The organism is Saccharopolyspora sp. NPDC003752, assembly GCF_053605825.1.
The window spans coordinates 1-114953 of record NZ_JBSGJZ010000020.1 but is presented as its reverse complement, the minus strand read 5'-3'; the positions used below and the strand labels follow the sequence as shown (position 1 = coordinate 114953).

The 114953-nt window shown below is 69.9% G+C and carries 101 protein-coding genes and 1 pseudogene (1 of these 102 running past the window's edge); 42 read left to right on the top strand and 60 right to left on the bottom strand.

The features are described from left to right. Window positions 1-999, top strand: partial view of a S8 family serine peptidase gene (locus ACWEV3_RS25085; protein WP_452616260.1) — the 3' portion only. The gene continues 156 nt to the left of window position 1, outside the view; only the last 999 of its 1155 coding nucleotides appear in the window; the start codon falls outside the window, past its left edge; its stop codon occupies window positions 997-999. 258 nt (window positions 1000-1257) lie between these two features. Then, window positions 1258-2682, top strand: coding sequence for an MFS transporter (locus ACWEV3_RS25080; protein WP_452616259.1), 1425 nt, complete (start codon window positions 1258-1260; stop codon window positions 2680-2682). Between the two features lie 159 nt (window positions 2683-2841). On the opposite strand, the gene ACWEV3_RS25075 is transcribed toward ACWEV3_RS25080, so the two are convergent. Continuing rightward, entirely contained in the window at window positions 2842-3699 is an 858-nt protein-coding gene (locus ACWEV3_RS25075) for a TauD/TfdA dioxygenase family protein (RefSeq protein WP_452616258.1), read from the bottom strand. A gap of 181 nt (window positions 3700-3880) precedes the next feature. Between ACWEV3_RS25075 and ACWEV3_RS25070 the strand changes: the two genes are divergently transcribed. Further along, the gene (locus ACWEV3_RS25070; RefSeq protein ID WP_452616284.1) at window positions 3881-4909 is read left to right on the top strand and encodes a methyltransferase; all 1029 of its coding nucleotides are present in this window, start codon (window positions 3881-3883) and stop codon (window positions 4907-4909) included. Between the two features lie 23 nt (window positions 4910-4932). Here ACWEV3_RS25070 and ACWEV3_RS25065 read toward each other — a convergent pair whose 3' ends face one another. The 4 genes from ACWEV3_RS25065 to ACWEV3_RS25050 are packed head-to-tail and all read right to left on the bottom strand — an operon-like array spanning window position 4933 to window position 9248. Then, window positions 4933-6225 carry an FAD-dependent oxidoreductase gene (locus tag ACWEV3_RS25065; RefSeq protein WP_452616257.1) on the bottom strand — a complete coding sequence of 431 codons (1293 nt, stop codon included), beginning with the start codon at window positions 6223-6225 and terminating at the stop codon, window positions 4933-4935. Then, entirely contained in the window at window positions 6222-7205 is a 984-nt protein-coding gene (locus tag ACWEV3_RS25060) for a UbiA family prenyltransferase (RefSeq protein WP_452616256.1), read from the bottom strand. Before ACWEV3_RS25060 ends, ACWEV3_RS25065 begins: the two co-directional genes overlap by 4 nt. Before the next feature lie 2 nt (window positions 7206-7207). Next, window positions 7208-8215, bottom strand: coding sequence for a polyprenyl synthetase family protein (locus ACWEV3_RS25055; protein ID WP_452616255.1), 1008 nt, complete (start codon window positions 8213-8215; stop codon window positions 7208-7210). 1 nt (window position 8216) lies between these two features. Continuing rightward, entirely contained in the window at window positions 8217-9248 is a 1032-nt protein-coding gene (locus ACWEV3_RS25050; protein WP_452616254.1) for an aminotransferase class I/II-fold pyridoxal phosphate-dependent enzyme, read from the bottom strand. A 974-nt stretch (window positions 9249-10222) separates the two neighbouring features. On the opposite strand from ACWEV3_RS25050, the gene ACWEV3_RS25045 reads away from it, so the two are divergent. Continuing rightward, entirely contained in the window at window positions 10223-11899 is a 1677-nt protein-coding gene (locus tag ACWEV3_RS25045) for a prenyltransferase/squalene oxidase repeat-containing protein (protein ID WP_452616253.1), read from the top strand. 55 nt (window positions 11900-11954) lie between these two features. Further along, window positions 11955-13151, top strand: a complete 1197-nt coding sequence (locus tag ACWEV3_RS25040) for a cytochrome P450 family protein (protein ID WP_452616252.1) — start codon at window positions 11955-11957, stop codon at window positions 13149-13151. A 219-nt stretch (window positions 13152-13370) separates the two neighbouring features. Here the strand turns inward: ACWEV3_RS25040 and ACWEV3_RS25035 are convergent, their stop codons facing one another. Further along, a complete protein-coding gene (locus tag ACWEV3_RS25035) occupies window positions 13371-14282 on the bottom strand; it encodes a glutaminase (RefSeq protein ID WP_452616251.1) in 912 nt (303 codons plus the stop codon). 375 nt (window positions 14283-14657) lie between these two features. On the opposite strand from ACWEV3_RS25035, the gene ACWEV3_RS25030 reads away from it, so the two are divergent. Further along, the gene (locus ACWEV3_RS25030; protein ID WP_452616250.1) at window positions 14658-15383 is read left to right on the top strand and encodes a hypothetical protein; all 726 of its coding nucleotides are present in this window, start codon (window positions 14658-14660) and stop codon (window positions 15381-15383) included. Window positions 15384-15395: 12 nt separating this feature from the next. On the opposite strand, the gene ACWEV3_RS25025 is transcribed toward ACWEV3_RS25030, so the two are convergent. The 5 genes and pseudogenes from ACWEV3_RS25025 to ACWEV3_RS25005 form a co-directional block, all read right to left on the bottom strand. Then, window positions 15396-16196, bottom strand: coding sequence for an alpha/beta fold hydrolase (locus tag ACWEV3_RS25025; protein WP_452616283.1), 801 nt, complete (start codon window positions 16194-16196; stop codon window positions 15396-15398). 91 nt (window positions 16197-16287) lie between these two features. Continuing rightward, a complete protein-coding gene (locus ACWEV3_RS25020) occupies window positions 16288-16857 on the bottom strand; it encodes a TetR/AcrR family transcriptional regulator (RefSeq protein ID WP_452616282.1) in 570 nt (189 codons plus the stop codon). Window positions 16858-17124: 267 nt separating this feature from the next. Beyond that, a pseudogene (locus ACWEV3_RS25015) lies at window positions 17125-17178 on the bottom strand (hypothetical protein); the annotation flags it as partial. Window positions 17179-17407: 229 nt separating this feature from the next. Further along, window positions 17408-17995, bottom strand: coding sequence for a hypothetical protein (locus ACWEV3_RS25010; protein ID WP_452616249.1), 588 nt, complete (start codon window positions 17993-17995; stop codon window positions 17408-17410). 165 nt (window positions 17996-18160) lie between these two features. After that, window positions 18161-18877 (bottom strand): YoaK family protein, encoded by a 717-nt coding sequence (locus ACWEV3_RS25005; protein ID WP_452616248.1) that lies wholly within the window; start codon window positions 18875-18877, stop codon window positions 18161-18163. A gap of 138 nt (window positions 18878-19015) precedes the next feature. Here ACWEV3_RS25005 and ACWEV3_RS25000 point away from each other — a divergent pair, with 138 nt between their 5' ends. Then, window positions 19016-19966 carry a phosphotransferase gene (locus ACWEV3_RS25000; RefSeq protein WP_452616247.1) on the top strand — a complete coding sequence of 317 codons (951 nt, stop codon included), beginning with the start codon at window positions 19016-19018 and terminating at the stop codon, window positions 19964-19966. Window positions 19967-20070: 104 nt separating this feature from the next. Here ACWEV3_RS25000 and ACWEV3_RS24995 read toward each other — a convergent pair whose 3' ends face one another. Beyond that, window positions 20071-21126, bottom strand: a complete 1056-nt coding sequence (locus ACWEV3_RS24995; RefSeq protein WP_452616246.1) for an aldo/keto reductase — start codon at window positions 21124-21126, stop codon at window positions 20071-20073. A gap of 66 nt (window positions 21127-21192) precedes the next feature. Next, window positions 21193-22548 carry a helix-turn-helix domain-containing protein gene (locus tag ACWEV3_RS24990; RefSeq protein ID WP_452616245.1) on the bottom strand — a complete coding sequence of 452 codons (1356 nt, stop codon included), beginning with the start codon at window positions 22546-22548 and terminating at the stop codon, window positions 21193-21195. Window positions 22549-23227: 679 nt separating this feature from the next. Here ACWEV3_RS24990 and ACWEV3_RS24985 point away from each other — a divergent pair. Continuing rightward, window positions 23228-23893: a response regulator transcription factor gene (locus tag ACWEV3_RS24985; RefSeq protein ID WP_452616244.1), complete on the top strand. Its 666-nt coding sequence runs from the start codon at window positions 23228-23230 to the stop codon at window positions 23891-23893. A 17-nt stretch (window positions 23894-23910) separates the two neighbouring features. On the opposite strand, the gene glgB is transcribed toward ACWEV3_RS24985, so the two are convergent. From glgB to ACWEV3_RS24910, 15 genes are all read right to left on the bottom strand, one after another. Further along, entirely contained in the window at window positions 23911-26085 is a 2175-nt protein-coding gene (glgB, locus tag ACWEV3_RS24980) for a 1,4-alpha-glucan branching protein GlgB (protein WP_452616243.1), read from the bottom strand. Then, window positions 26082-27464: a maltokinase N-terminal cap-like domain-containing protein gene (locus tag ACWEV3_RS24975; RefSeq protein ID WP_452616242.1), complete on the bottom strand. Its 1383-nt coding sequence runs from the start codon at window positions 27462-27464 to the stop codon at window positions 26082-26084. Before ACWEV3_RS24975 ends, glgB begins: the two co-directional genes overlap by 4 nt. Continuing rightward, complete coding sequence (gene treS / locus ACWEV3_RS24970) at window positions 27461-29227, bottom strand: maltose alpha-D-glucosyltransferase (protein ID WP_452616241.1); 1767 nt, start codon at window positions 29225-29227, stop codon at window positions 27461-27463. Before treS ends, ACWEV3_RS24975 begins: the two co-directional genes overlap by 4 nt. Window positions 29228-29338: 111 nt before the next feature. Continuing rightward, a complete protein-coding gene (locus ACWEV3_RS24965) occupies window positions 29339-31303 on the bottom strand; it encodes a maltotransferase domain-containing protein (protein ID WP_452616240.1) in 1965 nt (654 codons plus the stop codon). After that, entirely contained in the window at window positions 31300-31986 is a 687-nt protein-coding gene (locus ACWEV3_RS24960) for a TMEM175 family protein (RefSeq protein ID WP_452616239.1), read from the bottom strand. Before ACWEV3_RS24960 ends, ACWEV3_RS24965 begins: the two co-directional genes overlap by 4 nt. Before the next feature lie 90 nt (window positions 31987-32076). Beyond that, window positions 32077-32778: an EthD domain-containing protein gene (locus ACWEV3_RS24955; protein WP_452616238.1), complete on the bottom strand. Its 702-nt coding sequence runs from the start codon at window positions 32776-32778 to the stop codon at window positions 32077-32079. Window positions 32779-32826: 48 nt separating this feature from the next. Further along, window positions 32827-33390: a DJ-1/PfpI family protein gene (locus ACWEV3_RS24950; protein WP_452616237.1), complete on the bottom strand. Its 564-nt coding sequence runs from the start codon at window positions 33388-33390 to the stop codon at window positions 32827-32829. An 8-nt stretch (window positions 33391-33398) separates the two neighbouring features. Beyond that, a complete protein-coding gene (locus ACWEV3_RS24945) occupies window positions 33399-33836 on the bottom strand; it encodes a nuclear transport factor 2 family protein (RefSeq protein ID WP_452616236.1) in 438 nt (145 codons plus the stop codon). A 53-nt stretch (window positions 33837-33889) separates the two neighbouring features. Further along, a complete protein-coding gene (locus tag ACWEV3_RS24940; RefSeq protein WP_452616235.1) occupies window positions 33890-35569 on the bottom strand; it encodes a thiamine pyrophosphate-binding protein in 1680 nt (559 codons plus the stop codon). A gap of 64 nt (window positions 35570-35633) precedes the next feature. After that, the gene (locus ACWEV3_RS24935) at window positions 35634-36467 is read right to left on the bottom strand and encodes a type 1 glutamine amidotransferase domain-containing protein (RefSeq protein ID WP_452616234.1); all 834 of its coding nucleotides are present in this window, start codon (window positions 36465-36467) and stop codon (window positions 35634-35636) included. A 17-nt stretch (window positions 36468-36484) separates the two neighbouring features. Then, complete coding sequence (locus ACWEV3_RS24930) at window positions 36485-36793, bottom strand: muconolactone Delta-isomerase (protein WP_452616233.1); 309 nt, start codon at window positions 36791-36793, stop codon at window positions 36485-36487. A gap of 28 nt (window positions 36794-36821) precedes the next feature. Further along, window positions 36822-38273 (bottom strand): ankyrin repeat domain-containing protein, encoded by a 1452-nt coding sequence (locus ACWEV3_RS24925; protein WP_452616232.1) that lies wholly within the window; start codon window positions 38271-38273, stop codon window positions 36822-36824. Between the two features lie 29 nt (window positions 38274-38302). After that, window positions 38303-40441, bottom strand: coding sequence for an AGE family epimerase/isomerase (locus ACWEV3_RS24920; protein ID WP_452616231.1), 2139 nt, complete (start codon window positions 40439-40441; stop codon window positions 38303-38305). 2 nt (window positions 40442-40443) lie between these two features. After that, entirely contained in the window at window positions 40444-42543 is a 2100-nt protein-coding gene (gene glgX / locus ACWEV3_RS24915) for a glycogen debranching protein GlgX (RefSeq protein WP_452616230.1), read from the bottom strand. Further along, window positions 42537-42725 carry a hypothetical protein gene (locus tag ACWEV3_RS24910; RefSeq protein ID WP_452616229.1) on the bottom strand — a complete coding sequence of 63 codons (189 nt, stop codon included), beginning with the start codon at window positions 42723-42725 and terminating at the stop codon, window positions 42537-42539. The genes glgX and ACWEV3_RS24910 overlap by 7 nt, the downstream gene beginning before the upstream one ends. A 60-nt stretch (window positions 42726-42785) precedes the next feature. Between ACWEV3_RS24910 and ACWEV3_RS24905 the strand changes: the two genes are divergently transcribed. Beyond that, the gene (locus ACWEV3_RS24905; RefSeq protein ID WP_452616228.1) at window positions 42786-43256 is read left to right on the top strand and encodes a response regulator transcription factor; all 471 of its coding nucleotides are present in this window, start codon (window positions 42786-42788) and stop codon (window positions 43254-43256) included. On the opposite strand, the gene ACWEV3_RS24900 is transcribed toward ACWEV3_RS24905, so the two are convergent. Continuing rightward, the gene (locus ACWEV3_RS24900; protein ID WP_452616227.1) at window positions 43223-44140 is read right to left on the bottom strand and encodes a LysR family transcriptional regulator; all 918 of its coding nucleotides are present in this window, start codon (window positions 44138-44140) and stop codon (window positions 43223-43225) included. The genes ACWEV3_RS24905 and ACWEV3_RS24900 overlap by 34 nt on opposite strands. A 131-nt stretch (window positions 44141-44271) precedes the next feature. On the opposite strand from ACWEV3_RS24900, the gene ACWEV3_RS24895 reads away from it, so the two are divergent. From ACWEV3_RS24895 to ACWEV3_RS24870, 6 genes are all read left to right on the top strand, one after another. After that, on the top strand, window positions 44272-45768 hold the full coding sequence (locus tag ACWEV3_RS24895; protein ID WP_452616226.1) for an MFS transporter: 1497 nt from the start codon (window positions 44272-44274) through the stop codon (window positions 45766-45768). A 16-nt stretch (window positions 45769-45784) separates the two neighbouring features. Further along, on the top strand, window positions 45785-46660 hold the full coding sequence (locus tag ACWEV3_RS24890; RefSeq protein WP_452616225.1) for an aldo/keto reductase: 876 nt from the start codon (window positions 45785-45787) through the stop codon (window positions 46658-46660). An 850-nt stretch (window positions 46661-47510) separates the two neighbouring features. Further along, a complete protein-coding gene (locus tag ACWEV3_RS24885) occupies window positions 47511-48425 on the top strand; it encodes a C39 family peptidase (RefSeq protein WP_452616224.1) in 915 nt (304 codons plus the stop codon). A 199-nt stretch (window positions 48426-48624) separates the two neighbouring features. After that, window positions 48625-48933 (top strand): response regulator transcription factor, encoded by a 309-nt coding sequence (locus ACWEV3_RS24880; protein WP_452616223.1) that lies wholly within the window; start codon window positions 48625-48627, stop codon window positions 48931-48933. Window positions 48934-49174: 241 nt separating this feature from the next. Further along, the gene (locus tag ACWEV3_RS24875; RefSeq protein ID WP_452616222.1) at window positions 49175-50146 is read left to right on the top strand and encodes a cutinase family protein; all 972 of its coding nucleotides are present in this window, start codon (window positions 49175-49177) and stop codon (window positions 50144-50146) included. Between the two features lie 165 nt (window positions 50147-50311). Beyond that, on the top strand, window positions 50312-53251 hold the full coding sequence (locus ACWEV3_RS24870; RefSeq protein WP_452616221.1) for a BTAD domain-containing putative transcriptional regulator: 2940 nt from the start codon (window positions 50312-50314) through the stop codon (window positions 53249-53251). Window positions 53252-53378: 127 nt separating this feature from the next. Here ACWEV3_RS24870 and ACWEV3_RS24865 read toward each other — a convergent pair whose 3' ends face one another. The 3 genes from ACWEV3_RS24865 to ACWEV3_RS24855 all read right to left on the bottom strand — a co-directional run bounded on the left by ACWEV3_RS24865 (window position 53379) and on the right by ACWEV3_RS24855 (window position 59458). Continuing rightward, on the bottom strand, window positions 53379-54719 hold the full coding sequence (locus ACWEV3_RS24865; RefSeq protein WP_452616281.1) for an amino acid permease: 1341 nt from the start codon (window positions 54717-54719) through the stop codon (window positions 53379-53381). Between the two features lie 793 nt (window positions 54720-55512). Beyond that, window positions 55513-56832 carry an SWIM zinc finger family protein gene (locus ACWEV3_RS24860; RefSeq protein ID WP_452616220.1) on the bottom strand — a complete coding sequence of 440 codons (1320 nt, stop codon included), beginning with the start codon at window positions 56830-56832 and terminating at the stop codon, window positions 55513-55515. Between the two features lies 1 nt (window position 56833). Beyond that, window positions 56834-59458 carry a DEAD/DEAH box helicase gene (locus ACWEV3_RS24855; RefSeq protein WP_452616280.1) on the bottom strand — a complete coding sequence of 875 codons (2625 nt, stop codon included), beginning with the start codon at window positions 59456-59458 and terminating at the stop codon, window positions 56834-56836. A 345-nt stretch (window positions 59459-59803) separates the two neighbouring features. Between ACWEV3_RS24855 and ACWEV3_RS24850 the strand changes: the two genes are divergently transcribed. Beyond that, window positions 59804-60028, top strand: a complete 225-nt coding sequence (locus ACWEV3_RS24850; protein WP_452616219.1) for a hypothetical protein — start codon at window positions 59804-59806, stop codon at window positions 60026-60028. A gap of 56 nt (window positions 60029-60084) precedes the next feature. Here ACWEV3_RS24850 and ACWEV3_RS24845 read toward each other — a convergent pair whose 3' ends face one another. Both ACWEV3_RS24845 and ACWEV3_RS24840 read right to left on the bottom strand, forming a co-directional pair. After that, window positions 60085-60483 carry a MarR family winged helix-turn-helix transcriptional regulator gene (locus tag ACWEV3_RS24845; RefSeq protein ID WP_452616218.1) on the bottom strand — a complete coding sequence of 133 codons (399 nt, stop codon included), beginning with the start codon at window positions 60481-60483 and terminating at the stop codon, window positions 60085-60087. A gap of 176 nt (window positions 60484-60659) precedes the next feature. After that, window positions 60660-60956 carry a putative quinol monooxygenase gene (locus tag ACWEV3_RS24840; protein WP_452616217.1) on the bottom strand — a complete coding sequence of 99 codons (297 nt, stop codon included), beginning with the start codon at window positions 60954-60956 and terminating at the stop codon, window positions 60660-60662. A 289-nt stretch (window positions 60957-61245) separates the two neighbouring features. Here ACWEV3_RS24840 and ACWEV3_RS24835 point away from each other — a divergent pair, with 289 nt between their 5' ends. Beyond that, on the top strand, window positions 61246-61890 hold the full coding sequence (locus tag ACWEV3_RS24835) for a hydrolase (RefSeq protein WP_452616216.1): 645 nt from the start codon (window positions 61246-61248) through the stop codon (window positions 61888-61890). A 140-nt stretch (window positions 61891-62030) separates the two neighbouring features. Here the strand turns inward: ACWEV3_RS24835 and ACWEV3_RS24830 are convergent, their stop codons facing one another. The 4 genes from ACWEV3_RS24830 to ACWEV3_RS24815 all read right to left on the bottom strand — a co-directional run bounded on the left by ACWEV3_RS24830 (window position 62031) and on the right by ACWEV3_RS24815 (window position 66001). Then, on the bottom strand, window positions 62031-63656 hold the full coding sequence (locus ACWEV3_RS24830) for an MFS transporter (protein WP_452616279.1): 1626 nt from the start codon (window positions 63654-63656) through the stop codon (window positions 62031-62033). 149 nt (window positions 63657-63805) lie between these two features. After that, complete coding sequence (locus ACWEV3_RS24825; RefSeq protein ID WP_452616215.1) at window positions 63806-64879, bottom strand: MFS transporter; 1074 nt, start codon at window positions 64877-64879, stop codon at window positions 63806-63808. Next, entirely contained in the window at window positions 64843-65346 is a 504-nt protein-coding gene (locus ACWEV3_RS24820; RefSeq protein ID WP_452616214.1) for an MFS transporter, read from the bottom strand. Before ACWEV3_RS24820 ends, ACWEV3_RS24825 begins: the two co-directional genes overlap by 37 nt. Window positions 65347-65608: 262 nt before the next feature. Further along, window positions 65609-66001, bottom strand: a complete 393-nt coding sequence (locus ACWEV3_RS24815; RefSeq protein ID WP_452616213.1) for a MarR family winged helix-turn-helix transcriptional regulator — start codon at window positions 65999-66001, stop codon at window positions 65609-65611. Window positions 66002-66664: 663 nt separating this feature from the next. On the opposite strand from ACWEV3_RS24815, the gene ACWEV3_RS24810 reads away from it, so the two are divergent. The 3 genes from ACWEV3_RS24810 to ACWEV3_RS24800 all read left to right on the top strand — a co-directional run bounded on the left by ACWEV3_RS24810 (window position 66665) and on the right by ACWEV3_RS24800 (window position 68735). After that, window positions 66665-67096 carry a hypothetical protein gene (locus ACWEV3_RS24810; RefSeq protein WP_452616212.1) on the top strand — a complete coding sequence of 144 codons (432 nt, stop codon included), beginning with the start codon at window positions 66665-66667 and terminating at the stop codon, window positions 67094-67096. A 215-nt stretch (window positions 67097-67311) separates the two neighbouring features. Further along, on the top strand, window positions 67312-67569 hold the full coding sequence (locus tag ACWEV3_RS24805; RefSeq protein WP_452616211.1) for a hypothetical protein: 258 nt from the start codon (window positions 67312-67314) through the stop codon (window positions 67567-67569). Window positions 67570-67667: 98 nt separating this feature from the next. Further along, entirely contained in the window at window positions 67668-68735 is a 1068-nt protein-coding gene (locus ACWEV3_RS24800) for an alkene reductase (RefSeq protein ID WP_452616210.1), read from the top strand. On the opposite strand, the gene ACWEV3_RS24795 is transcribed toward ACWEV3_RS24800, so the two are convergent. Together ACWEV3_RS24795 and ACWEV3_RS24790 are read right to left on the bottom strand one after the other, a co-directional pair. Continuing rightward, window positions 68717-69214, bottom strand: coding sequence for a S8 family serine peptidase (locus ACWEV3_RS24795; protein ID WP_452616209.1), 498 nt, complete (start codon window positions 69212-69214; stop codon window positions 68717-68719). The genes ACWEV3_RS24800 and ACWEV3_RS24795 overlap by 19 nt on opposite strands. Then, window positions 69195-69764 carry a PadR family transcriptional regulator gene (locus tag ACWEV3_RS24790; protein WP_452616208.1) on the bottom strand — a complete coding sequence of 190 codons (570 nt, stop codon included), beginning with the start codon at window positions 69762-69764 and terminating at the stop codon, window positions 69195-69197. The genes ACWEV3_RS24795 and ACWEV3_RS24790 overlap by 20 nt, the downstream gene beginning before the upstream one ends. Window positions 69765-69847: 83 nt before the next feature. Here ACWEV3_RS24790 and ACWEV3_RS24785 point away from each other — a divergent pair, with 83 nt between their 5' ends. Then, window positions 69848-70273, top strand: a complete 426-nt coding sequence (locus ACWEV3_RS24785; RefSeq protein ID WP_452616207.1) for a nuclear transport factor 2 family protein — start codon at window positions 69848-69850, stop codon at window positions 70271-70273. Between the two features lie 177 nt (window positions 70274-70450). On the opposite strand, the gene ACWEV3_RS24780 is transcribed toward ACWEV3_RS24785, so the two are convergent. Continuing rightward, a complete protein-coding gene (locus tag ACWEV3_RS24780) occupies window positions 70451-71419 on the bottom strand; it encodes a zinc-dependent alcohol dehydrogenase family protein (RefSeq protein WP_452616206.1) in 969 nt (322 codons plus the stop codon). A 77-nt stretch (window positions 71420-71496) separates the two neighbouring features. On the opposite strand from ACWEV3_RS24780, the gene ACWEV3_RS24775 reads away from it, so the two are divergent. Beyond that, complete coding sequence (locus ACWEV3_RS24775; protein ID WP_452616205.1) at window positions 71497-72123, top strand: TetR/AcrR family transcriptional regulator; 627 nt, start codon at window positions 71497-71499, stop codon at window positions 72121-72123. 712 nt (window positions 72124-72835) lie between these two features. Here ACWEV3_RS24775 and ACWEV3_RS24770 read toward each other — a convergent pair. The 6 genes from ACWEV3_RS24770 to ACWEV3_RS24745 form a co-directional block, all read right to left on the bottom strand. After that, window positions 72836-73312: a hypothetical protein gene (locus ACWEV3_RS24770; protein WP_452616204.1), complete on the bottom strand. Its 477-nt coding sequence runs from the start codon at window positions 73310-73312 to the stop codon at window positions 72836-72838. A 139-nt stretch (window positions 73313-73451) separates the two neighbouring features. After that, entirely contained in the window at window positions 73452-73718 is a 267-nt protein-coding gene (locus ACWEV3_RS24765) for a hypothetical protein (RefSeq protein ID WP_452616203.1), read from the bottom strand. 432 nt (window positions 73719-74150) lie between these two features. After that, the gene (locus tag ACWEV3_RS24760; RefSeq protein WP_452616202.1) at window positions 74151-75173 is read right to left on the bottom strand and encodes an LLM class flavin-dependent oxidoreductase; all 1023 of its coding nucleotides are present in this window, start codon (window positions 75171-75173) and stop codon (window positions 74151-74153) included. A gap of 91 nt (window positions 75174-75264) precedes the next feature. Next, window positions 75265-75396, bottom strand: a complete 132-nt coding sequence (locus tag ACWEV3_RS24755; RefSeq protein WP_452616201.1) for a hypothetical protein — start codon at window positions 75394-75396, stop codon at window positions 75265-75267. A gap of 123 nt (window positions 75397-75519) precedes the next feature. Next, entirely contained in the window at window positions 75520-76947 is a 1428-nt protein-coding gene (gene rox, locus ACWEV3_RS24750; protein WP_452616200.1) for a rifampin monooxygenase, read from the bottom strand. Between the two features lie 452 nt (window positions 76948-77399). Next, complete coding sequence (locus ACWEV3_RS24745) at window positions 77400-78416, bottom strand: LysR family transcriptional regulator (protein WP_452616199.1); 1017 nt, start codon at window positions 78414-78416, stop codon at window positions 77400-77402. Between the two features lie 63 nt (window positions 78417-78479). Between ACWEV3_RS24745 and ACWEV3_RS24740 the strand changes: the two genes are divergently transcribed. Genes ACWEV3_RS24740 through ACWEV3_RS24710 form a run of 7 tightly spaced genes read left to right on the top strand, consistent with a single transcriptional unit; the run spans window position 78480 to window position 86424 of the window. Next, entirely contained in the window at window positions 78480-80189 is a 1710-nt protein-coding gene (locus ACWEV3_RS24740; protein ID WP_452616198.1) for an ABC transporter substrate-binding protein, read from the top strand. Beyond that, the gene (locus tag ACWEV3_RS24735; protein WP_452616197.1) at window positions 80186-81121 is read left to right on the top strand and encodes an ABC transporter permease; all 936 of its coding nucleotides are present in this window, start codon (window positions 80186-80188) and stop codon (window positions 81119-81121) included. The genes ACWEV3_RS24740 and ACWEV3_RS24735 overlap by 4 nt, the downstream gene beginning before the upstream one ends. Continuing rightward, on the top strand, window positions 81118-82110 hold the full coding sequence (locus ACWEV3_RS24730) for an ABC transporter permease (protein ID WP_452616196.1): 993 nt from the start codon (window positions 81118-81120) through the stop codon (window positions 82108-82110). Before ACWEV3_RS24735 ends, ACWEV3_RS24730 begins: the two co-directional genes overlap by 4 nt. Next, window positions 82107-82925 (top strand): ABC transporter ATP-binding protein, encoded by an 819-nt coding sequence (locus ACWEV3_RS24725; protein ID WP_452616195.1) that lies wholly within the window; start codon window positions 82107-82109, stop codon window positions 82923-82925. Before ACWEV3_RS24730 ends, ACWEV3_RS24725 begins: the two co-directional genes overlap by 4 nt. Next, a complete protein-coding gene (locus ACWEV3_RS24720) occupies window positions 82922-83896 on the top strand; it encodes an ABC transporter ATP-binding protein (protein ID WP_452616194.1) in 975 nt (324 codons plus the stop codon). The genes ACWEV3_RS24725 and ACWEV3_RS24720 overlap by 4 nt, the downstream gene beginning before the upstream one ends. Continuing rightward, window positions 83893-85173: an alpha/beta fold hydrolase gene (locus ACWEV3_RS24715; RefSeq protein WP_452616193.1), complete on the top strand. Its 1281-nt coding sequence runs from the start codon at window positions 83893-83895 to the stop codon at window positions 85171-85173. The genes ACWEV3_RS24720 and ACWEV3_RS24715 overlap by 4 nt, the downstream gene beginning before the upstream one ends. Before the next feature lie 33 nt (window positions 85174-85206). Continuing rightward, window positions 85207-86424 carry a M6 family metalloprotease domain-containing protein gene (locus tag ACWEV3_RS24710; RefSeq protein WP_452616192.1) on the top strand — a complete coding sequence of 406 codons (1218 nt, stop codon included), beginning with the start codon at window positions 85207-85209 and terminating at the stop codon, window positions 86422-86424. A gap of 247 nt (window positions 86425-86671) precedes the next feature. Here ACWEV3_RS24710 and ACWEV3_RS24705 read toward each other — a convergent pair whose 3' ends face one another. The 7 genes from ACWEV3_RS24705 to ACWEV3_RS24675 all read right to left on the bottom strand — a co-directional run bounded on the left by ACWEV3_RS24705 (window position 86672) and on the right by ACWEV3_RS24675 (window position 92876). Further along, complete coding sequence (locus tag ACWEV3_RS24705; RefSeq protein WP_452616191.1) at window positions 86672-87049, bottom strand: PH domain-containing protein; 378 nt, start codon at window positions 87047-87049, stop codon at window positions 86672-86674. Window positions 87050-87129: 80 nt separating this feature from the next. Then, on the bottom strand, window positions 87130-87915 hold the full coding sequence (locus ACWEV3_RS24700) for a DeoR/GlpR family DNA-binding transcription regulator (RefSeq protein ID WP_358581797.1): 786 nt from the start codon (window positions 87913-87915) through the stop codon (window positions 87130-87132). Window positions 87916-88131: 216 nt separating this feature from the next. After that, window positions 88132-89070: a 1-phosphofructokinase family hexose kinase gene (locus ACWEV3_RS24695; RefSeq protein WP_452616190.1), complete on the bottom strand. Its 939-nt coding sequence runs from the start codon at window positions 89068-89070 to the stop codon at window positions 88132-88134. Further along, window positions 89067-89930, bottom strand: a complete 864-nt coding sequence (locus ACWEV3_RS24690) for a class II fructose-bisphosphate aldolase (RefSeq protein ID WP_452616189.1) — start codon at window positions 89928-89930, stop codon at window positions 89067-89069. The genes ACWEV3_RS24695 and ACWEV3_RS24690 overlap by 4 nt, the downstream gene beginning before the upstream one ends. A 5-nt stretch (window positions 89931-89935) precedes the next feature. Next, the gene (gene nagA, locus ACWEV3_RS24685) at window positions 89936-91081 is read right to left on the bottom strand and encodes an N-acetylglucosamine-6-phosphate deacetylase (protein WP_452616188.1); all 1146 of its coding nucleotides are present in this window, start codon (window positions 91079-91081) and stop codon (window positions 89936-89938) included. Further along, window positions 91078-91983, bottom strand: coding sequence for an ROK family protein (locus ACWEV3_RS24680; RefSeq protein WP_452616187.1), 906 nt, complete (start codon window positions 91981-91983; stop codon window positions 91078-91080). Before ACWEV3_RS24680 ends, nagA begins: the two co-directional genes overlap by 4 nt. Beyond that, entirely contained in the window at window positions 91980-92876 is an 897-nt protein-coding gene (locus ACWEV3_RS24675) for an SIS domain-containing protein (RefSeq protein ID WP_452616186.1), read from the bottom strand. The genes ACWEV3_RS24680 and ACWEV3_RS24675 overlap by 4 nt, the downstream gene beginning before the upstream one ends. 444 nt (window positions 92877-93320) lie before the next feature. Here ACWEV3_RS24675 and ACWEV3_RS24670 point away from each other — a divergent pair, with 444 nt between their 5' ends. The 5 genes from ACWEV3_RS24670 to ACWEV3_RS24650 are packed head-to-tail and all read left to right on the top strand — an operon-like array spanning window position 93321 to window position 98792. Next, window positions 93321-94931 (top strand): ABC transporter substrate-binding protein, encoded by a 1611-nt coding sequence (locus ACWEV3_RS24670; RefSeq protein ID WP_452616185.1) that lies wholly within the window; start codon window positions 93321-93323, stop codon window positions 94929-94931. A gap of 7 nt (window positions 94932-94938) precedes the next feature. After that, on the top strand, window positions 94939-95865 hold the full coding sequence (locus tag ACWEV3_RS24665; protein WP_452616184.1) for an ABC transporter permease: 927 nt from the start codon (window positions 94939-94941) through the stop codon (window positions 95863-95865). Beyond that, window positions 95858-96754 carry an ABC transporter permease gene (locus tag ACWEV3_RS24660; protein WP_452616183.1) on the top strand — a complete coding sequence of 299 codons (897 nt, stop codon included), beginning with the start codon at window positions 95858-95860 and terminating at the stop codon, window positions 96752-96754. The genes ACWEV3_RS24665 and ACWEV3_RS24660 overlap by 8 nt, the downstream gene beginning before the upstream one ends. Beyond that, on the top strand, window positions 96751-97767 hold the full coding sequence (locus ACWEV3_RS24655; protein WP_452616182.1) for an ABC transporter ATP-binding protein: 1017 nt from the start codon (window positions 96751-96753) through the stop codon (window positions 97765-97767). Before ACWEV3_RS24660 ends, ACWEV3_RS24655 begins: the two co-directional genes overlap by 4 nt. Further along, window positions 97764-98792 carry an ABC transporter ATP-binding protein gene (locus tag ACWEV3_RS24650; protein ID WP_452616181.1) on the top strand — a complete coding sequence of 343 codons (1029 nt, stop codon included), beginning with the start codon at window positions 97764-97766 and terminating at the stop codon, window positions 98790-98792. The genes ACWEV3_RS24655 and ACWEV3_RS24650 overlap by 4 nt, the downstream gene beginning before the upstream one ends. An 82-nt stretch (window positions 98793-98874) precedes the next feature. Here ACWEV3_RS24650 and ACWEV3_RS24645 read toward each other — a convergent pair whose 3' ends face one another. Then, on the bottom strand, window positions 98875-99645 hold the full coding sequence (locus tag ACWEV3_RS24645) for a TetR/AcrR family transcriptional regulator (RefSeq protein ID WP_452616180.1): 771 nt from the start codon (window positions 99643-99645) through the stop codon (window positions 98875-98877). A gap of 85 nt (window positions 99646-99730) precedes the next feature. Here ACWEV3_RS24645 and ACWEV3_RS24640 point away from each other — a divergent pair, with 85 nt between their 5' ends. Continuing rightward, window positions 99731-100663 carry a zinc-dependent alcohol dehydrogenase gene (locus ACWEV3_RS24640; RefSeq protein ID WP_452616179.1) on the top strand — a complete coding sequence of 311 codons (933 nt, stop codon included), beginning with the start codon at window positions 99731-99733 and terminating at the stop codon, window positions 100661-100663. Window positions 100664-101005: 342 nt separating this feature from the next. Here the strand turns inward: ACWEV3_RS24640 and ACWEV3_RS24635 are convergent, their stop codons facing one another. The 3 genes from ACWEV3_RS24635 to ACWEV3_RS24625 all read right to left on the bottom strand — a co-directional run bounded on the left by ACWEV3_RS24635 (window position 101006) and on the right by ACWEV3_RS24625 (window position 104755). Then, window positions 101006-102190, bottom strand: coding sequence for a Gfo/Idh/MocA family protein (locus ACWEV3_RS24635; RefSeq protein WP_452616178.1), 1185 nt, complete (start codon window positions 102188-102190; stop codon window positions 101006-101008). 477 nt (window positions 102191-102667) lie between these two features. Then, window positions 102668-103672 (bottom strand): hypothetical protein, encoded by a 1005-nt coding sequence (locus tag ACWEV3_RS24630; RefSeq protein ID WP_452616177.1) that lies wholly within the window; start codon window positions 103670-103672, stop codon window positions 102668-102670. A 183-nt stretch (window positions 103673-103855) separates the two neighbouring features. After that, window positions 103856-104755, bottom strand: coding sequence for a LysR substrate-binding domain-containing protein (locus tag ACWEV3_RS24625; RefSeq protein WP_452616176.1), 900 nt, complete (start codon window positions 104753-104755; stop codon window positions 103856-103858). A 132-nt stretch (window positions 104756-104887) separates the two neighbouring features. On the opposite strand from ACWEV3_RS24625, the gene ACWEV3_RS24620 reads away from it, so the two are divergent. Both ACWEV3_RS24620 and ACWEV3_RS24615 read left to right on the top strand, forming a co-directional pair. Further along, the gene (locus ACWEV3_RS24620) at window positions 104888-105844 is read left to right on the top strand and encodes an NAD(P)H-dependent flavin oxidoreductase (protein ID WP_452616175.1); all 957 of its coding nucleotides are present in this window, start codon (window positions 104888-104890) and stop codon (window positions 105842-105844) included. 75 nt (window positions 105845-105919) lie between these two features. Further along, entirely contained in the window at window positions 105920-106963 is a 1044-nt protein-coding gene (locus ACWEV3_RS24615) for an NAD(P)H-dependent flavin oxidoreductase (RefSeq protein WP_452616174.1), read from the top strand. Between the two features lie 112 nt (window positions 106964-107075). Here the strand turns inward: ACWEV3_RS24615 and ACWEV3_RS24610 are convergent, their stop codons facing one another. Together ACWEV3_RS24610 and ACWEV3_RS24605 are read right to left on the bottom strand one after the other, a co-directional pair. Continuing rightward, window positions 107076-108260: a globin domain-containing protein gene (locus tag ACWEV3_RS24610; protein ID WP_452616173.1), complete on the bottom strand. Its 1185-nt coding sequence runs from the start codon at window positions 108258-108260 to the stop codon at window positions 107076-107078. Window positions 108261-108335: 75 nt separating this feature from the next. After that, entirely contained in the window at window positions 108336-108782 is a 447-nt protein-coding gene (locus tag ACWEV3_RS24605; protein ID WP_452616172.1) for an RrF2 family transcriptional regulator, read from the bottom strand. A gap of 153 nt (window positions 108783-108935) precedes the next feature. Here ACWEV3_RS24605 and ACWEV3_RS24600 point away from each other — a divergent pair, with 153 nt between their 5' ends. The 5 genes from ACWEV3_RS24600 to ACWEV3_RS24580 all read left to right on the top strand — a co-directional run bounded on the left by ACWEV3_RS24600 (window position 108936) and on the right by ACWEV3_RS24580 (window position 114773). Then, a complete protein-coding gene (locus ACWEV3_RS24600) occupies window positions 108936-109643 on the top strand; it encodes a GntR family transcriptional regulator (RefSeq protein ID WP_452616171.1) in 708 nt (235 codons plus the stop codon). Between the two features lie 119 nt (window positions 109644-109762). Continuing rightward, complete coding sequence (solA, locus tag ACWEV3_RS24595; protein ID WP_452616170.1) at window positions 109763-110899, top strand: N-methyl-L-tryptophan oxidase; 1137 nt, start codon at window positions 109763-109765, stop codon at window positions 110897-110899. A gap of 16 nt (window positions 110900-110915) precedes the next feature. Beyond that, window positions 110916-112367 carry a sodium:solute symporter family protein gene (locus tag ACWEV3_RS24590; RefSeq protein ID WP_452616169.1) on the top strand — a complete coding sequence of 484 codons (1452 nt, stop codon included), beginning with the start codon at window positions 110916-110918 and terminating at the stop codon, window positions 112365-112367. Further along, on the top strand, window positions 112364-113530 hold the full coding sequence (locus ACWEV3_RS24585) for an NAD(P)/FAD-dependent oxidoreductase (protein WP_452616168.1): 1167 nt from the start codon (window positions 112364-112366) through the stop codon (window positions 113528-113530). The genes ACWEV3_RS24590 and ACWEV3_RS24585 overlap by 4 nt, the downstream gene beginning before the upstream one ends. Before the next feature lie 448 nt (window positions 113531-113978). Further along, complete coding sequence (locus ACWEV3_RS24580) at window positions 113979-114773, top strand: SDR family NAD(P)-dependent oxidoreductase (RefSeq protein ID WP_358383275.1); 795 nt, start codon at window positions 113979-113981, stop codon at window positions 114771-114773. Window positions 114774-114953: the final 180 nt, after the last annotated feature.

Below are 114953 nucleotides of genomic sequence, written 5' to 3'. Positions count from 1 at the left end.
GTGTGGGGTTTCAGCCGTGGCGAATCGACGGTCGTCGCCGTCGTCGGGACCGGGGTCAGCGCGGCGAGCCCGGCCCTGGCCGGGGCCGTCCGTCCCGGGCTAAACCTGGCCGGGGCGGGCTCGGCGGACAACGACTGCTCCGGCCGCGACACGTTCATCGCCGGGGTGGCCGCGGCCCGCCCGATGCCCGGAACCGGGTTCACCGGCATCGCGCCGGGGGCGCAGATCCTGCCGATCCGGGTGACCAACGACGCGGCCGAGGTCGACCCCGGCCGGCTGGCCGCGGGCATCCGGCAGGCCGCGGATTCGGGCGCCCGGGTCATCGCGGTCACGGTCGGCACTCCGGTCGCGGCGCCGGACCTGCGGGCCGCGGTGACCTACGCCCTCTCCCGCGACGCGCTGGTGGTCGCCGCCGCCGACGCGGATGCCGGGAAGGACGGGGTTCCGTACCCGGCGGGTTTCCCGGAGGCGCTCGCGGTCACGGGCATCGACGAGCAGGGCTCGCCGACGAAGTCGGCGGTGCGCCCCTCGCTGGTGGCGCCGGGCAAGAACGTCGTCGGCATCGGCCCCGCAGGAGCCGGGCACCTCATCGCGTCCGCGGGCGGCATCGGGGTCGGGTTCGTCGCCGGCGCCGCCGCGCTGGTGCGCGACTACCACCGCGACCTCTCTCCTGCGGAGGTCCGGCACCGCCTGGAATCGACCGCGGACCACCCGTCGACGGCGCTGCCCGATCCGCAGCGCGGCTTCGGGGTGGTCAACCCGCACGCCGCCGTCACCGCGGTGCTGCCCGCCGAAACCGGGGAGCACGCGATGCCCGTGCGAGCGCCGAACGTCCAGCTGCCACCGGTTCCCGTGGTCGACCCGCTGCCGGGGACGGTAGCGCTGGTGGTGGCCATCGCGGCGAGCGCGGCGGCGCTGATCGGCCCGATCGCGGTGGCGCTCATCCGGCGGGCCCGCAAGCGGGGCTGGCGATCGGCCTGGAACGCGCCGGACTCCTGACCGGGCGGCATCCGCCGCATCACCACCGAAGTCGATCAGCACCGATCAACCTTCCGGCGGATGCGCCCTGGTGCTTTCGCGGTACCGGGGAAGTGATCCGGCCCGCCACAGGTGGAGGAAAACCCTGAAAACGCTGCTCCTGTCCGGGAAGGACAGGCGCTACCGGCATGATCGCGACGCTTCGGTGGTTGAAGGCTTCGCGGGGCCCGCCGGACTCCGAGTCGCCCGACCGCGCAGATGATGGGAGCTCATCCGACCATGACCAGTGCCTCCAGCACGCCGCCCGTCGCAGCTCCGCAGGTGCGGCCGGGCACCGTCGTCCCGGTGCTGGCGTTCAGCGGCATCGTCGTCTCGCTCACGCTGGCCCTGATGATCCCGCTGGTGCCCAAGCTGCCCGGGATGCTGAACGCGAGCGCGGCGGACGCCGCGTGGGCGATCACCGCCGCGCTGTTCGCCGCAGCCATCGCCACGCCCACCGTCGGCCGGCTCGGCGACATGTACGGAAAGCGGCGGATGCTGCTGTTCAGCCTCGGGGTTCTGGTGCTGGGCTCGGTCGTCTGCGCGCTGTCGAGCGGGCTCGCACCGATGCTGACCGGGCGGGTGTTGCAGGGTTTGTCCGCCGGCGTCATCCCGCTGGGCGTCAGCATCATGCGCGACGAGCTGCCGTCGGAACGGCTCAGCGGCGCGACCGCGGTGATGACCGCCTCCCTCGGCGTCGGCGCGGCGCTGGGGCTGCCCGCGGCGGCGTTCATCGCCGAGAACGCCGACTGGCGCACCCTGTTCTGGATGGCCGCGGCCCTCGGCACCGTCGGCGCAGTGCTCGTGGTCTCGCTCGTGCCGGAGTCGGGCGTCCGCACCGGCGGGCGGTTCGACCTGCCGGGCGCGGTGGGCCTGTCGGTCGCGTTGCTGTGCCTGCTGCTGGTGATCTCCAAGGGCGCGGACTGGGGCTGGACCGGCGGTTTGACACCCGGACTGCTCGTCGCCGGACTTGCGGTGCTGGCGGTGTGGGGCTGGTGGGAACTGCGCGCGCCGCAGCCGCTGGTCGACCTGCGCACCACCGTGCGCCGCCAGGTGCTGCTCACCAACATCGCTTCCGCGGTGTTCGGGTTCGCGATGTTCGCGATGTCCCTGGTCGTCCCGCAACTGCTGCAGCTGCCCGCGGCCACCGGGCACGGGCTCGGGCAGTCGCTCCTCGTGGCGGGCCTGGTGATGGCGCCGAACGGGCTGATCATGATGGCGATGGCACCGGTGTCGGCGCGGATCTCGCGGACCAGGGGACCGAAGGTCACGCTGATGGCCGGCGCGCTCGTGGTCGCCATCGGGTACGGCTTGAGCCAAGTGATGATGTCGGGCATCTGGCAGCTCGTGATCGTCTCCAGCATCGTCGGCGTCGGCGTCGGACTCGCCTACGCCGCGATGCCCGCGCTCATCATGGCCGCCGTGCCGGTGTCCGAGACCGCGGCGGCCAACAGCCTCAACACGCTGATGCGCTCCATCGGCACCTCGCTGTCCAGCTCGGTCGCGGGGGTCGTGCTCGCGCACCTGACGATCGACCTGGGCGGCGCGGCGGTCCCCTCGCTCGACGGGTTCCGCGTCGTGCTGACCATCGGCGCGGTCGCCGCGCTCGTCGCCCTGGTGATCGCCGCCTTCCTGCCTGGCTCCGCGCGTTCCGCGGACCGGTAGCCCGGTCGTCGACGGAAAGACCGCGTGCCCGCACGATTCCGGCTGTGGATCTGCGCGCATCGGAACCCCACCGGCGGTTTCGCCGGTGGGGTTCCGATGTTGGTGTCCAGGCCGGGGCAGGACGGCGCACATCGGGGCGGCCGCGGCGGGCCGATGCCGTCATCCCCCGTTGCCGGCTCGCTGCCGGAAGTCGGCGGCGGTGACTCCGGCGTCCGCGAGGTGCGGCCAGCGCGGCTCGTCGCCCTTCGGATCGTCACCCAGGATCGTCACGCGGTGCCCGACGCGGCGCTCGGTGTAGTCGTTGACGGCGTAGTGCTGGGTGGCCCTGTTGTCCCACATGGCGATCGCGCCCGGCCGCCAGCCGAACCGGCAGATGTTCTCCGGGCGCTCCGCCACGGTGAAGAGGTGTTCGAGCAGCACATCGCTTTCCGCCCGGCGCAGCTGCGGGATGTTCATGGTGAACATCCGGTTCACGTACAGCGATCGCCTGCCGGTCACCGGATGCACGCGCACCACCGGGTGCTCGGCCTCGAAGGAGGTGCCGTTCGGGTGCGTGAAGGCATGCACGGCCGTCAGCCCGTCCAGGAAATCCCGGAGCGGCGCGGAGAGGGCCTCGTAGGCCAGGTACTGGTTGCTCCACATCGTGTCGCCGCCGCGCGGCGGGCACTGCACGATCTGCAGGATGGACGCGACCGGCGGATTCGCCTGGAAGGTCACGTCGGTGTGCCAGACGTCGGCCTTCGCGCCCTGATCGGAGTCGAGCACCACGATCTCCTGGTGTCCGTCCAATTTGGGCAGGAACGGATGCACCTCCAGTTCTCCCAGGAAGCGGCCGAAGTTCTTGTGCGCCTCGGCGGAGAGCGGATCGGCCTCCGGGAAGAACAGCACGAGATTCTCCATGAGCAGATCGTGCAACTGCGCGAAGGATTCCTCGGTCAGCTCCTCCAGATCCAGGCCGCGCACCTCGGCGCCCAGTGCACCGGAGACGGGACGTACGTCGATGTCGTTGCTCGCCATTGGACGGTCACCTCATTTTCCCTTTGTACCCGCATATTCCTGGCATGCTTGCGCGAGCCCGCACCGGGGAATCCGATGCTGCTCTCCTCGTGATCGCGGTCGTTGACGCGACGACCGGCGGCCGGTAAGGATGGGAAGAAGGAGGCGGTCGGGTCTTCAATTCGAAGGGAAACAGGTGTCCATGGATTCCGCGGAATCTCAAGATGCTGCCACCGAGACGAGTCTCGAACTGGCCAGGCTCATCGATCTGGCAACACCTTTCGCCATTCGCGTCGCGGTGACGCTGCGGTTGCCCGAGCTGGTGTCCGGGGGCACGACCGAACTCGGTCCGCTCGCGACCGCCACGGGGGCACACCGGGAATCCCTGGCGCGACTGCTGCGCCACCTCGTCCACATCGGACTGTTCGCCGAGACCGAGCCGGGCAACTACGGACTGACGGCATTGTCCCGGCAGCTGCTCTCCGGGGACGGCAAGTGGTTGCGGGACTGGCTCGACCTGGAGGGGCCGGGCACCCGGATGGACCTGGCGTTCAGCGGCATGCTGCACTCCATCCGCACCGGCACGTCGGCCTACGGCACGGTGCACGGCACCCCGTTCTGGGACGACTACCAAGGCAACGACGACCTCCGGCGCTTCTTCGGCGGCGTCATGGCCGCCTACGCCTGGCAGACCGGACCGGTGCTGGCCACGGAGTTCGACTGGACGCGGACGCGGACCGTCATCGACGTCGGCGGCGGGCAAGGTGCCCTGCTCGCCGAGGTCGTCCGGGCCAATCCGCACCTCGGTGGCGAGGTGCTCGATCTGCCGGCGGTCGCCCCGGAGGCCGGGCAGTTCATGGCCGAGGCGGGCGTGGCAGGGCAGATCTCGTTCGTGCCGGGCAGTTTCTTCGACCCGCTGCCGCCCGGCCGGGACGTCTACCTGGTTTCCCGCGTGCTCACGGACTGGAACGACGAGGACGCGGTGCGGATTCTGCGGCGCTGCGCCGAAGCCGCCGGCGACAGCAGCCGGGTACTGGTCGTGGAAGTTCTCGCCGGCGACGACCACGCCAAGCAGAACACCTCCTTCGACCTGCAGTCCCTGGTGCTGCTGGGCGGCCAGGAACGCAGCGTCGCGGACTTCGAGGCGCTGGTCGGCAAGGCGGGACTGAGCCTGACCGAGACCCGCACCTGGCCCGGTGGCCTCGTCGTCGTGGAGTGCAGCACGCGGTAACGCCCCTGGCACGGCGCCGGTCCTCATGCCCATCCGGGCCGGCGCCGGGCCAGCGGATCCGGCAGCAACCCGAGCTGGCAGAGCCGGTCGAACGGCGAAAGCCGGTGCAGGCCGAGACCGGCCAGGTTGTGCATGACGGTGAAGCTGAGCCGCTGGTTGGCACCGGTGTTCCGCAGCGCCCGCCGGCCGATCGTGCGGCCCACCCACGACAGGTCGGTCAGCATGCGCGCGGCGTTGTGGCTGATCTTGCCGATCTGGCGCAGTTCGGGCAGGCGTCGGCGGTGGTAATCGACCAGCGCGATGTCCACATCGGACGCTTCGAGCGACCGGTCGGCGAGGCAGGTGCTCAGGGCGTGGGCGTCGTAGATGGCGCTGTTCATGCCTTGCGCCGCCATCGGATGCACCGAATGGGCCGCTTCGCCGACCAGAGCCATGCCGGGCGCGGACAGGCCGTCGGCGACGAACCGGGCCACCGGAAGCGTTTGCCGGTTCTGCAGACTGCCCCGCAACTGGTCCTCGAACGCCGCCAGATCGGGCAGTTCCGCGATCAGCGCGTCACCCCAGCGCCGCATCGCGTCCTGCTCCATGCCCCGGAGCTCGTCCGGTTCCACCTGGACGTAGAGCCGGATCCGGTCCCCGGGCAGCGGATAGCGCATTCGCAGACCGCGGTCGGTGACATAGGCGGTCACCTCCGCCGCCGCGCCGGGCACGTCGGGGATGTCGAGGGCGACCAGCCGGTGCGGGTAGTCCTTCCGGTTCGCGTCGATGCCCGCCGCACGCCGGAGCCGCGATGAAACGCCGTCGGCCGCGATCACCAGCGGTGCGCGGATTTCGTGCGCACCTCCGCCTTCCCGCACGGTCACTCCGGTGATTCGTCCGGTGTCGTCGCGAACCGCCTCGCGGACCGTCACACCGCGGCGAAGCCCGACGGTCTCCGGCAGGCTTTCGGCGAGCGCGCCCAGGATCGACTCGTGGTCGGCCGACAGCAGCCAGTTGGTCGCTTCCGGCAACTGCGTGTAGTCCAGCGACATCCGGGCGTCACCCCGGCCCTCGCAGGCGACCAGCGCGGAAAGCCGTACCGAGCCTTGACGTTCCAGGCGTTCGGTGACTCCCCACGCATCCAGGATCTTCAACGCCCCGGGTTGCAGCACCTCGCCCTTCGGTATCCGGGGCACCCTCGGTTGCTTCTCGACGACCACGACCCGCAGCCCCAGCGAGCCGAGCGCATGTCCGGCGGCCAGGCCGCCCACACCCGCCCCGCAGACCACGACGTCCGCACGCTCGGTGCCGACTTCCTCGAAAGCGGGAGAGCTCATGTCGGCTGGGTCTCCTTGTCGTCGGCGGCGATTTCGTGTTTCGACCGCATCACGGCCTGGGTCCACAGGCTGAAGACCAGCACCAGGACGAGCAGCGAACCGACCGTGAACGCGGGGACGGTGCGAGCGAGGACCGCGCCGGCGAGAACGAGGCGTTCGGCGACCAGGAGCTCATGTGCCCGCAACGCACGAGCCTGGCTCAGCGTCGGCGCCAGCCACAGCAGCGGCAGCACCGCGACCAGGCCGACGCAGGCCGCTACGGCGAGCAGCACCGGGTAGCCGGGCCGGTGCGGCAGCAAGAGGCCGAATGCAGCGCTGACGATCGCCGAGACGTACAGAACCGCGGTCAGCCGGGTGGCGTAGCGCATCCCGTATCGCACGGGCACCGACCGGTAACCGGCGGCGCGATCGCCGTCCACGTCGCGGAGCGTGCCGACCAGATTGGACGCCGTGTCGTGCAGCAGGAAGACCGCGGAGAACACGACCGCCGGCCAACCGGGCAGCGGATCGACGACCATGGAGCCGATCAGGAAGGCCAGCGCGGTGATCAGGCCGCGCACCAGGTTCCCGGAGAGACCACGGGCCTTGCAGAACCTGCTGTAGGCCACGATTCCGCCCAGTGCCACGACCACCAGCAGCAGCGTCCGCCAGTTCGCCCAGGTCAGCAGCGTCGCCGCGCCGACCGCGAACCCGATGCCGCAGGTGAGCGCGGTCCCGGCCGGCAGCCTTCCGGACGGGATGGGGCGCTGCGGTTTCGCGACCCGGTCCAGCTCCCGGTCGAAGTAGTCACCGAGGTAGTGCCCGGACAGCCAGCCGAACGCGGGCCCGCAGCCGGCGATGACGAACTCGGCGAGCCCGGCCGCGCCGCCGACACCGGCCCCCGCGACGCCCACGAGCACCGGATAGCAAAGCGTGTACGGCCGGCAGGTCTGCACGTGCGCCCACAGGCTCCGGCGCGCTCGCTCCCATCGGTCGCGCATGGCTACCGGTTCCGGTCGATGGACAGATCGGCGATGGCCAGCATCTGCTCGACCGCCGCTGTCCCCGGCAGGTCCGCGATGCTCTCTCGGGCCCAGGCGATCTCTTCCGCGGCGCGCGCCCGGCTGAGGTCCAGCGCTCCGGTGGTGATCAGGAGCTCTCGCATGAGCCGGTGCGAATCCGCGACCGGCAGCCGGCCCGACAACGCCTCGGCGAACCGGCGCCGGTCGCCGTCCCCGGCGGCCTGGTAGCCGACGAGCACCGGGAAGGTGGGGCGCAGATTGGCCACGTCGCTGGTGGCCGGCTTGCCCGTCGTCGGGGAATCGGCCAGATAGGGCAGCAGATCGTCGAAGATCTGGAAGCCCACGCCGAGATGCTCGGCATACCGGGTGACGGCGTCGGCGTGTTCGGCGGTGGCGCCACCGAGGATCGCCCCGGCCCGGCAGGCGCCCCGGAACAGCGCGCCGGTCTTGAGCGCCACCATTTCCTGGTAGTCGCCGACCGGGCAGTTCAGATCGCCGGCCATGCCGGCTTCCCGGACCTGCCCCCGGCACACATCGGATCCCGCGGTGGACAGCACCCGGGCCGCTTCGAGCACGGCGGCCGGCTGCACGGCCGTGCATTCGAGGAGTGCGCTGGTCATGTTCAGGATCAGGAAATCGCCCGTGACCAGCGCGTCGGGCATGCCGTAGTGGGCGTGCACGGTGGGCCGGCCCCGGCGCAGGTCGTCATCGTCGATGATGTCGTCGTGCACCAGCGTGGCCACGTGCAGGTATTCCACGGCAAGGGCGGCCGGTAGCAGCTGTGCGCTGTCGCCGCCGGTGGCATCCGCCGAGGTGAGCAGCAGCATCGGTCGCAGCATTTTGCCGGGCGCCAGCAGTGCGTAGCCGGCCATCTGGTCGGTCCGCTCGGCGACCGCCGACCACCTCTTCCGCATCTCGCGGTTGAGCAGCCCGATCAGTTCCGGGGAGCCGAATCCGGTGGGCACCGCGTAGGTTTCGGTGTTGGTCATGTCAGGCGCGATCGACGGAAACCGACTGCCGCGCCGGGGAGTCGCCGCCCGGCGGTTCGTCGCCGTGCAGGAAACGCCGGGTGAGTTCGAGCAATGCGTCGTTGGCCTCGGGAGTGCCGACCGTCACCCGGACCCCGGCGCCGCCGGCGAGCGTCCGCACCTCGATGCCACCGGCCGCGCAGAAGCGCACGAACGACTCGTTCGCCTCGCCGAGCGTCAGCCAGTGGAAGTTGCCATGGCTGTGGGGCACCTCCAGGCCGAGCGCGAGCAACCGCTCGTGCACCCGGTCGCGTTCGGCGGCGACTTCGGCGCACTGCCGTCGCATCACCTCCTCGGCGCGCAGCGCGGCGATCGCGGCATCCTGCGCCACGGTGCTGACCCGGAAGAAGTACGAGCCGGGCCGGAGTCCGGTGACCACTGCCTCGTCGGCGATCAGGTAACCGACCCGGAGCCCGAGCAGCCCGTGGGACTTGGAGAAGGTGCGCACCACGCAAACGCGCGGATCTTCGGCGGCGAGCCGGATGCCGTCGGCGATCGCGGATCGGTCGGCGAAATCGGCGTACGCCTCGTCGATCAGCACGAGGACGCCGGCGGGCAGGCGGTCCAGGAACGCCCGCATCTCGGCCTCGCCGAACACGGTTCCGGTCGGGTTGTTCGGATTGCACAGCAGCACGACCTTGGTCCGCTCGGTGACCGCGTCGGCCATCGCCGCCAGGTCGTGAGCGTCCTCCCGGAGCGCCACCGGCACCGCCGTGGCACCCGCATTGCCCACCAGCAGCGGATACATCTCGAACGACGGCCACGCGTGCACGACCTCGCCGCCACCCGCGAAGGCGGTGAGGAACTGCTGCAGGAGCGCCCCCGAGCCGGGGCCGACGAACACCTGCGCGGAATCCAGCCCGAAATGTCCGGCGATCGCCCGCGTCAACCCGGAGGACATCGCGTCGAGCGTCAGGTTGACCCGACCGGCTCCGTCCACAATGGCCTCGCGCACTCCGGGCAAGGGCGCCGCGAAATTCTCGTTCAGGGACAATTGGTGCCGGATGATAGTCACAGGCTGATCTCCGTTCATGACGTGCACACGTTCTCACCGCGCAGCGGAATCCGGTCGCGGCCGATGGGGCGGCGAAAGGCGAACAGGCTTGACCGAAACGAGGAAGACCGGGATTCGGGCCGGGCGGATCGGAGGATCGGCCGGCCGCGAAACGGCTGCGCGATCAGTCCGCGGGCTCCCGCCTGAACCGCGGCGCGGGCTCGTGGCGCGTGCCGTCGAGCGGCACCGCGTCCGGAAGTGGATCGTTCGGTAGGCGTGCGTCGCGGACAGGGGACCCGTGGCCTGCGATCTCCAAGTTCACTCCTTCGGCAAGGGAATCCTTCACCAGGAAGCCCCGCTCGTCCCGGACACCTCTTCCTGCCAGGGCGATGCGGGGAACAGGCGGTCGGCGCCCCGTTCCGGCGCGGACCAGGGCGGATCCGTCTCTTCGTCGTGGACTTGTGATATTGATCTTGATTACTTCAGACCGGACGCCATCGTGTCAACGGGTCGGCGCCGAGAATGGCGCGAACGGGCAAATGATGTTGCCCGATAGCCCCTTGAAGTCCATCAACTTGAAGATGCTCCGACTACGGTGCATCGCGGGCGGCGGCGGACCGGCGTTGTACCGACATGTGCGAAATCGCCGGTATACTACTGAAAAGCGGGTTCCGCGTGCTCCAGACCCCGGACCCTCCGGTGTCGATCTGGCTCATCGCGCGAAGACCTGGTCGAGCCAGGAGTGATCGAGTACGGTGAAACACGCGCGAAATCGGTTAGCGGACAACGCATTTCGCCCGGTTTCCGTGACCACGACGCCGACGACCTGCCCGATCAACAGGTCGTCACCTGGTCGGCGGTTGCGGCGGGTACGCGCGCAGGTGCGGGTACCCGCCGGTTCGAAGAGGTCCTTCCCGGGCCACCGCGCCCCGCCACGAGTTGCCGAATACCACGACTGGGCTGGAGGAATCCGCATGACGACGGTGCAGGCCGACCCCGATCCGTTCACGGGCGCGCTCGACGAGGCGATCCGTGAGGGCGCGGAGGCGCTGTTCCTCGCTCAGCGTGCCGACGGCGTGTTCGACTACAGCGAGGACAACCTGACCTCGACGCTGGGGACGGTCGGTGCGCTGTCGGCGCTGCACTACGCCGATCCGGACGGCAGTGCGGACCTGATCGCGGCGGGCGCCGGGTGGCTCAGGCGAACGCAGAACGCCGACGGCGGCTGGGCGATGGTTCCCGGCCTGTCCAGCGAGGCCGGGCCGACGGCCGTCGGCTCGGCCGTGCTCCACCTGGTCGACCCGGTGGGCAGCGCCGAGTCGGTGGCGGCCGGGCAGCGCTGGATGACGGATTTCGGCGGCCTGGACGCGATCCCGCACCCCGAGGTCGTCTCGTGGTGCCGGCAGTACTACGGCTTCGTCGGCTGGCTGGCTCCCGAGGAAATGCGCCGCTTCCCGCTGGAGGTGGCGCTATTTCCGGGCCTGTACCGCAGGCTGTTCGACCTGCGCGTGCCGATGGCGTTCGCGCTCGGCCTCGCCCAGGCCCGGCACAAGCCCCTCACCCGCTTCCAGCGGGTGCTGGCCCGGCTGGGGAAGCCGAACGCGCTGACGGCGATCCGGCAGGTCTACGAGCACGAGGGCTCGACCGGGGCCTGGTGCGAGAACGCCTGGGTCACCGGTCTGGTCTGCACCGGTCTGGCCCGCGCGGCGCTGGCGCCGGACATGGTCGAAGCCGCGGTCAAGTGGTTTCGCCGGACGATGGACCCCGACGGCTGGTGGCAGACCGGACCGCTCGACGCGGCGTGGACGATGTACGCCGCGCGCGGTCTAGCCGAGGCCGGTTACGCCCACGACCCGAGGCTGGCCGCGTCGGCCGAGCTGTTCGTGCGCCTCCAGCAGCATCGCCCGTTCCGCGCGTTCGGGTGCCCACCGGGCTACTGGGGCTGGGCGGGCACCGAGGGCTGGCCGTCGACCTTGGAGACGAGCGAGATCCTTTCCGTGCTGTGCCGGCTGCCCGGCGGAGGGCAGGCCAGGGCGATCGAGCGCGGTGTCGACTGGCTGACCCGGTTGCAGGACACCCGCGGCTCCTGGGGACTCTGCGTGCGCAACACCAAGGTCGCCAACAGCGGGCCGTGCCCGATGACCACCGTGCAGGCCGTCGACGCGCTGCTCGACGCGGGTGTCCCGGCGGATGACCGCCGGGTTCGCCGCGCGCTGCGCTGGCTCGCCAAGGCCCAGTTGCCGGACGGCGCCTTCGAGTCGGTGTGGTACCGGCACCACACGATGGCTACCGCCGCCGTGCTCGAAACCTTCTCCAAAGCCGGCTTGGCGGACGACGGAACGGCCCGCCGGGCGAGGGCATGGCTGGAACGCGCCCGGCTGTCCGACGGGTCGTGGGGCGACGGGGCTGGTGCGTCCGCCACCGTCGAAGAGACCGGCTGGGCGATCTCGGGCCTGCTGGCCTCGGGCGCCGATCCGGCTCACGTGCGTCCCGGGGTGGACTGGTTGCTGGCGAGGCGGAAGCCCGGCGGTGGATGGCCGGCGGAGAGCGTCCACGAGTACGTGCGCTACGTGAGCCGGTACAGCAACCCCGCGTTCACGCAGGGCATGGCCCTTCGCGCGCTCGGCCGCTACCGGGATGCGGTGCGCTGATCCCGCGGGTATTCCGGCATCGCCGCACGGCGCACTCCAAGGAACGGAGAACCCCATGACAGGTGCGACGCAAGAGGATTCCTTCACCGAGCACTACTGGCGGGACCCGCACGCGGCGCTCGCCGGGACGCGCGAGACCTGTCCCGTCCGCGAGGTCGACTTCGAGGGCGGGCGGACCTGGCTGGTCACCCGCTACGACGACGTGCGCGCGGGGCTCGCCGACGAGCGGCTGGCGAAGGACTGGCGGTCCAGTCTGCCCGCCGAGGAACGCGCGTCCGCGCCGCCTGGGCTGCCCGCCCCGATGTCGCACATGCTGACCTCGCTCGACCCGCCTGAGCACACCCGGCTGCGAAGCCTGGTCACCCAGGCGTTCACCGCTCGCCGGATCGCCAGGCTGCGCCCACGCGTCGAGTCCGTCGCCGGGGAACTGCTGGCGGCTCTGCCCGAGGACGAACCGGTCGATCTCGTGGCGCGGTACGCGATCGTGCTGCCGATGGTGGTGATCAGCGAACTGCTCGGCGTTCCCGAGATCGATCGTGACGAGTTCGCTCGCCTGTCCACCGTCCTCATCGACGAATGCCCCGAGCCCGAGCTGGAGCGCGCCTCCGCCCAGATGGCCACCTACCTGGAGGGGCTGGTCGCGGCCAAGCGCGCCGCGCCCGACGATGCACTGCTCTCCGCGCTGATCTCGGCGTCCGACGAGGGTGACCGGCTCTCCGACCTGGAGATCGTGGCGATGGCCATGCTGCTGCTGATGGCGGGCCACGAGACGACCGCGGTGTTCATCACCAACAGCGTCCGCGCCCTGGTGACCGACGACTCCGCCCGCGAGCGGCTCGCCAGGCCCGAGTCGGCGCCGTCGCTGATCGAGGAGTTGCTGCGCTGGCTCTCGCCGGCCCTCAACGCCTCATTGCGGTTCGCCACCGAAGACCTGGAGATCGGCGGTGTCGCGATCCCCAGGGGCGCATCGGTCACCCTGTCCACGGGTGCGGCCAACCGCGACCCGGCGCGGTTCGGGGATCCGGACGTGCTGGACCCGGACCGCAACACCACCGGCCACCTCGCCTTCGGCTACGGCATCCACCGATGTCTGGGTGCCGCCCTGGTCCGGCTGGAGGGCGAGGTCGGGCTGGCCGCCCTGTTCAACCGCTTCCCGCGACTGCGCATCGTGGCCGACCCGGCCGAGCTGACCTACCGCCGCAGCGTCCACGTGCACGCCCCGCGCACGTTGCCGGTGGTGCTCGGGGGCTGAGGATCGAGATCGAACGCAACCGAGCAGCCGATCGTGTCTCCGCCGGAGAGTGTTTTCACCCTCTACGCGGAAGACCCACGTCTCCGGGTCGTGAGTGCCTATGGCTGCTGTAGCGGCCATAGGCACTCACGACTGAGGGGCGCCGGGTCGTGAGTGGTCATGGCCGCCAGAGCGACCACAGGCACTCACGACCCCTGTACATGCGGGACCTGCACCCGGTCAGAAGACCGACCATCCGGTCAGCGTGGTGAAGTGATCGAGCGCGGCCACACCGGCCACGGAGTTGCCGCGCTTGTCCAGCCCCGGGCTCCACACCGCGATCGCGCACCGGCCCGGCACGATCGAGAGTATCCCGCCGCCGACCCCGCTCTTGCCCGGGACGCCGACCCGGTAGGCGAAATCCCCGGCGGCGTCGTAGGTCCCGCAGGTGAGCATGATCGCGTTGATCCGCTTGGCCTGCCTGCTGGTGACCAGCTGCGAACCGTCGCGGCGGACACCGTGCGCGGCGAGGAACAGCCCCGCCAGGGCCAGGTCGCGGCAGCTCATCTCGATCGAGCACTGCCGGACGTAGTGGTCGAGCACGGTCGCCACCGGGTTGCGCATGTTGCCGTAGGACGCCATGAAATGGGTCAGGGCCAGGTTGCGGTCCGCGTGCGCCGCTTCGGAGGCAGCAACCTCCTCGTCGACCCGCAGAGCCGAGTTGCCGCTTTCGGCGCGCAGGAACGCGAGCAGCTCCCCGGTGGCGTCGCCGGCCAGGGAGATCAGTTCATCGGTGACCGTCAGCGCGCCCGCGTTGATGAAGGGGTTCCTGGGAATCCCGCGTTCGTGCTCCAACTGGACCAGCGAGTTGAAGGCGCTGCCCGACGGCTCCCGGCCCACGCGCTGCCAGAGCGCCTCATCGCTGCGGGCCAGGACGAGGGCGAGGGTGAAGACCTTCGAGATGCTCTGCATCGAGAACGGCGTCTCCCAGTCGCCGACCCCGTGGACGCCGCCGTCGAGATCGGCGAGCGCGATGCCGAAGTGGCCGGGGTCGACTCGCGCGAGCGCCGGGATGTAATCCGCGACCATTCCGGCCCCGCGCAGCGGGGCGACCTCGTCCGCGATCCGTTCGAGCAGCTGACTCAATTCCACGGAGGACCATCATGTCATCGCCGCGACCGGTCCCCTACCCGCGGTGGCCGGTCACGATCATTCTCCCGCGCCACAAGCTGATCGTGCCGCTGCGAGGGCTTCATGCCGCGCTGCGCCCCGACCGCATCGATCATCCGAACCCGACGACCGGTCGCGCCGCCCTGGACAGTCCACAAAGGTCTCGATCAACAAGACCGGCAGGTGACCGCCCGGTGATCCCGCAGTTTCAATTGAAACTGCGGGATCACCGCCGTCCGCGAGATCCGCCAGCGGACACAATGCGCCGGGCAAGTCAAGGCGCGCATCGCACGAAGGGCCGTGAGATTTAGCGCACCTGGACCACGGAGCGGCGCGGGTGTGCCAGGGTCTGGCCTCATGCTGATTGCTGAGCTCGCCACGTGGATCTCCGCCGGCCTGGCGATCGTGGCCGTCGGGCTCGCGGCCTGGCAGCTCTGGCTGGCCCGCCGCGCGGCCCGCGAAGCGCTGGAACGAGCGGAGGCGATGCGCCGCCTGGCGGCGGCCGTGGAAAACAACGCCGCCAAGGCGGCCGGGTCCGCGCAAGCCGCACGCGCGCAGGCCGAACGAGCCTGGGAGCAGGTGAAGCTGTCCGACCGGCAGCTCGAAGAGGCGAAGCAGGAGCGCCGGACCGCCACCCAGACGGAACAGTGGGAGTGGGCCTACGCCGTGACCACGGTCGCCCGGGAGCTGGTCGACACGGGCCAGGAACTGATCCGCAGCGCCCTGGACACCCAGGTGGCCCCGCACCACCGCGTCGCCGCGGAGCGCTACTACCGCCAGACCACCCGGCGCTGGCAGGAAACGATGATCAAGGCGGTGGCGCGAACCTCCCCGCCGCTGGAAGTGCAGCAGCAGTTCGTGACGTTCTCCGACGTGCACCAACGCCTCCACGGCCACCTCGGAGTGCTGTTGCGCGCGGTCGAAACGAGCACGCTGGCCGAAGGCGACGCGCTGACCAAGCAGATCCTGGGCCTGCGCCACGAGCTCAACAACGCGCACCGGAACCTGCAGCGAACGGTCAGCGCGAGCCTGACCGCCCCGGACAGCCCGACCCAGCAGATCGCCGCCACCCCCGGCAGCTAGACCGCCCTCGCGTCAGCGCCCTTCGAGGAGCGCCCTGAGCGCGCCGGCGAACTGCGCGGGACGTTCGATGGGCCCGAGATGGCCGCCGGGGAACTCGTTCAGCGGCAGTCCGAGCCCGGTGGCGAGGGCCGCGGCGGCCCGGTAGGGAAGCTGGCCCCGGGAGTCGATGCCGGCGACGGGAACCAGTCGCGGGCCCACCTCGCCGAGCGCGGCGAGGTCGACCTCGGCGGTGGTGAACGGGATCAGGACGTGCTCCAGGAACAGCGGTTGGAGGTCGCCGAGCCGGGAGAACAGCTCCAGCAGTTCCGGGGTGGGCGGTTCGGGGAGGGTCTCGGCGTAGCCGTCGAACCAGTCGCCGGGGTGGCGCAGTTCCGGGGAGTCCGTGCCGGGTTCCGGGGCCGTCATGGTCTCGGTCATGAGCCGGCCCGCTTCGTCCATCCCCTGGGTGCGCGCGGCCGTCCGGACCGCTTCGAGCTCGTCCCGGTAGCGTGCGGCGTCCGGCAGCAGGCCGAGCACCGGGGGCTCGTGGACGACCGCGAGGCGGAGGCGGTCGGGGTGGCGGGTCAGCAGTTCGAGGGTCGTGATGGCGCCGGCGCTGAAGGCGAACACGATCGGCGGCTCGTCGAAGAGCGCCTCGATCAGGCCGAGGGTGTCCTCGGCGTAGACCTTCGGGTGCTGGTCGCCGTGCTCGGTGCCCGGCCGCGCCGAGGCCAAGCGGCCGGACATCGCGACGACGCGGTAGTGGTCGGCCAGGTGCGCGGCGATCCCGTCGAGGACGCCGGCGTGGCCGGCGCCGCCGGGCAGGAGCAGCAGCGGAGGGCCGTCGCCGCAGTCGCGGTAGTCGATGGGAGTGCCGTCGATGTTGAGCGTTCCGGTGCGGATGGGTTTCTCCTGTTTCGGGTTTCTAGATCGTCGACCAGTTGGTCAGGGTGTGGTGGAGCGTGTCGACCGCCCGCCGCCATGAGACGTCGAGGCTGTGGTCGGCGGTGAAGCCACCGGTGGCCTCCAGGTCGCTGAAGCCGTGCAAGGTGCTGCGCAGCAACCGGACCGCGTCGGTGGCGTCGGGTTCGGAGAGGTCGTAGCCGCGCAGCAGCGCGTAGCAGACCTCGACGATGCGAGCCACGCCCGCCGATGCGGCGAGCCCCTCGGACGACACCGGGTACCGGGTGGCCGCGTAGCGGCCGGGATGCCCTGTCGCCATGGCCCGGTAGGCGTCGGCGAAGGCGATCAGGGCGTCGTAGCGGGACCGTCCCGCCACGGCCGCGCCCAGCTCGTCGGCCCATTCGGTGAGCGCGAGCAGCGCCACGCGCTCCTGCAGGTCGGCGAGGCCCCGGATGTGGGTGTACAGGCTGGCGTCGCGGACGCCGAAGCGCTTCGCGAGCGCCGCCAGCGTCAGATTCTCGAAGCCGATCTCGTCGGCGAGGTCGGCGGCGGCGGACACAAGGGCATCCGGAGTGATCCTCTCACGCGGCATCAGGTTTCCTAACCTCCCTAGGATTGAACCTAATATACATAGGAAAAAAGAGAGTGCAACTAGGCTGGCACTCGGGCGGAACCGTGGGGCGGCCGCTGCCCGCGGGGCGGCGACGGGCGGCCATCGGCGGAGGGTGCGGCGCACCTGGGCGGCGGGCGTGGTCAGTCGTTCCACCTCGGCGAGCACCCGGGACACCTCGCAGCGCATGCCGATCATCCCGGACGCCAGCAACGCGTCGATGCGGCGGCGCGCGGTGCTGACGCTGATCCCCGCCCCCTTGGCGAGATCCGTGTACGACGCGCGCGGAGCATTCGCCAGCAACCGCAGCAGGTTTCGGTCGACCGGCCGCAGCGCCTGGATCGAGAAGCCCTAGCCGCCGGGCCGCGAACGCCTGATCCGCTCCTGCTGAGCGGCATCGAGGTTCCAGTCACCGCCCTGGGCGTACAGCTCCGTGACGAGCCGCGACGACCGGCGCGGCCGCGGCCTCGCGAACCGCTTGACGTTCGGCGAAGCGGCAGGGGTGGGCGGATCGCCCACCCCTGCGCCGGTGTCATCGCCGGTCCGCTCGCCAGTTGTCGAATTCCTCCGCGGTGGTCACGCCGTGGTCCAGCACTGCCCGGTACACCTCGTAGCTGGCGACGCCGTCGGCCGGTCTCTTCGCGAGTTCTTCCTTGATGGCCAGCACCAGGGCCCGGTGGTCGTCGTCGAGCCTGGGCGCGAGGGTTCGCAGGTGTTCGAGGTCCGGTTGCCGGTCGGGTCGATCGACGAACCAGATGTCCAGCGTCCAGTCCGCACCGTCCACGGCCCGGTAGGAAACGCCCAGGTACAGGCCGTCCGGGTAGCGGGGGTCGGTGTTCCACATCCCGGTGTCGTCGCGGAACCGGACCTCCCGGACCCGTTCCAGCACCGCGAGTTCAGCGCCGATGCGCGCGACGGCCAGGTGGGCGTCCCGGTCCAGTTCCCGGCACACCACGGTGACGTCGAGATCCCGCCGCACCATGACCCCCAGGGCCGAGCTGCCGACCTGCACCGGCTCACCGACCGCGCCGAGAACGGCCATCAGGTCGAGCTCGGCGGCGACCTGGCGAGCCTCACCGTTGATGAGTTCCTGCTGCTCCAAAAGGCGTTCCGCCGTCACACCCCGGATTCTGCCGTGCGCGCACCGCGCCCTCGCACGGCAGGTGCCTCGGAGGCCCGGGCCGATCTCCCGCGGTGTACTCGCAGCGGACGTCTGCCGCCACTACTCGGTCGTTCCGAGCTGGTTCCCGCCCGGGCCTGGCAGTCCACTGTGGACACCAGTGGATCACTCCTCCGCGCGGCCGGATCGCCGGACCGCGCGGTGGTGGAGCGCCGCGGTGCCGATGACGACCGCCAGGGCCGCCAGCGGCAGCAGCGGCAACGCACGCGGCACCGCGAACAGCAGGACCCCGCCCGCCGCGGCACCGGCCACCACCGCCAGCAGGAGTGCCGCTCCCCGCACGTCGAAAGCCCTGGCCCCGCCGCCGGTCGCGAGCCCTTCGACCACGCCGGTCAGCGTGCCGGTCAGGTACGTGGTGGACACCTTCGCCCTGCTCCCCAACCCGCGCATCGCCGCGCTCTGCAGGCCCATCCCGACCGATGCCAGCACCAGCAGTCCGAGCTGCCAGGCCCCGCTCGGCCGCGCGTCGGTGGCGACCCAGCCGGCGGCGAATCCGGCGAGCACGACCGCTTCGACCAGCAGGACCGCCGTGACCCGCACCGGCCAGAGCCGACCGCGCCGCCTCGGCGCCCCGGTGATGTGGCTGCCCGCCGCCACACCCGCGATGTAGCCCGCGAAAGCGACGAGAGCGTGCACTGCCAGCGGCGCGGAAGCCCGCGCGATCGCAAGGCCGAGCAGCACCAGGTTGCCGGTCATCACGCTGCTGAACACATCGCCGAGCCGGGTGAAGCTCGCGACGTCCACGGCGCCGCTGCCGAAGGCCAGCAGCACCGCCATGACCCCCAGCGGCGGATCGCCGCCCCCACCCCGAGCAGTGCTCACAGCGCGCCCACACCTACCTTCACGACGCACCACCCTCGTCCGGAAAGCGACCAGTCCCCTTGTGTACCGCGGCAGACCGGTTCCCGCCCGCGGAGCCGCCGTCACCTGGCGGCCGCGCGAAATGGAACAATCGGGCGCATGATCGAGTTCGCGTCGCCGCAGCAGATCGCCCACCGCACCTCCGCCGCAGTCGACGCGGCCGTCGGGGCGGGGCGCGACCTGGGGCTCACCGTGACCGATGCCCGGGTGCTCCACGACCTCTTCTCCGTCGTCGTCCACCTCGCGCCCGCACCGGTCGTGGCCCGGATTCCCACCGTGCTGCCGCACAACACCGGGCTCGGCTCCCTGGCGAGCCGCCAGCAGGCGGAACTGGACGTGACGCGGTGGCTCGCAGACCGGGGAACGCCCGTGATCCCGCCCAGCCCCCTCGTGCCCCGGGAACCCGTTCAGCGCGACGGGTTCTCGATGACGTTCTGGCAGTTCGTCGAGGAGGCCCGGGACGGGGAACCCGACTACGCGGCGAACTCCGAGCTCGCCGCCGACCTGCACGCCGCGCTGCGCGCATACCCCGGCCGGCTGTCGTTCCTGTCCTCTGCCGAACCGCAGTTCGTCGCGGAAAGCCTTGCCCTGCTGGAAAAGCGCCCCGACCTCATCGGTCCGGCGGAGCTCGATCGTGCAAGCCGGGAGTGGCAGGTCCTGGAACCGCTCGTCAGCTCGCGCGCGGCGTTCGAGGAGACGTTCCCCGGGGTCGACCTGCAGCCCATCCACGGCGACTCCCCGCCCGCGAACATCTTCGCCGGGGTGGACGGTCACCTCTTCGCCGACTTCGAACTGGTCACGCTGGGCCCCGTGGAGTGGGACCTGGCCGCGCTCGGCCCCGACCTCGAAGCCGCCTACAACCGCGGCGCGCAGCGCAACGACCTGCGGCCGTTGAACGACGAAGTCATGAAGTTCGTGAACGCCGTGGGGATGCTGCGGGTCGTCGCCACCCTCACGCTCGTGCCGCAACTTCCCGTGTTGGCGGAGTACCTGGAGCCTGCCGTCGCCCACTGGCAGGCGATGCCGTTCGCAGGCGGCATGACCGGCTGACACCGACGAGCAGGCCCCCGGTTTCGCCCGAATCTCCTTCGCCTCCCACCGCGGAGGCGAAGGAGCGGGGCCGCCCCGGGAGATCCTCCGGGGAAGGGCAGCGGTCACTCGATGTCGTGCGGGGTGCGCCGGACCGTGCGCCGCCGGTCGTCGATCTCCTCCCACCGGTCGCCGTAGATGACGGGCGTGATCGCGTCCGAGCGCACGAAGTCGTGCGGGAAGCCCAGCTCGACCCTGCTCACCTCGTCGAGCCGGTCGAGGTGGGCCGCCTCCAGTTCCAGCTCCAGGCTGCCCAGGTTGTCCCGCAGCTGCTCCTGCCTGGTGGCGCCGACGATCGGGACGATGATGCCCGGCCGCGAGCGCAGCCAGGCGTACGCCACCTGGGCCGGAGTGCGGCCGACCTCCTCGGCGATGCGCACCGCCTCCCGGACGATGCCGTCGGCCCGGTCGTGGTCGCCGCCCCAGTCGTAGGTGTTCAGCCGGCCGTGCTCACCGCGCAGGTACTTCCCGGTCAGCCGCCCCTCCGCCAGCGGGCCCCAGACCAGCACGCCGAGATCGAAAACCCTTGACATGGGCAGCAATTCGCGCTCCGGCGAGCGGTCCAGCAGGTTGTAGCGCAGCTGCACACCGATGAACGGCGACCAGCCGCGCAACTCGGCGAGCGTGTTGGCCTGGGCCACCTCCCACGCGGGCCAGTCCGAGACCCCCACGTAGAGGATCTTGCCCAGGCGGACCTGGTCGTCGAGCGCGCGCATGATCTCGTCGACCGGCGTGAAGGTGTCCCGGGCGTGCACCCAGTACACGTCGATGTGATCGGTGCGCAGCCGCCGCAGGCTCGCCTCCAGCGAGGCCACCAGGTTCTTGCGGTGACTGCCCACCGCATTGACGTCACCGCGCCGCGTCGGTGCGTTGTACTTGGTGGAGATCACGAACTCGTCGCGCCGCCCCTCCAGGAGTTCGCCGAGGATCTGCTCGGCGGTTCCGTTCGTGTAGGCGTTCGCGGTGTCGATGAAGTTGCCGCCGGCCCCGGCGTAGGCGTCGAGGATCTGGCCGCAGGTTTCCTTCGGCGCGCCCCAACCCCAGTCGCTGCCGAACGTCATGGTTCCCAGGCACATTTCCGATACCCGCAGGCCGGTCTTGCCGAGGAGGGTGTACCGCATGCATTTCCCTTCGGTATTGCCGCCCGGTCGCGGGCGTCGGCTCGTCCTCTGGAAATCGATTTCTGGCTACCCGGCGTCGAGCATTTCGCAATGCCCCAGGACATAGCTGCGCATGAAGTCGTCCACGCGGTACTTCAGCGCGCTGCCGGCGGCCACGCCGTTGGTGTGCACCAGCCCGGCGTCCACCAGGTCCGCGAGCAGCGCGCGGCTTTCGTAGGCGGGGCGGCCGAGCAGGGCAGGGATCTCGGTGTAGGTGATGGCGTTCGGCGACACCCGGCTGAGCGCCTGGAGGCCCGATCGCTGATCCGGTGTCAAGTTGTTGTAGCCCTTGCGCACGCTGTCGCGCACGCTGAGGTCCCCGATCACGAGGTGGTCCAATCGCTTGCGCGGGTCGGCCAGCAGCGCAGCGAGATCGCGCGGCTGCACGTAGGGCCGCGCGGCGAGCAGCGAGCCCGCGATGCGCAGGGCGAGCGGGTTTCCCGCGCAGCAGGCGACGAGCTCGCGCACGCCTTCGGAGTCGGCGGCCATCCGGTCGGTTCCGAACAGTCCGGCCAGGTAGTCCCGGGATTCTCGATTGGTGAAGCCGGGAACCCGCACCGACCACCGGCAGTCGATCGCGTGCAACTTGCGGTGGCTGATCAGCACGACGACGCTGCGGCCGACCCCCGGCAGCAACGGGCGCACCTGGGCCTCGTCCACGACTCCGTCCAGCAGCAGGAAAACCTGCCGGGACGCGAGCAGGGCGCGGAGCAGGGCGCACTGCTCCTCCAAGCCGGCGGGAACGGAACGTGCGCCCAGTGAACGAAGGATGCGGCTGGGGATCTCGTCGGTGCACACCCCCGAACCGTCTTTGAACTGCAGATCGACGTAGATGTGACCGTCGGAGAACTGGTCTTTGAGCCGGTGTGCGACGTGCACGCCGAGCGCCGTCTTGCCCGCGCCCGGCGCTCCGGTGATGTTGACGATCCGAGGCCGGTCGGCGGCCATGCTGGCGTCTGGTGCCAGCGTTGCGCATAATCGCCGCAGCACCTGGAGCCTTCCGATGAAGAAGGGCACGTCGGCGGGCAGCTCGGAGAAGACGTCATGACGGCGCTGCGCCCCGCCTGCGGTGTTGGATGCGGCGCCGACCCGCGCAGCGGATCCGGGCCGGCCCAGGAATGGCGCGTGCGCCGTGCGGTGGAATTCTTCGGCTTGTTCGCGCTCCAACCCCAGCGTTCGCGCCAATAGCCGCACCGACGAGCGCTGCGGTCGCGACGTCTTGTCGCGCTCCAGGTCGCTGATCGTGCGCACGCTCAGCCCGGACTGCTCGGCGAGCCCTTCCTGCGTGAGTCCGGCCGCAATGCGGAGTCGGCGCAGCAGGACACCGAAGGAATTCCCACCACCCCCGAATCGCCCGTCTTCCCAGATCAGTCCGTCAACCATGCCGTTCCCCAAGAACAAGTATTCCCCGTTCCGCGGACCCACCCCGGAACAGAAATAGCCACCAGTTCGAACGCCCTCCTGAATTCCGAATACAGACCCCCCAGTCGCTCGCATTCGAGCTCGATACGGCATGCACGCAACACCTCTGACCGAGACCCACACGGTCACAGCAAGTCAAACATGACCAAAGTGGCGTTGCCACTTTAGAGCAAACAATCACCCATTCAGCCCACTACAGTTGCGATTAGTAGCTAATACCCATAAGTAACCGCACTTTTGGAGCAATGAGGTTCCATCGAAGCTTGCGAGCCTGTTTCATACTGTAACGATTTACCTGGATTTCAGACAAAGCAGTCATGTCGTTCTGCGCTAAACGGCCGACAGTGGCATTCGCACATTCGGCCCCAGTCGAAGAGGACGTTTGTCCAAGCAAATGTGATGCTCGCTACAGCAACCTCTGGAGGAGGACGCAGATCTGCTGATCCGCCCCACCGGCGACGCGCGGAAAACGGGAACTCAAGACGGTGAACTCCACTCTTGGAGCAATTCGCCCAACCCGGTACACGCGAAAATGCGCGGAGTTCGCAGAATATTTGTTCCTGGTCGCGAAACGCGTTCCCCGGTTCGCTCGAAGCACATCTGGACGGGGATCGGAGACCTCTTGGAACCGCAGGAACGAATGAAGATCGGCATCCTCGTTTGCGCGCACAACGCGTTCTGGCGGACCGGACTGCAGTCCCAGCTGGGCAAGATCGGCGGCATCGACGTGGTGGGCGAGGCGAGCAGCGCCGCGGAGGCCGAGGCGCTCGCCGAGCGGCTCGCCCCCGACGTCGTGCTCACCAACATCGACCTGGCGGACGACGTCGAGGGCGGCAGGTGGTCCTGGCTGCCGAAGATCCGCCGCGACCGGGCACGGCCGACGATCTTGCTGCTGGCCGACCGCACCGACCGCAGGCTGATCGGCGGGCTGCGCGCCGGGATCGCCGGCGTGATCACCGACGACTGCACCGCGGAGGAACTCCGCCGCGCAGTGCTCGCGGTGCACGAGGGACATCGCTACCTGCAACCGTGCCTCGTGGACCCGGTGCTGGCCTTCCTCCGCGACGCACCGGCCGACGCCGACCACGACGTCGTGCGGCAACTGACGGCCCGCGAACGCGACATCCTCGACCTGGTCGCGGAAGGACTGTCCAATCGGGAGATCGGTGCCCGGCTGTTCCTGTCCGAGACGACGGTCAAGCACCACGTCTCGCACCTGCTGCGCAAGCTGGGCAACCGGGACCGGCTCCAGCTGGCCGTGTTCGCGCACCGCAACGGCCTGGTCGCGCGGCGGTCGGCATCATGACCGCCGAGCTGTCGCCGTCAGCGCTCGGGTGCCAGCCACACCACCCCGCACGGGGGCAGCCGCAAGACCGCCGAAGCGGGCCAGGAGTGCCACGGCTGGTCGTCGGCGGTGATCCGCGCCGGGTTGCCGACCCCCGAACCGCCGTACTCGCGGGCATCGGTGTTGAGCACCTCCCTCCAGCGTTCGATGGCGGGCAGGCCGATGCGGTACCCGTCGTGGGCGACGCCCGCGAAGTTGGCCACGCACGCCACCACGGATCCATCCGCGCCGTGCCGCAGGAACGCGACCACGTTGCGGTCGGCGTCGTCGCCGACGATCCAGGAGAAGCCCTCTTTGCGGAAGTCCCACGTGTACAGCGCGGGCAGCTTCGCGTAGGTGTGGTTGAGATCCGTGACCAGGCGGTCCAGCCCGCGGTGCAGGTCCGCATCGGCGTGCTCGGTGAGCAGGCCCCAGTCCAGCGAGCGGTTGTCCGCCCACTCCCGGGCCTGGCCGAACTCACCGCCCATGAAGAGCAGCTGCTTGCCAGGATGCGCCCACGTGAAACCGAGCAGGGCACGCAAGTTCGCAGCCTTCAGCCACGCGTTGCCGGGCATCTTGCCCCACAACGAGCCCTTGCCGTGCACCACCTCGTCGTGCGAGAGGGCGAGCACGAAGTTCTCGGTCCAGGCGTAGCTCAGCGCGAACGTCAGCTCGTCCTGGAGATCCCGGCGCTCCACGGGATCGTGCGAGAGCACCGACAGGGTGTCGTGCATCCACCCCATGTTCCACTTCAGGTCGAACCCGAGCCCGCGGTCGGCAGGTGCGGTCACACCCGGCCAGGCGGTCGACTCCTCGGCGATCATCACCACGCCCGGGTGGTGTTCGTGGACGGTGGCGTTGAGCTCCCGGAGGAACTGCACCGCTTCGAGGTTCTCCCGCCCGCCGAACCGATTGGGCGACCACTGCCCGGGCCCGCGGGAGTAGTCCAGGTAGAGCATCGAGGCGACGGCGTCCACGCGCAGGCCGTCCACGTGGAACTCCTCGATCCAGTACAGCGCGTTGGCCAGCAGGAAGTTGCGGACCTCGGGGCGGCCGAAGTCGAAGACCAGCGTGCCCCAGTCCGGATGCTCCCCGCGCTGCGGATCGGGGTGCTCGTACTGCGGTTGCCCGGTGAAGCGGGCCAATGCCCAGGCATCGCGCGGGAAGTGCGCCGGCACCCAGTCCAGGATGACGCCGATGCCGCGCTGGTGCAGCCGGTCCACGAAGTACCGGAAGTCGTCCGGGGAGCCGAACCTGGTGGTCGGGCTGTAGTAGGAAGTGACCTGGTAGCCCCACGACCCGCCGTAGGGGTGCTCGGCCACCGGCAGCAGCTCGACGTGGGTGTAACCGCGGTCCGCCAGGTAGTCGCCGAGCCGGTCGGCCAGTTCCCGGTAGGTGAGCCCCTTCCGCCACGACCCGAGGTGCACCTCGTAGATGCTCATCGGGGACGACAGCACCGCGGCGCGCCCGCGCCCCCGCAGCCAGTCCGCGTCGTGCCACTCGTGGCCGGGCTCGTGCAGGACCGACGCGGTGCCCGGCGGCGGTTCGGCGGCGAAGGCCATCGGATCGGCCTTGTCCCGCCACCGTCCGTCCACCCCCAGCACCTGGAACTTGTACCGGCACCCCGCTTCGACGCCCGGGACGAACAGCTCCCACACCCCGGAAGTGCCCAGCGCGCGCATCGGGTGCCCGGTGCCGTCCCAGCCGTTGAAGTCCCCCACCACCCGCACGCCGCGGGCATCCGGCGCCCACACCGCGAACGCCGCGCCGCGCACCGTCCGGTCCGGCAGTTCGAGGCTCCGGCGGTGCGCGCCGAGGACCTCCCAGAGCCGCTCGTGGCGTCCCTCGCCGATCAGGTGCAGGTCCAGCTCGCCCAAGGTGGGCAGCCAGCGGTAGGGGTCGTCGAGCTCCACGACGCCCTCCGCGCGGCGGACTTCCAGCCGGTGGTCGGACACCGGCAGCGGCGCCTGTCCGACGAACAGCGACGGCATCACCTCGAGCAGCTCGTAGCGGGTGCTCCCACACCGCACCGCGACCGCCTGCGCACCGGGTTGCACGGTGCGGAAGACGGTCCCTGCGCCGGCGCGGTGCGCTCCCAGCAGCGTGTGCGGATCGGGGTGCGAACCGTCGAGCAGCCGCGCGTACTCCCGCACCGCAGGCGGCCGACCGGTCACGGCTGCTCCTCGACGACGGGCAGCCGTTCCACGAAGGACATCGGTATCGACAGCCAGTCCGGCCGGTTGGCGTGTTCGTAGGCCACCTCGTACACCGCCTTGTCCACCTCGAAGGCCCGCAGGAGGGCCCGGTCCTCGTCGACCACGCGGCTGACCTGCCGGTAGCCGTCGAGGAACGCGGTCCTGTTGCGCTGCGACCACTCCTCGGCACGGCGCGGCGAATCCGTGCAGTGCTCTCCCCCCGTGAACAGCTGGAAGGCCGCGTAGTCGAAGGATCGCAGCATTCCCGCGACGTCCTGCAACGGCGACCGGGGCTCGCGGCGGACCTCCAGGGGCACCGCGGGTTCTCCTTCGAAGTCCACCAGCACCCATCCGGTCGGTGTGCGCAGCACCTGGCCGAGGTGCAGGTCGCCGTGGATGCGCTGGACCGTCAACGCACCGCTGCCCGCACGCGCCGCCCGGTACGCGGACAGGATCGACGGGCGGTGCGCGGCCAACTGCGGGACCTGCCCGGCCACCTCGTCGAACCGGGCGACCATCGCGTCCAGCCAGTCCTGCCGCTGGGCGTCCCGGACCTGCGTTGCGCCCAGCGCGTCGCGCAGGTCGGCGTGCACCTCCGCCACGGCCCGCCCGAGGCGGCGCGCCTCGGCGGCGAAGTCACCGCCACGTTCGGCGGGCACCGGACCGGGCGCGGTCATCAGGTCGCGCACGCTGGCTGTCGCCATCGACCAACCGTCCGCATTGGACGGGAGCAGCTCCTGCACCATGCCGAGCGCCACCGGGCGGCCGCGCAGCCGCCCTTCGACCGAGCCGAGCGGGCGGGCGATGTGCCTGGATCCCGCGCCGCGCAGGGCCCGGTGCAGTTCCAGTTCCGGGTTCGTGCCGGGGAAGACGCGGCGGAAAAGCTTGAGGATGTACCTGTTCCCGTACACCAGCGAGGTGTTGCTCTGCTCCGCGCCCAGCAGCCGGGACGGAACGCCGGTGTCCAGCCGGACGCCGTCCTCCGGCCGGAAGCGCAGTTCGCCGACGGTGGTGTCCGAGGCGATCAGCTGGAGCAGCAGCCGTCCGAAAGCCGGGTCGCGCACCGCGGCGTAGGCGGTGCGGGACCCGATCTCACCGATGCGCGCCGGGCGGAGCGCCGCCGGCAACGAGCTCCGCAACCCGACCAGCAGTTGGTAGTCCTCGGCGCGGTCCGGCTGGTGCACCCGGGCGATGAGGTGCAGGAACGCGGGATCGTCGTCGTTGAGCGCCGCGACGTGCACGATCTCGACCGACTGCACCGGGCGGTCCTTGCCCGCGAACCAGCGCTGCCCGGGCAGCCACCGGGCCAGCGGTTCGGCGAGTTCGCCCACGCGGGACAACACGTCCGTGGAAGTCATCGATGCTTACCGCCCTCCGCGATCGAGGTGATCTGGAACCAGTAGAAGCCGTTCCCGGGAACCGTCAGCAGGTACGGTTCCGGGCCGATGGCGGGAAAGCGCACGCCGCCGGTCAACTCGATGGGCACCGAACCCTCGTGCGCCGACAGGTCCAGCTCGACCGGCTGCGGGAACCGGGACAGGTTGTTGACGCACACCACGACGTCGCTTCCCCCGGCGGCTTCGTGGCGGCGTTCGTAGGCCAGCACGGTCGGGTTGGACGCGCCGAGTTCGGTGAACAGCCCCAGCCCGAAGGCCGGGTGCTGCCTGCGGATGCGCAGCATCGTCCGCGTCCAGTTCAACAGCGATGACGGGTCGTTGAGGTGCTGCTCAACGTTCGTCGCCTGGTAGCCGTAGATCGGGTCGGCGATCAGCGGCAGGTTCAGCCGTCCGGGGTCGGAGCGCGAGAAGCCGGCGTTGCGGTCGGGGTTCCACTGCATCGGGGTGCGCACCGCGTCGCGGTCGCCGAGCCAGATGTTGTCGCCCATCCCGATCTCGTCGCCGTAGTACAGCACCGGTGAACCGGGCATCGACAGCAGCAGCGCGGTGAACAGCTCCAGCTGGTTGCGGTCGTTGCCGAGCAGCGGGGCGAGTCGCCGCCGGATGCCGATGTTGGCCTTCATCCGGGGATCCGCGGCGTACTCGGAGTACATGTAGTCGCGTTCCTCGTCGGTGACCATCTCCAGGGTCAACTCGTCGTGGTTCCGCAGGAACACGCCCCACTGCCCGCTGGCCGGGATCTGCGGCGTCTGCTGGAGGACCTCGGAGATCGGGAACCGGTTCTGCCTGCGGACGGCCATGAAGATGCGCGGCATCAGCGGGAAGTGGAACGCCATGCGGCACTCGTCGCCGCCGACCGCCGGATCGCCGAAGTACTCCAGCACGTCGGCCGGCCACTGGTTGGCCTCCGCGAGCAGGACGCGGCCCGGGTACTCCTCGTCCACGACCTGCCTGCACCGCTTGAGGAACTCGTGCGTCCGCGGCAGGTTCTCGCAGTCGGTGCCCTCCTCTTCGAAGAGGTAGGGCACCGCGTCCAGCCGGAAGCCGTCGATGCCCAGGTCCAGCCAGAACCGCAGCACGTCGAGCATGGCGTCCTGGACCGCCGGGTTCTCGTAGTTCAGGTCCGGCTGGTGGGAGAAGAACCGGTGCCAGTAGAACTGGCCGCGCACCGGGTCGTAGGTCCAGTTCGACGTCTCGGTGTCCACGAAGATGATCCGCGCGTCCGGATATCCCTCGTCGTCGTCGGCCCACACGTAGAAGTCGCCGAAGCGGCCGCCGGGGTCGCGGCGGGACTCCTGGAACCACGGGTGCACGTCGGAGGTGTGGTTGAGCACCAGGTCGGTGATGATCCTGATGCCGCGCCGGTGCGCCTCGTCCAGCAGGTGCGCGAAGTCGTCGATGGTGCCGAATTCCGGTAGCACGGCGCGGAAGTCGCTGATGTCGTAGCCGCCGTCGCGCAGCGGCGACGCGTAGAACGGCGGCAGCCACAAGCAGTCGACGCCCAGCCAGCTCAGGTAGTCCAGCCGCTCGGCGAGACCCCGGAGGTCGCCGACCCCGTCGTCGTTGGAGTCGAAGAACGACCGCACGAGCACCTCGTAGAAGACCGCGGTCTTGTACCACTCCGGGTCGTCGGGCAACGCCCCGGTGGGCGCCGCCTCGGAGCCGCTGCGCGGCAGTTCGGGTGCCCGGCCGAGCAGTCGGCCGGGCGGGGGTTCCAGCAGCATTGCTTGTCCACCTCGTCTTCGACGGCCTGCCGAGGGCGCGCGGCACCCATCGCGGTCCCCGGTGCGGGAACCGCGCGGCGGCAGGGAGGAGATCAGCGCTGAGCGGACGGCTCAGCGGACGGTGACGATGTGCGCGATGTCGCGCTCGGGTACGAATTCGACGTAGTTGGAACTGCCCCATTCCCAGGTCTGCCCGGTCACGAGGTCTTCGACGGCGAACCGCGCATCCCGGTCCAGGCCCAGCTCCGGCATGTCCAGCAGCAACGTGCCCGCCTGGCGGTCGTGGGGATCGAGGGTGATCACGCAGATCACCAGGTCTCCGCTAGCCGGATCGGTCTTGGAGAACGCGATGATGTTCTCGTTGTCGGTGCGGTGGAAGTGCAGCGTCCGCAGCTGCTGCAACGCCGGGTGCCGGCGGCGGATGGCGTTCAACCGCTGCAGCCACAGTTCGAGGGACCGCCCCGAAGCCCGGGCCGCGGCGAAGTCCCGCGGCCGGAGCTGGTACTTCTCCGAATCGAGGTATTCCTCCCCGCCGGGCGCGGCCGGGTGGTCCTCGAACAGCTCGAATCCGGCGTACACGCCCCAGGACGGCCCCAGCATGGCCGCCAGCGCGGCGCGGATCGCGAATGCGGCGGGCACGCTGTGCTGGAGGTACTCCGGCAGGATGTCGGGGGTGTTGACGAACAGGTTGGGACGCGCCTCGTGCAGGTGTTCCAGCAGTTCGTGGCCGAACTCCTCGAGTTCCCGCTTGGTGTCGCGCCACGTGAAGTACGTGTAGGACTGGGTGAATCCCAGCCTCGCCAGGCCGTACAACCGGGCGCGGCGGGTGAACGCCTCGGCCAGGAACAGCACGTCCGGGTGCTCCGACTTGACGTCCGCGATCAGCCGGTGCCAGAAGTTCGGCGGCTTGGTGTGCGGGTTGTCCACGCGGAAGATCCGCACGCCGTGGTCGATCCAGTACCGGACGACGTCGAGCGCCTCCGCATACAGCCCGTCGGGGTCGTTGTCGAAGTTCAGCGGGAAGATGTCCTCGTACTTCTTCGGCGGGTTCTCCGCGAAGGCGATCGAGCCGTCGGGCAGCCGGGTGAACCAGTCCGGGTGCTCGGTGACCCACGGGTGGTCCGGCGAAGCCTGGAAGGCCAGGTCCAGCGCGACCTCCAGGTCGAGCTCGCCGGCGCGGCGGACGAAGGCGTCGAAGTCGTCCTCGGTGCCCAGCGCCGGGTGGATCGCGTCGTGGCCGCCCTCGCTCGCCCCGATGGCCCACGGCGACCCGACGTCGCCCGGTTCGGCCCGCGTGGAGTTGTTGCGCCCCTTGCGGTTCGTCTCGCCGATGGGGTGGATCGGCGGCAGGTAGACGACGTCGAAGTCCATTCCGGCGATGCGCTCCAGCTCGGCCTGCGCGGTCGGGAACGTACCGTGCGCGGCCACGCCGTCGTCGTCCACGGGCCCGGTGGAGCGCGGGAAGAACTCGTACCAGGAGCCGAACAGCGCCCGGTGCCGGTCCACCCAGATCTGGTGGGTGCTGCCCCTGGTCAGCAGCTCGCGCACCGGTTTGGCGCACATCGCCTCGTGCACGGCCGGCGACAGCGCCGGCTCGACCCGGTGCGCCAGTCCCGCGTCCGGGAACCGCAAGGTCGCTGCGGCGGTGCGCAGCAGTTCCCGCGTCCCGGCGTCCCAGCCGGGGCGGCGCGCCACCCGCTCCAGCAGCCGGGCACCTATCTCCAGATCGTTGGCGAGCTCGGATTCGTCCTGCCCGGCGGCCAGCTTGGCCTCCACGGCGTGCCGCCACGTGGCCCACGGGTCCGACCACGCGTCGATGCGGAACCGCCAAAGCCCTTGGGCGTCGGGCACGATCGTCGCGGCCCACAGGTCGGCGTCCGCGTCGATCCGGGTCATCCGCGTCTGCCGGCCGGCCCCGTCCGGGCCGCGCCACACCACCGTCGCGGCGAGCGCGTCGTGGCCCTCTCGCCACACCGTGGCGCGGACCGAGACGTGTTCGCCGACCACCGCCTTCGCCGGGTGCTGCCCGAGCGACACGACCGGGCTCACTTCCTCGACGACCAATCGACCGCTCAACGTGGACTCCTCGTGTCTCGGGCGCGCAGGTGAACGGGCTTCTTCCCGCCCGCCGCGACCTCGGCCAGGTAGAGGAGCAGCAGAAACGCGTAGAGCAGCAGGCTCACCGTGGAGCTGGCGAAACCGGCCAGCGCGGCGACGAAGTACAGGATCGGTCCGACCCGGAACCGGCGGCCCATCCGCCGGGCCTCCTCCGGCGTGATGCCCGGACCGAGCAGCCGGTGGCGGTGCGCCGCGTAGGCCCAGATGGCGTTGAACATGACCCCGCCGAACGCCAGCACGCCGCCGTAGAGCACCGTGGCCGTCCGATCGCCGTGGTCGGCGGTGATGGCCTGGGCGAGCACCGCGGTGGCGAACGGCAGGAACACCACGTCCAGCAGCAGGAAGAGGTTGAACAGCAGGAGCAGCCGGTCGACGCGGTTGATGAAGCGGAACATGGTGTGGTGGTTCAGCCACACCTGGCCGATCAGCAGGAAGCTGATCACGTAGGACAGGTAGGACGGCCACAGCGCCGCCAGGTCGCCGGCGAGGTGCTCGGACGGCTCGGGCGGGTTCAGTTCGAGGATCAGCAGCGTGATGGAGATGGCGAACACCGCGTCGCTGAACAGCTCCAGCCGGTTGGTGGACAACTCGACCGAATCCGGCGGCTTGGCACCGGATTCGGGGAGGTCGGGTTTTCGCACGATGTCACTTCCTCGGTGTCGGGACCGGGCCGGCGGGAACGCGCCTCCGCCGGCCCGGTTCATGGCCGGCTCACCCCGGGGATCCGGGGATCAGCGGGTGCCCGGCGGGATGATCCAGTTCTCCTGGACGACCATGGAGTGGATGTAGCGCTGCTCGACGAAGGTCCGCAGGTCCTGCCGGACCACGCCGAACTGCGGCGACGCCAGCGCCTCCGCCAGCGCCTCCTGGTCGTCGAACCACAGCTGGTGCACGCAGTCCAGCGGCGCCTCGGCCACCGCGTAGGCCGCGTCCCGCGTGTGGTTCTGCACGTAGCGCCGCAGGCCCGGGATGCCGAGCAGCTTCGGCGCGTGGGTGTCGAGGCTGTAGCGGCGGAAGTACTCCAGGTCCATGCCGCTGCGGCGCTTGACCAGCACCATCAGCTTCACCCGGTCGGTCGGGCCCGCCACGTACTCCTGCCCGGGCCGCAGCACGTGCGCATCGGTGTCGAGGGCCAGGGTCTGCCAGAACGCCGCCCACCGCGGCTCGTCCTCGCGCGCGCCGTTGACGTACTCCGGCGACTGCACCGCGGCCAGCTGGTCGGCCTCGCTCTCCACCCACATCTCGGCCACGCCGCTGAACAGCGGGCCACCGGGTTCGTCCACGGCGGAATCCACCCGCCGGTCCACTATGTACTGCTTGATCTGCGGGATCTTGCTCGCGTACTCGACCGCGTGCACGTCGATCCAGTAGTCCTGGAAGTCCTGCTCGCTCATACCGGGTTTCGGGCGAGCGAAGATGAGCTGTTGAATCAACCCAACACTCCTCGTCGGAATTCTCCGCGCCGTGATGGCGCGGCTGACTCACCGCTGGTTCGCCAGCATTTCGATGATTCGCCGGGCGAACACGTTGCAGTGCTCGCCGGTTCGCGCGGTGACCAGGTCACCGTCGACGACCACGTCCTGGTCCACGTAGTTGCCGCCCATGTTGCGCAGGTCGCCGAAAAGGTTGTTGTGCACCACCGCGTTTCGCCCCCGCACCAGTTCGGGGGCGGCGGCCAGCAGCCACATGCCGTGGCAGATGATCCCCTTGACCACTCCCGCCTCGGCGAACGCCCGGCGAAGGAACCGCAGCGCGGGTGGCTCCCGGTGGACGTCCTCGCTGTAGCGCAACCGATCGGCCACCATGCCGGACGGCACGATCACCGCCTGGTAGTCGGCGGCGTCGACGTCGTCGAGGTCGATCCCGCAGCGGAAGGGAACCTGGTACTCGTGCCCGTGGAAGGTCAGCTCCGGCTGTCCCCACAGCCGGCTGACGAAGTCCACCTCGATCCCGTCCTCGGGAAAGCGCCGCTGGTAGTAGGAGATCTCCGGTTCGTAGTAGTCGCTCTCGACGAGAACGGCCACCTTCGTCGTCCGGCCGGGCATCGGCCGGCTCACAGGTGACCGCGGAAGGCGTCCACCATGCACGTGGCGTCGATGTAGATGCGCCAGTTGGTGACCTTCCCGCCGCGCACGGTGAACCACTCGACGTACTGCGTCGAGAAGGTGCGCCCGGTGTCGCGGACCGTGGCCTTCTCCCGCAGCACGGCCGCGGCCTGGTCGCCGTCCACCAGCAGCTCGACGAGCTCGACCCAGTTCACCTCGGCCAGGCTGTGGAAGATCTCGAAGGAGCTCTGCACCTCCGCCAAGCCGTGGAACGTGCCGACCCACGGCAGGATCTCCGGAAGTCCCGCCACCGACGGCTTGTTGACCCACTCCACGTCGTCGTCCAACTGCGTGAACGCCCGCGCGAGGTCGCCCTCGCCCAGCGCCGCGAACCACTCGCGCACCACCTTCTCGGTGGTCTCCTCGTCGACGGTTCCGTCGTTCATCGCAAAACCTCCCTGCCCCGCAACTCGGGGTCTACTTCGGACTTGATGCCGGTTCAGCTGACGATCTTGGGAGTCAGCACCTCGATCACGAACGGCCCGTCGTAGGCGAGGGCCTGTTCGACGACCGGGCGCACCTCGTCGGGTCGCTCGATCCGGGCCCCCGGCACCCCGAACGCCTCGCCCAGGCGGACGAAGTCGATCGGCGGCCGCGCCAGGTCGAACGAGCCGGGGAAGTCGTGCACCGCGACGTCGAGTTCGTCCCAGTACTCCTCGATGTTCAGCTTCAGCAGCTCGTAGCTGCGGTTGTTGCAGATCACGAACTTCGCGCCGATGCCGTAGCGGGCGGCGGTCCACATGGCCTCGGCGGTGTAGAGCGTGCCGCCGTCGCCGGCGAAGCCGACGACCGTCCGGTCCGGGTTGGCCAGCTTCAGGCCGACCGCCCCGGGAATCCCGACACCGAGCGACCCGCCACGGGTCTGGAAGTACTCCCCCGGCGCCTTCGGCGACAGGTACCGGAACAGCTCCGGAGACGCGGTCAACGACTCGTCGAAGTAGACCGTGTCCGCCGGGAGGCACCGGGCGAGTTCCTTCGCGAAGCGGGACACCGGCATCGGCGAGTCGTCGTGCCGCCGCTCGTCCTCCTGGAGCGCCGTGGCGAGGTCGGCGACCGTGCGCTCACCGATCTCACGCGCCCGGATGCGCGCCCGCCCGCGCTGTTCCGGTTCGAGCTCGGCGTCCACCTGTTCCGCCAGTGCCGCCAGTCCCTCGCGGACGTCGCTGACGATGCCGACGTCGACCGGGAAGTTCTTGGCCATCTCCCAGGTGTTCTGGTCGATGTGCACGATACGGGCGGTCGGGTCGAACACCTCGTGCAGTTCCGGGAACACCTCCGGGAACACGTAGGTCCCGCAGATCACCACGGCGTCGGCGCGCAGCGTGGTGCGCCGGCTGGCGGCGCCGAACATGTGGCCGAGCTGACCGCAGAACTGCGGATGCCCGGGCGCGATGTTCACCTCCGCCCAATCCGCTCCCCACACCTCGGCGCCGAGCAGTTCCGCCAGGCGGGCCAGTTCGGCCTGCCCATCGGCGTAGGCGACCCCGTCACCGGCGATGATCATCGGGCGCTCGGCACCGACCAGCATCCGCGCCGCGCGGGAGATCGCCTCCTCGTCCGGCCGGGCGCGGGTGTGCAGGAACGAGGTCGGGTGCGGGCGTTCCCTGGTCGGGGCGTCCAGCACGTCCATCGGCAGGGACACGAACACCGGCCCCATCGGGGGCGTCGCGGCGATCTTCATCGCCCGGCGCAGCACTCGCAGCACCGAGTTCGGGTCGACCACCCTCGTCGCCCACTTGGTGACCGGGCGGGCCATGCCGACCAGGTCGGCGGCCATCTGCGAGTCCATCGCGTCGTAGCGCAGTCCCGCCTCACCGGCGAGCACCACCAGCGGGCTGTGCCCGCGATTGGCCTGGTAGAGCATCCCGATGCCGTTGCCGAGCCCGACACCGGTGTGCAGCTGCACGACGGTGGGCTTGCGGGTGGCGCGGGCGTAGCCGTCGGCGATGCCGACCGTCGCGGCTTCCTGCGGCACCAGCACGTACTCGGGGCTGCCGGCCTGCTCGATGGAGTCCAGCAGGCCCTGCTCCACCGTGCCGGGGTTGCCGAAGACGTACTGGACGCCGTCGATCCGGAGCTGTTCGACGACCGCGTCCTTGGCCAGGATCGTTGTTGTCATGATCGACCTCTCTCGCCGGGGACCGGCACCGCCCGGGGGGCGAGCGGTGCCGGTGCGGCCGTCATCAGCGGTGGAAGCCCCACTCGCGCAGGCCCTCGTCGAGGACCTCGACGAGCTTCTGCCCCGTCAGGTACGAGTCCGGCGTGGTGCGGCCGGTGATGAACGGGTAGTCCACGATCACCGAACGCTCCTTGCCGAAGTTGCCGTGGAAGGCGCCGTCCGGGGCGACCGCGTCGCGCAGGATGTACTCCAGCGGGTACGGCGGCGGGCCGATGATGAAGTCGGTCCGCATGAACCCGGTGTAGTCCTTGTAGTCCAGCTCGATGGCGTGCCCGGTGACGTGCTTGCCGCGGATGATGCTCACGCGCTCGTTGAAGTCGCGCGCGAACGCCAGGCAGGCCACGCCGTAGCACTCGGCGGCGATGGGCCGGTCGAGGGCGTGGAAGGCCAGGATCAGGTCGTGGACGCGGAAGTTGTTCACCATGTCCACCAGCGGCCCGCTACCACCGACCAGCAGCAGCGCGTCGTAGCGCTCGGCGATCTCCTCCTGCACCCGGGCCAGGTCCCGGTTGTACGCCTCCAGCTCCCGCAGGAAGTTCGGGGAGCTGTGGTACGGCCGGTCGGGCAGCCAGTCGGCGATGTTGATCGGGTTCTCGAGCCGGTCGGAACCGTCCAGCACCCGGACCTTCTCCGCCATCTCCGGCGTGGTCACCGCCTTGCCCAGCGGCGGGTCGACCAGCTCCGGGTCCATGCTGACCGTGATGGCCAGCGGGCGGCGGCCGGTCGGCGTGGCCAGCTCGACCTCGTAGCCCGCCTCGTCGAACGTCTCCAAGGGGCCGACGAGTTCCTCGCCCCAGTAGCCGTACTCGGAAACGACGACCAGAATCCTCTTGCTCATATTCGTCCTCTTTCCCATCAGACGTTGTAGTGCGCCTTGACGTCCTCGCCGAAGCCCGCGTAGTCGCGCAGCGGCCACACGACTTCGAATTCGAGGTACTCGCGCATCGGCAGGCGACCGAGCGCGGTGCGGTCCAGTTCCTCGATCGACTCCACGTCGACCACCGCGATGACCCGCTTCTGCGCGGCCACCTTCCAGATCCCGACCGTCATTCCGGAATCGACGGTCTGCTGGGCCAGGGCCGTTTCGTCGGCCTGGACGTCCCAGATCTCGTCGAGCGAGATCCGTCCCTCGTGGTTCCACTTCATCTGGACGTAGAACAGCATCCAACTACCTCGCGATGTGCGAATTCGGTCAGTACTGCTGGGATTCGGTCCGCAGCTCGCGGACCAGGTCGTGGTCGGACCCGAAGACCTCGACGGCGATGTCCAGCGGACGCTTGCCGTCGTGTCCCTCCAGGTCCAGCCGCGCGCCGGCGTCGATCAGCGCGCGGGAACATTCCTCGTAGCCGTGCCAGAGGGCGTCGTGCAGCGGCGTGTAGCCGTTGGTCGCGCCCTGGAAGTCCAGCAGGATTCCCGGTACGGCGAGCAGTTCTCGGGTGATGTCGGTCCGTCCGTTGTAGACGGCCTTGTGCAGCGGCACCGCGCCGAAGACCGGCTCGACGGCGTTCGCGTCGGCGCCCGCCGCCACCAGTGCGCGGGTGATCTCGGTGTGGCCGTCGCGCGTCGCCACCAGCAGCGGCGTGTGCCCGTCGTTGAAGTCGTTGCGCTTGGGATAGCGGGCTTCCACGTCGGCGCCGGCGGCGATGAGCGCGAGCGCGCGATCGGTGTCACCGGCGGCCACCGCGTCGAGCAGCGGCTGGGCCTCCGCGTAGGCAGCGTTGTCCCGCCGCCATCGCTGGATGTGCTCGTCGGCGGCGACCAGCCGCTCCTTGCCGATGGTGTTGACGTTGATCTCGTAGTCGAGGTGCTCGGCCATGCTGAACCCGTAGTGCGTGGCCAGGTTCACCGATGCGCCGCGGTCGAGCAGGTAGCGCACGATCTCGGGTTCCTTGAACCACAACGCCTCCATCAGCGGCGTGTGCCCGGTGCCCGGCACGGTGGCGTCCACCTGCGCCCCCGCTTCCACCAGCAGCCGGACCACCTCCGGCGAACCGCCCTGGCAGGCCTTGTGCAGCGCGGTCGCCCCGGCGGCGCTGTCGGCCGCATGGACGTCGGCGCCCGCGGCCAGCAGCAGGCGCACGGTCGCGCCGTCGGCTCGCCCGGCCGCCGCCATCAGCGCGGTCAGCCCGGAGTCGACGTCGCGGTGGTCCGGGTCCGCGCCCCGGGCCAGCTGCTCGCGCACCGACTCGGCATCGCGATGGCGAATCGCCTGGAACAGCAACGTGTTCCGGTGGCTCCGGAATGCCGCGCCCAGCCCCGCCGGGTCGAAGTAGACCTGCCACGAGCTGACCTTGCCCGCGCCGCCCAAGACCAGCCGGTGCGCGGCACCGACCTCGACGTGGGCGCCGGTGGCGATGTGCGTGGCCTCTTCCGCGATGGTGGCCATCGCGACGTCGCCCTGGGCGCGCAGGTCCCGGAGCACGTAGGAGGTGACCCGCAGCTCGTCGGCGGCGGTCAGCAACGCGGAGCGCATCGCATCGCGGCCCACGTGGGTGCCGACGTACGGGATGGCGCAGTTCTGCTCGTTGCAGGGGATTTCGAAGGTGATCTGTTCGTCGACCAGCCGGAGCAGGCCGGTGAGGTCGCCGCTGCCGAGGTGTTCGAAGCAGCGCCTGGCGATCTCGTAGGTCTCTTCGGTGCGCACGGTGTGCCCTTTCCGTTCTTCCGCTCGCGTCAGTCGGTTCCGCCGCCACCGGCGACGATCGCGCCGGTTCCGGTGAGCGCCCCGGCCAGGCGTTGCGGCGGGTCCACCACGACCAGGTCCTCGCCCAGGTGCAGGTGGGATTCCAGGTACAGCAGTTCGTTGATGGCGGGCCAGGACATCTCGGTGACCTCGGTGAGCACCAGCTCGATGCGTTCGGCATCGGCGGCGATGGCCGCCTCCAGCCGGGCCGCGAACTCGGCGACGTGCTCGGCGGTCAGCGCGCCGCGGCACACGATGCGCGCCCCGGTCGCGGATTCCTCGGCGAAGCAGTCGAAATCGAGGTCGCTGGGCGCCAGGCGCACCTTGACCCGGATCCGCCGGTCGCGTTCCGGCAACCGCACCAGCAGGCCCTCGGAGTCGAAGTCGTGGTAGCGGTCTCCGTCGATCCACACGTCGCTGATCCGCACCCGGCCCGGCGGCAGCAGATCGGGCGCGACCCGCAGCAACCCGTCCGCGAAGGCCGCCGGCCCCGGCCGGAAGTGCAGGTCCATCGGCTTGCCGCTGACGAGCAGTCCGGTGTAGACGGCCGCGAGGTAGCACAGCTCCACCGAGTGGTAGCCCGACATCGAGTGGCTGCCCTTCCGCCGCTCGGTGCCCACCAGGTAGGGAGTGCCGTCGGCGAGCACGTTGAAGTACACGCCGCCGTCGTCGTGGTCCAGGAAGAACGCGTTGTAGAACGCCGCGGACTCCCGGGCCAGCGCGAGGTGCTCGGGCGTGCCGAGCGTGCCCGCCAGGACGAGGTAGGCCAGGATTCCCTGCTCCTGCTGCCACCACGCCTTCCGGTCGTGCCAGGCGAAGCGGTGCCGCGCGGAGCCCTCGCGGGTGCGGTGTTCCACCACGTCGTACCAGCCGCCGCGCTGCCGGTCGCCGCCGGCGTCGGGCATCCTGCTCCCGATCTCCTCGGCCAGCTCCAGCGCGGCCGGCGAGTCGTCGAGGTTGCGCAGCCGGATCATGTTCCAGGCGATCTTGAGGTTGTGCCCGATGACCGCCCGGTCCTGCTGCCACCCCCATTCCCGGTCCGGCGACCAGTCCTCGTGGAAGCGCTCCTGCACGAACGGGCTGTAGTCGTCCTGCGGCATCCGGCGGATGATGGTGTCCCTGGTGTCGAGCAGGAAGTCGCGCAGGTCGTCGCGTCCCGTGGCCAGGAAGGCGTTGATCAGGTAGGCGGGCGCGTGGTCGCCGACGGAGTTCCAGTTCTTGCGCGCCCGGTTGTGCCCCAGCTCCGGCGCCCGCGGGTCGAGCGCGACCGGGTCGATGTGCGAGAAGTAGCCGCCGCGCTCGCGGTCGCGGTAGAACCGGTCGAACAGCGCCAGGGTCAGGTCCAGGTCGCGCAGGATGCCGGGATCGCCGGTGACGCGGAAGGTCTGCACGGGCCCGGCCAGGGCGTAGATCTGCTCGTACATGGGCACGGCGAGGTAGTCGTCGCCGAACTCCGAGGAGAAGATCTTGCGCTGTCCCCGCTCGGTGACGTCCAGGCCGTGGTACCAGTAGGCGTAACCGTCCTCGACGTTGCGGACCAGCAGGTTCTCCTGGAGGTGGGCCACGCCGCCCTCGGCGGCGTCCAGGAAGCGGTCCTCGCCGGTCAGCAGGTATGCGGTGGCCAGCCCGTACACCAGTCGCGAGATGGTGTCGGTCTCCTGCCGGTGCCCCTCGGCGTCGCCCGGCAGGTGCCTGCCGTCCAGCGTCAGGTCGGTGCGGTACCGCCGCCAGTCGTGCGCACCGTCGCCGAACTGGGCCCGCAGGTAGAAGTCGGCGATCGAGCGGGCCTGCCCCACCCACCACTCGGGGTCCTCGAAGACGTACGCGCCGTCGGCCTCCGTGGCGAAGCAGATGTGGCTCGCCTCGAAGCACCATCCGCCGGGATCCGGGTAGTAGATGCCGCGCACCAGGACGTAGCCGCCCCCGGCGAGCAGTTCGCGGGTCCGGGCGGTGGTGTCTCGGTAGGGCTCGTCGAGGTTGTGCAGGATCGACGACGCGGTGTTCGGCACCAGGTGTGCGGTGACGGTGCGCCCGTCGGACGTCGTTATGCCGAAGGAGTCCTGCACCACGCCGGGTTCGACGTATCCCGCGACGAGGTCGGAGCGGACGAAGTCGGGATTGTCTGCCATTTCTACCTGCTCTGCTCAGGGCTGGAAAGGAGGATGACGATGCTTCGGTCGGCCACCACCAGTTCGTCACCGGCGACCGGGATCTCCGTTCCGGGAGCGAGGAAGTCGCTCGGTGGAGGTGCCGCGGTGTCCACCACCCGCAGCCAGCGCCGTCCAGGGAGCCGGGGCAGCTCGAAGCGCAGTTGCTCGTGGAACATGTTGAACATGACGTGGCAGTCCGGGTCGCCGCCGAACCCGGCCAGCGTGACGGCGAACGCCCGCGCGTTCGGGTCGTGCCACTCCGGGCAGCCGAGTTCGGTTCCGTGCCAGCTGATTTCGGGCTCGCCGCGGTCGTTGGCGCGGTCGCCGAAGAACCGCGGGCTGCGCATCGCGGGCACCCGCCGCCGCAGGTCGATCATCGCCCGGAAGAACCGCAGCAGGTCCCAGTCGGCGGCCAGCCGCGACCAGTCGAACCAGGTCCGCTCGTCGTCCAGGCAGTAGCCGTTGTTGTTGCCCCGCTGGGTCCGCCCTGCCTCGTCGCCCGCCTGGATCATCGGAGTGCCCCGGCTGAGCAGCAGGATCGCGGCCAGGTTCCGCACCTGCCTGCCGCGCAGGGCGAGCACGCCCGGATCGTCGGTGTCGCCTTCGACCCCGCAGTTCCAGCTGTAGTTCTCGTTGCTGCCGTCGCGGTTCTGCTCGCCGTTGGCTTCGTTGTGCTTCTGGTTGTAGGAGACCAGATCGCGGAGCGTGAAGCCGTCGTGCGCGGTGACGAAGTTGATGCCGTTCGTGGCCACCTTCCCCTGCGGGCCGTAGATCTCCTCGCTGCCCGCGATGCGACGGGCCACGGCCGCGACCATGCCGCCGTCACCGCGCACGAACCGCCGCACGTCGTCGCGGAACAGGCCGTTCCACTCGCACCAGCGCTGCCCGGGGAAGTTGCCGACCTGGTAGACGCCGGCGGCGTCCCACGGCTCGGCGATGATCTTGGTGTCGCGGAGCACTTCGGACAGTTCGATCTCCCACAGCACCGGCGGCTGTTCCAGCACCGCCCCGCCCACACCGCGGGCGAGTTCGCTGGCCAGGTCGAACCGGAACCCGTCCACGTGGAAGTCGACGACCCAGTGCTCCAGGCTGTCGCAGATCATCTTGGTGACCAACGGGTGGTTGGCGTTCACCGAGTTGCCGCAGCCCGTGTAATCCATGTAGTAGCCGGGGTCGTCCGGGGACAGGTGGTAGTAGGACTCGTTCGCCGTGCCGCGGAACGAGATCGCGGGCCCGTGCTCGTCGCCTTCGCTGGTGTGGTTGAAGACCACGTCGAGGATGACCTCGATCCCGTTGCGGTGCAGGGCCTTGACCATGTCGCGGAACTCGTCGGCACAGCCTTCCGGCGTGCCCGCCGACGAGTACTCCTGGTGCAGGCTGAAGAACCCGATCGGGTCGTAGCCCCAGTAGTTGCGTAGCTCCGCGCCGTCCGGGCTGGTGCGCAGCACCTCGGTGGCGTCGAAGTCGAACACCGGCAGCAGTTCCACCGCCGTGATTCCCAGATCGACCAGGTACGGGATCTTCTCGATCACACCGCGGAAGGTGCCCGGTGCCGCCGCGCCCGACGTGGGCGACTTGGTGAACCCTGCGACGTGCATCTCGTAGATGACGGTGTCCGCCAGCGGAATTCGCGGTGGGGCGTCACCCTCCCAGTCGTACCGGCCGGTGTCCAGCACGACGCTGCGCATCGCGGTGGACGAATTGTCACCCGGCCCGACCGCGGCGTTCCGGTCCCAGCGGGTCTTGTCGATCGCCTTGCCGTACGGGTCGATCAGCACCTTCTGCGGATCGTGCCGCGACCCGTTCTCGTGCGCATCGCCCGGCCCGTCCACCCGGAACGCGTAGCGCTGGCCCGGCCCGATTCCGCCGACGTGGCAGTGCCAGAAGTAGAAGCTGCGGTGCACTGCCGGATCCAGTTCCACCACCGCGGGCTCGGTTTCGCCGTCGAACAGCAGCAGCTGCACCGAAGTCGCACGCGGTGAATAGATCGAGAAGTTCACCCCCGTCTCGTCGGGCGTGGCGCCGAGCGGTTGCGCCCGGCCGCGCGCCACCCGCCGTCCGCCGAGTTCGGCACTCACCATCCGTCACTCCCGCCAACGTCGTTTTTGCTTGCGCCATCGAAGAATTCCATCGAGGCGCGGGCTTCCACCACGTCAGCAGGTACGAATTCCGTAGGTACCTCGGTGTGATCGCGATCGGCACCAAAGTGCCGGTCGATGCGCACCAAAGAGCAGTTGTCGTCGCACCGGAACTGCGGAGACATTGGATCTGCTGGGGAGAACGCGGGAATCGCCGTTCTCAGAACGGAATCGGGAGTTGCGGAATGCGCGTGGTCGTCGTGAGCGATCGGAGCCTGAGCCGGGCCGGGTTGGCCGAGCTGGTGGCGGACCGGCCGGATGCGCAGGTCGTCGCGGACACCCACGACCTGGCGAGCGCCTGGGCGTACTGCCGCCGGGGGCGGGCCGATCTCGTGCTGGTCGATGCGGCCGTGGTCGAGCAGGAGACCGCGCCGCCGGACGCGGCCGAAGGGCACCCGTGGCAGTCGGCGGTGGAACGCGTCGAACTGCTAAGCCCGCGCGAGTCCGACGTGTTCGCGCTGCTCGGCGCGGGACTGTCCAACCGGTCCATCGCGCGCCGGCTGGGCATCTCCGAGCGCACGGTGAAGAGCCACGTCGCCCAGGTGCTGACGAAGCTCGGCCTGGAATCCCGGTTGCAGGCCGGACTGGCCGCGCAGCTCGCCGAGATCCGCGGCGGGCGGCGTCACGCCAAGCGGAGCACCTTCTCGTCGTCGTGAGTGATCACAACGCGCTCGGCGGCTTCTGCGAACGCCCGCACCCGAGCCGTTTCCCCCGCCGTGCGCCACACCAGCGCGACCTCGGAGTCCGGCATGTCGCGCAGCGGCACGAGCGCGATGTCCGGGCGCGCGTAGTACCGGGACACCGATTCGACCACCGGCGACACGCCCTGACCGTTGGCGATCGCGGTCAGCAGCTCCTGGAAGGTGCGCACGGCCTGGCGGCGGTTGATCGGCTGGCCGCCCGGCGTCGTGGTCGGGACGTGGAACTCCCACCAGTAATCCGGTGCCGGGCCCACCACGTCGATGACCTCCACCCGGGCCAGGTCCTCCACCGACACGGAGGAACGCCCGGCGAACGGGTGGTTGACCGGTACCGCGAGCATCCTCGGCTCCGACAGCAGCACCGGCCCCACCGTCAGGTCCGGCTCCGCCACGGGCAACCTGGTGATCAGCGCGTCCACGTCGCCGATGCGCAGCGGGCCGAGCGGGTCGGCGCAGTGCACCTCGGTCATCCGCAGCTCGCAGCCGGGGTGCTGGGTGCGGAACTCGGTCACCAGTTCGGCAGTCCACTCGTTCGCACCGGAGCCGAGGAAGCCCACCCGGAGGACGCCGTCGATACCGCGCGCGGTGGCGGAAGCCTGTTCGACCGCGCGGTCCAGCTGCCGGTAGGCGTCCTTGACGTCCTGCCAGAACTGCTTGCCCAGCGGGGTGAGCGCGACGCGGCGGCTGGTGCGGTCGAACAGCCTTCCCCCGATGCGGCGTTCCAGGGACTGGAGGTTCTGGGTGACCCGCGGCGGAGACACGTGGAGCCGTTCGGCGGTGCGCCCGAAGTGCAGTTCCTCCGCCAGCACCAGGAAGGTTTCCAGTTCGCGGAACTCCACCCCGATCACCTCCATCGTTAACCGTGCCTTAGCGAACATACCGCAGTTCGGCGTTGTTCCCCGGCCCGTTCGAGCCGATTCTCGATCACGAAAGCACGAACGAAGTCCTTAATCCGAAAGGTTGAACGTCCATGGCACCGCCCAAGTCCCCGGGCACCGCGCCGGCCGAGGCCGGGAAGCTCTCCGCCCAGCAGTGGCTGATGCTCGTCGCGGTGATGACCGGCACGTTCCTGTCCATGCTCAACGACTTCATCGTCAACGTCGCCACCCCGGCCATCCGCGACGAACTCGGTGCGAGCTTCGCCGAGGTACAGCTCATCATCGGCGGGTACATCCTGGTCTACGGCGTGGTGCTGGTGACCGGCGGGCGGCTCGGCGACATCTTCGGGCACCGCAAGATGTTCCTCCTGGGCAGCGGCCTGTTCACGCTGGCATCGCTGGCCTGCGGGCTGGCGCCCAATCCCGCGCTGCTGATCGTGTTCCGCATCGTGCAGGCGCTCGGCGCAGCCATCTTCTACCCGCAGGTGCTGTCCATCCTGCAGCTGGCGTTCACCGGTCGCGCACGCGCCAAGGCGTTCAGCGTGTTCGGTGCGACGATCGGGCTCGCCTCCATCGCGGGCCAGCTCATCGGCGGCGTGCTGATCGGCGCGAACCTGTTCGGCCTGACCTGGCGGCCGATCTTCCTGATCAACGTGCCGGTCGGGCTGATCGCCATCGCGATCGCCGCCGCCACCCTGCCGAAGCTCGCCGACACCGCCAAGGCACGGCTGGATTCGCTGGGCGTCGGCCTGCTGACGGTCACGCTGGTGCTGCTGATCTTCCCGCTGATCCAGGGTCGCGAGCTGGGCTGGCCGTCGTGGATCATCACGCTGCTGGTCCTGGCCGTCCCGGCGCTGGTCCTCTTCCTGCTGTGGGAGCGGCGGGTCGCCAACCGCGACAACTCACCGCTGGTGCCGCCGCAGCTGTACAAGATCCGCAGCTTCAGCGCGGGAAACGCGATCGCTCTCCTGTTCTTCGCGGGCAACAGCGGCCTGTTCTTCCTGCTGCCGCTGCAACTCCAGGCCGGTCTCGGTCACACCGCCCTGTACGCGGGCCTCACCTTCACCCCGCTGGCGGCGACGTTCACCATCGGTTCGCTGCTCGCCCCGAAGTTGCAGCCCAGGCTGGGCAACCACGTGCTGAGCCTCGGCTACGCCATCAACGTCCTCGGCAACGTCGCCATCCTGTTCACGGCGATCAACGCGGGCGCCGGCATGACCGGCTGGATGCTGGCACCGTCGATGGCGGTGATCGGCCTCGGCCAGGGCCTGGGGATGAGCCCGCTGGTGGCGGCGGTGCTGGTGGACGTCCCGGAGAAGGACGCGGGCGCGGCCTCCGGCGTCATCCAGACGATCATGCAGGTCGGCATGGCGTTCGGGGTCACCGTGATCGGGCTGGTGTTCTTCACCGTCCTCGGCGCCGACACCGCGCCGGCGGCCTACAGCCAGGCGTTCATCGCCGCCCTGGTCGCGCAGCCGGTCCTGGCCGTGCTGGCGTTGGCGCTCGTCCCGCTGCTGACCAGCCGGCGCGAAGCCCCCGGGCACGTCCCAGCGCCGGAGAGCGCCTCCGACACCACTGCCGTGCACTGAAATCAGGAGACCCACCATGACGCAACCCACCACTTCCTCCCGGCCGGTCGAGCACAGCGGAACGTTCCGCATCGGCGACGAGCTGGCCGTCCGCCAGCTCGGATTCGGCGCGATGCGCATCGTCGGCCCCGGCATCTGGGGTCCGCCGGAAGACCGGGACAACTCGATCGAGGTGCTGCGCCGATCGGCGGACCTCGGCGTGAACCTGATCGACACCGCCGAGGCGTACGGCCCCGACGTGTCCGAGGAACTGATCCGCGAGGCCCTGCACCCGTACCCGGAAGAACTGGTGATCGCCACCAAGGGCGGCATCCACCGGCCGAGCGTCCGGCAGCTGACGCCGAACGGTTCGCCGGAGTTCCTGCGCCAGGGCGTGGAGGGCAGCCTGCGCAAGCTCGGCGTGGAGACCATCGACGTCTACCAGCTGCACCGCATCGACCCGCAGATCCCGGTCGAGGAGTCGCTGGGGGCGTTGAAGGAGCTGCGCGACGAGGGCAAGATCCGCCACATCGGGTTGTCCGAGGTCAGCGTCGAGGAGATCGAACGCGCCCGCCGAGTGGTCGAGATCGCGACCGTGCAGAACCGCTACAACGTGGCCGACCGCGAGCACGACAAGGTGGTGGACCACTGCGAACGCGAAGGGATCGGCTTCATCCCGTGGTTCCCGCTGGCCACCGGTTCACTGGCCCGGCCCGGCGGCCCGCTGGAGGCGATCGCGCGCCGGACCGGCGCGACGCCATCGCAGCTGGCGCTGGCCTGGCTGCTGCACCGCTCTCCCGCCATGCTCCCCATCCCGGGCACCGCCTCCCTGGAACACCTGGCGGAGAACTGCGCAGCCGCCGTCCTCCGGCTCTCCGAGGAAGACCTGAGCGCACTCGACAACATCGCGTGACGGCCCCTCCGGCACGGCCCTGAGGCCACCTGAACCGTCCTGATGCGGACGGCGATGAGCCCCGCGCCCCTTCCCCCCAGGCGCGGGGCTCATCGCCGTCCGGCGGACGATTCCCTTGCACGGCAACATGAGTCGGCGCCGCGCCATGGTTTCGCGCGCATCCCGTTTTCGAAGCCGGCTGCAACCGCAGCGCGCGGCGCACCGGGTCACGACCGTTGAACGACGAGGATCCTCCGCCGGCACCGCGTCACTGGAGTCAGCGACGCAGCCGAGGCGGTGGCCGAGGGCCCGGCGCGTACTCGCTCCGATCCGGCCGGACGGCCACGTGGCCTGGGCCACCGAGAACCCGGCCGCACCCAGGCCCGGCCCGTGGTGAGCCCGGCGCTACTCCGGGCGAACGCATGCCGGCGCTTGCCGGCCCGACCGGTCACCGCGGTCCCTGTGCCCAGGCTCACGACCGCATTTTGTCCGATCTTCGCGGGCCGGCTCGCGAGAAGCCGATCTCGGCCCGGGCGAGCCCGGGGGCCGGCGTCTTCACCCCTCTCCGCGCGACGGTTTCCCAGGCTCCTCACCAGTGCAAATGTCGCCAGCGGCGTTGATGGCACGGGATCCCGGGCGGCCGCTTCCGGGAATTGCCGGGGAGTTATCGACCGATCAGCGCCAACCACTACGGAGCGGAGTCAACTCGAGGTCCAATGCTGACCTGATCAGGTGACACGTTGAAGATACGGTGACCCTTAGTTACGTTGCTAGTGGCTGTACATCACGGTCCGGTCACGACGCCTCGCCCCGAGAGGCCACCGCACCCCGGCGGTGGTGCCCGGATCTTCCCCGACCCGGAAAGGCGCACGTGCACAAGCATGGCAACGCGGGCGGCCGCACCCCGAAGGCCGCAGTCCGCGCACTCGTTGACAAGTTCGGCCCGAAGGCGGGCGGTACCGCCAGCCTCGGCAAGGTGTCCGGCAAGGTGCTCCCGGTGGTCGTCGCTGGTGGCGCGCTCGTGATGGTCGGTCAGCCGCTGCTGGCCGGCGCGGGCCCGGAGCAGGCCGCCCCGCACCCCGTGCAGATCCGGCCCGTCGACAACGAAGCTCCGCTGGCCCCGGCCGTCGCCCCGGCTCCCGCAGCCCAGGCCGCCCCCGAAGCCCCGGCCGCTCTCCCAGCCCCAGCGGCCCCGGCGGCCCCGCAGGCCCCCGCCGCTCCCCCGGCTCCGGCCGCCCCTGCCCCGGCGGTCGCCCCGCCGCCGGTCACCAAGTCCCTCGACGTCGACTACCAGGCGCAGAAGACCAGCTACTGGTGCGGCCCCACGGCGGCCCGCATCGCGCTGTCCAGCAAGACCGACGCGCTGCCGGACCAGAGCACGATGGCCGCCGAACTCGGCACCACCGAGAACGGCACGGACACCATCGGCCAGGTCGTCGACGGGCTCAACAAGCAGCTCGCGGGTACCGGCACCCAGTACGTCGCCCGGGACTGGAGCGACCGCTCGCTGACGCCGGAGATGACCGAGCAGCTGTGGTCGGACACCGTTCGCAACGTCACCGACGGCAAGGCGATGGTGGCCAACATCGTCGCGGCGCCCGGCAACCAGCCGCCCGGCTACCCGTCGAGCCAGACGATCTACCACTACGTGGCGATCGTCGGCTACAACGCGGCGGACAAGACGGTGCACATCTCCGACCCGGCGCGGTTCAGCGGGATCGAGGACTACTGGCTGAGCCTCGACCAGCTCGCTTCGCTGATCCAGCCCAAGGGCTACGCCGCCTGACGGACAGCACCCATCACCGATGAAGGCCCGCCGCTCCCCCGGCGGGCCTTCGTCATGTGCTGCGCCGGGCCAGCCGACGCCCGCTGCACCCCCTCACCCGGGCGGCTGTGCCGGTGCCTCCCGCTGGCACCGGCTGACCGCCTACAGCGCGAAGTACCGCAGCCAGACGTAGAGCGTGGCCAGCGCGATGGTCACCGCGGTGACCACGAGGCCGTACTTGGTGAACTCCCAGAAGCCGATCTACCCCGGCGCGATCACGGCGCTGATCCGCAACTACCTCGACCACGCCGCCGACGAGGAGTCGAGCACCCGGGTCATCACCCGCCGCGAGGAGGAGATCCTCAAGCTGGTCGCCGAGGGCCACTCGTCGAGGGAGATCGCCGACCTGCTCGTGATCAGCATCAAGACGGTCGAACGGCACCGCGCCAACCTGCTGCAGAAGCTCGGGCTGAGGGACCGCCTCGAACTCACCCGCTACGCCATCCGGACCGGGCTCATCGAGCCGTAGCCCGTTCCTGCGAATTTCCGGGCGCCCGTTTCCGGCGTCGATGAAATGGCGATGAAATCCGGTGGCGCGAATGGATTTCCCGCCTGATCCGGGTTGACCCCGTGATCGCCGCCCGACGATCATGCTCACCGTATCCGGGCCCGGTTCAACCGTTTTCGTTCCTCCTCAGCGCGGCGCGCGCACTTTCCGCGGAATGTGCGGTCGATGCCGCGCGCAGATGGAAAGGCATTCCATGCGATTGGTGAAGAAGACGTGCCTGGCGCTGGCGGGCGTCGCACTGGCCGCGGGTCTGAGTGGTGTCGAGATCGCGGCGGCCGCGCCGGAACCGGCGGCGACGGCGGACTGCGGTCATCTCTACCTCCTGACCGACGGCAGGGGCCGGGGGCTGACCGGCCGGACCTGGGACGACGCCGGGACGGCCGTGCCCGCCGGGGCGCAGATGGAGAAGTTCCGGTACGAGGACGGGATCGTCCCGGGCGTGCACCCGCACAGCCTGGACAACACGCGCCGGGTGGCGGCCCCGGCGCTGGAGAAGCGGGTTGTCGACTTCCACCGCGCCTGCCCGGGGTCGGGGATCACCCTCGTCGGCTACTCGTTCGGCGCGCTGATCTCCGGCGACGCGACCGAGCTGCTGGCGAGCAAGGACGAGGTCCCGCACCACCTGGTCAACGCCGTGCTGATCGCCGATCCGCGCCGCGGCGTCGCCGACACCGGCGTGCAGGGGCCCTCCGGCGGCATCATGTCGGTCGCCCCGGACGGCCCGGGCATGCACACCCCCGGACCGCGCGACTTCCGCGACATCGAGGTGGCGAGCATCTGCCGGGAGGACGACGTCGTCTGCAACGCCGCGAACCCGATCTCCAACGCGCAGGCGTTCTCCGGTCAGCTGCAGCGGCTCAACACCGCGCACGGCGCCTACGGCGACGCGGATCCGAACCGGAGCTTCTGGGCCAGGCCGGCCAACTTCGCGAACGCCGGGCACCTGCTGCTGCCGCCGTCCGCGCCGATCACCTGGGGCCCGGCCGCCTTCCCGGCCCCGATGCCCCGGGAAATGCTGAACGACAACGAGATCTACAAGGGCGTGATGGACGGTCTCACGCAGTCCGGAGACACCATTGCCTGGACGAACGTGCTGAATTCGTTCGGCCTGCCCGGTGACCAGATCGTCCACGGGTTCTGGCAGGCGCTGCAGGAAGCCGGTGCCGGCTACTGACCCTGCCGATCGAGGAACCGATCTCCGTGGCCCGCGTCGTTCTGGACGCGGGCCACGGGTGCGCGTCCTGGCGGCGAACTCCACCGGCTCTCCCCCGGCGCGTGATCGCCTCCGTGCGGCGGGCCGGGCGGATAGGGTGTGCGCCGATGGAACGCCGTCGCTCGGGTGAGCGACCTCGTCCGGTCGAAGGAGGGCGCGATCGCCAGCGACGAGGGCAGTCCCGCGCTGCGGTTCGCCGTCCTCGGGCCGCTGCGGGCCTGGTGCGGCGACGAGCCGGTGGGGCTCGGCCCGGTCCGCCAGCAGGCGGTGCTCGCCGCGCTCCTGCTCAACCGCAACGCGATGCGGACGGCGGACGAGCTGCTCGGGGCGATCTGGGGCAAGGAGCCGCCGGCCAGCGGTTCCAACGTCGTCTCCGTCTACCTCTACCGGCTGCGCGCCGCGTTCCGCGCCGCCGGGGCGACCGACGACGTCATCCGGCGGCACGGGGCCGGCTACCAGATCACCGCATCCGCACACCTGGACGCCGCCGAGTTCGACTCCCTGGTGGACCGGGCGACCGCAGCGCTGGCCGCCGACCGGCAGGTGGACGCCGAAGCCGCGCTCACCAGCGCCACGGCGCTGCTCGACGGGGAACCGCTGGCAGGGCTGCCCGGCGGCCACGCGGCGGCCGAACGGCAGCGGCTGCTCGATCGCGGCCTCACCGCGCGGCGACAGCTCGCGGGTCTGTGGATCCGCGGCGGCCGGCACTCCGCCGCCATCGACGCGCTGAGCGCACTCATCGCGGAGCACCCCTACGACGAGCCGAGCGTGGCGCTGCTGATGCGGGCCCGGTACGGCGGTGGCTGGGTGGCCGACGCGCTGCAGGACTACCGGAATCTGCGCGATCGCATGGTGCGGGACCTCGGCGTGGAACCGGGGCACGAGCTTCGCGCGCTGCACCAAGCCGTGCTGCGCGAGGACGACGTCACGATCGGTCTCGGCGAGCGGGTCGCTCCGCCCGTGCGGCGCGGCGCAGGCCGCGTCGAGCTGCCGCCCGACAACGTCCGCCTGGAAGGCAGAGCGGACCAGATCTCCGCGCTCACCGAGCACCTGTCGCCGCGTGCCGATGGCGCACCGCACCTGGTCGCCGTCGACGGCATCGCCGGGGTCGGGAAGTCGGCGCTGGTCGTCTACCTCGCCCACCGGCTGCGCCCGGCCTACCCCGATGGCGCGCTGTTCCTCGACCTGCACGGGCACACGGCAGGCCGGTCGCCGCTCGGTCCGGCGGACGCGCTCGGCCGGTTGCTGCGCACGATCGGCGTGGCGGACCGGGATGTGCCGGACGACGTCGACGAGCGGGCCGCGGTGTGGCGCGCCGCGACCGCCGACGCCCGACTGCTGGTCGTGCTTGACAACGCCGCGTCAGCCGAGCAGGTCCGCCCGCTGCTGCCGGGCGGGGGCGGCAACCGGGTGCTGGTGACCAGCCGGACCAGGCTGGTCGACCTCGACGTCGACCACCAGGTCACCCTGGACGCGCTCGGCGACGACGACGCAACCGCCCTGCTGTCCAGGCTCATCGGCGTGTCCAGGGCGGAGGCCGAGCCGGACGCCGTGCGCGATGTCGTGCGGGCGTGCGGAGGCCTGCCGCTGGCGCTCCGCATCGTCGCGGCCCGAATGCGCAGCCGACCGGCGTGGACCTTCGCGCACCTGGCGAGCCGGCTCGCGGACGGCAATCGCAGGCTGTCCGAGCTCTCGGTCGGCGACCGAAGCATCGAGGCGGCGTTCGCCCTGTCCTACAGCCGGCTGCCCGCGGCCGAGCAACGGATCTTCCGCCTGCTGGGCGAGATTCCTGGTATCGCACCGGACCAGTACTGCGTCGCAGCGCTCGCCGACGTCGCACCGCCGGCGGCCGGGCACCTGCTGGAGCGGATCGTCGACGCCGGCCTGCTCGACGTGGCGGCGATCGACCGGTACCGGCTGCACGACCTGGCGACCGACTACGCCCGCGGGCTGGCCGAGGCCGCGCCGGAGCCGGGAGCACTGGAACGGGTGCTGGACCACTACCAGCGGGCGACCCGCCGCACCAGGGTCCTGCTGACCGGTGAACCGGATCCGGACGACCGGGGCGGATTCCCGTTCACCGACGCCGAAAGCGCCGCGGAGTGGCTGACCGGATGCCGGGTGACGCTGCTGGAGCTGGTCGAGCACGCCGCGCGAACCGGCCACCTGGCGGCGGCCGGGCGGATCACCTCCGCCGTCGTGGACCCGTACACCATGCGGACCTGGTTCTCCGATGCCCGCCGGATGCACGAGTGCGTGCTCGCCGCCGAAACCGATCCGCAGCGGACCGCTCCACTGTGGACGAGCCTGGCGAACGTGCACGGCATGCGCGGCGCCTACCAGCAGGCATGGAACTGCTTCGAGAAGGCCCTCGCCGGGTACCGGGCGCTGGACGACAAGGAGGGCCAGACCAGGGCGCTCGGCGGGCTGGGCGCCGCGGCCAGGTCCCTGGGCCGGCACGACGAGGCCGCCGGGTACCTGACGCGGGCGCTGGGCGTCGCCGAAGACCTCGGCTACGACCGCCTCCGGATCCTCATGCTGTCCAACCTCGGAATGCTCCACGGCCAGCTGCGCCGGCACGACGTCGCGTTGGAACAGCTGCGCGCCGCGGCGGTGATCGCGGCCGAGCTGGACGATCCGCGGATGCGCACGATGACCGTGTGCGCGCTCGGCGAGCAGCTGTGCCGGGTCGGCGCCACGCAGGAGGCGGGCGAGGTGCTCGCCGAGGCGCTGGACCTCGCGCAGCGAACCGGTGATGTCCTGATCCGCGGATTCGCGCTGACCCACCTGGGCACCGTGGCGGAGCAGTCCGGCGACCTGGACACCGCGATCGCCCGGCATCTCGCCGCGTTGGACGCCGTCGACGCCGACGCGGTCGAAACCACGATCGAGATCCGCAACCACCTCGGCGACGCCTACCTCGCGGCGGGCCGCCCTTCAGACGCCAGGAAGCAGTTCCTGGCCGCGGTCGAGCTGACCGAGAGCGCCCCGAGCCCGGTCGCCAGGGCGCGAGCACTCCGCGGCCTGGCCCGCTGCGGCCCCCAGTTGCGCGACATCGGCGGATAGCCGTCGTCCCGCCCTGGCAGGGAGCAGAATTCGGGCCTGCGCCCTTGTCCACAAGAGACTGTTGGGTTTCACTGCTCGAAACGCAGGAGCGGGAGCGGTCCTCGACCGCTCCCGCTCCTGCCGTTGCTCAGACCTTCTCGCCGAGCGCCTTGGTGGTGTCCACGCGCTTGCGGACGGCGAACCAGCCGATCACCAGAATCACGACCAGCACCGGCACGCACAGCAGCGTCAGCCGCCCGGCCGGGACGTCGAACCACATCAGCACCACCACCGACGCCAGGAACGCCAAGGTCGCGATCTGCGTGACCGGCGCGCCCGGCAGCCGGTAGGACGGCCGCTCCACCGCGCCGGACTTGGCCTTGCGCACGAACAGCAGGTGGCACAGCACGATCATGGACCAGGTGGTGATGATGGCGACCGCGGCGAAGTTCAGCACGATCTCGAACGCGTCACCGGGCACCACGATGTTGAGGCCGACGCCGAGCACGCACACCGCGCCGGTGAGCAGGATGCCGCCGTAGGGCACCTGGCTGCGATTCATCAGGCCGGTGAACTTCGGCGCCGATCCGGCCGCCGACATCGACCGCAGGATCCGGCCGGTGGAGTACAGCCCGGAGTTCAGGCTGGACATCGCGGCCGTGAGCACCACGAGGTTCATCACGTCGCCGGCCCACGGGACGCCGATGCCGGAAAGCACCGTGACGAACGGGCTTTCGCCCTTCTGGTAGGCGCTGAAGGGCAGCAGCAGCGACAGCAGCACGACCGAGCCGCAGTAGAAGATGGCGATCCGCCACATGATCGAGTTGATCGCCTTGGGCATGATCTTCGCGGGGTTCTCCGTCTCGCCCGCCGCGACGCCGACCAGCTCGACGGCCGAGTAGGCGAACACGATGCCCTGCACCACGAGCACCAGCGGGATCAGGCCGTTCGGCAGGATCCCGCCGTGATCGGCGATCAGGCTGAAGCCCGGCTGGTGCCCCGCGATCGGGTCGCCCAGCACCAGCAGCACGATCGCGACGCCCATGAACAGCACCAGCGCGCCGACCTTGATGATGGCGAACCAGAACTCCATCTCGCCGAAGACCTTGACCGACACCAGGTTCAGCGTGAGCACCACCGCCAGCGCGATCAGCGCCAGCACCCACTGCGGCACCGGGCTGAACAGCGACCAGTAGTGCGCGTACAGGGCGATCGCGGTGATGTCGGCGATGCCGGTGGTCGCCCAGTTCACGAAGTACATCCAGCCGGCGACGTAAGCGCCCTTCTCCCCCATGAACTCGCGCGCGTAGGACACGAACGCGCCCGAGGAAGGCCGGTACAGGATCAGCTCGCCCAGCGCACGCACCACGAAGAACGCGAACACGCCGCACACGGCGTAGGCGATCGCCAGCGCGGGCCCGGCCGTCGCCAGCCGCCCGCCCGCGCCCATGAACAGGCCCGTGCCGATGGCGCCGCCGATCGCGATCATGTTGATGTGCCTGGCTTTGAGGGCCTTGCTGTACCCCTCGTCACCGGCGTCGACGGGCGCCTGAGCACTGCGCTCGCCGTCGCCTTGCAGGATTTGCGTCACTGATCCTCGTCTCCGATTTGAGGACTCCGCCGGAACGCAGCGGGTTGCCCGCCAAGCGAGCGGTTCCCGGCAGAGCCCACGAGCCAGCTGTTCGGCGCATTCCACCAGCCGTGCAGACCCAAGTCGAGTCCACGAAACCTTCACTTCCCAAAAGGGCAACCTGCGGAGCACCTGCGATCTACGCCCTACGCGGTGGTAGTGTTCGGAACCTTTTGCCCCGGGCCGTTTCCGGCGAGCCAGCCCGCACGGATGACGTGCCGCGAAGGCTCGACGAGGAGCCTCCGCACGCACCCGGACCTGCGTCTTCTTGGCGCGCGGCCGAATCGCGAACGTTCCTGCGATCGAACGGCTTTCGGGCCGGAACCCGGCCGCTGCGGCCGACTTGGAGACAACGTTTCAGAAACGGTAGAGCACCGAAACGTGGGGAAACAGACAGAACTCCGCCCCGCCCCGGACATCGAGCGGATCAAGGATTGCACGCAAGACCCATGAATAGGGACATCGATCGACACCGAAGTCCCACCGGGCACACGACTGACCGTCGACGCCATGCCCCCGACGCGAATTTGGTGCAGACCATTCGGCCGAGAACCGCTGCGATCGCGCGATTTCCGACCCGCCGCACGTCAACTGTCCACTGTGGCTTGTCAGGAATCGGGCGGCACGCAGCGGAGCTCGCCGACGCGCCTGGTCAGGCCCCGCCCCTGGCGCCGGCCAGCAGTTCCGCAAGCGCTTCGGCGACGTCCTGCACGGGCGGACCGGCGAGGGCCCACCCCTTCCCATCGGCGCGGAAGGAATACCAAAGACCGTCCTGGCCGAGGCGCAGCTGCACCCCGTGATCCCCGAGCGTCCACCTGTTGCGCCACGCGCGCGCCTCCGGCGGTTCGCCGAGGCCGACGTCCCGCCATGCTTCGTCGATCTCCAGCCGGGCGCGGGCCGATGCTTCGCGGGGCGGCGTCCACGCATCTTCCAGCGCTGCTAGGCCGCTCTTCCCGGCCAGTTTCCAGGCGCGCACGGCGCGGGTGAAGTCCGCCGGCCGGGCAGCGGCGCGGCCCGCTCGTCCGGTCAGGTCGTCCCGGTCGGCCCGGGCGGCGAGCCGCACCGCGTCGGTCCACTGATCCGGCTCGTCCACGGGTGCACCCGCAAGCATCGAACGCGCCCGGTCCGCCGCATCCGCGGCGAGCACGGCGATCGCGACCGCAGCGACCGGCGCCTCTTCAACGTCCGCCAGCAAAGACGCCAGGTCCAGCGGAGCCGCCGACACCGGCCCCGGCGGGTCGGGCAAGGCCGGCGGTTGGGCCGACCACGCCTCCGCCGCAAGCGTTCCCGCCGCCGAGGCAGCAGCGCTCGCGTCCACGGCGCGGCGGGCGTTGCGCCGGTGCAACTCCTCGGTCAGCTCGTCCTCGCCCCGCCCTCGCACCAGCAGCAGCACGAACGGATCCCGGTCGAGCAGCCAGGAAACCTGGTAGGCCAAGGCGGCCGCGTGCCGGCACGGGCTGTCCCAACCGGGACAACCGCACTCGGGATCGAGATCGCCGTAGCCCGGGAGCAGGCGCACGTCCGCGTCGTCGGCCGCTCGGACCAGGTCGCGCGGCATGTCGCGGTCGAGCAGCGCGGCGATGTGCCCGGCATTGCCCGCGACCCTGTCCAGGAACCGGTCCCAGCCGGCGCCGGACAGCTCGCGGAACCCGATCATCGTGGTGTGCGGGCGGTAGTGGTCGCCGTCGTGCACCGGGGCCGAGATGCGGCCGGGGCTGATGGTGATCGCGCCCACCTGGCCGGCGAACGCGTACTTGCGGCCCTTCTTGAGCTGCTCCGGGTCGAGCGCGGTGTCCTCCATCGCCTCGATCCAGGCGTTGCCCCACCAGGTGTCGGCGAACTTCTTGCCGTACCGCCTGCCCGGCGGGAACGCGGGGAAGGTGACCGCACGCCGGTGCGGATCGACCACGTCGGCCGCGTCCTCCTCGTCCTCGTCGTCGAAGCCGAGCAGGAAGTCGTCGTAACCGGACACGTCAGGCGCTCCTCAACTCGACCAGCCGCCGCAGCTCGGCGTCGGAAAGCTCGCTGAGCGCGGCTTCGCCGCCGCCGAGGACGGCGTCGGCCAGCTCCTTCTTGCCCTCCAGCAGCACGGCGATGCGTTCCTCCAGCGTTCCCCCAGCGATCAGGCGGTGCACCTGGACCGGCTTGGTCTGGCCGATCCGGTACGCGCGGTCGGTCGCCTGCTCCTCGACCGCGGGGTTCCACCAGCGGTCGTAGTGCACGACGTGATCGGCGCGGGTGAGGTTGAGACCGGTGCCGGCCGCCTTCAGCGACAACAGGAAGACCGGCACTTCACCCGCCTGGAACCGGCGCACCATCTCGTCGCGGCGGACCACCGGGGTGCCGCCGTGCAGCAGCTGGGCGGGCACGCCGCGGTCCGCCAGGTGCTTCTCCAGCAGCCTGGCCATCTGCACGTACTGGGTGAACACGAGCACCGCGCCACCCTCGGCGAGGATGGTATCGATCAGTTCGTCCAGCAGCTGCAGCTTCTCCGAGCGAGCGGCCGAGGGACCGGTGCTCTCCTTCAGGTAGTGCGCCGGGTGGTTGCACACCTGCTTGAGGCCGACCAGCAGCTTGAGCACCAGACCGCGGCGGGCGATCTCGGTCCTGCTGTCCCGGATCTCGGCCAGCACCTCCCGCACCACGCGCTCGTAGAGCGCGACCTGCTCCGGCGTGAGCGCGACGACGTGGTCGGTCTCGGTCTTCGGCGGCAGCTCGGGGGCGATTCCCGGGTCGGACTTGCGGCGCCGCAACAGGAATGGCCGCACAAGTCGGGAAAGCCGTTGCGCGGTGGGGTTGTCCCGATCCTCCTCGACCGAACGCGCCCACCCTGACCGGAAATCGCCGATCCGGCCGAGCAGACCGGGCGTGGTCCAGTCGAGGATCGCCCACAGCTCGGCGAGGTTGTTCTCCACCGGTGTACCGGTCATCGCGACCCGCGCGGACGCGGGGATCTCGCGCAACGCCTTGGCCGTACCGCTCAACCGGTTCTTGACGTGCTGCGCCTCGTCGGCGACCAGCATCCCCCAGTGGTGCCCGGCCAGGGCCGCCGCGTCGACGCGCATGGTGCCGTAGGTGGTGAGCGCGAAGCCACCGTCGAGCCCGGCCAGCGACCGCGAGGCCCCGTGAAACCGGCGCACGGGCGTGCCCGGGGCGAACTTCTCGATCTCCCGCTCCCAGTTGCCCAGCAACGACGCGGGGCAGACGACGAGCGTCGCGCCCGCCGTCGCCGGGTCCGCCACCCGGCGCAGGTGCAGCGCGATCAGCATGATCGTCTTGCCCAGGCCCATGTCGTCGGCGAGGCAGCCGCCGAACCCCAACGCGGTCATCCGGCGCAGCCACCGAAGACCCCGCTGCTGGTAGTCGCGCAGCGTGCCGTGCAGCGCCTCGGGTTGGCCGAGCGGCTCGGGGCCGCCGTCGGGATCCGCCACCTGCTCCACCAGCGCGCCCAGCCAGCCGGACGCGACGGCTTCGACGCGCACGCCTTCGTTGCTCCGCAATTTCCATTGAAATTGAAGGTCCAATTTCAATGGAAATTGCGGTGGACGCAGTTCCGCGCTGCCGATCAACGCGATGCCGAGGCCTTCGTACGCGCGCACCGGCGGCAGGGCCCGTTCGCGCGCCTTGCGCGCCAGTTCTGGCTCCACCAGCAGCCATTGCTCACGCAACCGCACCACCGGCCCGCTCTTGGCCACGACGTCCATCTCGACGTCCGCGAGCGGCTCACCGGCGAGCGTGAGCTGCCAGCTCAGCGGCAGCGGCGAGGACTCGCGCAGGAAGGCGGCGACGTCCTCGGGCTGCTCGCCGGGCGCCGCCACGACGACCCGGGCGTTGAGCTCCCGGGACAGTTCCGGCGGCCACTCGATGTCGATCCCGGCCGTCGCCAACCGCTCCTCGGCACCGCCGAGCAGGTCTTCGACGTCCTCGTCGACCAGTTCCAGCTCGACCGGCTCGGCCTCGGCGAGCAGGCTCTCCAGCGGCGACCAGATCCGGGCGGCGCGGCGCAGCGCGAGCATGGCCTCGAACGTCGCGCGCTCGCCGAACCCGTGGCCCTCCCCCGCCCACAGCGCCTCGGCGTCCACGACCTGCGTCGGATCGGCGAGGTTCCGAAGCCGGACCACTGCCGTGAACGGGCTCCTGCCGAGCTCACCGCGGACTTCGAGGCGCAACGCGACCCGGAGCCCGGCGTCCACGCCCACGGCAACCTGCCGCGCCCACTCGCGGAGGTCTTCGTCGGCCGCCGTGTGCTCGTCGGCGGCGTAGCGCGGATCGCCCGTGAGCCACACCGCGCCGGGCGTGCGCGGCATCGTGTCGGCGACCGCGTCGAGGACCCCGCGCAACAGCCGCTCGGGATCCGGCAGCACGAGCGGTTCGGCTGCCGGATCCAGCGGAATCGCTCGCGCGCTCGCCGGCATCGCGGCGGCCAGCGCGCGGAGCCGTTCGACGTCGGCGATGTCGAACGGCCCGATCCGCCAGGCATCGACCCCGTCCGGCGAGACGCCGGGCAGCACGCGGCCACGGGCGACCAGGTGCAATGCCAGCACCGCCGCGGCGGAGTGGAAGACCGCCGATGGATGCGCCTCGCGCTCGTCTCGCATCGCCACGAGCAGTGGCAACGCCTGCGCCACCGCTATCCGGCGGGCAGGCACTCGACGAGCGACGACCGCGCCGTCCTCGAACAGGGTGACCACCGGCTCGGCGGGTTCTCCCGAGGTCAGGTCCGCCGGGAGCGGACCACCGCCCGGGTCGTGGACGACGAACGCGCCCGCCCGCGGCGGATCCGCCGGATCGAACACCACCGCGCACCGCCCCAGCCGCACCCGCGTCTCCTCCCGCACTCAGCCTTCCGGTACAGTGTACCGTATGCCGTACGGCTGTTGTAGGGCCACGACGTCGGGCTGCACCTGATCGTCGCCCGCAGCACGCCCGGGGGCGGCCGGGCGATGATGGACCCGGTGATGCGCCGGCCGTGGGAGCTCGGCACGCCGGTGCTGCTGTTCTCGTGCCCCAAGGACGAAGGCAATTTCGTGGGCGACCTGCGGCCCCGGCAGCTTCCGCCCGGGCGTGCCCAGTTCGTCAACCGCCGGCGCGTGGTCCGGCTGGCGCAGACGCCGCTGCTCGACCGCCCCAGCCAGTCAGCCCCGATGACGGGCGCAACACACACCTGACCACCAGAACCTGAGAAGCCCAGCACCACCAGGATCCAGTACGAACGGTTGGGTGGTCAGATTTCGACCGGCCCGCCCAGGAGCCTGGAGAACACCTCGTACAGGTATTCCAGCTCCGCACCGGAAAGCCGGTCGGCGAAGGCCCGCTCGACCGCTGCCGCATTCGTGCGGGCAGAACTCCGCGCGAGCTTCTTCCCCTCCTCGGTGAGCTCGAGCTCCACAGCCCGGGAGTCCTCCTCTGCACCGATCCGCACGACGAGCCCCCTGGCTTCGAGCCTGTCAACAAGACGGCTGAGTGCGCTCTGGCTCAGGATGACCCGGTCAGTGAGCTCGCGGAAGCGGACCCCTGCAGCCGGAATATTGATCAGCGCGTCGAACTCGTTCAGCGACAGACCATGCTTGTTCGCCAGGTCGATTTCGATCTCGTGCAACACGGCCGCGTGGACTTCCATCATCGATCGCCACACCGCGACCTTGTACCGCCTCGGCACCTTCGCAACAGCCGCTGGTCCCACGATCAGCGAGCTTACCTCGATTCAGCCGCAAGCATCTGTTGGCCGTGATCGACCCCCACCTCCCACCGCGGGCTCAAAGAGACGCCGGCTCGAGATGCACATGGGCAGTCCGGACCTCACGCCACGCGGTTGAGCATGTGCGAGAATTCCGCCCGCTCCACATTTCTTATACCATCGCCATGAAAACGTTGGATGTGCGGACCTTCCATGTGGTGCTTGTTTCGCGCTTCTTCGCTAGCCCAGTGCTCCACGAAAACGAACAGCCCTGGATCATCCCGGTCGACAAACAGGTCGTATCGAATATTTCCTTCTTCCTGACGCGAGGGTTCGACCAACTCGGCCAGGTCACGACGCAGGTCGTTCTCCTTGTTCGCCTTGGCGCGCAATCCAACGACAATGAAGAGTTCACCCATTTCCAACCCACCCTTCGCCTATCTGGAACCGAAAACCATTTTGGCGTCACAAGCGTAGCTTGCCGTTCCTGCCGGTTGCGAGCCGAAAGCCGCAATGCGCAAAGAACAACCCGGGAGATCGCAAGGGCTTTGGTGATCAATTCTCTGCCAGACGGGAATTCCGGTGCTTTTCCGCTGGGATACCACGCCTTCGGCACTCGCCATGCGTGGCCACCCCAGCAGGGAGCACACTAGCCCGGGAGCGTCCACGATCCTCGCACGGAAGCACGATCCTGCCAGGAGGCTGCCGATGACCAGCGAACAAATCCGCGATCCCGAGACCGACGCCCTGCTGACACCGCAGAACGCAGCGGTGGTCATCATCGACTACCAACCGGTCCAGGTGAACTCGATCAACTCGATGGACCGCCAGCTACTCGTCAACAACATCGTCGGACTGGCCAAGATCGCACGCACCTACGGACTGCCCACCGTCCACTCCACGGTCAACGTCGCAACCGGCCTCAACAAGCCGCCGATCCCGCAACTCCGGAAGGTCCTCGACGACCTCCCCACCTACGACCGCACCTCCATCAACGCCTGGGAAGACCGGGAGTTCGTCGACGCGGTCAAGGCCACCGGCCGCAAGAAGCTGGTGATGGCCGCGCTGTGGACGGAAGCCTGCCTGACCTTCCCCACACTCGACGCACTGCGCGAGGGCTACGAGGTCTACCCGGTCGTAGACGCCGTCGGCGGCACCTCGACGGCCTCCCACGACGCCGCACTGCAGCGAGTGGAACAAGCCGGCGCACACCCCATCACCTGGGTCCAACTGCTCTGCGAACTCCAACGCGACTGGGCCCGCAAAGAAACCGCCGACGAATTCATGAACCTGTTCATCGAGACCGGCGGCACCGCAGGCCTGCAATTCGCCTACGACCGCGAACACCACTGACCGGCACACCACGGACCCGAACACGTCTGCAGCCACTCTGCGGTCGTGGGCGGTGAACCCCACGTGCGTCAGGCCCGTGGGACCGGCGCACGGACTGCGGATTACGTCGGAGACCAGGAGGTCGTTGCACCATCGCGCTTTCAAGGCGTCCTGGCGGTCGGATGCGCGGCGAACAGGTGCTCGACCGTTGGGCGGGCCTCAGCGAACGATTCGGCGTGCTGTTCGATTTCGCGATCCGTGCCGGTGAGTCGGCCCTGGTGCTGGCGCAGGTGTTCGTCCCAGGAACGCACCAGGAAGGTTTCGACGAAGCGGTGCGCGTCAGCGCCGTCCTGGAACAGCGACCAGTGCACCGCTCCGGTGCGTTGCCGCGACTTGCCCACGTCTGACATCGCAGCCCGGAAGGCCTCGCGGTTTTCCTCGGCAACGCGGTAGGTCTTCAGCACGAGCACCGGGCCGTCCTCGGGCATCGGTTCGAACACCAGTACCGGTTCCGGCCAGTGCGCGCTGACAGCCCGATCCATTCGGGCCGTCTCCGGTCGCAACGGCCACAGGCCCACCGTCGCGGCGCTGATGAGCAGAAGTGCGGCGGCGATCGCAAGCGCCGCGGTGAATCCAGTGACGGCGGCCAGCGCGCCCCACAAGATCGAGCCGAGCGCTTGGCCGCCCATGAAAACCAGCATGTAGGTGGCCAGGCCTCGGGCACGGACCCAAGCGGGCAAGGAAAGTTGCATCGCCGAGTTCAACGTCGACAGCACAACGAGCCACGCGTAACCAGCGAAGAACAACACCGGGGTGACCACGCCCGCACTGGACACCACTGCGGGCAGCGCAGTCCCGGCGGCGAACAACACCGCGGCCAGAGCCAGCAGCTGGTTCGCCGTGAGGACAGACCGCACGCGGGACAACGTCGATGCGCCGGCAACTGCTCCGAGCCCGAGGGATCCAAGCAAGATCCCGTAGCCGGTCGCGTCGAGATGCAAGGCTTGGTTGCTCACAATCGGCAACAGGGCCCAGATGGCACTGCCCGGAAGGATGAACAAGGTAGCTCGGAGCAGGATTCGTCGCACCACCGGGGCGTAACGCACGTAGCGAGCACCGGCGTGCAGTGCAGGCAGAAGCCGTTCGGGGGGTTGCGGTAGATCGGCAAGAGTTCGTCGCCAGGCCCCGAGCACCGCTACGATTCCCAAGAACGAAACCGCATTCACCGCGAACACGAAGCTTGGGCCGAACAGCGCCACGATCACCCCGGCGAGGGCCGGGCCGATCGCCCGCGCGATGTTGACATTCATCGCACCCAGCGCCGCAGCTGCGGCGATCTGCTCCCGGACAACGAGTTCCGGCTGCAGGGCCTGCCACGCAGGACCGGTCAACGCCTGGCCGCACCCCAGCAGGAACAACAGCAACAGCAGAACCGCAGGCGTTATCAGCCCCATCCCCGTCACCACGGCCAGCGCAGCCGCGAGAACGGCCATGGCCAGCTGCACGCTGATCAACAGGCGTCGGCGGTCGAGCAGATCGGCCAGTACCCCGGACGGAATCGCCAGCAGCATCACGGGGAGCGTCACCGCGGTTTGGACCAACGAGACCAGCAGTGCCGCTTCCGGTTCGCCCACGAGCAGCCACTGAGCGCCGACAGTCTGCATCCAAGTCCCCACGTTGGATCCGAGCTGCGCGAACCACAGTGCGCGAAACACACCCGAAGCCATGGGCGCCCACGACGACTGCTGGGCTGACAACGCCCAGCGACGCTTTCCCGGCGCTGCCATCACAATCCGCCTCCCGGGAACCGGCGTCACGCGGCCGATGCGGTCGCCTCGCTTGCCCCACAAGCTAGGCCATGAGCCGACGATGGGCGCAGCGAAGCGCGTGGCGTCGACCTCCGGCACGGGGTCGCAGCGGGTCGGCCCGCCAGCGGTTACAGTCCAGTTCTGGTGTCGTGCTGGTGCTCTTCGTCAGCTCGACCGTGGTGGCCCGCCCGAGGTTGTTCCGGCCCACTTCCAACTCCGGTTTCTGCCTTCTCGGCAGCCGTTTTCGTCGATCGCATGGACGCAGCCGCATCCGCGTCGCGGACCCGCAACGCGATCAGCAGGCCCAGCGCGGCGACTACGAGGGCGGCGACGAACGTGTCGCGGAAGGCGCTGAGCATCGCGTCCTGCCGGGCGGCCTCGGTCACCATCGGTCCCAGCCCACCGAGTCGCTGCTCGGTTCGGAGGGTCAGGATGGTGGCGACCAGCGCAACTCCCACGGCCGCGGCTACCTGACGTGTGGTCGCGAACACCGACGACGCACGGGTCATCGCTGCCGGACTCACCTGTGCGAAGGTCGCAGCCTGCAACGCGATCACCGTCAGCGCCATGCCGATGCCCATCGTGAGCATCGGAATCCGCACGGCCCACAAGCTGCTGCCGGCCCCGACGGGGAGCAGCGCCGCAACGGACGCGGCGATGGCGGCGAAGCCGGAGGTCAACATCCAGCGTGGACCAAGCCGCTGGTACAGCCGTCCGGCGAACGGCATCGTCGCCGTCATACCCAACGCCTGGAACATGGTGACCAACCCCGATCCGGTGGCGTCCACGCCCAGCAACGACTGCAGCAGCAGCGGGGTCAGGAACAGCGTGCCCATCAGCGCGCCCGACGCCGGCAGCATCAGCAGGTTGCCGGTGCGGAACAGCCGGATGCGAAGCAGCCGGAGATCGATCATCGGCTCGGCGATGCGCAGTTCAGCGATCACGAACACGACCGCGAGCAGGGCGCCTCCGATCAGCGGCAAGAACACGGACGCGCTACCCCACTCGCCGGCAGCGCCCTGATCAAAGCCCACCAGCAGCAACGCAAGCGCGCCACCGCCTGCCAGGAACCCGATGACGTCGAAGCGCCCGGGGTGGTCAGTTCGCTCCTCACGGATCACCGCCGCGGTGAAGGCGATCCCGGCCACGCCGATCGGCACCTTCATCAGGAAGATCCAGCGCCAGTCGACGTTGTCGACCAACCATCCGCCCAGCACCGGGCCCAAAGCCGGAGCGAGGCCGGTCGGGATCGACAGGATCGCCGAGGCCTGCGCGCGTTCGTCCGGCGGAATGCCCGGAACAGCATCGCGGTCCCGACCGGTGTGAGAAGCCCGCCTCCCACACCCTGCACGATCCTGGCCACCACCAGCTCGGCCAGCGAACCGGCGAATCCGGCCCACAGCGACGCTGCGGTGAACACCGCCAAGGCGAACAAGAACGTTTTCTTGGAGCCGAAGCGATCAGCCACCCAACCCGATGCCGGGATGAACACGGCCATACTCACGAGATAGCCGGTGACGAGCCATTGGAGGCTTTCCGTACCGACACCGAACTGCCGCCCCAAGGCCGGCAGTGCCGTGTTCAGCACCGTCATGTCCAAGATCTCCATGAACAGGCCGAACACGAAGGCAATCGCAACCAACCACTTGTACGGCACACTGCGAAACATCCCAGGACTCCATCCACATCACGGCCCGGACCTGCTCGCCGACCGAGCCTTGTCCGGCAGCGGCGAGCGACAGGCAGTGGAACCCACCTCGGGGCACTTGCTTCAGCAAGTGAAGCATTTTGCTTCAGTTAGTGAAACATTCTGTGAGTGAAGTTATTTTCCCGGGGGCGCCGAACGCGGCTTGCCAGCTCGCCCCTGCCCGGCAAGTGCAGGCTGGTACGCCCTGCTTGCCCAGGGCCAACAGGGTCAGTGGCGCACGATGTCAGTCGCCGGAGGCGTCCCGCGCCGCGTGCAGCAGCTCCGCCAAGGCGTCTCGCTGTCCCGCATCGAGTTCGGATACGATCGGAAAGCCCTCTCCCAGCCGCACCAGCAGGTGCTCCCGCAGCTTCTTCCCCTTCGCGGTGAGCACGAGTCGCTTGGCGCGGCGGTCGGCCGGATCAGGCTGCCGCTTGAGCAGATCCGCCGACTCAAGCAGATCTGCGATGGCAGTCACGTGGGAGGGCTCGCAATGCAGAGCACCCGCAAGCTCTCCCATCCGCTGAGGTCGCTCCAGCCGCAGCAGCGTGTGCGCCTGGGGAAGGCTCAGGCCGACATCGACAGCCGCCGAGTCGAGGTGCTCGCGCATCCTGGCCAAAGCTCCGAGCAGAAGCATCATCAGCTCTCGCTCTTCCCCGGCCGACCTCATGCCCCGCCCCATCGACGACCCCTCCTGAGCCTGCTTCACCAGCAAACTTACCCCGATGCTCACGCATGTCGCAGTCAGGCGTGCTGACCAGGCGACCGCACCGCACCCCTTCGCGCATCCGCCAGACCGAATCGGACCACCAGCGCCACCGAAGCAGCGCCTTCCACCTGCGGCGCGAACACCGGCCGTGCCGTTGCACATGACTTCCGGTCCCGATCGCGAGCATCACAGCGTAATCGGTCGGTAATAGTCCGTGATCGACCCGATGTCGCACTTCGGCGAACCACGAATTCGAGTGCTCCGTTTTCCGCTACCCCCCGAACACCTGCCGTGACCATGGACAGCACTCCAGTCACACGGTCCCCAATGCGCCCACTGCGACTCAATGCGCATGCATATAACTTCTATGCGGGCGCATGATTTTGATCGGATGTTCGCTATCCCGCAAGGAAAAATCCCGTCTCATTCAACACAGATCACCGGGGATTACCCGTTGGATCTCGGCGGTTGAGGCGGATACGAGATCAGCATGCGGATCTCGTAGCCACCCGGGCCGACGATGTGGATCAGCTACCCATACCGGAAGCCCGACAGCAAGATTCGAATGATCAAACACAACGAGGTGCATTGCTGATGCGCAAGATCAATCGGGTGCTGGCTGCTGGAGCGTTGACGCTCCCGCTCGCGCTAGGAATCGCCGGGGTGGCCTCCGCCGAGGGCCAGGACACCAACATCCGTGTCGAGAGCCAGGCGTCGGCCCAGGTTCAGGGCCGCGGCTCGGCCGAGGCCAGCAGCCAGGCGTCCGCTCAGGTCCAGGGCCGCGGCTCGGCCGAGGCCAGCAGCCAGGCGTCCGCTCAGGTTCAGGGCCGCGGCTCCGCCGAGGCCAGCAGCCACGCGTCGGTGCGGGTGGCGGACCGCGGCGGTCGTTTGAACCACCGCGACGTCCGCTGGGAATACCGGTGGGAAAACGGCCACTGGGTCCGGGGCCACTACCACAAGCACCAGGACAAGCTGTGCTTCCTGGACCACGGCCTGATCGGTCACGACCTGCACATCGTTCGGTGAGCACGGTTCGTTGACCATCGAGCGTTAGCACGTGGTGGGTTCTCGCCGACGGCGAGAACCCACCACACCCCCTTCGATTCTGTTCCGGCTACGGCTGAGCCAGATATGAGATCGCCGCGCAGGTTTCTCCTCCGCCAAGCCATCGAGGCAGCGCCGCTACGCCCTCAAACGCTTGGCGATCAACACGAATCTCTAGCAGCACAAGGTGTTCTCCAATGTTCAAAATCAACCGAATTCTCGCGGCGGGAGTCCTGTCGCTCCCGTTTGCACTCGGCATCGCAGGGCTGGCGTCCAACCGGTTTCAGCTGCGGAAGCCGACACCGAAAGCCAGGCACCGGCGCGACCACACGGCCACGCTGTGGCGAACCGAGGGCGTCGGGACACCGCACATCTTCCTGATCAAGTCGACCGATGGGACCACGCGCGCCAACACCACGAACGCCGGCCCGGCCACACGGCTCAAGGCCGTGTGATCTGGCGCCAAAGCCCTTTCGGCAAACCGTACCGACCCCGAGTCCCGGCGCCTTCCGGAAGAGCCGGGAGCGCTCCCGCGAGCATGAAGGAGATTCCCATGTCCTTGTTCGAACCGATCCGCGTTGGCCGGTCGGACCTGCCCAATCGCATGGTGATGGCGGCGATGACCCGCAGCCGTGCCGATCAGGACGGCATCCCCACGCCGAGCATGGCCACCTACTACGCCCAGCGCGCATCGGCGGGCTTGATCATCACCGAGGGCACGCAGCCCTCGCTGCAAGGACAGGGCTACCCGTCGACCCCGGGTATCTACACCGACGCACACGTGGCGAGGTGGCGCGCGGTCACCGACGCCGTGCACGCGACAGGCGGACGCATCTTCAACCAGATCCAGCACTCCGGACGGGTGGGCCACCCCAGCGTGCACGGCCTGACCCCGGTCGCTCCCTCCGCCGTCCGCGCGGACGGGCAGATCTTCACGCCGACGGGGCCTCAGGACTACGTCGAGCCGCGCGAGCTGACCATCTCCGAAATCCAGGCCATCGTGGCGGAATTCGCCGATGCCGCACGCCGTGCGATCGAGGCCGGGTTCGACGGCGTGGAACTGCACAGCGCGATGGGCTACCTGCTCCACCAGTTCCTCGCCGCCAACACCAACCAGCGCTCGGACGCCTACGGCGGCTCCATCCAGGGGCGCATCCGCTTCGTCATCGAGGTCGCGGAGGCCGTGGCCGGTGCGATCGGCGCCGACCGGGTGGGACTGCGCATCTCCCCCGCCAAGCCGATCAACGACATCGACGAAACCGACACGATGGAGCTCTACTCGGCGCTACTGGCCGCCCTGGCGCCGCTGGGCATCGCCCACGTGCACCTGGTAGCCGCTGAGGATGAGGACGTCAACGACAAGATCCGCGCCTCCTGGCCGGGCATCCTCGTGGTCAACCCCCTCAATTCCTTCCCGGAACCACCGTCCGACGCCGGTCGGGCGAGCGCCGAGCAGTGGCTGCGGCGGGGGGCCGACCTGATCTCCTTCGGCCGAGGCTTCCTCGCCAACCCGGACCTGGTCGAGCGCTTCCGCAGCAATGCCCCGCTCAACCCGATCAACCCCGAAGGTCTCTACGGCGGCGGTGACACCGGCTACCTCGACTACCCCACCCTCGCCTGAGAGCGACCTCGTTGCTCACGCCAGGCCAAGACATCGGGGCTCGGCGCAGAGCAGTTGATCAGCGGGGGTCGGTGTCCCCGTCCGCGACGACGACCTCGCGGGCGGGGCGCCAGCCCCGGCGACGCCCGGCCGGGACGAGAACCGGTGTTCGGGTCCGGAATAGTTCCTCCCGACGGATTCGCGGTCGCCAGCAGGCGTTGCGCGACCTGGTCGGCGGTCAGCTCCGGGCGGTACGAGCGGACGAGCGCCGCCGTGGCGGAGACGAAAGGAGTCGCGTAGGCGGTGCCCGAGCCCTGCCAATGCCCCGCCCCGCCAGGGCCGATGCTGACGACGCCCTCGCCGGGCGCGACGAGTTCGACCGGCGCACCGGTCTCCGCGCAAGCGCCGGGCTGCCCGGCTGCGTTGAGCCCTTCGGTCTGTCGTCGAGCGCCACGAACCGCGGCGTAGCGCGGAGTGCGGTCATCCCTGGAGATCGGCACCCGCCCTGGCTCGCAGCACCGAGGCGGTCGCGTTGCACCAGTCGCGGTTCTCGCTCTCGAACCGCCGCCCCCGCAAGCACGTCAGGTAGGGACCGATCTTCGCAGCGCTCGCAAGGAAATCCGCTTCGGCGAGCTCGCCCCGCATCTTGCGCAGGAGCTTGTCGAAGAGCTCGATCTTCGCCTCGGCGATCGCCGCGCGCTCTTCGAGCTGGCCGATCAGCTCGGCCGCATCGACCGAATCGGCCGCCGCGACCTTGACCAGGAGATCGTCGCGGATGAACGACGGCTTGGACGGGGCGGCGGCGAACCGCTGAAGTTCGGCCAGACCCGCGTCCGTGACCGCGAACAGCCGCTTGTTCGGCCGGGCCTCCTGCACGACCTCGCGGCCGGAGACCAGCCCGTCCTGCTCCAACTTCGCCAACTCCGCGTAGAGCTGCTGCGGCAGCGCGTGCCAGAAGTTGGCCATCCCGACGTCGAACGCCTTCGCCAGCTGGTAACCGCTGAACTCGCCGTCCAGCAACGCCGCCAGCACCGCATGCCGCAAGGCCATCGCACATCACTCCCTAGCCGAGGCCGTCCAGCGCCACTATAGTCAGTTTTAGGACTAATCACATCCTTGACCAAGGAGTCCGCATGGATACCATCGACCGCTTCCGCACCGCGGTGGAAGAGCGCGACGTCGACGCACTGGAGCCGCTGTTCGCGCCCGAGCCGAGGTTCTTCAGCCCGATCAAGTTCAGCCCGTTCGAAGGGCGAGCCATGGTCCTGGGCGTCTTCGGCGTCCTCATGCGGCGCGTCTTCGAAGAGTTCCGCTACGTCGGCGAGCTGCAGGGCACGGCGGAAACGGCGACGGGCGCGGCGGCGGACTCGCACGTGCTGATCTTCCGCTCGGTGGTGAACGGCAAGCAGATCCACGGAATCGACCTGATCCAACTGGACGGAACCGGCCTGATCGACGAGTTCACGGTCATGGTCCGCCCCCTGAGCGCGGTAACGACCCTGGGCGAGGCGGTACACGCAGCCCTCATCGCAGAAGGCCTACTCCCCAACGGGAGCTGACACATTCAGCTCACGAACCGGCCACCTCGACAGACCCGCTGTCCTATGTAGAGGGCGCCCGAAAAGCCCACCACCGCCTGGGTTGGCGGGCTTGGAACGCACGCCGGAGGCGAAGCGAGTCTGCCCTCTTCGCGTTCCCGCTCAAGCACGATCTAGAGGGCGGGGCCGCAGCGTGCTCTAGCTCCCCGAGGGCATGAGCACGATTCTGCCGAATACTTCGCCAGTGTCCATTTTCCGGTGGGCCAGCACAGCTTGCTCCAACGGCAGCACCTCGTGCACAACCGCGTCCAGTTCGCCGCGACTTGCGGCGGCGAACAGCTCGGCGGTCACGGCCTGCCGGTCAGCCGCGGGCACGGTGTTGGCGCTGAAGGTGGCGAACGACATCGATTTCTGGAACGCCGCGAACATCTCCGCGGCGAAGTCCGCCGGCGGGTCACCTGCGACTGCGCCGACGGCCACCATGCGACCGTTCGGGTTGAGCTTGGCGAAGAACGAAGGCAGGTGCGCGCCGGCGACGATGTCGATGATGACGTCGTAGCCTTCGGGAGCGTCCTCACCCTCGCCGGCGCGGTCCAGCACGTGAGTCGCGCCGAGCTTGCGCAGACGATCGCCACGTTCGGGTGACGATGTGGTGACCGCCACCGCACTGGCACCACCACGAGCCGCGAGCTGGACCGCCATGATCCCGATGCCACCGGCCGCGCCGCGCACCAGCACCGTCTCGCCGGGAGCGAAGTGGGCATGGCGAAGGCCGAAGTGGGCCACCACTCCGGAGCTCCCGAGCGTCACCGCGTCGGCGGCCGACATGGTCGCCGGGAGGGGGAGGAGCGTCGCGGCCGGGGCGATCGCTTGCTCGGCGTAGCCGCCGCCCACGCCGGTGAAGGCCCACACGCGCTGACCGACCCATGATGTGTCGACACCATCGCCGACCGCGGCCACGGTGCCCGCTATCTCACCGCCGAGGATGTGACCGTCCTTGAAGCCGTAGGCGGCGAGAGCGCCGCTTCGGATCACGGCGTCGACGCCGCCGACGCCGATCGCCTCGGTGGTGATCAGCACCTGCCCGTCGGCGGGACTCGGGGTGGGGAGGTCGATGATCGCGAGGCCCTCGGGGCTTCCGAACGCCTGCACCGCAACTGCTTTCACTGTCGTCTCCGTGCTCTGGGGTGACTCGGCGGCGGACAGTAACGGACGCTGCCGTCCGTTTTGGCTAAAGTGAGAGCGTGCCCGATCGTTTGCCTCACATCCTGCGCTCCGATGCCCGGGACAACCGCGAACGCATCCTCGACGCGGCTCGTGCGGCGTTCGCCGCCGAAGGTCTGAACGTGCCGATGCGGGGGATCGCCCGGCGCGCCGGGGTCGGCCCCGCCACCCTGTACCGCCATTTCCCCACCAAGGAGATGCTGGCCACCGAGGCTTTCGCGGACCAGATGCGCGCGTGCTACACCATCGTCGACGAGGGGCTCGCCGACCCGGACCCGTGGCACGGCTTCTGCCTGGTGATCGAGAAGCTCTTCGAGCTGCACGCACGCGACCGGAGCTTCACCACAGCCTTCATGTCGGCCTTCCCCAACGCGATGGACTTCGCCACGGACCGCGAACGGGCGTTGAAGTCGATCGCGGAACTGACCCGCCGCGCCAAGGACGCCGGTCGCCTGCGCCCCGACGTCGTCCTGGACGACCTGATCCTCGTGCTCATGGCCAACAGCGGCATCCAGGCCGCTTCCCCGACTGCCCGCGTCGCCGCTTCCCGGCGCTTCGCCGAGCTCACGATCCAGGCGTTCCAAGCCTCGTCGCCGACGTTAGATCGACAGGAGATGGCATCATCCCGACCCCCTCACCGGCCGTGAACGGCACACCATTCCGCACCGGATGACGAAGACGGGCCGGACGACGATCGCCATGTCGACGGCGGCGCCTGGATTGCCGGGCGAGCTGACGTACAGCGCCGCCGGCGAGGTGGTCGATGTCGAGTGTGGCGTCCGCGCGGCCCAGGCTCACGTCTTCACCTGTTCCGTTGTCATGTCAGGTTCCCAGCGACGTGGGGCTTTTCGGACGCTAGGCGCGTCGTCGCGGAGTTCACCTCTCCCCCGGATTTGCGTCAGCGTTCCGGTAAAGCCGTCAGTGCCGTCGGCTGGTTCATGCAGGCGGCATCTTCCCCGGGTACGGCACCTCGGGCCGGAGCGCTTGGAGCCGGTCGATCTCCGCGCGGGAGAGCTGGCCGTTGCGGGCCTTCTTCGCGACCGACATGGCGGCGACATCGTTTCCGACGGCCTGCGGCGCGCTCAGCGTCCGTCCACCATGGACGTTCGCCTAGCGGATTTGGGCTTCGGGCGCCGAGCGCTCGTGACCAGCGGGGCGAGGACGTAGCCACCTGGGACCGCTTCGAGGACTTGGAGTTGCGATGCGCTCCAACAATAGATCGGAAGTCCGGCCGCGGCGGCGAAAACCTCGACGTGCGCGCTTCATCACACCGCGAGCAGGAGGCCGGCAACGGCCCGCCGGCCACCTGCCGGGGAAGTGATCCCACGTGCAGGTGGCCGGCGGGGTGTCCGGAGTGCTTCAGCCGGTGACCGCGTGGTGCCCCTCGACGGCGACCGGAGTCGGCGCGACCGGCAGGTCTTCCGCCCCGCCCTGCGACCCGGTCGACGGGGTCATGCCCGACGGCGGCTTCACCACCGGCGGCTTGCCTGCGGGCGGCCCGGACGCGGGCGGCTGGCCCACGGGTGGCTGCTCCGCCGGCGGCTGACCTGCCGGTGGTTCATCTGCCGGTGGTCCGGCCACCGGCGGCTCATCCGCGGGGGGCCCGGCCGCGGGCGGCTCGTCTGCGGGCGGCTCGTCCGCACCGGGGTGATCCACGATGGGAGCGTTCGTGCACTCGGAGTTCTGCGGGGAGCCGATGGGCACCACCGCACCGAGAACTCCGACGTTGTTGCCGCACAGCTGGACCGGCAGCACGCTCAGGTTGTTGTCGTTGCCGATGTTGATGCCGTCGTTGCCGGCGCTGTCGGCCAACGCGGGCGTTCCGCCGACGAGCATGCCGGCACTTGCAGCGAGAACGACGGCCCTGAAAGCCGTCTTGCGCACAGATCGCATCGGTTTCCCCTCTTTTCCTTCTTCCATGAGGAAATTCCCATCTGCGGCCGGGTCACCGCAGGTGGACCTACTCACCCAGCGACTATTTCGCCGGCCGGGGCAACGCGAGGCCGGGCGGAACGACTTCCCGGGCCGCCGGAGCTGGCTCGGGATCGGTTGGCGCCGTGGGGAATTCGGCGGAGGCCGTGGTCACGACCTCCGTGCCCGGGGCCATCACGTGGACGGGGCGCTCGGCCGACGCGGTGCCCGCGCAGGCGATGAGCGCCGGGTACGCCAAGCCCGGCGCGGCGGCGATCAGCGGCCGCACCGCGCGTGCGGTGCCGCTAATGGCGATGCGACGAAGGCTCATGATCGGCTCCTTGCCACACTGGCGTACCGTTCGCAGCGGGCTCCGGCGGACCGCAGCCGGAAAGCACCTGTGCGAACACCTGATCAGGGATCAAGCGCTCGTGGAAGCTATCCCGCGTTCCCAACGGTCGCCACGCAAGCGGGACAGCGCGACCGGCAACCAGCCATTGATCTCCTGACCAGCAGAAATGAATGTGTGTCGCACTCGAATTCGGGGCGAAAGTCCAGTTTTGATCACCCGTTAGAGCGGCGCAGTTACCTCTACTGGGCGACAATCAGCGCATTCAAAATCCGGCAGGAAGGCACGCGGCCGTGCGGACCGCTGTTCGCCGGCGCGTCTTTGACCGGCCCCGCCGAGAGGGGACGTACGGGGCCGGAGGGCGGCTTCGGCAGCGCGGATCCGCAGCCGAAGCCGTCACCCGGCAGGTGGAGTTCAGCGCCAGCCGAGGGCGGGCGCGACGTGGGTGAGGATGCTGTCCAGCACGTGGCTGTTGTAGTCCACCCCGAGCTGGTTGGGCACGGTCAGCAGCAGCGTGTCGGCCTCCGCGATCGCTTCGTCCTCGGCCAGCTGCCGCACCAGCACGTCGGGTTCGGCGGCGTAGGTGCGGCCGAAGATGGACCGCGTGTTCTCCTCGATGTAGCCGACGTGGTCCGCGCTGCCGCTGTCGCGGCCGAAGTACGCGCGGTCCAGGTCGTTGGTGAGCGCGAAGATGCTGCGCGACACCGACACGCGCGGTTCGCGCTGCCACCCGGCGTCGGCCCACGCCTTGCGGAACGCGCGGATCTGCTCGGCCTGCTGCACGTGGAACGGCGCCCCGCCCTCGTCGTCCTTGAGGGTCGAGCTCATCAGGTTCATGCCGAGCTTGGCCGCCCACACCGCGGTGCTGTTGGAGGCGGCGCCCCACCAGATCCGCTCCCGCAGGCCCTCGGAGTGCGGCTCGACGCGCAGCAGCCCGGGCGGGTTGGCGAACATCGGGCGCGGGTTCGGCTCGGCGAACCCCTCGCCTTCCAGCACCTTCAGCAGCACCTCGGTGTGGCTGCGGGCCATGTCGGCTTCGGTCTCGCCCTCGTTCGGCCGGTAGCCGAAGTACCGCCACCCGTCGATCACCTGCTCCGGCGAGCCGCGGCTGATGCCGAGCTGGAGCCTGCCGCCGGAGATCAGGTCCGCCGCCCCGGCGTCCTCCGCCATGTACATCGGGTTCTCGTACCGCATGTCGATCACGCCGGTGCCGATCTCGATGCGCGAGGTCTTGGCGCCGATCGCGGCCAGCAGCGGGAACGGCGAGCCCTGCTGCCGGGCGAAGTGGTGAACCCGGAAGAAAGCACCGTCGGCACCGAGCTCCTCGGCCGCCACGGCGAGGTCGATGGCCTGCAGCAACGAGTCGGAGGCGGTCCTGGTCTGCGAATGCGGAGTGTCGGACCAGTGCCCGAACGACAGGAATCCGATGCGCTTCATAACCGCTCCAACGCCCCGACCCACCGGCTGATTCCGCGACCAGCGAACGACGCGATCACACAGAACGCGCTTTGCCCGAGAACGCCCGCATTCAGCTCGCGGTGCGGCCCAGGGCGTCGAGCAGCCAGGTGTGCGCGACGCCGACCGACGCGGGTTCGCCCGTGATCTCGCCGGCGAGGTGCCAGTAGCGGCGCACCCGACGACTGTCGGTCGGCCAGGTCACGATCAGCGGAGACCGCGACCTGGCCGATCACTGGCTGGCGCACACGGCGGCTTGACTCGGCCTGCCACCATCGTCCACAGGAGACACCGACCCGTCGAGATGGGGCGGAGCACACCTGCGAGCTCAGCCGACTGCGGCGCCGAACCAGCGCGGCAGTCGGCTGAGCAGATCCTGCTGGTCGTCGCCGACCCAGGCCACGTGGCCGTCCGGCCGCAGCAGCACGGCGGGCACGTCCAGCTCCTCGCTGGTGTCGACGACGTGGTCGACCCGGTCCGCCCAGCCCGCCACCGAGAGCAGGCCGCTCTGGTCGAGCAGCAGGCCGCGGCCACCGCGCATCAGCTCGTAGAGGCGCCCCTGCTTCAGCGTCACGTCCCGCAGCCGCCGACCGAGCAGGTCATGCCCCTCGCCGAAGTCGTAGCGGATGTCGATCGCGGTCATCTTCTCGATCAGGTACCGGTTCACCTCCTCGAAGTCCATCAGTTCCGACACCAGCCGGCGCACCGCCTGCGGGCCGGGCTCGGTGGACAGCAGCTCCATCTGGGCGCGCGTGTTGTCCAGCACGGCAGCGGCCACCGGGTGCCGTTCTGCCTGGTAGCTGTCCAGCAGTCCCTCCGGTGCCCAGCCGGTGAGCTCGGCAGCCAGTTTCCAGCCGAGGTTGAACGCGTCCTGGACGCCGAGGTTGAGCCCCTGCCCGCCCATCGGCGGGTGGATGTGCGCCGCATCGCCGGCCAGCAGCACCCTGCCGACCCGGTATCGCTCGGCCAGCCGGGTGGCGTTGCCGAAGCGGGACAGCCAGCGCGGCGAGTGCACACCGAAGTCGGTTCCGGCGAACACCCGCAGCTGCTGCCTGATCTCCTCGAGGGTCGGCGGAACCGAGCGATCTTCGGCCACCGCCGCGGCAGGCACGACGACGCGGTAGAAGCCGTCGCCGGCGGGCCCGGCGCCGACCAGCCGATTGGTCTTGCGGATCTCGGCCACCACTTCGGCCACCGCCTCCGGCGGCGCGGTGACCTCCAGCTCGCCCAGCAGCATGTCGGTCGTGGAGGGCTCGCCGGGGAAGGCGACGCCGAGCAACTTCCGCACCGTGCTGCGGCCCCCGTCACAGCCGACGAGGTAGCGCGCACGCAACCGCGTGCCGTCGGCCAGCTCGGCGGTCGCCCCGTGGTCGTCCTGGCTCAGCCCGACCAGTTCGCAGCCGCGCCGGATCTCGGTGCCGACCTCCGCGGCGTGCTCGACCAGCAGGCGATCGGTGATGGTCTGCGGGATGCCGAGGACGTACGAATGCGCGGTGTCCAGTCCGTCCGGCGACGGCTTGGCGATACCGGCGAAGAAACCATGGAGCGGATACTCCCGGCCGTGCGCGAGAAACCGCTCCAGCAGGCCGCGCTGGTCCATGATCTCGATGCTGCGCACGTGCATGCCGAGCCCGCGGACGTACTTGGCCGGCTCCGCCTCCTTCTCCAGCACGAGCACGCGCACACCGTGCAGCCGCAGCTCACCGGCCAGCATCGAGCCGGTCGGCCCGCCACCGGCAATGATCACGTCGAACATGAATCCCCGATTCAACAAGGTTGCGTTCGGCCAGCCGCCCCGCACAATTCCGCAGGTTCTGGCTTCGGCCGGAGATTCTGCGGCACCACCCGGGTCTTGCCGCAAGCCCCCCGGTGCGCTATACGTTGAAGTGGGAAGGGAATGCATTCCCCACTTCCTCGTCCGATGTGGACGAAGGAGATCACCTTGAATTCGCGCCGCTCTCCCGGAGTGGTCGCCGCGCTGCATGCGCCGAAGATATCGGTCCGATGCAGTCGTCCAGGCCCGCTCGGCACCGGCCCCTTTTCCGGATTCCCTCGCCAAGAGGCGGTTTCAGAATGGCTCCGCCCGGTGGCGATTTCGCGCGAAATCGACGCCCTGCACACCAGACGAACACGTCCACACGCGTCCGCGCACCCATGCTGAAACGATCTCCAGCTCATCCCCCACGACTCGGCTGCAGAACTCCTCCGTCAGGCTTCGTCAACGAGCTCGGACTCGGCTTCCGGCAATGGCCGAGGGGTGGTTTCCGCGCCGGTCTCACCGGAGCGGTGGCGAGCGTGCCAGCGCGTGTAGACCGGATTGCGGGCGCAGGCCGACTCGTGGGCCTCGGCCACGTGCCTGCCGATGAAGTCAGCGGATTCGGCCAGCGGGCCGTCGCGGTGCCAGGCCACCAGGTGCCGGTACCAGATCGGATTGCCCGCGATGGGACGTATCGCGAGGCCGGGAACCTCGTCGAACGTGGCCTGGCAGAGGCTGACCGCGTGGCCGTGGCGCACGATGTCCACGAGCAATCGGCCCTCCGCCACGTACGGCATGCGCACTCGCCTGCCGGTGCCGAGCACAACTCTCGCCCAATACTCCGGAGTGCGGTCGTCAGGACGCGGCCCCGCCCAATCCTCGCGCACCAGATCGGCGAGCTCGACCTCGTCCTGGGCCGCCAGGGGATGTGCGGCGGGCAGCATCGCGAAAACCGGCTCGGTGGCGACCGGATGCAGCACGACCCCGCCTCGGGGCGGCAGCTCGTATCCGGGGTTGTCGCCGACCACCGCCGCTTCCAGGCGGCCCGCGGCGACATCGTCGACCAGCGGTATCGGGGAGTACTGCTCGCGGGAGGTGATCTCGGCCTGCGGGTGCAACGTCCGGGCGGCTTCGATCAGACCGCCGAGCAGCGGCGCGTTGACCGAACCGAGGCGAATCCGGCGGGGCGGCATCGCCTCCGAGCGGGCAGCCAGCGCGGCGGTGTTCATCAGCTCGTCGAGGGTGGGCAACACCGCCCTCGCACGGGAGAGGACCAGTTCGCCGAGCGCGGTGGGCGCCACCCCGCTGCTGCGGCGATCGAACAGCCGCCCGCCGAGCATGGTCTCGATTCGCCGCAACTGGGCGCTCAGGCCGGGCTGGGTCAGGTGCAGCGCGGCGGCTGCGCGGGTCAGACTGCCCGTTTCCGCGATCGTGCAAACAACGCGCAGATGGCGAACTTCCAGCTCCATAGCGCGATGTTATGGGCAGCTGAGAGCTCCCCACCACCATCCGCCGTCAGCACTCTTCCTTGCATGTCACATCGCAGTGAGCAGTCAGTGGGCAAACGGCGCGCTGGACTGGCGGCGAGCCTGGCGCTGGCGTTCGCCGCCGCAGCCGGCTGCGGCGCGGCGGCGGACGGCGGTAGCGGGCCGGCCGGCGAAGCCGTCCGGGGCGGCACGCTGCACGTGCTGTCCAGCATCGGCATCGAACATCTCGACCCGGCCCGGAACTACCCCACGCACTCGCAGAACGTGGGCAGGCTGATCTACCGGACGCTGACCACGTACGCCGCAGCACCCGGCCAGAACGGCGGGACGATCGTGCCCGATCTGGCCACCGACACCGGCCGTCCCGGTGACGGCGGCAGGACCTGGACCTTCACGCTCAAGGACGGTGTGCGGTTCGAGGACGGCCGCCCGATCACCAGCGGGGACATCAAGTACGGGGTGCAGCGGTCGTTCGCGCCCGAACTGCCCGAGGGACCACCGTACGCCAGGACCTGGCTGGTCGGCGGCGAGTCGTACCACGGCCCGTACCGGGACGGCAGCGGTCTGGATTCGATCGAGACCCCGGACGACAAGACGATCGTGTTCAAGCTCAACCGCCCGGTGGCCGATTTCGGTTCGGCGATGTCGTTGCCGTTGTTCGCCCCGGTGCCGGCGGACAAGGACACGGGCGTTGGTTATGACGCGCGGCCCTTCTCCTCCGGCCCGTACCGGATCGAGCGGTTCGAACCCAAGAAGCGGCTGGAGTTGGCGCGCAACCCGCATTGGGATCCGTCCACCGACCAGGTGCGCAAGGGGCTCCCCGACAAGATCGTGATCGAGCTGGGCCTGGATGCCGCAGTGGTCGACCAGCGGCTGATCGCCGCCCGGGGCGAGGACGCCGATGCGATCGCGATGGAACCGATCGGCCCGTCCTCGGTAGGACGGGTGATGACAGATCCGAGGCTGCACAGCCGACTCGTGACGGGCGAGTCGATCAACACGCGCTACCTGGCGATCAACACCTCCCGCAAGCCGCTGGACAACGTGCTCGTCCGCCGGGCGATCGCCTACGCGCTCGACAAGGATGCGTTGCGCACCACCAGGGGCGGCCCGATCGCCGGGGAGCTCGCCACCACGCTGCTACCACCCTCGATACCCGGCCATGTCCCGGAAGATCCGTATCCAAGCCCGGATGGCAGGGGCGACCCGGTCAAGGCCAAGGCGTTGCTCGCCGAGGCGGGCACCGCACCGGGCATCACGCTCACCCTCGACGTCCCGGCCACCGCCGTTGGCCGGGCTCAGGGCGAGAGCGTGCAGGCAGCCCTCGGCCGAGCCGGGATCGAGGTGAAGATCAACGAGATCAGCTCGTCGGCCTACTACAGCGTGGTGGGCAACACCGCCGAGCAGCACGACCTGGTGATCGACGGCTGGACGCCCGATTGGCCGGGTGCCTCGACCTACCTGCCGACGGTGCTGGACGGACGGCTGATCACCGGCGTGGGAAACAACAACCGCGCGCAGTACAACTCCGCGCCGGTCAACGCGAAGTTCGACGAGATCGCCGCGATGACCGATCCGGCGAGAGCAGCGGCCGCTTACGGCGAACTGGCCAAGGAGATCATGCAGGACGTGCCGGTCGTGCCGTTCTTGTGGGACCGCTCGCCGATCCTGGTGGGAGGCAACGTCGCCGGCGCGTACGGGCACATCGCCTACGTCGGCAGGATCGACCTCGCGTCGGTGGGGCTGCGCGAATGACCGCCCCGCCGATGCCGGCACCCGCGACGGCGCTCCCCGCGCGGACGGATGCCCCCGCGCTGCGCAGGCTGTGCGCGCAGTGGTCAACGGTGGCCGCACTCGCGGTAGTAGCCGCTTTGGTGCTCGTGGCGCTCGCCGCTCCACTGGTCACCGGGCTCGCCGGCACGTCGCCGACCTCGTTCGACACCGGGACCCTCGACCCCGTGCTCGGCGGGTTGCCGCGCGGCGCGTTCGGCGGGATCAGTGCCGATCACTGGCTGGGCGTCGAGCCGATCACCGGCCGGGACATCCTGGCTCGCATCGTCTACGGTGCGCGGGTCTCCCTGCTCATCGCCCTGCTCGCCACGACTGTCTCGGTGGTGCTGGGCAGCGCGCTGGGCTTGGCGGCGGGCTTCTTCGGCGGGTTGGTCGACGCCGCGATCGGCCGGGTGATGGACCTGCTGATGTCGTTTCCCAGCCTGATCTTCATGATCGCACTGATCTCCGCGGCACCGGACGCCGATCGCGAGGTGCTGCTGGTGGTCGTGCTCGGTTTCTTCGGCTGGCCGTACGTGGGGCGGATCGTTCGCGGACAGGCCGCGGTGTTGGCCCGCAGCGAGTTCGTCTCGGCGGCCCGGGCGCTCGGCGCCTCCCGCCGGGCGCTGCTGGTGCGGGAGGTCCTGCCCAACCTGAGCGGCCCGATCCTGGTCGTCGCGACCATGTCGATCCCGAGCTACGTCGCCACCGAGGCGGGGCTCTCCTTCCTCGGGGTGGGGGTGCGGCCACCGACGCCGTCGTGGGGGCAGATGATCGCTGCCGCGGTGCCGTGGTACGCCGCAGACCCGCTGTACTTCCTGATTCCCGGTGCCTTCCTGTTCATCACCGTGCTGGCGTTCAACGTGCTCGGCGACGCCGTGCGCGACGTGTTCGATCCCAGGAGCTGGCAACCATGATCGTTTTCCTGATCCGCAGGCTTGCGGCGGCGGCCGCGATCCTGCTGGTGGTCTGCGGGCTCACCTTCGCGGTGTTCCACCTCATGCCCGCCGACCCGGCACAGGGTGCCTGCGGCAAGGCGTGCAGCCCCGAGCGGATCGCGGAGATCCGCTCGACGCTCGGCATCGACCGGCCCGTGCCCGAGCAGTTCGCGAACTACCTCGGCGGAATCGTCGCGGGCCGGACGTACGGCACCGGCGAGCAGGTCATCACCTGCCCCTTCCCCTGCCTGGGCTTCAGCTTCCAGACGAACCAGCCGGTCTGGGAGATGCTCACCGACCGGCTTCCGGTCAGCATCTCGATCGCGGTGGGGGCCGCGGCGCTGTGGCTGTACGTCGGCGTCGCCGCGGGGGTGATCTCCGCTCTGCGCCGTGGCAGCGCTTGGGACCGGATGGCGATGATCGCCGCGCTCGGCGGGATCTCGCTGCCGATCTACCTGACCGCGCTGGTGCTGCAATACGTTCTGGTGGTCACGCTGCAAGTGCTGCCTTACCCGCAGGAGGTCGCCTTCACCGAAGATCCGATCGGCTGGGCCGAGTCGATGCTCATGCCGTGGATCGCACTGGCGATGCTCTACGCCGGGATCTATGCGCGGGTGACGCGCGGCGAGATGCTCGAAAGCCTCGGGCAGAACTACGTGCGCACGGCGCGGGCCAAGGGCTTGGCCGAGCCGGTCGTCCTGCGGCGGCACGCGATGCGTCCGGCGCTGATGCCGATCGTGACGATTTTCGGGATGGATCTGGGTGCGCTGCTGGGCGGAGCGCTGATCACCGAGTCGGTGTTCGGCCTGCCCGGTGTCGGCAAACTCGCGGCCGACGCGATCACCAGCGCCGACCAGCCGGTCATCCTCGGCGTGACGCTGTTCGCGGCGGCGTTCGTGATCATCGCCAACCTCGCCGTCGATCTGCTCTACGCGCTGCTCGATCCGAGAGTGAGGGTCGCCGGATGAACCTGTTGTCCGTACGCGGTCTGACCGTCGACTTCGCATCCGGGGTGCGCGCGGTGGACGGCCTCGACCTCGACCTGGCGGCCGGGCAGGTGCTCGGCGTGGTCGGGGAATCGGGCAGCGGCAAGTCGGTCACCAGTCTGGCTGTCTTGGGTCTGCTGTCCGACGCCGAGATCACCGGCGAGATCCACTTCGACGGGCGGGATCTGGCCGCTGCGGGCCCGTGGGCCCGACGTCGGCTGCGCAGGTTGCGCGGTGACCGGATAGCGATGATCTTCCAGGATCCGCTGTCCTGCCTGAACCCGTACTACCCGGTGGCTTTCCAGATCGCCGAGGCCTACCGGGCGCACCGCCCGGTAGGGCGCCGCGAGGCGCATCGCGTGGCGGTGCGCATGCTGGATCGGGTGGGCATCCCGCAGCCCGAGCGGCGGGCCCGGGCCTATCCGCACGAGTTCTCCGGTGGCATGCGGCAACGCGTCATGATCGCGATGGCGTTGTGCCTGGAACCCGACCTGCTCATCGCCGATGAGCCGACCACCGCGCTCGATGTGACCGTGCAGGCCCAGATCCTGGACCTGCTGCGCGATCTGCGCGAACAATCCGGCACCGCGATCATGCTCATCACCCACGACATGGGGGTGGTCGCCGGGCTCGCAGACGACGTCGTGGTGATGCACGGCGGACGCGAGGTGGAACGGGGCCCGGTCCGAAAGGTGTTCTACCAGCCGGAGAACGCCTACACCCGTGGCTTGCTCGACTGCGTGCCCCGCGTCGAGGGACCGCTCCCGCACCGGCTGCCCACAGTGGAGGCTCCATGAAACCGCCGTTGCTGGAAGCGCAGAACCTGGTGAAGCGGTACCCGGTGCGGCATCGCCTGACCCGGCAGCGGATCGGCTGCGTGTCCGCTGTGGACGGAGTCTCGCTGCACGTGGCCCAGGGCGAGACGTTGGGCGTGGTGGGCGAGTCCGGCTGCGGCAAGTCGACGGTGGGGCGGCTGCTCACCCGGCTGGACACACCGACGAGCGGGACCGTGCGGTTCGCCGGCCGGGAACTCGCGCCACTGGGCGAGGCGGCGTTGCGACCGGTCCGCAGGGAACTTCAAATGATCTTCCAGGACCCGTTCTCATCGCTGAATCCGCGGCAGACGGTCCGGCGGATCCTGACCGCACCGTTCCAGTACCAGGGACTGGCGCCGAACGAACCGGTCGAGCAACTGCTGGAGCGGGTGGGGCTGCGGCCGGAACACGCATCCCGCTTCCCGCACGAGTTCTCCGGAGGCCAGGCCCAGCGGATCGGCATCGCGCGGGCACTGGCGTTGCGGCCCCGGCTGGTGGTCTGCGACGAGCCGGTCTCGGCGCTGGACGTCTCGGTGCAGGCGCAGATCCTCAACCTGCTGAAGGATCTGCAGGACGAATTCGGGCTGAGCTACGTGTTCATCGCGCACGACCTCGGCGTGGTGCGCCAGATCAGCACCCGAATCGCGGTCATGTACCTCGGCACCGTGGTCGAGACGGCCGATCGCGACACGCTGTTCTCCCGGGCGGCCCACCCCTACACCCGCGCGCTGCTGTCCGCCGTGCCGCTGCCCGACCCGGATGCGGAGCGCTCCCGCGAGCGGATCGTGCTCCACGGCGACCTGCCCAGCCCGTTGGCTCCGCCCAGCGGCTGTCCCTTCCGCACGCGATGTCCCAAGGCCGCGCAGCGCTGCGAGCAGGAGCGTCCCGCGCTGCGCACGATCACGCCCGGCCACCACGTGGCCTGCCACTTCCCCGAAGAAAGGACCCCATGAGCCGCACGTACCGCCTTCCTGGCGTCGCAGTGACCGATCACCTGTTTCCGGTACCGCTGGATCACGCCGATCCGGGCGGCCCGTCGATCGAGGTTTTCGCCCGCGAGCTGGTCGACCCGGTTCGCGCAGGAGAGCGGCTGCCCTGGCTGTTGTACCTGCAGGGCGGACCAGGTGGTAAGTCCCCGCGGCCGCTGAGCGCGTCCGAAGGATGGCTCGGCCACGCCCTCAAGACCCACCGCGTGTTGCTCCTGGACCAGCGGGGCACGGGCCGCAGCAGTCCGGTGACCGCCCGCGCGGCCGCGCGGTACGAATCAGCCGCCGATCTGGCGGACCACCTCTGCCACTTCCGCGCGGACTCGATCGTCGCGGACGCGGAGCTGATCCGGCGGCGACTGTGCGGGGACGAACCCTGGGAAACGCTGGGGCAGAGCTACGGCGGCTTCATCACGCTGACCTACCTCTCCCGAGCTCCCGAAGGACTGCGCGCTTGTTACGTCACCGGTGGCCTGCCAGGTTTGAACGCCACCGCCGGCGAGGTCTACGCGCGCACCTATCCCCGGGTTCGGGACAAGGTCTCCGCCTATTACGCCCGCTATCCAGGAGATCGCGACCTGGTGCGCCGGATTGCCGACCTGCTCGCGCGCAACGTGGTCCTGCTGCCGGACGGGGACCGGCTGACCGTGCAGCGGCTTCGCACCCTGGGGCTCGTCTTCGGCATGGGCGACGGGTTCGAGCGCGTGCACTGGTTGCTCGACGAAGCGTTCGGCCCGGACGGGGACCTCTCCGCGACGTTCCGCTACCAGGTGATGAACCTGACCGGCTTCGTGGACAACCCGCTGTTCGCCGTGCTGCAGGAATCGGCCTACGCCCAGGGCGACGAGCCGACCTCGTGGGCGGCTCACCACGCCATGGCGGACTTCCCGGAATTCGACCCGGACGCCGACCCGCTGCTGTTCACCGGCGAGATGTTCTACCCCTGGATGTTCGACGAGATCGCGGGACTGCGCCCCTTCGCGGGAGCAATCCAGTTGCTCGCCGATCGCACCGGCTGGCCCCCGCTCTACGACCCGGCACGACTGGCCTCCAACGAAGTGCCGGTGGCCGCGGTGATCTACCACGACGACATGTACGTGGACGCTGAACTCTCGCTCGGCACAGCTCGCGCGGTGGGCGGGTTGCGCGCGTGGGTCACCAACGAGTGGGAGCACAACGGCGTCACCGCGTCCGGTGATCGCGTACTGGCCCGACTGGTGGAAATGGCCGCCGGACGGGTCTGAGGACCCGATTCCACCGTAATTTTGGAGGCTTCATTGCCAAGCCCAACACGAGCGTTGCTGCCGCTCGCCGCTTCGCTGACCCTGCTCGCCGCCGCCACCACGACCGCAGTCGCCGCCGCACCGACCCCGCAACCAGCTCGCGCAACTGACCCCCAGCAGTGCGCCCTGCCCGGCCAGACCGGCTGGACCGACGAGGGGCACAACACCGATCCGGTCCAGTTCCTCAAGCCCAGCGGCCGAATCCGCACCCTCATGCTCTTCGCGGACTTTCCCGACGCCCCGGCCGACGGGCCGACATCGACCTACGCCGATCACCTGAAGCCGGCCGCGGAATGGCTGGACCAAGCGTCCTACGGCGAGGTCGAACTGGACATCGCCCCGCTGGACCGCTGGCTGCGGATGCCGCGGGAATCCACCACGTACGGTTTCGACCGCGGCATCACGTTCGAACAGCACGAGCAGTACGTCCGGGATGCCGTCACCGCTGCCGACCCGCAGGTGGACTTCTCGTCGTACGACCTGGTCTACATCGTCCCCCCGAAAACGGCTGCGGCGGTGACGTTCTCACCGACCTACCTGTTCGCGCCCGCCACCCCCGGCGTCGTCGCCGATGGCACCAGGATCAAGTGGGCGGTCACCTTCGGTCAGGACATGTGGCACTGGGGCTACGAGGTCGCACCCCACGAAACCGGGCACACGTTCGGGCTTCCCGATCTGTACTCCTTCACCGGTCCCGACATCCACCGCCATGCGGGAGGGTGGGACGTCATGGGTGACATCAGCGGTGCCGCGCCGCACCCGCTGGGCTGGCACTCCTGGAAGCTCGGCTGGAGCCACGACGAGCAGGTCGTCTGCCTACCCGGTCCAGGCGAGGTCACCGCCCGGCTGACCGCCGTCGAGCAGCCCGGCGGAAACAAGATCGCGGTCGTGCGCACCGGACCGACCACCGCATTCGTCGCCGAATCCCGACGCGCCACCGGCCTCGATGCCGCCTCCTGCTCGTCCGGCGTGCTGATCTACCGGGTCGACGCGGCGATCCAGACCGGTCAGGGGCCGGTCCAGGTGTTGGACGCGCAACCCGGCACCACGCCGGAAAACGGCTGCAAGCCGCTGGATGACGGGGCATTCCTCCCCGGGCAGTCATTCACGGACCCGCAATCGGGCGTTCGGATCGAGGTGCTTGACAGCGGCGACACCGGCGACACCGTGCGGGTCAGCCGCGCTGAGACCGACGCACGGTTGGGCTATTGATGTGGCTGGGTGCGCAGCTGGGACTCCCGGCCACGGCGGCGCACCCACTACGAAATCCGCTTTCGTGGCATAGGAGCGCCTGGTCTAGAACCACCGCCACGTCCGCTGGAAGGCCGAAACTGTCCGCAGTAGGTGGCGGTCCCAGTGAATGGACTCGTTCGGCGCGCCCTGCCGCGAGGTGTTGGCCCTGATAAGCACCGGCGAGATCTCGGTATGCTCCCAGCGCAGCTCGGCGGCCGGCAACTGATCAGCGTGCGACGTAGGCGCTCAGGAGGGCCTGGACCTCGTAGACGTCGACGCCCTTGCCGAACTGCTTCGTGATCGGCTCGGCCGTGCCGGAGAGCCAGATCTTCAGCTCCGCGTCGAGGTCGAAGGTGCCGGCGGTCTCGACGGAGAAGTGGGTGATGCTGCGGTACGGGACCGAGTGGTACTCGACCTTCCGGCCGGTCATGCCCTGCTTGTCGACGAGGACCAGGCGCCGGTCCGTGAAGAGGAACGAGTCCCGGATCAACTGGTACGCGGCGTGGATCTCCTCCCCCTGCGCCAGCAAGCGCCCGAACTCCTGCGCTGCCGAACGGGGGTCGACCCGCGAAGCGTTGCCCATTATCCCGTCGAAAAGTCCCATGCTCGCACTCCCCTGCGAAGATCGGATGCCCTTCGGCCACACTAACGAAAACGCCGGGCGCCCGACGCCGCCCCTCCGGCTCACACCGCTTTGACCGGTACTCCCGCTGCGTCGAAGCGCTGGATGAGTTCGGCGGGCGCGTTCGAGTCGGTCAGCAGCATGTCGATCGACTCCACCGGGCAGATGTGGGCGAAGGCGCTGCGGTCGAGCTTGGAGCTGTCGGCGACGACGACCACGCGGTCGGCTCGTTCGGTCATGAGGCGGTTGATGCTGGCTTCGGCCTCGTTGTGCGCGAACGCGCCGCGCGACGGGTCGACGGCGTCCACGCCGAGGAACACGATGTCGAGGGTGATCTCCTCGAGGAGGTGGGTGCCGAGCGGCCCGGTGAGTTCGAACGACTGCGGTCGCGCCACGCCTCCCGTCACCACGATCTTCACCTGGGGCCTGACGACGAGCTCGTTGGCGATGTTCAGGGCATTGGTGACGATGGTCAGCGAAGTGCGTTCGCCGGAGTCGCCGATATCGGCGCGCGACACGAGGCTGCGCGCGATTTCGGTGGTGGTCGTGCCTCCGTTGACCCCGACCACCGCACCCGGCGCGACCATCGCCGCAGCCGCTCGGGCGATGCGCCCCTTCTCACGCGCGTTCCGGGCGGCCTTGTAGCGCAGCGGCAGGTCGTAGGAGATGTTCTGGGCGACGGCTCCGCCGCGCGTGCGGGTCAGCAGCTGCTGCTCCGCGAGGTGATCGAGATCGCGGCGAACCGTGGCCGCGGAAGCGTTGAGCTCTTCGGCGATCTCGTCCACTGTGACCTTGCCTCGTTCCCCGAGCAGGTCGAGCAACGCGGACAGTCGCGCATGCCGGTCCACCGGTGTCCCCCATCCTTCGGCCGAACGCAGAATCGATCACTACACGGCCAGTATCGCTCATAAACGCTCACCGGGTGACAGGTGTTCCACGGACCTTTTTGCATCCTCTGAGCGGATGCCCTGTGCCCTTGGGTCGTGAGTGGTCATGGCTGCTTGAGCGACCACAGGCACTCACGACCACGTCATGCGGGCCGGTCGCCTCGGAGAGCCGTCGAGTCACTCACCGGCGCGTCCGTCGGCCAGCGGTTCGATCGCGATGTCGTCGGCGACGTCCCGGAGCACGCGGCGGTCGAGCGTTCCCGCGACCGGCGCCGCCGCCGCGGCCGCAGACCACGCAACGGCATTGCGCAGGCGCTCGGGCCAGGTCTCCCGGCGCATGATGCCGGCGGCGAACGCCGCCACCGCCGCGTCGCCGGCGCCCGTAGGGTTGCCGCTCACCGCGAAGGGCGGCGCTGCGCGCCAGACCCCCTCATCCGTGACCGCGAGCAATCCGTCCGGGCCGAGGGAGACGACCACGGCTGCCGCGCCGCGGTCGCGCAGCTGCTGAGCTCCGCTGAGCGGGTCGTCATGTCCTGTCGTTTCGCGGAGTTCGGCGGCATTGGGCTTGACTAGGTCCGCGCCGGCTTCAGCCGCCGCCAGCAGCGCGGGGCCCGTGGCGTCGACCACCGCGGGCACCGAGCGGGTGTGGGCGTCCCGGACCAGCTCGGCGTAGGTGCTCGCCGCGCACCCGGGCGGCAGGCTTCCCGAGCACACGAGGACCGAAGCGGTGGTCAGCCGCTCGGCGACGAGGGCCCTGAGCCGCTGCCAGTCCTCGCCGCCCAGGTGGCTGCCGGGCTCGTTGAACAGCGTCGCCCCGCCCGCGTCCGCTTCGGCGATCACCGCGACGGTCTTGCGGGTGGGAGCGGACACCGGCAGCAGCGCGTGCTCGATCCCGGCAGCGGTGAGGTCGTCGCGGATCACGTCGCCGAGGACGCCCCCGACAGGGGCGGCAACGAGCGTCGGGACTCCCTGGCCGTGCAGCACCCTGCTGACGTTGAGACCTTTGCCCCCGGCGCGTTCGTGGACGCTGCGGACGCGGTGCGATTCCCCGAGGATGACGTGCTCCACCCGGTAGCTGACGTCCAGCGCGGGGTTCGGGGTGACGGTGATGATCATCCGGTCGCGTCCTGGGGCGAGCCGGTGCCGAGCCGCAAGACCCCGAGCAGGCGCGCGGTTTCCGCTGCGAGGGCCTTCTTGCCCGCGGTGAGGTACTTGCGCGGATCGACCAGGCCCGGGCTGCCCGCCAGGACCCGCCGCACCGACTCCGTGAACGTCTTGTTCAGGTGCGTGGAGATGTTGATCTTGGTCATGCCGCTGCGGATGGCGGAGCCGAGGTCCTCGTCGGACACGCCCGAAGAACCGTGCAGCACGAGGGGAACGCTCAGCGCGTCGTCGAGCCGCTCGATGAGCTCGAAGTCGAGCGAGGCGTCCCGCGTCACCATCGTGTGCGAGGTGCCGACCGCGACGGCCAACGCGTCCACGCCGGTGGCGGCGACGTAGTCGACGGCCTCGCGCGGATCGGTGCGGGCCCCCGGCGCGTGGACGCCGTCCTTGCCGCCGACCTCGCCCAGCTCGGCCTCGATCCAGAGCCCGGCGTCGTGGCACCTGGTCACGACCGCGCGCGTGCGGGCCACGTTCTCCTCGTAGCTCTGCTTCGAGGCGTCGAACATCACGGAGCCGAACCCGAGCTCGATGGCCTCGGCGACCAGATCTTCGGACTCGGCGTGGTCCAGGTGCACGGCCACCGGCACCTCGGCCCTGCGGGCGCGGGCGAGCGTCGCGCACGCGATCGGCTCCAGCGCGCCGTGGTAGCGCGCGCAGTTCTCGCTGATCTGCAACACCACCGGGGCCCCCGCGCGCTCGGCGCCGGCCACCAGGGCATCCGCGTGTTCGAGCCCGATGACGTTGAACGCACCGACCCCGAGACCGGTGCGGACGGCGGCGTCGACGACGCTGCCGGTGCCGACCAAAGGCATGGCTGCTACCTCTTTCCAGTGTGGTTGATGACCGGTTTGCCGCGCGCGAACACGGCGTCGACGAGGAAGTCGTCCGTGAGCACGACGAGGTCGGCCGGGCGGCCGGGAGCCAGCGAGCCGGCTTCGCCGCCGAGCCCGACGGCGCGGGCGGGAACGCTCGTGATCGCCGCGAGCGCGTCGAGGAACGGGATTCCGATGGCGACCGCGTTGCGCAACGCGCGGTCGAGCGTGAGCGTGCTGCCGGCGAGCGAATCGCCTTCTGCCAGGCGGGCTTCGCCGCCGCGCACCCGGACGGTCGCCTCGCCGAGGGTGTAGGTGCCGTCGCCCAGACCGGCTGCGGCAATCGCGTCGGTGACCAGCGCGGTGCGTCCTGGTCCCGCCGCGCTCGCCGCCGCATGCGCGATCGCCGGGTGCAGGTGGAGTCCGTCGACGATGAGCTCGATCGTGACCCCGGCCGCCGCCAGCAGGGCGGGCACCGGTCCGGGACGGCGGTGGTGCTGCGGCCGCATCCCGTTCCACAGGTGGGTTGCGACGGTGACCCCCGCATCCACGGCCGCGCGGGTGAGTTCGTAGTCGGCGTCGGTGTGCCCGATCGCGGCGGTGGCGCCGCTGTCGACGACCTGGCGCACCGCGTCCAGGCCGCCGGGCAGTTCGGGCGCGAGGGTGACCATGCGGACCGCACCGTCCCCTGCGTCGAGCAATCGGCGCAGATCTGCCGCGGCCGGTGCGCGCAGCAGCGACGGCGGGTGTGCACCGCAGTGCGCGGCGGCCAGGAACGGGCCTTCCAGGTGCACCCCGGCGATGAGCCCGTCCTGGACCGACTCGGCGAGCTCGGCGACTTTCCGCTCCATCACCGGCAGCGGAGCGGTGACCAGCCCGGCCACCAGCGTGGTCGTGCCGTGGGAGCGGTGGAATTCGACCGCCCGCCGGACCCGTTCCCCGGTCCCGTCCTGGAACGCGGCTCCCCCGCCGCCGTGCACGTGCATGTCGACGAAACCCGGTACCAGCCACCGATTCCGCAGGTCGACGTCGACGGGCTTCGGCGCCCGCCCGGCCCCGGTGGAGGCGATCCGGCCGTCGCGCACCTCCACCCAGCCGGGGTCGAGGACGGCGGAGTCAGCCGCGACGATCTTGCCGCCGCCGAGAATCATGTCGTCCCCACCAGTTCGGCGGCGAGCAGCGCCGCGCCCAGGCTGCCCGCGCGATCGCCGAGCGCGGCGGGCACGATCCGCGGCGTGCGCTGGAGGTTCCAGTCCTCTGCCACGCGACGGGTGAGCGGGTCGAACAGCAGCGGCCCGGCCTGGGACAGGCCACCGCCCACCACGACGACTTCCGGCGCCAGCAAGGCGGTGAGCCAGATCAGCGCGCCGCCCAGCGCATCGACCGCCTCGTCCCAGACGGCGGTGGCGACCGGGTCCCCTGCGGCGACCCGCCTCGCCACGTCCGCCGCGCCCGCCGCCGGAGTCCCGGTCCGGTCCTGGTAGCGCCGGCTGATCGCGCCCGCGGACGCGACCTCCTCCAGGCGAATCCGCCGGCGTTCGCCGGCCTCGATGGGGACCTGCCCGATCTCCCCCGCGTATCCGCCTGCGGCGTGGACCCGACCGGATCGCACGTGCGCCGCCGAGATTCCGGTGCCGACCGGGAGGAACACGGCGTCGCTCGCCTCCCGGGCGGCACCTAGCCGGTGTTCCGCCAGCGCCCCGGCCCGGACGTCGTGCCCGAAGGCGACCGGCAGCCCGATCCGCTCCGCGAGCAACGAGCCGAACGGCACGTCCGACCACCCCAGGTTCCCCGAGAACACCGCGACGCCCCGGGATTCGTCGACGATCCCTGGCACGACGAAGCCCACGGCCGTCGGCGCGGCGCGCTCGGAAAGGTCGGCGACGAGCGAAGACGTCAGGTCCAGCACCCGCTGGACCGTGTCGGGCGACGGCGGCGGCGTGGCGCGGCGGCGCTGTGCCAGCACCGTCCCCGATGCGTCGACCAGCACCGCTTTGGTCTCGGTCCCGCCCACGTCGACACCGACCACGGGGCCGCCGGCGTTGTCCGTCACATGTCGTCCAGGACGATCGACCGGGTCAGGTTGCGCGGGTTGTCCGGGTCGAGCTCGCGCTTCACCGCCGCAGCCACCGCGACTCGCTGGGCGAGCACCAGGTGCGCCATCGGGTCGCGCTGCCCGCTGTCGACGAAGTCGGCTCCGGCCGAGGCGACCTCGGCGGCGAGCCCGGTCGGGGTCTCGCCGAACATCCAGGTCACCCGGCCGGGTTCGGCGATGCTGATGGGGCCGTGCCGGTACTCCATGGCCGGGTACGCCTCCGACCACAGGCCCGCGGCTTCCCGCACCTTCAGCGCCGCCTCGTGCGCCAGCCCGACCGTCCAGCCCTTCCCGAGGAAGGTGATCTGCTCGCTGGCCGGGAGCGCGCCGAGCTCGGCGCCCAGCATGGTGCGGGCATCCGCGACGGCCCCGGTCAGATCCGCTCCGAGCGAAGCGCGGAGCAGGGCCAGCGCGGTCGTCGCGAACCGCGTCTGCACCACGGACTGCTCGTCGGCGAACTCCAGCGCGACCAGCTCGTCGCAGGCGTCCGCGATGGGCGCGGTGGGGACGGCGGTGATCCCGACCGTGGGCACCGTTGCGCTCAGCCGCCGCAGGAGTTCGAGCACCTCCGTGGTGGTTCCCGAGCGGCTGATCACCACCACGCGGTCGTAGGGCCGGCCGATGGGCATCTCGGACGCGGGGAACGCGTCCGTCACGCCCTCGCCGGCGGCCTCCCGCAGCGTCGCGTACGCCATGGCCATGAACCAGGAGGTGCCGCACCCGGCCACGGCCACCCGCTCACCGCGGGCCGGCAGCACTCCGGCCACCTCCCGGGCCAGCTCCGCGGCGCGCAGCCAGCATTCCGGCTGGCTGTCGATCTCGCCGTCCACGAGATATCCGCCAGACGTCATCAAGTCCTCCAAACCTGTCGTTTCCGCGGCGAGCTGGTTCCCCGGTGCGCCGCCGAACGACGGCGCAGCGGGAGGCCGGGCACTGCCGGACCGCCACGCGGAGTCCGTCGCAGCGCGCCACGCCGCCAGCCTAGATGCCCGAATTTGATCGAACAAGAGACTAAACAATCAATATCAATCAGCATATCGCCCCAACCATCGCTACTGCAGGAGCCGCCAACTTGCAGCGACAGCCCCCGCAAAGAAGCCGTGCGTAGCGCCCCGACCACGCGACGTCACCGGATCAAGCGCGTTGACCAGCACGTTCCAGGCAATGCGGACCGAGGTAGTGACAGGCACCACCGGCCGCGTTAATAATGACCGAACTTGCATGAAGTTGCTCGATAACTCGGTTTTACGAGCACACATGCGCAAGCTGGTTATCTGAGTTAGGGAGAGCAACACATGCCCCAGAAGCTCCGGAGACGGCTGGTGCTCGCCGCCGGGATGTGCCTGGCACTGCTGACGGGCTGCGGCATGCCCGACGCCGACGCCGGGCGAGTGCTGCGGGTCGCGCAGTACCCGGACCCGCCGGAGCTCAACTCGCAGCAGCAATCGGGCAGCCAGGTCTACATGGGACTGTGCGAGCCGCTGACCGGCCTCGGCTTCGCCAGGGCCGGCGACCTCCGGATGCGCGGCGCGGAAAGCGTGCGCACCGCCGACGGTCGGGTGTGGACGATCGCGCTGCGCCCCGGCCGCACGTTCCACAACGGCGAACCGATCACCGCGCAGACCTACGCGGACACCTGGAACGCGGTCTCCTACGGCCCCAACGCGTACAAGGCGAGTTCCACCTTCAGCGTCATCGACGGCTTCGACGAGGTCAACGAGGACCCGCCGCAGCGCGACACGCTGCGCGGGCTGGCAGTGCTCGGGCCGCTGACCTTGCAGGTCACGCTCAAGCAGCCCAACTACGACTTCCCGAAGATCATCGCCTCCTACAGCGCGTGCCCGATCCCGCAGGAGGGCCTGGCCGACCCCACCGCCTACTCGCAGGCGCCGATCGGCAACGGCCCGTACCGCTTCGTCCGCTGGGACCGCAACGAGAAGATCGTGCTGCAGCGCTGGCACGACTACCAGGGCGAGGTGCCGCCCGGGGCGGCCGAGGAGATCCAGTTCAAGATCTACCAGTCGCAGGACACCGCCTACCGCGACGTGCAGGCCGGGCAGCTCGACGTGCTGCGCAACCTGCCCGGCGGCCTGCTCAACGACGCCCGCACCCAGCTCGGCGGCTCCGGCCTGTTCGCGATCCCGCAGCAGCGGCAGATCACCCAGATGCTGGTGCCCGAGTACGTCGAGTCGCTGCGCGATCCGCGGCTGCGCAAGGCGATCTCGCTGTCGATCGACCGCGACGCGATGGCCGGGGCGCTGCTGCGCGGCACGGCGACCCCGGCCCATTCCCTGCTGGTCGAGGCGGTCGGCGCGCCCTACCGGGCGGACGCCTGCACGGCCTGCCGGTACGACCCGGACGAGGCTCGCCGCCTCGTCGCGGAAGCCGGCGGATTCCGGGAACCGGTGGTCATCTGGTACTCCAACACCGGGGGCGGTGGCGGCACCGAGATGTCGCAGATCGCGCTGGCCATCTCCAACGCGCTGCGGCAGGAGCTGGGCGCCGAGGTCAAGCTGAAGCCGGTGCTGCCCGCCCAGCTCACGCAGGCGCAGATCAGCGGCGAGCTGACCGGTCCGGCGCTGAGCCTCTGGGGCGACATCTACCCCAGCCCCGACCAGTACCTGGGCATGTTCCGCAAGGGCGGCGACGGCAACGAGTACACCCGCTACGACAACCCGCGCGCCAACGAACTGATCAACCAGGCGCTGGGCACCGGCGACGAGCTGGAAGCGGCGCGGCTCTGGCAGCGCGCCGAGGACCTGATCCTCGACGACATGCCCGCGATTCCGCTCTACTACCCGGCCATCTACGCCGCGCACGCGCCGTGCGCCGCGCCGGTCACGCTCGGCGGCGACCTCCAGTACTACCTGACCGAGTTCGAGTGCGGCCCCGGCCGCGAGGGGTGATGCCGACATGCTCGGATACGTCGTCCGCCGCTTCGCGGCGATGCTGCCGGTGTTGTTCGGCGTCACGTTCCTGATCTTCGCGCTGGTCTACGCGATGCCCGGCGACCCGATCGCCGCGCTCGCCGGCGGCCGGCCGATGCCACCGTCCACTGTGGCGGCGCTGCGCGAGCAGTACCACCTGGACGAGCCGCTGATCACCCAGTACCTGCTGTACATGACCGGGTTGTTCCAGGGCGACTTCGGCACCGACTTCTTCGGCCGGCCGGTGCTCGAGATGATCGCCGAGCGGTGGCCGACGACGCTGCAGCTGGCGCTGACCGCCTGGGTGTTCAAGCTGGTGATCGGCCTCGTGGTCGGGATCTTCGGCGCGCTGCACCGCGGCCGCTTCGGCGACCACCTGACCCTGGCGTTCACGGTGCTTTTCGTGGCGCTGCCCGGGTTCGTCATCGCGTTCATGGCGCAGCTGGTGTTCGGCTTGAAGCTGCAGCTGTTCCCGATCGCGGGCGTGGCAGGCGGCTGGCCAATGAGCTTCATCCTCCCCGCGCTGGTGGTGGCGTTGGAGGCCGCGGCGCCGCTGGCGCGGCTGACCAGGTCGAGCCTGGTCGACGTGATGGGCGCCGAATTCATCCGCACCGCACGGGCAAAGGGCGCGTCGGCCGGTCGCGTGGTGTGGGGGCACGCGCTGCGCAACTCGATGATCCCGGTGGTCACCTACCTCGGGCTCAGCCTGGCGGCGATGCTCGGCGGCGCCGTGATCGTCGAGAGCGTGTTCAACCTGCCCGGCATCGGCGGCCTGCTGGTGCAGGCGGTGCAGACCCAGCAGGGCACCATCGTGGTGGGCGTGGCCACCTTCATCATCCTGATCTACCTGCTGGTGAACCTGCTGGTGGACATCAGCTACGGAATCATCGACCCGAGGGTGCGCAATGGCTGACCGGACCGACTTCTCCCCCACTCCCACCCGGGCCGCGCCCCGCCGGAAGTTCACCGTGATCGGGCGGCTGCCGAGGCCGCTGCGCGCGCCGCTGTTCGTGGTCGCGGTGCTGATCGCCGCCTGCTACGTGCTGATGGCGGTCTGGCCGAGCCTGTTCACCTCCGTCGATCCGATGCACTGCGAGCTGCGGCTCAGCGGCGCGGGCCCGGCGCCGGGCCATCCGTTCGGCTTCGACATGCAGGGCTGCGACTACTTCGCCAACGTCGTGCACGGCGCCCGGCCGTCGATCGCGATCGGCCTGCTCGTCACCGCGGTGACCTTCGTGCTGGGCGCGGTGCTCGGCGCGCTGGCCGGTTACTTCGGCGGCATCGTCGACGGGGTCGTGTCGCGGATCGCCGACGTGGTGTTCGGCCTGCCGATGATCATCGCCGCGATCGTGGTGCTCAACCTGTTCGAGGAACGCACGATCTGGACGGTGAGCCTGGTGCTGATCGTCTTCGGCTGGCCCGGCGGCATGCGCTACATGCGCGGCTCGGTGCTCAAGATCCGCAACCTCGAATACGTGCAGGCCGCGCGCGTGCTGGGCGGCAGCCACCTGCGCATCATGGGCACGCACATCGCGCCGAACGCGCTGACCTCGCTGATCGTGCTCAAAACCCTGGAGATCGGCGGTGTCATCGCCGCCGAGGCGGCGCTGACCTTCCTCGGCATCGGGCTCCAGCCGCCCGCGATCTCGTGGGGGCTCCAGCTCTCCACCGCCCAGCAGCAGTGGCAGGCCAGCCCGCACCTGCTGGTCTACCCGGCCCTGTTCCTGACCGGCGCCGTCCTGGCGTTCGTCGTCCTCGGCGACAGCCTGCGGGAGACCCTCGACCCGAAGGGAAAGCAATGAACGCGAAGGCGCGGTCCGCACCGCACCAGGACGACCGGCGCACGGTTCTCGACGTGCGCGGCCTCAGCGTCGACTTCCACACGCCCGCCGGCCGGTTGCACGCCGTCCAGGACGTCAGCTTCAGCGTGGGCGCGGGCGAAACACTGGCTGTGCTCGGCGAATCGGGCTCGGGCAAGAGCGTCACCGCGCAGGCGATCATGGGCATCCTCGACACGCCGCCGGCCGAGATCGTCGGCGGCACCGTCGAGCTCGGCGGCCAGGACCTGCTCGCGCTGTCCGAGCGGCAACGCCGCGCGGCAACGGGATCGCGGGTGTCGCTGATCTTCCAGGACGCGCTCACCGCGCTGAACCCGGTGCAACCGGTGGCCAAGCAGATCGGCGAGCTGTACCGGCTGCACCGCGGCGCGTCGCGGAGGCAGGCGTGGCGGCAGGCCGTGGAAATGATGGACCGGGTGCGGATTCCGGCGGCGGCCAGCCGCGCCGGTGACTACCCGCACCAGTTCTCCGGCGGCATGCGCCAACGCATCCTCATCGCGATGGCGCTGGCGTTGGACCCGGAGGTCGTGATCGCCGACGAGCCCACCACGGCGCTCGACGTGACCGTGCAGGCCCAGATCCTCGACCTGCTCGCCGAGCAGCAGGCCGAGCGCGGCCTGGCGCTGGTGCTGATCACCCACGACCTCGGTGTCGCGGCCAAGATGGCCGACCGCGCGCTGGTGATGTACTCCGGGCGCGTCGTCGAGCACGGGCCGATCCGCCGGCTGTTCACCGCGCCGATCCACCCGTACAGCCAGGGATTGGTCGCCTCGATCCCGCGGCGGTCGCACCGCGGCGGCCCGCTGCCCGCGATCAGCGGCCTGCCGCCGAGCCTCACCGATCGCCCCGCGGGTTGCCGCTTCCACCCCCGCTGCAGCATCGCGCGCGAACACTGCGAGTCGGTCGAACCGGAACTGCTGCAGCTGGACGACGGCAGGCAGACCCGGTGCCACTTCTGGACGGAGGTCGCATCGTGACCGATCAGCACATCCTCGAAGTTCACGACGTCACCAAGCACTACCGCAAGCGCGGCGGCGGGCGGTTCGGCCTCGGATCGGCCACCGTCAAAGCGGTCGACGGAGTGAGCCTGAAGCTGCGCAAGGGCGAGGCGCTGGGCATCGTCGGCGAGTCCGGGTGCGGCAAGTCCACGTTGACCCGGCTGCTCACCGCGCTGGAGAAGCCCACCAGCGGGCAGATCCGCTACCGGGGCGTCGACGTCCACAGCGCGAAAGGCGCTGCTAGAACCCAGATGCGGCGCAACATCCAGATGGTCTTCCAGGACCCCTACGCCTCGCTCAACCCGCGCAAGACCGTCGGCTCGATCCTGGCCGAGCCGTTCCGGATCCATCGCGACGCGCTGCCCGAGTCGGGCCTGCGCCCGCGGCTGGAGCAGCTCCTGGAACAGGTCGGCCTGCGGCCGGACCACCTCGACCGGTATCCGCACGAGTTCTCCGGCGGGCAGCGCCAGCGCATCGGCATCGCCCGCGGCATCGCGTTGAACCCGGAGGTGCTGATCTGCGACGAACCGGTCTCGGCGCTCGACGTCTCGGTGCGCGCGCAGGTCCTCAACCTGCTCGCCGAGCTGCAGCGCGAACTGTCGCTGACCGTCGTGTTCATCGCGCACGACCTCGACGTGGTGCGGCACTTCTGCGACCGGATCGCGACGATGTACCTGGGCAGGGTGGTCGAGGAAGGCGACTGCGACGCGGTCTACGACCACGCCGCGCACCCCTACACCCGGGCCCTGCTGTCCGCGATCCCGCGCCCCGGTTTCGACGACGAACCGGAGCAGGAGCGCATCGTGCTCGAAGGCGACCCGCCGTCGCCGATCGCACCGCCGTCCGGCTGCCCGTTCCACACCCGGTGCTGGATGGCCCGGCCGGACTGCGCGCACACCGTTCCGGCCGGCCACGACCTGGGCGAGGGGCACGTCTCGCACTGCCACTTCGCCACCGAGGTCACCGACGCCGACCCGCGGGCCGCGGTCGACGGATCGCGGTAACCGCTCAGCCGACTGCACCAACTCGTGTCGATCAAGGATGAGTGATCATCCGCGACGGACGAGTTGGTGCACCTGTTCCACATCAGTCGCGTGCGATGTCCTCGCGCTCGATCAGGATCCGGAATCCGGTCAACAATGCGTTGAGGCCGACTTCGAACTCGTCGTCGCTGCCGACCTCCGCGAGGACATCGGCGTGCTGGACGAGCAGTGGAAAGGCCGCAGCGTCTCGTGAGCGGTACAGCAGGCGCCGGTGACTGATCTCCTCGGAATCCGACGCGTCCAGGCCGAGGTTGAAGTGCACCGAGCCGATCACGAAGGTGGCCAGCGACGACGCGACGGCGGCCGCGAGCCGGGGGCTGAGACCGGCGCCGATGAACAGTTCGAGGGAGTACTCCCTCCCGGCCAGCGAGTTGGGACCGAGCCGCTCGGTCCCGCGAAGCAGCGAGGCCACGCCGGGGTGCCGGAGCAGGTGCTCGCGGAACAGGCGTGCGGACCACGCCGCCTTCTCGGCCCAGTCCGCGCCGTCGGGCGGAGCCGAACTCGCGACGCCGAGGGTCCGGTCGACGAGCAGGGTCACCAGCTCCTCGCGGTTGCGCACGTGGCGGTAGAGCGACGCCTGCGTGCAGTCGAGCGCCTCGGCGAGGTTGCGCATCGTCAGCGCGGCTGCCCCGCGGGTGTCGAGCAGGGCCATGGACGCGTCGAGGATGGCATCGAGGGTCAACGACCGGCGCCGCCGCTGCCGCGCGGGTTCCCGCTCCCGGGCGAGCCACCAGGCCGCCGAGCCCGGCCTCGTTCCCGGCCCGCTCTTCGGCGGCGGATCGCCTGTCCCGGCTGTCGTCATCGGTTCGCGCACCAGGCAAGGGTAACCGCTATGCGAACATCTATCACTTAATCTAAGCTAACGGCGTTCGCATAACCGCAAGCGGAGAGGGATCACCATGCGCGCCGTACGGAACACCGATTCGGGTATCCACGTGGCCGAGGTCGAAGAACTGGGAGCACCCGGGGTTCGCCTCACCATCGCCTCGGCGGGTATCTGCGGGACCGACGTGGGCTTCGCGACCAGTGGCGTGCAGGGCTACACCTATGGTCACGAGTTCGCCGGCACTGCCGCCGACGGCACGAGTTACGCCGTCGAACCCACCGTCTACTGCGGAGAGTGCGACCAGTGCCGCGCCGGCCACGTCCAGCGGTGCAACGCGCCGGAGCGCGGAACGCTGGGGATATTCAGGGACGGCGGGATGTGCGATGCCGTCACCGTCGCCGAGAACATGCTCGTCCGACTCCCGTCCGGCCTGGATGTGCGCGACGCCTGCCTCGTGGAGCCGGCGTCGGTGGCCTGGCACGGTGTGCGTAGCGCGGCACTCGAGCCCGGGGAGCGGGTGGCGGTCGTCGGCGGCGGCAGCATCGGGCTGCTGGCTGCGGCGGTAGCCCGGCAGCGCGGCTTCGACGTCGATGTCGAGGTGCGCCACGAGCACCAGAGGATCGCGGCGGAACGCCTCGGGTTCGGCTCGGCGGACGGCGCCTACGACGTCGTGATCGACGCCGCGGGCAGCGAGGCCGGCCTGGCCCGGTGCGCCGAACTGGCCCGCGTCGGCGGTCGCGTCGTGCTGCTGGGCGTATACCAGCACACCGCGCCCATCCCGGGCATCGTCAGCCTGGTCAAGGAACTCAGCTACATCCACTCCATCGCCTACGGCCGGCACGACGGCGTCCGCGACACCGAACAGGCCGCGGCGATGCTCGCCGGCAACCCCGAGATCGCGCAGACGGTGATCACCCACCGCTTCCCCCTCGACGACGCCGCAGAGGCCTTCCGCGTGGCCGGCGACCGCGCCTCCGGAGCCATCAAGGTCGTCCTCCACCCCTGACACACCGTCCGGCGTGGGCGCGTCATCGTGGAGAAGCACAACCGTGAACACGTCGAGCAGCCACAGGAGCGGAGCAGATCCCTGCCCGCTCCGCCCGGCTCATCCGAAGCCGCCCGGTGCCTGACGCCGATGGCGGTTTCGCGCGAAACCGCCATCCCGCCCCACTCGGAACGCCGCTTTCGCGCGAAACCGGCGCCCTGCGCCCCAAGTGGCCATGTCCCGCACGCGGCCGCGCACCACATCTTGGAACGATCTCCGGGGATGCGTGATGACTTGTCTCGTCAGAAGGGCGCGGAGCGCTCCGCTGCGCCCGCCGATGCGGCGGGCGCAGCGGAGCACTGGTCAGGACGAGCTGACGTGGGACCGCGCGAAGTAGTCGATCAGGGCGGCATCCGGCGCGGTCACCTCGACCGGTATTCCACCGCTGCGCAGCGATTCCGTTGCCGCGCAACCGGTCGCGACCGCTTCCCGCGCCGCGATCGGCGAGGTGACGGTCGGCACGTCCGCGCTCACGAACGCCAGGAACTCGGCCACGATGCGCGGGTCCGCGCCGCCGTGCCCGCCGCTGGCGCGCTCGACCTCCACCACCTGGTCGGCATCGGGCGCGTAGCCGCGGTGCCTGCGGTTCCACACCTTGACCACCGAGTCCGCGTCGTCGCCGAAGTTCTCCAGCCTGCCCTCGGTGCCGATGACGGTGTAGTTGCGCCAGTAGTCCGGCGTGTAGTGGCACTGCTGGTAGCTCGCCAGCACGCCGTTGTCCAGCTCCAGGTTGACCAGGCTCAGGTCCTCGACGTCCACCACCGGGTTGAGGCCGGTCTGGCTGCGCGGCGGCCAGTTCTGCTCGTACTCGGCCCAGTCGTGGCCCGTCTTGTAGGTCTCGCGCTCGTTGCGGTCGATGATGTCGCCGTAGACCGTCAACGCGCCCATCGCGTTGACGCGCCTGCTGTACCCGCCGGCCAGCCAGTGCAGCACGTCGATGTCGTGCGCGCCCTTCTGCAGCAGCAGGCTCGTGCTCTTGCTCCGGTCGGCGTGCCAGTCCTTGAAGTAGAAGTCACCGCCGTGCCCGACGAAGTGGCGGCACCAGATCGAGGTGACCTCGCCGATCGCGCCCGAGGTGATGAGATCGCGCATCGTGCGGATCACCGGCATGTGCCGCATGTTGTGCCCGACGTAGAGCTTGCCGCCGAACTGCCGCGCCGCGGCGAGGACGCGGTCGCAGCCGGCCGTGGTGACCGCCAGCGGCTTCTCGAGGTAGACGGCGAGCCCGGCTTCCAGGCAGCGGATGGCGTGCTCTTCGTGCAGGTGGTCCGGACTGACCACGAACACCGCGTCGAGCTCGCTTGCCAGCAGCTCGTCGAGCGCGTGCGTCTGCCGGACGTCGTCGCCGTAGCGCTGCGCGGCGGCAGCGGCGCGCGCCGGATCCGGGTCGCACACCGCGACGATCCGCGAGCCCTCACCGGGCCGGTGGGCGTGGTCGGCGATCCCCACTCGCAGCCCGCACCCGAGCACACCTGTCCTTACGTCCATGGGTCACCTTCCCGCACCACGGCCACGTGCGCACACCGACAAGACTGCGCACCTTTGCTCCAACATGATTGATAAGAGCATATATCGATCAGTTTCGCGCAATCCACTCTATGTCGCCCACGCCGCCGATACCACCCCCAGCACCACGAGCACGGCACGCGACATGCCGCCGGCCCTCGGTAGCAGGGCCGGCGCCACTGCCGAACGGCACGATGGCGACCCGTCGCATCGGACCTGTGGTTCTGCCGACCAGAGGAACATGGCGCCGGGTACCCGTTCGGCCCAAGCCGGAACCACGGGCCGAACGCGGGGAGCGGGGAGGGCCGTGGCGATAAGCGGATCGCAGGCTCACCCGGCGACCTGGCGATCGCCGCGCGGTCGCTGACGCGAGTTGTTCGCGTCAGTGCGCCAGAACATCATCCGCCGAAAGGTTGGACGACTTGACCTCCGCTTACCGAGTTCGGACAGCCGCGCGGCTCAACTATCCACATTGGACCGGGATGTGTCACCGGCTCCGAAGCGCTGATCCCGGCACTTGGTCAACGAGTCGAGCGACTCCTGCGCGATGGCGGCGATGTACGCCGGGCACAACAGGGCTTCCAACGGCTCCTCCCGGCCCCGGGGGGAACGTTCGTAGCGGGCCCTGCCCGCGGCGTAGCTCAGCAAGATGCCCTGCTCCGCCGCAATCGGTCCGCTGCCGGGAAGCCTGGGATGATCATCGGGATCATGTTCGCAGGAAACGCGGTCGTAGCGCGCGAGCGCGTCCTCCAGGCCCTCGATCAGGTCGTCGAGGACCGACTTCCGCTCGGTGTCCCAGATCGCGTGCCAGCTCACCGCCCTGACGACCAAGACCCGCCCGGCCAGCTCCTCCGGATCTGCGGTGGACAGGGCCCAGCCCTGCGAAGCGATCTCGTCCTCGACGTCGGTCGACCACTTCGGATACCCCTCCAGAAGGGACGACAGCACGTCGATCTGCTCCACTGCCTCGGCCGGCAGGCGTGCCGGGACGTCGGCCACCGAACCGGGGTTGAGGATGTCCAAGGCGATGCGCGCGAATCCAGCCGCATTCCGTGGGCAGAGCCATTCCTCCCGCGGCCGCGGCTCCTCCCATTCCTCCCCCTCGTTCGCGAGCGGTGAGAACACGTCGAGGAGGGCTTCGTCGTCCTCGTCCGTGTGGGTCTCGTACGGGTGGGAGACATGGGTGCACGGCTGAGCCCGCAAGGCCGCGTCGGCGGCTCGGAGGGCCTTGACCGCCGCATCCACGACACCGTCGCCCGGGAGCCAGGTGAGGTAGGGAGCGGTGATCACCGATCCGAACACCCACAGCCACGCCTGCTCGCCACCGGGCTCCTCGGCGAGCTCGGCGACGCAGTCGAGTACGGCCCGGTCGTACTCGGCGTTCGCGGAATCCTGGTAGAACAGGCGGATTTCTTCCCAGGACTCGACCAGCGCATCGATGGAGTCGCCAGCAACGTCGAACATGACCACATCCAAGCACGCCGGACCACCAGGTTCCGCCCGCATCGCGAACAACGCCGGCAGCCCGGTCGAGGTCGTCGTGAACTCCAGTGCCGGATACCTGGCCTGAAGCGACACGCCGTAACCCCGAGCTGCAAGAACGAAATGCTCGTGTGCTGTGGTCGAACACGGGCCACCGCATCACAGCTATAGAGCGACCTGCGACGGCTCCAGTGCACTGCGGTCGGACGCGGCGTGGAGGTGCCGGCGGAACTCCTTCAGCGCCATGGTGGCGTGTGCGTCGCGACGACGAACGAGCACGGTCGTCACCGTTGCATCGGCAGGCGCCATCCGGTGCAGGCGGAGCCGGTGGCGCAGTCCGGAATGCTCGACCAGCGCCCGGGGCAGCATCGTGACCCCGAGGCCCGCGGCGACGCAGCCGAGGATGCCTTCGACCGTGCCGTAGTCGAGGACCTTCGGTTCCACGCCGCGCGCTCGGACGACGGCTTCGAGCCTGCGCCGGTACGAGCACCCCGCGCGGAACACGAGCAGCCGGGGGCCGTTGGGTCCGCGCAATGCGTCATCGAGGTCGCGGTGCCTCAGCGCGGTGATGACGACCATTTCCTCGGTGAAGACCTCTTCTTCGTGCAGGTCCTCGTCGTCGACGGGGCCGGCGACGAGCGCTCCGTCGAGGGCGTGGTCCTTGACCAGCGCCACCAACGACTCGGTGGGGCCGGTGAGCACGGAAAGGTCGACATCCGGCCAGGCCGCGGTGTAGGACTCGAGGACGGGCGGCAGCCGAATCCCGGCCGTCGTCTCCATCGCCCCGATCCGCAACGGTCCGGAGGGCCTGTCGTCCCGAACGGCGCGGCGGGCCTCGTCCGCGAGCGAGGTGATCCGCTGGGCGTAACCGAAGAACTGCTCCCCGGCCGCGGTCAAGGCCACTCCCCGGGCGTGGCGGCGGAGGAGGATCGCGCCGAGTTCTCGTTCCAGTCCTGCCATTCGCGCGCTGATGGTGGACTGCACGGTGTGCAGCTCCGCGGCCGCGCGCGTGATGCCACCGGTGCGTGCCACGACGACGAACACCTGCAGGTCCGACAACTCCACGGGCTCGCTCCTGACCTTGAGGGTTCGTCGCCGGCGATGGCAGCGTTCGCCACTCATCGTTGGACACGATTCCTAGCAGAGCCTAGCGTCCTTCCTGCACCGGAGACGCAGGTCGACAGCGGGGAGAACGCGGTGATCCCGACCAGACTGACGGCGGCGCTGGGCATCGAGCGGCCGATCGTGCTCGCGCCGATGGACAAGGTCGCCGATGCTCGGCTCGCTTCGGCGGTGTCCGCGGCGGGTGGGCTGGGCTTGCTCGGTGGCGGCTACTGCGATCGCGAATGGCTGGACGAGCAGCTGGCGTCGGTGAGCAGGCGGGTCGGATGCGGGTTCATCACGTGGTGCCTGGCCCGGAATCCCGAGCTGCTCGACGTCGCGCTCGATCACGACCCGGCAGCGGTGTTCCTGTCGTTCGGCGACCCGATGCCGTTCGCCGACCGGATCCACGACGCGGGCGTGCCGCTGCTGTGCCAGGTCTGCACGGTCGAAGAAGCGCGACGCGCCCTGGATGCCGGAGCGCGCGTCCTGGTGGCCCAGGGAGGAGAGGCGGGCGGGCATGGCACCGGAACCCGTTCGACCCTCACCCTGGTCCCCGAACTGGCCGACCTGCTCGCCGCGCGTTCTCCTGACACACTGCTCGTGGCCTCGGGCGGGGTGGCGGACGGCCGCGGACTGGCCGCCGCTCTGTGCTTGGGGGCCGACGGCGTGGTGATGGGGAGCCGGTTCTGGGCGAGCACGGAAGCGGCCGTGTCCGCCGCCGCGCAGCGCCGCGCACTCGCCTCCAGCGGCGACGACACCGTGCGGCAGAGCGTGTACGACATCGTCCGGGCGGTGGACTGGCCCTCCCACTACACCGGACGAGTGCTGCGCAACGACTTCGTCCGTCAGTGGCACGGGCACGAGCAGAAGATGCGCGAAGACCTGCCCCGCCTGCAAGCGGTCTTCAACAACGCCAAGGACAACGATGACTACAGCATCGGGAACGTCATCGTCGGCGAAGCGATCGGCCTCATCGACGAACTCGAACCCGTCGAAGCGATCATCGACCGCGTCGTGCGGGAAGCCTCGTCCATCCTCTTCTCGACCTGATCTCGTCGGCAGCGCGCCGCACCCGCAGACCTGATCTGCTCGCCCACCACGCAACAACCACGGGAGGAAATGCACATGCAGCAACGAGTTCGGGATTTCTGCGCGCGCTTCGGCCTGCGCGTGCCGATCCTGCAGGCACCGACGGCCGGTGCCTGCCCGCCCCGGCTGGCGATCGCGGTGGCCGAAGCCGGCGGGATGGGTGCGAACGGGGTGGTGCTCGACCGGCCCGAACTCATCGGCGACTGGGTGGAGCGGTTCCGCGCGGGAACGACGGGCCCGTTCCAGCTGAACACCTGGATCCCGGACGCGCCGGTCGACGACCCCGGGCGGCAGCAGGCGGCGGAGCAGTTCCTGGCGCGATTCGGCGAAGCGGGCGAGGCAGGGCCTCCGAGCCCGGATTTCGCCGAGCAGTGCGAGGCCATGCTGGCGGCCCGGCCGACGGTCGTCTCGTCGATCATGGGGCTCTTCGCCGATGACTACGTCGAGCGGCTGCACCGGGCGGGCATCGCGTGGTTCGCCTGCGCGACCAACCTCGCCGACGCCCTGGCCGCCCAGGACGCCGGCGCCGACGCCGTCGTCGCCCAGGGCATGGAGGCGGGCGGGCACCGGGGCAGCTTCGACCCGCAGACGGCCGAGCAGACCGACGTCGGCCTGTTCGCCCTGATCCCGCACCTGGCCGACCGGCTGCGGATCCCGGTCATCGCGGCCGGCGGAATCGCGGACGGTCGTGGCGTGGCCGCCGCGCTGACGCTGGGCGCGAGCGCGGTCCAGGTGGGGACCGCGCTGCTGCGCTCCCCCGAGGCGGGCATCGACGACGGCTGGTCGGCCGCCATGGAAGGGCTGTCGCCGGAGCGGACGGTCACCACCCGCGCGTACACCGGCCGACTCGGACGGGCGGCGCCGACGCCGTTCGTGACGGCGTGGACGAGCGACGAAGCTCCTTTGCCCGCCCCATATCCCGTCCAGCGGCGACTGGTGGGCCAGTGGCGCCGAGGCGGCGCGGCCGGACTCGACCGGGTCAACCACTGGGCCGGTCAGAGCGCGGCCCTGGCCACCACGGCACCGGCGGGCGAAATCGTCACTCGCATGTGGACGGACGCGCGCGAACTGCTCGCCTGATCGCAGACGAGCACCAGGTGGCGCCGGTTCGGGCGTGGTCGGCACTCTGGTCGTCGAGGCGCGGTTCAGCGCTGCGGGCTGGACCGAAACATCGGCGCACTGCTCGGAAACGTCAGTCCTGGCCGAGCCAGAGGTCGGGGCCGAAGACCTCGTAGTGGATGTCGGCCGCCGGGACGCCGAGTTCGCGGAGCTGGGTGCGGACCGCCCGCAGGAACGGCAACGGGCCGCACAGGTAGGCCGTGATGCCCTCCGGGATGCCGATCGCGGTCAGGTCGACCAGGCCCGTGCGGTCGGCAGGCCAGGGACCTTCGGGGGCCTCGTACCAGACGTGGGCGGTGGCGTCGGGCAGCTTCGCGACGAGTTGGTCGAGGTCGACGCGGAATGCGTGGGTGCCCTGGGCGCGGTCGGCGTGCACGGCGATGACCCGGCGCGGCGAGCCGGTGGCCGCCAGGTGGTTGAGCATGCTGATCATCGGGGTGCAGCCGATGCCGGCCGAGGCGAGCAGGACCGGGCCGTCGCCGTCGCCGAGCGCGACATCGCCGAACGGTGCTCCGATCCGGAGGACGTCGCCTTCGGCGACGCGCTCGTGCAGGTGGTTGGAGACCTCGCCGTCCGGGCTGCCGACGACCTTCTTGACCGTGAACTGCACCGCGTCGGCGGGCGTGCCGGAGAGGCTGTACTGGCGGATCTGGCGCGCCCCGTCCGGCAGTTCGACCTGCACGGACACGTACTGGCCGGGTCGCGATGCGGGTAGCGGGGAGCCGTCGACCGGGCGGGCGAGGAACGTGACGACGTCGTTGTCGGGCAGGCGGCCCACGACGCGGTAGTCGCGCCAGACGTCGCCGCCGGGGGTGCCCGCCTCGGCGTACAGGCGGGTTTCGATCGCGATGAGCGCGTCCGCCATCGACCAGTAGACCTCGCTCCACGCGGCGGCGACTTCATCCGTGACAGCCTCGCCCAGCACCTCGGCGATGGCGGCGAACAGGTTGGCGTGCACGATCGCGTACTGGTCGGGCGTGATCCCCAGGGACGCGTGCTTGTGCGCGATGCGGCTCAGCATCGCCTCGGGCGGAGTGCCGGGATGTTCCAGGAGCGCCGAGGCGAACGCCGCGATCGATCCCGCCAAGGCCTGCTGCTGCTCGCCGCTTGCCTGGTTGCCCCGGTTGAACAGGTCGCGCAGCAGGTCGGGGTGAGCGGCGAAGAGCTTGTCGTAGAACACCGACGCGATCTCGCCGATGGCACTGCGGACCGCCGGCAGGGTGGCGCGCACCGTTTCGATCGAATCCTCGGACAACATCGGCCAACTCCAAACTGGTATCCGGTATTCGTATTTTTGGCCGCACCGGAGCACCGGGTGCGGTGCGTTCCGGGGTCAGCCCGCCGGCGGCCTCGACGACAGGCTCAGCAGGATCGGTCCGGTGGGGGCGGCCACCAGGTCCTCGACGGTGATCGGGTCGAGCGCGGCGAAGAAGGCTTCCTGGGCGTTGCGCAGCGCCGCGCGCAGTCGGCATGCCGACCGCAGCGGGCAGGGCGGATCGTCCTCGCAGCCCACCACATCGCCCACGCCTTCGAGCTCGCGGACGAGTCGGCCGAGAGATCCGGTGCGCCCAGACCGGGTCAGGGTGAGCCCGCCACCTCGACCGCGCCGAGCCTCGACGACGCCGAGGCGCTGCAGCAGCGTGACGACCTTCGCGGCATGGCTGTAGGGAACGGCGACCTGATCGGCGATCTCGCGAGTGGTCGGGGCGGCCTGGTCGTCCAGGACCGCGAGGCGCATCGCTATCCGCAGCGCGAGATCGGTTCTTTTGGTCAGCCGCACGAGCACGACCCTAGATAATTGGAATCTCAAAATCCAAATATGCCGCACGTGCCTGTAAGGCAGCTCATACCGGGCACCCGCGCTCCACTCCGGTATTGACCGTGCAAATCCAGTATTGACCGGTCAATTGATCGCCCGCTAGATTCTCGTCCCATGGCAGTCCCGGCGTACTTGCGGATCCGCAACGAGCTGGAGCGGCAGATCCGCTCCGGCGCGCTTCCGCCTGGAACCCGGCTGCCGACCGAATCCGAGCTCCAACGGGAGCACTCGATCGGCCGCGCGACCGCGCAGCGAGTGCTGACCGAGCTGGCGCAGGCGGGCCTGGTGGAGCGCCACCGCCGCCGGGGAACGTTCGTCGCATCGAGTGCACGGCAGGAGAACCTGCTGCGCATCGCCAACCCGGTGCTGCAGGGCCCGGAGATCCCGGGGCTGCACGCGGTGGACTCGATCACGGTGCTCCCGGCCGGGGACGCCGACGTCGAACTGCCCGGCGTGGCCGACGACGTGCCGGTGCACGAGTTGCGGCGGCTGAAGTTCGACGTCGACGGCAACCCGATCGCCGTCGAGCTGTCCGTCATCCCGTTCTCATTGGCACCACGACTGCAGGACGAGGACCTCGTCCACCTGACCGTGCACGACTACTTCACCCGCATCGGCGTTCCCGCGGCCAAGTCCCGCGTCTACATCGATGCGATCAACCTCGACGAGGCGACCGCGGATCGGCTGCAGCTGCCCGAGGGCAAGGCGGTGATCCGGCTGCGGCGCCTGACCTGGCTGACCGACGGCGGCCTCGCCGAAGTGGCGTGGAGCATCATGCGCCCCGACCTCGTCGAGTACTTCCTCGAACAAACGATTCCCTAGCAACGAGGAATCCCCCTCAGCCACCGATCCCGGGCGGATCGGTCGATCCGCCGTGCGCATTTTCACGGACCTCCCATCCCTCGTGAACATCGTCATCGGGGCACAAAGGAGTGTGACCATTGGCAACTTCGCGCATCGCGATCATCGGCACCGGCGTGATCGGTGCGATGACCGCCTGGCAACTCACCCGTCGAGGGGCCGAGGTACTGGCCTTCGACGCCCACTCGCCGGGGCACGACCGCGGCGCATCCGCCGGTGAATCGCGGATCTTCCGGACCGTCTACAAGGAAGGATCGAGCTACGTCCCGCTGCTGCAGCGGTCCGGCGGCCTGTGGCGCGACCTGGAGCGAACGTCCGGGTCCGATCTGCTGACGATGTGCGGCGGGCTGACGATCGGTCGCGCCGACCACCCGGACGTCCAGGCCGTCCGGCGCTGCGCCGAAGGGCACGGGCTCGACCACGAGATCCTCGATGCGTACCGGTCTCGGGAGCGCTTTCCCCAGCACGCGGTCGACGACGACGAAGTAGCGGTGTTCGATCCGGCCGCGGGCGTCCTCCGCCCCGAGCTCGCGGTGCAGGCGGCCCTGCACGCCGCCGAGGCATCCGGTGCGACGCTGCTGCCCCACCACCCCGTCCAGGAGGTCTCCGAGACCGCACGCGGATGGCGAATCACCAGCAACGGCAAGGACTTCGACGCCGATCACGTCGTCTTCGCCCCGGGACCGTGGGCGTCGCGGCTGGAGCCGCTGCGAGGACTTCCGGTCGAGGTCAGGTTGATCACCGCGTGCTGGTGGGCGGCCCGCGACCACCCCGCTCACCTGCCGGACCGGTTGCCGATCACCATCCGCCGGCACCGGGAAGCCGGGTTCTCCTGCTTCCCGTCGCTGGACGGCGCATCCATCAAGACCGTGCCGCACCACCTCGGGTTCCCGGTGCTGGACGACCCGGATGCCTTGCCCCGCAACGCTTCCCCGGAATTCGTCCGCGCAGCATCGGCCGCCGCGGCCCGGCTGCTGCCCGGCGTCGTGCCGCACCCGATCCGGATCGGCACTTACGCCGAAGGGTTCACCCCGGACGAGCACGCGCTGCTCGGCGCCCTGCCCGGCCTGCGCAACGCCACGGTCATGACCGGCTTCTCCGGCCACGGTTTCAAGCTCGCACCGGTCTTCGGCGAGATCGGCGCCGATCTGGTCCTGACCGGCGGCACCGCGCACGACATCGACCACCTCGACCCCAGCCGCTTCGCCAGCGCGTGATCACTGGAGGCACCCCATGCCCACAGGTTCGACCGGACAACTGGTCGGGATCGTCCTCACCAGCCTGCTGGTGATCGGCGCCGGCGCCGCCATGTCCGTCTACTTCGGACGCCGCGCGAAGACCTCCCAGGACTGGCTCGCGGCCAACGAGTCGCTGCCGCTGTTCGTCGTCGTCATCACCCAGTTCGCCGCCGCCTCGGGCGGTGGCGTGCTCATCGCCCACGTCGGGATCGGCTACAGCTCCGGGTGGTCGGTGTTCATCTACGAAGGCTGCGTGCTGGTCGGCTTCCTGCTGCTCATGCTGATCGCGCGCTGGCTGCGCGAGCAGCGGTTCACCACCGTGCCCGACGTCGTCACCCGCCTGTTCGGCCAGAACCGGCTGCTCACCGCCATCGCCGCGGTCGCCGCGCTGGTGGTCCCGTTCGGCTGGATCGCGACGCAGTTCGTCGCCTTCGCCCGGCTCTTCGGCCAGCTGACCGGAATCCCGCTCCCCGTGCTCGTCGCGGTCATCGCCGTCGCTTCGCTGGCGTTCGTGCTGCCCGGCGGGCTGACCTCGGTGGCGTGGGCGGACTTCGTGTTCGGCCTCTTCAAGATCACCATGGCGCTCGTCGTCGCGATCTACGGCATCCAACTGGCCGGCGGCTGGACGCACGTCACCCAGGTCGTGCCGCAGCGGCTGTGGGGCTTCGAGGGCGTCACGGCCGTGGGCTGGCAGCAGATCTGGCTGTGGGCGGCCGCGATCATCCCCGGCACGCTGACCAATCAGCTCTACTACCAGCGCGTGTTCGCGACCAAGCGGATCAGCGACGCGCGCCGCGGCCTCGGGCTCTCGGGCCTGACGATGCTCATCAGCGGCGTCTACGCCGGCTGCATCGGGCTCGCGGTGCACGCGATGAACCCGAACCTGGCCTCCCAGGAGGACGCCGCCGGCTGGCTGCTCACCCAGCTGCCGTCCTGGATGCTCATCGTCTTCGCGGCGTTCCTCGTCTCGACGATCGTCGCCACCAGCGGCGCCGCCCTGCAGTCGGTCACCGCCAACCTGACCCGCGACGTCTACCAGAACATCGCCGGCAAGGCGGCGAGCGAGCGCCGAACCGTCGCGCTGTCGCGGTTGCTGACCATCGCGGTGTCGATCGTCGCGGCCGTGCTGGCGGTCGTGTTCCCGCAAGCCCTGCCGTGGCTCGTGGCCACCTACGCCTACTCCGCGGCGGCGCTGGCCGCGCCGATCTTCCTCGGCTACGTGCTGCACCGCCGCCGCCACCTCACCCCGGCGACCGCGATCGCGAGCATGGTGGCGGGCATCGTCGGTTGCGGTGTCGCGCAGGTGCTGAGCACGACCGTGCCCTACGCGGTGTACGGCATCGCCACTTCGGCCGTGGTGCTGCTGCTGATGGCCGCCGCGACGTCCAGCAAGAGGGCCGACGCATCCGCGCCGGCCGTTCACCGTGAGATTGTGAGGGAACGATGAGTAAGAGGATCGCCGTCGTCGGCCTCGGCGTGCTGGGTGCCGGTGTCGCACGATCGCTGGCTCTGCAGGGCGCCGAGGTGACCGTGTTCGAACGGTCCGCGGCGCTGGCCGGGACGTCGGGCACGTCGTTCGCCTGGACCAACTCGCACAGCAAGAACCCGCGTTCCTACCACGACCTCAACGTCGCCGGCCTCGCCGAACACGACGCGCTCGCCTCCGACGCCGCGCAGACCTGGCTGGTGCGCAACGGGAACCTCGAGTGGGCCGAAGACCCCACCGGCGCGGAGCGGCTCGCCGCCTCGGTCGCGGAACTCGCCGACCGCGGCTACCCCGTCGAATGGACCACCCCGCAGCGGGCCCGCGAACTCGTGCCCGACCTGCGCGTCCCCGACCACGTCGCGGACATCGCCCACTACCCCACCGAAGGTCACGTCTTCCCGGCGCTGCTCGTATCGCGGCTGTGGGGCGAGGCACGCGACCACGGCGCGCGCCTGCGCTGCCCCGAGACGGTGACCGGCCTGTCCGAGACCGACGGCGGAGTGCGGATCGAACTGTCCGACGGCGTCGCCGAGGCCGACGCCGTCGTCCTCGCGGTCGGCCGCTGGACCGAGGCGCTCACCGCGTCGGCGGGCCACCGCGTCCCCGTGGCCGATCCCGACGCCGCGGGATCCGCGACCGTCGGGATGCTCGGCTACACCAACCCGCTGCCCACGAGGCTGGACCGCGTCCTCACCACGCCGCGGCTCAACGTCCGCCCGGACGGCGGCGGCCGACTGATCGTGCAAGGCCTGGACCTCGACGTCGACGCCGACCCGGCCAACCCACCGGCGCTCGACGGCTACCACGCCGGGCAGTTGTGCAGCCGCCTCAACGACCTGCTCGACGGCACCGAAGGCGCCCGCTTGGAGTCCCTGCGCATCGGCCAGCGCGCCATGCCCGCCGACGGCCTGACCGTCGCCGGGTTCCTCGGCGACAGAGGCAGGATCTACACCCTCTGCACGCACAGCGGCGTCACGCTCGGCCCCCTTCTCGGACGTCTCGCCGCACAAGAACTCCTCACCGGGAACCCCGCGGAGATCCTCGCGGACTTCCGTCCCCAACGGCTCATCGGCCAAACGGACCTCCCCACCCTCCAACCGGCCCGCTTCGCCGGCCAGCAGTAACGGAACCCGCAGCGCCCAGGCGCACGTCCGGCCACCCGAGCACGGCACATACCGGCACAACGATGATCCACGTTCCGTGATCCACGTCCGGTGATCCACGTTCCGTGATCTACGTTCCGGTGGTCCGCAGTTTCAATTGAAACTGCGGACCACCGGCGTGTCGGGCCACGACACGCCGGAGGCTGTGGACAACTCCCGCAATTTCAATGGAAATCGAACCTCTGATTTCCATTGAAATTGCGGACCTCCGGGGTCCGGGAGCATCGGGTGCGTCAGCGGCGGAGGGTTTCGTGGGGGAGAATCCCAAGGATGTTCCGGCGCCGCGCGAGTAGGGCGCCAATGCCGACGCCTCGTACCGCATCCCGAACAGCTCGCCCCCTCCACGACGCGCCACGATCACCGTCCCGACGAGACGACCGGCCGATTTTTCCGGCCAGAGAGGCGAAGAATGCGCATCGACCTCAGCGAGAAGACCGCACTCGTCACCGGTTCCTCAGCGGGGATCGGTTTCTCGATCGCACGCGGTCTCGCCGGCGCGGGCGCCGATGTCGTCGTCAACGGCCGTTCGGAGAAGACCGTCACCGCCGCCGTCGACAAGATCCGACAGGAGGTCCCGGACGCGGCCGTGCGCGCGGCCGTCGCCGATGTCGCCACCGACGACGGTGCGAACCGAGTCGTGGACCTGGCGGGCGACGTCGACATCCTGGTCAACAACCTCGGAATCTTCGGCGCCACCCCGGCGCTCGAGATCACCGATGACGATTGGCGGCGCTACTTCGAGGTCAACGTCCTCGCATCGGCGCGGCTGACCCGCCTGCTGCTGCCCGCGATGATGGAACGCGGCTGGGGGCGCGTGCTCAACATCGCCAGCGACTCCGCCGTGGTCATCCCCGAGGAGATGATCCACTACGGCACGAGCAAGACGGCGTTGCTCGCCGCTTCCCGCGGATTCGCGAAGGCCGCCGCGGGCACCGGGGTCACCGTCAACTCGGTCATCGCCGGCCCGACCCACACCGGCGGCGTGGAGGACTTCGTCTACCAGCTCGTCGACCGGGCCCTCCCCTGGGAGGAAGCGCAGCGCGAGTTCATGCGCACCAACCGGCCGCAGTCGCTCCTGCAGCGGCTCATCGAGCCCGAGGAGATCGCCAACATGGTCGTCTACCTGGCCTCACCGCTCGCATCGGCCACGACAGGCGGCGCGGTGCGCGTGGACGGCGGCTACGTCGATTCGATCCTGCCCTGACGAACGCACCGGCCCGAGGGGCCGTTTCAGAACGGCTCCACCCGGCTCGTCCCGAACGCCCCCCGCATCCGACGCCGGTGGGGGGGGGGGGGGGGGGGGGGGGCCCGGCGCCCCGCCCCCCCCCCCCCCCCACCCCCCCCCCCCCCCCCCCGAAACCCCCCCCCCGCCGCGGTGCCGTGC

Excerpts from the sequence above, each read along its gene's own strand:
- ACWEV3_RS25080 (WP_452616259.1), top strand. The coding sequence starts at position 1,258 with ATGACCAGTGCCTCCAGCACGCCGCCCGTCGCAGCTCCGCAGGTGCGG.
- ACWEV3_RS24945 (WP_452616236.1), bottom strand. The coding sequence starts at position 33,836 with ATGAACGACGGAACCGTCGACGAGGAGACCACCGAGAAGGTGGTGCGC.
- ACWEV3_RS24630 (WP_452616177.1), bottom strand. The coding sequence starts at position 103,672 with ATGTTCGACGTTGCTGGCGACTCCATCGATGCGCTGGTCGAGTCCTGG.
- ACWEV3_RS24910 (WP_452616229.1), bottom strand. The coding sequence starts at position 42,725 with ATGTCTCCGCAGTTCCGGTGCGACGACAACTGCTCTTTGGTGCGCATC.
- ACWEV3_RS24995 (WP_452616246.1), bottom strand. The coding sequence starts at position 21,126 with ATGCGGTACACCCTCCTCGGCAAGACCGGCCTGCGGGTATCGGAAATG.
- ACWEV3_RS24725 (WP_452616195.1), top strand. The coding sequence starts at position 82,107 with ATGAACCTGTTGTCCGTACGCGGTCTGACCGTCGACTTCGCATCCGGG.
- ACWEV3_RS24740 (WP_452616198.1), top strand. The coding sequence starts at position 78,480 with ATGTCACATCGCAGTGAGCAGTCAGTGGGCAAACGGCGCGCTGGACTG.
- ACWEV3_RS24690 (WP_452616189.1), bottom strand. The coding sequence starts at position 89,930 with ATGCCTTTGGTCGGCACCGGCAGCGTCGTCGACGCCGCCGTCCGCACC.
- ACWEV3_RS25060 (WP_452616256.1), bottom strand. The coding sequence starts at position 7,205 with ATGCGCGACCGATGGGAGCGAGCGCGCCGGAGCCTGTGGGCGCACGTG.
- ACWEV3_RS24790 (WP_452616208.1), bottom strand. The coding sequence starts at position 69,764 with ATGGCCTTGCGGCATGCGGTGCTGGCGGCGTTGCTGGACGGCGAGTTC.
- ACWEV3_RS24865 (WP_452616281.1), bottom strand. The coding sequence starts at position 54,719 with ATGATCGCGATCGGCGGCGCCATCGGCACGGGCCTGTTCATGGGCGCG.
- ACWEV3_RS24845 (WP_452616218.1), bottom strand. The coding sequence starts at position 60,483 with ATGATGGAAGTCCACGCGGCCGTGTTGCACGAGATCGAAATCGACCTG.
- ACWEV3_RS24895 (WP_452616226.1), top strand. The coding sequence starts at position 44,272 with ATGGCACCGCCCAAGTCCCCGGGCACCGCGCCGGCCGAGGCCGGGAAG.
- ACWEV3_RS24835 (WP_452616216.1), top strand. The coding sequence starts at position 61,246 with ATGACCAGCGAACAAATCCGCGATCCCGAGACCGACGCCCTGCTGACA.
- ACWEV3_RS24855 (WP_452616280.1), bottom strand. The coding sequence starts at position 59,458 with ATGCGAGACGAGCGCGAGGCGCATCCATCGGCGGTCTTCCACTCCGCC.
- ACWEV3_RS24720 (WP_452616194.1), top strand. The coding sequence starts at position 82,922 with ATGAAACCGCCGTTGCTGGAAGCGCAGAACCTGGTGAAGCGGTACCCG.
- treS (WP_452616241.1), bottom strand. The coding sequence starts at position 29,227 with ATGCTGCTGGAACCCCCGCCCGGCCGACTGCTCGGCCGGGCACCCGAA.
- ACWEV3_RS25030 (WP_452616250.1), top strand. The coding sequence starts at position 14,658 with ATGCTGATTGCTGAGCTCGCCACGTGGATCTCCGCCGGCCTGGCGATC.
- ACWEV3_RS24905 (WP_452616228.1), top strand. The coding sequence starts at position 42,786 with ATGCGCGTGGTCGTCGTGAGCGATCGGAGCCTGAGCCGGGCCGGGTTG.
- ACWEV3_RS24990 (WP_452616245.1), bottom strand. The coding sequence starts at position 22,548 with ATGGTTGACGGACTGATCTGGGAAGACGGGCGATTCGGGGGTGGTGGG.
- ACWEV3_RS24760 (WP_452616202.1), bottom strand. The coding sequence starts at position 75,173 with ATGAAGCGCATCGGATTCCTGTCGTTCGGGCACTGGTCCGACACTCCG.
- ACWEV3_RS24985 (WP_452616244.1), top strand. The coding sequence starts at position 23,228 with ATGAAGATCGGCATCCTCGTTTGCGCGCACAACGCGTTCTGGCGGACC.
- ACWEV3_RS24730 (WP_452616196.1), top strand. The coding sequence starts at position 81,118 with ATGATCGTTTTCCTGATCCGCAGGCTTGCGGCGGCGGCCGCGATCCTG.
- ACWEV3_RS25070 (WP_452616284.1), top strand. The coding sequence starts at position 3,881 with ATGGATTCCGCGGAATCTCAAGATGCTGCCACCGAGACGAGTCTCGAA.
- ACWEV3_RS24770 (WP_452616204.1), bottom strand. The coding sequence starts at position 73,312 with ATGCTCGTCGGCGGAACGCCCGCGTTGGCCGACAGCGCCGGCAACGAC.
- ACWEV3_RS24670 (WP_452616185.1), top strand. The coding sequence starts at position 93,321 with ATGCCCCAGAAGCTCCGGAGACGGCTGGTGCTCGCCGCCGGGATGTGC.
- ACWEV3_RS25055 (WP_452616255.1), bottom strand. The coding sequence starts at position 8,215 with ATGACCAACACCGAAACCTACGCGGTGCCCACCGGATTCGGCTCCCCG.
- ACWEV3_RS24705 (WP_452616191.1), bottom strand. The coding sequence starts at position 87,049 with ATGGGACTTTTCGACGGGATAATGGGCAACGCTTCGCGGGTCGACCCC.
- ACWEV3_RS25040 (WP_452616252.1), top strand. The coding sequence starts at position 11,955 with ATGACAGGTGCGACGCAAGAGGATTCCTTCACCGAGCACTACTGGCGG.
- nagA (WP_452616188.1), bottom strand. The coding sequence starts at position 91,081 with ATGATTCTCGGCGGCGGCAAGATCGTCGCGGCTGACTCCGCCGTCCTC.
- ACWEV3_RS24820 (WP_452616214.1), bottom strand. The coding sequence starts at position 65,346 with ATGTTTCGCAGTGTGCCGTACAAGTGGTTGGTTGCGATTGCCTTCGTG.
- ACWEV3_RS24930 (WP_452616233.1), bottom strand. The coding sequence starts at position 36,793 with ATGCTGTTCTACGTCCAGATGAAGTGGAACCACGAGGGACGGATCTCG.
- ACWEV3_RS25020 (WP_452616282.1), bottom strand. The coding sequence starts at position 16,857 with ATGCCGCGTGAGAGGATCACTCCGGATGCCCTTGTGTCCGCCGCCGCC.
- ACWEV3_RS24640 (WP_452616179.1), top strand. The coding sequence starts at position 99,731 with ATGCGCGCCGTACGGAACACCGATTCGGGTATCCACGTGGCCGAGGTC.
- ACWEV3_RS24785 (WP_452616207.1), top strand. The coding sequence starts at position 69,848 with ATGGATACCATCGACCGCTTCCGCACCGCGGTGGAAGAGCGCGACGTC.
- ACWEV3_RS24830 (WP_452616279.1), bottom strand. The coding sequence starts at position 63,656 with ATGGCAGCGCCGGGAAAGCGTCGCTGGGCGTTGTCAGCCCAGCAGTCG.
- ACWEV3_RS24850 (WP_452616219.1), top strand. The coding sequence starts at position 59,804 with ATGATGGACCCGGTGATGCGCCGGCCGTGGGAGCTCGGCACGCCGGTG.
- ACWEV3_RS24655 (WP_452616182.1), top strand. The coding sequence starts at position 96,751 with ATGAACGCGAAGGCGCGGTCCGCACCGCACCAGGACGACCGGCGCACG.
- rox (WP_452616200.1), bottom strand. The coding sequence starts at position 76,947 with ATGTTCGACGTGATCATTGCCGGTGGCGGGCCGACCGGCTCGATGCTG.
- ACWEV3_RS24615 (WP_452616174.1), top strand. The coding sequence starts at position 105,920 with ATGCAGCAACGAGTTCGGGATTTCTGCGCGCGCTTCGGCCTGCGCGTG.
- ACWEV3_RS24715 (WP_452616193.1), top strand. The coding sequence starts at position 83,893 with ATGAGCCGCACGTACCGCCTTCCTGGCGTCGCAGTGACCGATCACCTG.
- ACWEV3_RS24590 (WP_452616169.1), top strand. The coding sequence starts at position 110,916 with ATGCCCACAGGTTCGACCGGACAACTGGTCGGGATCGTCCTCACCAGC.
- ACWEV3_RS24890 (WP_452616225.1), top strand. The coding sequence starts at position 45,785 with ATGACGCAACCCACCACTTCCTCCCGGCCGGTCGAGCACAGCGGAACG.
- ACWEV3_RS24935 (WP_452616234.1), bottom strand. The coding sequence starts at position 36,467 with ATGAGCAAGAGGATTCTGGTCGTCGTTTCCGAGTACGGCTACTGGGGC.
- ACWEV3_RS24765 (WP_452616203.1), bottom strand. The coding sequence starts at position 73,718 with ATGAGCCTTCGTCGCATCGCCATTAGCGGCACCGCACGCGCGGTGCGG.
- ACWEV3_RS24600 (WP_452616171.1), top strand. The coding sequence starts at position 108,936 with ATGGCAGTCCCGGCGTACTTGCGGATCCGCAACGAGCTGGAGCGGCAG.
- ACWEV3_RS24950 (WP_452616237.1), bottom strand. The coding sequence starts at position 33,390 with ATGCCCGGCCGGACGACGAAGGTGGCCGTTCTCGTCGAGAGCGACTAC.
- ACWEV3_RS24920 (WP_452616231.1), bottom strand. The coding sequence starts at position 40,441 with ATGGCAGACAATCCCGACTTCGTCCGCTCCGACCTCGTCGCGGGATAC.
- ACWEV3_RS25045 (WP_452616253.1), top strand. The coding sequence starts at position 10,223 with ATGACGACGGTGCAGGCCGACCCCGATCCGTTCACGGGCGCGCTCGAC.
- ACWEV3_RS24735 (WP_452616197.1), top strand. The coding sequence starts at position 80,186 with ATGACCGCCCCGCCGATGCCGGCACCCGCGACGGCGCTCCCCGCGCGG.
- ACWEV3_RS24665 (WP_452616184.1), top strand. The coding sequence starts at position 94,939 with ATGCTCGGATACGTCGTCCGCCGCTTCGCGGCGATGCTGCCGGTGTTG.
- ACWEV3_RS24840 (WP_452616217.1), bottom strand. The coding sequence starts at position 60,956 with ATGGGTGAACTCTTCATTGTCGTTGGATTGCGCGCCAAGGCGAACAAG.
- glgX (WP_452616230.1), bottom strand. The coding sequence starts at position 42,543 with ATGGTGAGTGCCGAACTCGGCGGACGGCGGGTGGCGCGCGGCCGGGCG.
- ACWEV3_RS24745 (WP_452616199.1), bottom strand. The coding sequence starts at position 78,416 with ATGGAGCTGGAAGTTCGCCATCTGCGCGTTGTTTGCACGATCGCGGAA.
- ACWEV3_RS25000 (WP_452616247.1), top strand. The coding sequence starts at position 19,016 with ATGATCGAGTTCGCGTCGCCGCAGCAGATCGCCCACCGCACCTCCGCC.
- ACWEV3_RS24815 (WP_452616213.1), bottom strand. The coding sequence starts at position 66,001 with ATGATGCTTCTGCTCGGAGCTTTGGCCAGGATGCGCGAGCACCTCGAC.
- ACWEV3_RS24975 (WP_452616242.1), bottom strand. The coding sequence starts at position 27,464 with ATGACTTCCACGGACGTGTTGTCCCGCGTGGGCGAACTCGCCGAACCG.
- ACWEV3_RS24805 (WP_452616211.1), top strand. The coding sequence starts at position 67,312 with ATGTTCAAAATCAACCGAATTCTCGCGGCGGGAGTCCTGTCGCTCCCG.
- ACWEV3_RS25065 (WP_452616257.1), bottom strand. The coding sequence starts at position 6,225 with ATGAGCTCTCCCGCTTTCGAGGAAGTCGGCACCGAGCGTGCGGACGTC.
- ACWEV3_RS25075 (WP_452616258.1), bottom strand. The coding sequence starts at position 3,699 with ATGGCGAGCAACGACATCGACGTACGTCCCGTCTCCGGTGCACTGGGC.
- ACWEV3_RS24635 (WP_452616178.1), bottom strand. The coding sequence starts at position 102,190 with ATGGACGTAAGGACAGGTGTGCTCGGGTGCGGGCTGCGAGTGGGGATC.
- ACWEV3_RS24810 (WP_452616212.1), top strand. The coding sequence starts at position 66,665 with ATGCGCAAGATCAATCGGGTGCTGGCTGCTGGAGCGTTGACGCTCCCG.
- ACWEV3_RS24675 (WP_452616186.1), bottom strand. The coding sequence starts at position 92,876 with ATGACGTCTGGCGGATATCTCGTGGACGGCGAGATCGACAGCCAGCCG.
- ACWEV3_RS24660 (WP_452616183.1), top strand. The coding sequence starts at position 95,858 with ATGGCTGACCGGACCGACTTCTCCCCCACTCCCACCCGGGCCGCGCCC.
- ACWEV3_RS24940 (WP_452616235.1), bottom strand. The coding sequence starts at position 35,569 with ATGACAACAACGATCCTGGCCAAGGACGCGGTCGTCGAACAGCTCCGG.
- ACWEV3_RS24800 (WP_452616210.1), top strand. The coding sequence starts at position 67,668 with ATGTCCTTGTTCGAACCGATCCGCGTTGGCCGGTCGGACCTGCCCAAT.
- ACWEV3_RS24610 (WP_452616173.1), bottom strand. The coding sequence starts at position 108,260 with ATGTTGTCCGAGGATTCGATCGAAACGGTGCGCGCCACCCTGCCGGCG.
- ACWEV3_RS24695 (WP_452616190.1), bottom strand. The coding sequence starts at position 89,070 with ATGATCATCACCGTCACCCCGAACCCCGCGCTGGACGTCAGCTACCGG.
- ACWEV3_RS24585 (WP_452616168.1), top strand. The coding sequence starts at position 112,364 with ATGAGTAAGAGGATCGCCGTCGTCGGCCTCGGCGTGCTGGGTGCCGGT.
- ACWEV3_RS24580 (WP_358383275.1), top strand. The coding sequence starts at position 113,979 with ATGCGCATCGACCTCAGCGAGAAGACCGCACTCGTCACCGGTTCCTCA.